Genomic DNA, 111,768 nt, shown 5'->3' with positions numbered 1-111,768 from the left:
GCCCGGTGCTCTTGACCACCATCACCACGATGGCCGGCCTCACCCCGATGATGTTCGGCGTCAGCCTGGACTTCATCAACGGCGGCTATTCTATCGACAGCCCCACTGCGCTGTGGTGGAAACAGCTGGCCACCGCTGTGGTCTTCGGCCTGGGCATCGCCACCATCCTGACGCTGGTGCTGACACCATCGCTGCTGGCAATCCGGGTCTGGTTCTCCACCTACATGCAGGCCCTGGGGCGGGCGCTGTCGCGGATCACCCGCGGCCGCTCCAGCCGCATCGCGCAGGACTCAAAGCTGTTCAAGAAGGCCCGCCAGCTTCCCACCACCGAAATCCAGTGGGTTGAAGAGCCAGCCCCGGAGACAAGTGAAGGTGAAGAGGACGAACCGCAGCCCCCGGCCCCGCGCGGCCGCCTGCGCGCAGCAGAGTAACCGGACAAAGAAAAAGCCCCGCTGCCGCGGGGCTTTTTACTTGCAGGGGCAGACCCGGCCGCCCACTGGCTGGGATCAATCGGTAAAAGTGTATTCACCCAGCTCACACAGGTCGAGGCCATAGTCCTCAGCCTCGGACCCGTCGGCAAAACCGCCTCGGATGTCATAGACGCAGGTGGTTGCCCCATCGGCGATCAGCACACCGATCTCATAGCCGGGTGCCAGATAACCTCCGTCCAGCAGGTTTTCCTCCCAATCGTCCGAAGACGCGGGCGATACATTAAATTCAACCAGTTCGGCGCTGCTGTCATTGAAAAGCAGGAACTCCAGGTCCTCGGCAAAAGCGGGCGCCTGGAAGGCCAGCAAAGCGGCAGCGGAAAGAGCGGGCAGAAGTTTCTTCATCAGTTTGTCCTTTTGGCCAGGCCGCGCGGCGCCATGCCGCAGGTCCCGGATCAGGCGTACTTTATTGCGCACCGGAAGCTGGTCAACGGGGAAAGCGTGCAATGGTTTCCCAACCAAGGCTGGCAAGGTGCTGCGCCCTGCAGGCGCCCTTCACGCTTCGGCAGGGAAGTTCTGATACCCGGTGATCGTCGATCTTACTGCCGGGAAGGAAAACAGCACATGCCGCGACCCAGCTCCCCAGCAAAGACGCTTGCCGGAACCGCGGGGCTGGTGCTGCTCGCTGCCGTCGCCTATTTCGCCCTTCACCGGCCAGATCCGGGCACCAGGGCCGATCCCCTCGCAATAGTCGTTCCGCAAGGCAAGGAAGCGCGGTCCACGGCACTGGTTCTTACCGGCGCTGAGGGCTGGGGCAGCGACCTGGCGGCGCGTGCGCAGCGGCTATCCGAGATGCACACTTTGGTCATTGGCGTTGACGGTCCCGCGCTGCTGGCCCGGACCGGCGGCGATTGCTCCGCAACTTCCGCTCTGCTGGCCAGGCTTGCGCGCCGTATTCAGGATCAGCAGGGGCACTGGCCCGCACGCCAGTTCTGACGGGTTTCGGCACTGGCGCGGACATTGCCCTGGCAGCAGCAGATGCAGCTCCGGACCGGTTCAAGGGACTGGTCACATCCGGTTTCACCGATACCTCCCCCTGCGGCGGCGCGGCACTGGCAACAGCCCGGAAAGGCAAGGCCCCGCTGCGCTGGCTGGACCTCGCCTCCCCGGGCCGCACATCCTTTGCCACGGGTGCCGCGGGTGCCACGGTGGTGGCGCCGGGTCCCGACACCAGCCCGCGCCGCGCTTTTTACCAAAGCTATCTGCGTCTGGCGGGCACCGATCACGCCTTTGATGTTGAAACTGCCGCCAAGGACAGCAGCCTGGCAGATCTGCCGCTCACCATCCACCACGGCGATGCAGTGACGGCGGGCGGCACCTATGCGATTTTTCTGTCTGGCGACGGCGGCTGGGCGAATTTCGATGAACAGATCGCGGACAGGCTGGCAGCCCGCGGCATCCCTGTCGTGGGAATTTCCAGTCTGCGCTACATGTGGCGCGAAAAACGTCCCCGGCAGATCGCCGCCGACCTGACCCGCATCGACATGCATTTCCGCCAGAAATTCGGCGCCAGCCGTGTCCTGCTGCTGGGATTTTCACTTGGGGCCAACACGCTGCCCTTTGCCGTCCCAGAACTGCCGCCCGGGTTGCGCTCGCGCCTTGCAGCTGTGGGGCTGATTGCACCGGAAACCCTCACCGGTTTTGAAATCGTTGCCGGCGGCTGGCTGGGCAGGCCCACCGGATCGGCAGAGGTCGCACCGGCCATTAACACCCTTTCTGCAAGCCTGCCACCAAGCCGGGTTCTGTGCCTGTACGGCCGCAAGGAGACGGTCAGCGCCTGCCCTGTCTCCCGGCTTCCGGCACCGCAAAAGATGGCCTTCGACGGCGGCCACCATCTGGGAAATGATTATGACCGCATTGTAAGGGCGCTGACAGCCCTGGCTGGCAGCAGCGGTTAAGCCCGCTCCCTCCCAGGGGCAGCCTGCCGCAGCCCGGCCGGGCCAGGCAGCGCGCGGCCCGGCAGTTCACAGTTTTGCGGAGCTTTCCCAAAGGGATTTTTTGCGGGTTTGTTCGACGAGTGTGCAATACCATAGATTTTTTATTATTTGCGTTCGCCCAGCAACGGAACCTCGCACAGCAACGCGCTAACTTGTTGATTTAAGTGTGCAATTCTTGATCAACCGAAAGGGCCGCAATACAGTTCTCCTAATTGCATGAATTTGAAACACTGCCATTTGCGTCAATTCCAGCCCGGAATTGCCGCATTTGGACAGCCAAGAATAAAACATCTATTTAAAACACAACTCTAAGACACTTTCGAAGTTCACTATATGTTATCTCCTCCATGGCATTGAACCACCGAGAATGGGTAATTCCCGCAAATCGTGTTTCTTTGGTTAGGGAAAGATAGATGTCTTTACGTTCGCAGATCCTGGCGCTGATCGCAGTTCCCTTCATCGCACTGGCCGCAATAGGCGGTTTCAAGGCCTCGGTGGATTTTGAGAACTACCAAAATGCAAAACAGTCGCAAATCCAGACCCGCGAGTCAGTGGCTCTTATGAATGTGGTCCACTACCTGCAGGTAGAACGCGGATTGTCCGCCGTGTTTCTGTCATCCAAAGGGGAGTCCGGCACTGCTGATCTGAGCGCGACGCGCAGTCAAGTCGACCAAGCCATTCAGGACGTCCCGCACACGGCGGCACAGGCTCTGACAAACCTGGATCAGCTGTCCGCCCTGCGTGAAACGGTCAGCGCCCAAGGGCTTAGCCCGGCGCAAATGGGATCACGCTATTCGGGCATGATCGCCGATATCCTTGACAGCACCAGCGTGCAGCTTCTGCATCAGAAGAACGCCGAACTGGCCCAGCTCAGCACCGGTCTTGTCAACCTTGCCTATGCCAAGGAGGCCGCGGGGCAGCAACGGGCTGCAGGGGCCGGGGGTTTTGGCCTGGGAAGCTTCAACTTGGACCTCTACCGCTGGTTCACCAGCACAGGTGCTGTTGAAACCAAGCTGCTGGACATCGCAGGATTGGCCTTTGGCCAGATACTGCCCGCGTTGGACATCCGCGCAGGCCTTGAACCCGCCGGCCTGCCAGGTATCCGCACCCAGGTCCTGGAGGCAGGCCCGGGTGCCACGGCTCCGGATTACAGTTCCCGCGACTGGTTCAACCGCGCCACCAGCTGGGTAAGCTCTTTGCGGGGCGTCGAGAACACCGTGACAGGCGCAATGATGGCTTTCACCACCGAGGAAGCCAGTAGCGCACGCCAGGCGCTCATCGTAACCATGGCGGCGGTTGCGCTGTCGCTGATCATCAGCGGCACCATCGGGCTGCGCCTGATAACCGCCTTTACGAAACAATTCGGCGCCCTGCAGGCAGACCTGGACCGTCTCGCCCGCAAGGAATTCGATTTCCAGCCAGCCTTTCTTGAGTCAAAAACCGAAGTCGGCAAACTTAGCCGGGCAATGGAAAAAACCCGGGCCGCGCTGGCGGAAGCGGATGAAAAGCTTGCCAATATCGAAGCCAGCCGCATCGCCGACCGCGGCGCTGTCGTCGGCAAGCTTGACGACCATCTGGCCCGCCTCTCCAGCCGCGATCTCGATTGCGCCATCAACGAGGCTTTCCCGGAGGAATATGAACAGCTGCGCCAAAGCTTCAACGGCACTGTCGAAACTTTGCGCGACACCATTGAACAGGTGATCGCGGCCACCAGCAGCATTCACAGCGGTGCAACTGAGATCAGCACCGCCTCCGACGACCTGTCCAACCGCACGGAAAGCCAGGCCGCCACTCTGGAGGAAACCGCCGCAGCCCTGGAAGAGCTGACTGCATCGGTCAAATCCTCGGCAGACGGCGCACGCGGAGTTGAGCAGACGATGAAGGAAGCCCGCCAGGAGGCAGAGGCCAGCGGCGAAGTGGTCAAAAGCGCCGTTGCTGCGATGACCGAGATCGAGCAATCCTCGACCAAGATCTCCCAGATCATCTCAGTCATTGACGACATCGCCTTTCAAACCAACCTGCTGGCCCTCAACGCAGGTGTCGAAGCGGCCCGGGCCGGCGAGGCAGGCAAAGGCTTTGCAGTGGTTGCCTCCGAAGTGCGCGCCCTTGCGCAGCGTTCCGCGGATGCCGCCACCGAGATCAAGTCGCTGATCGGGGACAGCTCCAAACATGTGAAACAGGGCGTTGATCTTGTTGGAGAAACCGGTGATGCGCTGACCAGTATTGTCAGCCGTGTCAACACGATCTCGGAACTTGTCTCCAACATCGCTGAAGGCGCTGCGGAACAGTCAACCGGCCTGAGCGAGATCAACACTGGCGTCGGCCAGCTGGACCAGGTCACCCAGCAAAACGCCGCGATGGTCGAAGAGGCCACCGCTGCCGGCCACATGCTGCACACCGACGCCAGCAAGCTGGCGGAGCTGATCGGACAGTTCAAAATCTCCGGTACTGTGGCAGCGGCCGCCAAAAGGCCCGCTGCGGCCCCGGCGCCGAAAACGCCCAGCGCGCACGGTGAAGAAATGGACTTTGGCACTGCGGTGCCAATGCCTGCCAAGGCGGCAAACGGAGGATGGGAGGACTTCTAATCTCCCAGCACAGAAACAAGGGCAAAGGCCGGTTCAAAGAACCGGCCTTTTCTTTTCAGTTCGACCGGGTCTGGTCCTTGCAGCCTCAGGCAGCGTCCTGATCCGCTTGCTGGCGCTGCCACAGCCGGGCATAGCGGCCGTCCTTCGCCAGCAGATCCTCATGGGTGCCGGTTTCGGCGATTTCGCCTTTCTCCAGCACAACGATCCGGTCTGCTTCGGCAATGGTCGACAGCCGGTGCGCGATCGTGATCACCGTACGCCCCTGCCCGGCCCGGGCCAGCGCTTCCTTGATCTCCTGCTCGGTGTCAGTATCAAGCGCCGAAGTTGCCTCGTCCAGCAGCAGCACCGGCGGGTTCTTGAGCAGCGTCCGGGCAATCCCGACCCGCTGCTTTTCACCGCCGGACAGCTTCAGCCCCCGCTCACCCACCTGGGTGTCATAGCCTTCGGGCAGCGCCATGATGAAGTCGTGGATCTGCGCGTCGCGCGCGGCCTGCTCCACCTCATCCTGGGTGGCCCCGTCGCGGCCATAGGCGATGTTATAGCGGATGGTGTCGTTGAACAGAACGGTATCCTGCGGCACCACGCCAATGGCCTGATGCAGGCTTTGCTGCGTCACCTCACGCACATCCTGCCCGTCAATCTTCAGCGCGCCCCCGGTGACATCATAGAACCGGAACAGCAGCCGCCCGATTGTCGATTTTCCCGACCCGGTGGAGCCGACAATCGCCACAGTCTGGCCCGGCTCCGCCTCCAGCGAGACACCTTTCAGGATCTCACGGCCTGCATCATAGGAGAACCGCACATCCTCCAGCGTGATCCGCCCGCCGTTCACCTGCAACTGACCGGCGCCCGGCCGGTCGCTTACATCCGCGGGCTGTTCCAGCAGGTCGAACATCTCGCCCATGTCCACCAGGCTCTGGCGGATTTCGCGGTAGACGGTGCCGAGGAAGTTCAATGGCACGGTGATCTGGATCATATAGGCGTTGACCATGACAAAGTCGCCGACGGTCAGATGGCCCTGCTCAACCCCGACCGCCGCCATAACCATGACCCCGATGAGGCCGGCAGTGATGATCACGCTTTGCCCGAAATTCAGCGCCGCCAGCGAATAGGCAGTTTTCAAGGCCGCCTGCGCATAGCCCCGCATCGCGCCGTCATAGCGTGCGGCCTCGCGGTCCTCGGCCACAAAATACTTCACTGTCTCATAATTCAGCAGGCTGTCGATGGCTTTCTGATTGGCATCGGTATCCTGCTGGTTCATTTCCCGCCGCAGCTTCACCCGCCATTCGGTCACGGCGAATGTGAACCAGACATAAAGCCCGATGGTGGCAGCCACCACCAGCAGATACCAGGCGTCGAACAGGACCGTCAGGATCACCGCAACCAGCGTCAGCTCCAGGATCAGCGGCCCGATGGAAAACAGCATGAACCTCAGCAGGAATTCGACGCCCTTCACCCCGCGCTCGATGATGCGGCTGAGGCCGCCGGTCTTGCGGGTGATGTGATAGCGCATCGACAGGCGGTGAATATGGGTAAAGGTCTCCAGCGCCAGGCGGCGCAAGGCCCGCTGGCCGACAGGGGCAAAGACCGCATCGCGCAGCTGCTGAAATCCGGTGGTCAGGATCCGCGACACGCCGTACGCCACGGTGAGGCCGACTGCCCCCAGCGCCAGCGGCGGCACGCCTTCGCCCGCCAGGCTGTCCACCGCACCCTTGTACAGCATCGGCGTATAGACCGCGATCAGCTTGGCCAGAACCAGAACCGCCAGCGCCAGCACCACGCGGATCTTCACCGCGCGGTTGCCCTGGGGCCACAAATACGGCCCCACCTTGCGCAGCGTGCGCAGGCCGGAGCGGCGTTCATCTTCGGCAATGGATGGCTCGGTCGGCGCTGCGGCCTGATCTGTCTGTGTCATGTCTGGTCCTGGCTAGACCAATTGAAATACGCACCCGATCACGAAATTGCGAGGGTCAGGCGTAAAAAACGCGCCGCAGGGGCGCGTTTTCTTGCGGCGGCCGGCATTACTCCGGAATTGTGAAGACCTGTCCCGGGTAGATCAGATCCGGGTCGCGGATAGCGCCGCGGTTGGCCTCAAACACCCGCACATACAGAAAGCCGCTGCCGTATTTCTGCTGCGATATGGCCCAGAGCGTATCTCCCTTCTGCACCGTCACCGCACGCACCAGCGGCGCAGGCTGATCCGGCACAGGGTCGCCTGCGGGTTGCGGCAGCGCTTCTGGTGCCTCGCGTTTGAACGGGGTTTCCAGACGGCTGACGACATCGCCAGTTGCCGGTTCGATCTCGTCCAGGCGCAGGGTGTAAATACCCGGTGCCACATCTTCCAGCCGCCCGTTCCAGCGGCCGTCGTCTGCGGCATCGAGTTCCGCAACCGGCTGATTGTCGACATAGACCCGCACCCGCGACTGCGGACGGGCACGCCCCGCCAGCTCAACCCCGCCTGTGCCGTTGTAGCTGATGGCATCCAGCGCGATTTCGTCGCTCAGTTCCGGATCCGCGGGAACAGCAGGCTGCACCACTTCGACACCGTCCTCGTCCGCGCGCAGCACGGCCACGGCCTGGCCCTGCGGCTGCGGGGCCGGAGGCTCTGTCGCCAGCGTCAGCGCCGCAGTGTCTTCGCCCGCACCAAGTTCCGAAGCAGCGGTTGCGGCTGCATCGGCGCCCCCGTCTTGCGCGGTGTCCGGCTGGCCTCCTGCCGCTGCCACCTCTTGCCCCGCACTCTCAGTGCCTGCCGTTTCCAGGCCGGCTGCCTGCTCATCCGAAGGCACCGTTTCTTCCGGTGCGGAGGCCTGTGCCCCGGCATCTGCGGTGCGCTGTTCCCCGCCGCCTTCCCCGCCAGGCGCCGCGGCTACCGGCGTTACGGGCGCCAAAATGAAGGAGGCACCGGAAACGCTCTGCTGCCCGCCATGTTCAGCCAGCAGCGAAACCACCCGGGCCTCTGCGCTTGGGGCGATTGTCGTCAGCGAAACAAATTCACCGCCTGCAGGCACCTCCAGCTGATCCAGCACTTCGCCGTCCAACAGCACAGAAACCTGCACCCCTTGCTGCGCGCGCCCGGCAATCACTGCGGCACCTTCATTGTCAACCCGCACCAGATCAAGCTCCGGCGCCTCCAGGACAAAGATCTCCTCTTTGGGTTCGGCAGCGGCGGGCGGTTCCGGTGCTTCCGCTGCTGCGCCCTCTTCTGGCGCCGCCAGAGCAAGCTCCTCTGCAGCTCCGGTCCCGGCGGCCGCCGCGTCATCTTGCGGGGCCGGTTCTGCTGCGGCTGCTGCCGGCTGTTCCGCATCGGCCGCAGCCGTGCTGTCCTCTTCGCCACTGGCCGCGCTGCCTGCGCTGGCGGCCTCCGGCTCTGGCGTGCTGCTGCCCGCCACAGTGCCGTCTGCCGGCTCAAGCGTTTCCGAAGCTTCCGCCACTGCAGTTCCCTCGGCTTCGCTGGCCTCAGGACCTCCGGTGCCTTGTTCTGTTCCCGCGGCTTCCTGGGGCGCCTCTGCGGTTTCCCGGGCCGCCTCTGCGGCGTCCTGGGCGGCCCGGTTCTGCAGCGGCTGACCGGACTCGTCTCCGTCTCCAGTGAAGGTGCCGCTGTCATTCGCGGCTTGGCTGCCCGCCTGCCCATTGGCCGCCTCGCCCTCCGGCTGGCTGGTGCCCAGCACGCCCAGCTGGAACAGCACAACGCCGCCCAGCACTACCGCAACGCCGGCAATACCGCCAAGTGTGAGGGCCCCCAGACCCCCGCTTCCAGATGTTTCCGCCATTTCGATCCCTTCGGCATTTGCGGAATGTTGCCTTCCGCTTAGTTGAGCAAACCTACCAATCCCGCTATCACGGGTCAAAACACCAATTGCGTTTCACCTTGAAATTCCACGGAAAGGCTGGCCGATGAGCATCAAATCCGTCTGTGTCTACTGCGGCTCACGCGCAGGTGCGCGTCCCGCCTATGCCCAGGCCGCGCAGGAGCTTGGCCACGCACTGGCTGAAAACGGTATGCGGCTGGTCTATGGCGCAGGCGATGTCGGGCTGATGGGCGAAGTTGCCCGCGCGGCCCAGGCCGCAGGAGCCGAAACCTTTGGCGTGATCCCCGGCCACCTGGAACGGCGCGAGGTCGGCAAATCGGACCTGACGACCTATATCGTCACCGAAACCATGCATGAACGCAAAAAAGTCATGCTGTGGAATGCCGATGCCGTCGTGGTGCTGCCCGGCGGCGCCGGATCGCTGGATGAACTGTTCGAGGCCCTCACCTGGCGCCAGCTTGGCCTGCACGCGAAACCGATCGTGATCCTCAACACCGAGGGCTACTGGGACAAACTGCGCGGCCTCCTATCCCATCTGGTTGCCGAAGGGTTTGCCGGTCAGGACACGGCGGATTACCTGATCTGGGCCGACACGCCGGTTGCCGCCATCGCCGCCCTGCGCGACGCCCGCTCCTGACGCAGGGCCGAGACCGAAAACACCGCCACTGCGCTCCAGATCAGCGCAAAGGCTGCCCCGTGCCACGGGGTGAAGGGTTCGGCAAAGACCATCACGGCCACCAGAAACTGCAGGGTCGGGTTCAGATACTGCAGCACGCCCACAGTACCCAGACGCACCCGCTTGGCCGCATAGCTGAACAGGATCAGCGGCAGCCCGGTCAGAATGCCGGAAAACGCCAGCATCGACGCATCCGCCGCGCCGTTCAAAAAACCCGCACCGCCGGTCAGCCAGATCACCGCCAGCGCCACCGGCAGTATCAGCAGGACCTCCGCCGTTACCGACACTACCGGCCCCAGCGGAAGCTGTTTCTTTGCAACACCATACAAAGCAAAGCTCACCCCCAGAACCAGCGGAATGAGCGGTGCGGCCACCAGCCCGAACGACAGCACTGCGACCGCAACTGCCGCTAACCCCACCGCCAGAAGCTGAGCCCCTGTCAGCCGTTCACCAAAAACAATGCGCCCCAAAAGAACGCTCAGCAGCGGAAAGATGTAATACCCCAGGCTCGCCTCTGTTGCGTGGCCGGTCTGCACCGATGAAATGAAGACAAACCAATTGAGCGAAATCATCGCGGTAGCAAAGACCAGGAACAACGCATTACGGCCGCTTTGCAGCGCAGCGCCCAGGGCACCGATACGGCCCTGTGCCAGCAGAACCCCTGCAAAGAACAGAAACGACCACAGCACCCGGTGCGACAGCACCTGCTCCGGCGGCACATGCGACAAGGCCTTGTAATAGATCCCAGACAGCCCCCAGACGACGCAGGCCGCTATCATTGCCAGGATGCCTTTGGCTGCTTCTGTCATCTCTGCCTCCGGACGCTCGCACCTGTGCGCTATACGCGCCAGCGGTTCTTTAAAACAAGAAACGCCCGGTCGCAGGACCGGGCGCTCCAGGCAATCAACTGTACGCAGATTACATCCGCGAAGCGACGTTTTCCCAGTTCACCAGGTTGTCCAGGAAGTTGGTCAGATACGCCGGACGCTTGTTGCGGAAGTCGATGTAGTAGGAGTGCTCCCAAACATCGCAGCCCAGCAGTGCAGTCTGGTTGAAGCACAGCGGGTTGACACCGTTCTCGGTCTTGGTCACCGCCAGCGAACCGTCAGCGTTTTTGACCAGCCATGCCCAGCCAGAGCCGAACTGGCCCGCGCCTGCAGCGGAGAATTGCGACTTGAATTCGTCAACCGACCCGAAGGACTCGACCAGGGCTTTTTCCAGCTCGCCCGGCATTGCGCTCTCGCCCGGGCCCATCATCTCCCAGAACTGGTTGTGGTTCCACAGCTGCGAGATGTTGTTGAAGATGCCGTTCTGGGCAACTGCACCGGCGTCATAGGTGCCGGTGATGATTTCTTCCAGCGACTTGCCTTCCCATTCGGTTCCGGCAATCAGCTTGTTGCCATTGTCGACATAGGCCTTGTGGTGCAGGTCGTGGTGGTATTCCAGGGTTTCCGCCGACATGCCTTTGGCAGCCAGAGCGTCATGAGCATAAGGAAGATCGGGAAGTTCAAAAGCCATTTGGGCCCCCTGTGAAATAAGTTTGCGTTCCTGCGCAGATACATGCTGTTTGCGCGCTATCAGGTCAAGGGCCTAGACAGCAAATCAGCGCAGGGTTTATGTGCGTTTGCGTGCCAGGGCTTCAGCGTTTCTTTACCTTGCACTTCCCGCGCCCCCGCGGCTCGTTGCCGAATTCCGGGAACAGACCCCGGATTGAGAGCTGCCACCGTCATTGCGCCCCTCAGGGCTGGCGGAATTCCCATTCGCTCTCATTTTGGGCCAGATGCGATACCGTATGCTCCAGCGTGCAGCGGCCCGAACCGCGCGGCGGCTGGACAGAGGCGCCGGACCGGAGCCCTTGAATGCTCATCTTCAGATTGGCTGTGTTCAAAACCGCCCTGAACCGCGGCTCTGCTTGACCCGATTCCGTCAGTACGGCCAGTCCTGGCAGCGACCAGCTGAGCGCGTATGTTGTTTCGCTGCGCCTAGTCACCTTGGCGGCGACCGATACGCCAAAGGCGGCATCAGTCACTTTTGCCGAGCTGAAATCATCGGAAAAACGCACAGTGATCTTCCCTGGGATCCAGGCTTCTCCAGCGATCGGCGCCAAGCTGCACCGGAAGCTGGTTTCCGCTACGGCAACCGCAGCGGAAAGCGTAAAAACCAATGCGAGAAATCCGCATTTCGGCAGACCCATCAGCCGCTCCCTGAAAATCTTCAAGCAGCTGCTCATTCGGATTAGGAACAGCCGCAAAATCAACCAGTTGCAAAAATTCTGCAAAGGTACTCGTCCAGGGCATCCGGCAAAAAAGGTGCCCTGGAAAGTCTCCAGGGCACCGTAATTGACGCGCAATCGCACCACAAGCAAAAAGCGAGTGAAAATTTTAGTAAACACCCACTTTGGACTGCGGATGCGCCGCTGTGCTCAGCAGTTTGAACACATATTCGCCGACGGAGCGGAAACAGACGATGTAAAAGCTGCCATCGTCGTTCAACCAGAAGGCGCCGGCCACCTGCGCCAGGCGCGAGCGGCGGAACTGGCCGGGCTTGAACGCCGCGGCGTCAAAGTCCACCGGGCTTACCTTGCCCAGCACCTCGCGCGCGCCCTCGCCCGACAGCCGGAAGAAAGCACGGGCGTCGGAGACGTTCACCGCCAGCGCGTGCTCGCCCTTCAGCGCCTCAGCCACCTCGGCGGTTTTGGCCACCGCGTCCTCGTAAGGCACCAGGAGCAGCAGCTCGTCGGTGGACATCCAGGCAACGGCACCATTTTCAGCCACGTTGACAGAGCCCTGACCCGGAACCTCGGCGCCGGTGGCGGCCTTGACAGCCGCCTTCAACGCTTCGGATCCCAAATCGCCGCGCAGGGTGATCATGCCCTGCAGGCCGGCATCTTCGACCTTGGCCAGCCCGGTATACTGGGCGCCGTTCAGTACGGAAACAGCCTTAGACATTCTGCTTTTCCCCTTCCTTGTCGTAGAAGACCGGATCAACGATCTTGGCTTTGTAGATCTTGCCGTCAGTGCCCGGGAACTCGATCACTTCGCCCATGCGCTTGGGACCATGCTTGACCAGGCCCATGGCGATGCCGCGGCCCAGGGTCGCGGAGTGGTAGGTCGAAGTCACGCGGCCGATCATGTTGCGCTGACCGTTGGCGTTGACGCCTTCCCCCACCGCATAGGCGCCGTCGGGCAGCACCGAACCGTCAACAGTTTCCAGGCCAACCAGCTGCCAGCGCTCCGGATCAACCATGTGCGAGCGCGCTTGCGCGCGTTTGCCCAGATAGTCTTCCTTCTTCTTGGACAGCGCCCAATGAAGACCCAGATCCTGCGGGATCACGGTGCCATCGGTTTCGTCGCCGATCATGATAAAGCCCTTCTCGGCACGCAGAATGTGCAGGGTCTCGGTGCCATAAGGCATGACGCCGAATTCCTTGCCTGCTTCCATCAGCGCATCCCAGAATGCCTGACCCTCAGAGGCCGCAACCGCGATCTCATAGGACAGCTCGCCCGAGAAGGAGATCCGGTAAGCGCGGGCATCAAAGCCGCCGATCTTGCCGTCACGCCATTCCATGAAGGGCAGCGCCTCTTTCGAGACATCCATGCCGCCGCCTGCAGCCGCGTTCAGCTTCTCCAGCACCTTGCGGGCGTTGGGGCCGACCACGGCAACCTGCGCGTATTGCTCGGTCACGTTGGCAACATAGACTTTCCAGTCCCACCATTCGGTCTGCAGCCATTCTTCCATCCAGCCGTGGATGCGCTCGGCACCGCCGGTGGTGGTGTGGCACAGCCAGGTGTCCTCGTCGATGCGAGCAACCACGCCGTCGTCCATCAGGAAGCCGTTTTCGGTGCACATCAGGCCATAACGGCATTTGCCGATTTTCAGCGTGGACATCATGTTGGTGTACATCATGTCCAGGAACTTGCCTGCGTCGGGGCCTTTGACCACCAGCTTGCCGAGGGTCGAGGCGTCCAGCAGGCCGAGGTTCTCGCGGGTGTTCTTCACCTCGCGGTTCACCGCGGCATGACGGTCCTCTCCCGGGCGGGTGATGGCGAACGGACGGCGCCACTGGCCAACCGGTTCCCAATCCGCGCCGTTCTGATCCATCCAGTCGGCGATCGGTGTCTTGCGCACCGGCTGGAAGATCTCGGCCCGTGCCTCACCGGCGATCGCACCCAGCGAGATCGGGTGGTAGGGCGGACGGAAGGTGGTGGTGCCCACCTGCGGGATTTCCGAGTTCAGGCTGTCGGCCAGAATGGCCAGGCCGTTGATGTTGGACAGCTTGCCCTGGTCGGTCGCCATACCCAGCGTGGTGTAACGCTTGGTGTGTTCGACGCTTTCATAGCCTTCGCGGGCCGCCAGCTGCACGTCGGACACTTTCACGTCGTTCTGGTAGTCCAGCCAGGACTTCATGCGCAGCTTGATGTCCGCCTTGGCAGGCATCAGCCAGACCGCTTCCATCTGCGCTTCCGCCTCGGACTCGCCCTTGGCAGCTGCCACGGTTTTCGCCGGGAAGCCAGCTTCTTCGGCCGCCTTGGCACCAGCAGCTGCCGCGTCTTCCAGCAGCGCACCCAGGCCGAACTCGCCGTTGGCGCTACCCGCCGGAACCACAAAGCCGGTTCCGTCATGGCCCAGCGGCGGACGCGAGGCGTCGGGGCGGAAGTTGGCGTTTTTCTCGTCCCAGATCAGCTTGCCGCCGCAGTGGGACCACAGGTGCACCACCGGGGACCAGCCGCCGGACATGGCAACCGCGTCAGCCTGCACAGTTTCCCGCGCGCCGCCTTCGCCGTTCTGGGCGCAGATGGCGACCTCGGTCACGCATTTGCCGTCCTTCACCTTGGCGATGGCGCGGCCCAGCTCGACCCGGATACCCTTCTCGCGGACTGCTTCCATCAGCGCGCCGCCGCCGGTTTCGCGGGTGTCGACCACGCGCACCACTTCGACGCCAGCGTCATGCAGCACCAGCGCGGTGCGGTAGGCGTCGTCGTTGTTGGTGGCAACCACGACCTTCTGGCCGGGGTTGATGCCCCAGTTCACCACATAGTCGCGCATCGAGGCCGCCAGCATCACGCCGGGCACGTCGTTGCCGGCAAAGGACAGCGGACGCTCGATCGCACCGGTTGCGGTGACAATGCGGGTTGCGCGGATCCGCCACAGACGGTGGCGCGGACCGCCCTGGCCCGGTGCGTGGTCGGTCAGGCGCTCATAGCCAAGGGCGTAGCCGTGGTCATAGACGCCGGAACCCATGCAGCGGTCGCGCAGGGTGACATTGTCCATCGCCTTCAGCTCGGCCAGGGTCTTTTCGATCCAGGCGTCGGGCGCTTCACCGTCGATGGTGCCGCCGTCGACCGGTGCGCGGCCGCCCCAGTGGCTGTTCTGCTCCAGCACCAGAACCTTGGCGCCGGTGGCCGCAGCCGCCTTGGCCGCCTGCAGGCCGGCAACGCCGCCGCCGATAACCAGCACGTCTGCAAAGAAATAGAAGTGCTCGTAGGTGTCGGCGTCCTTCAGCTCCTTGTCAGGTGCTGCGCCCAGACCTGCGGATTTCCGGATGATCGGTTCATAGACGTGTTTCCACAGCGGACGCGGGTGGATGAACATCTTGTAGTAGAAGCCGGCGGTCAGGAAACGCGACAGCTTGTTGTTCACCGCCAGTACGTCGAACTCCAGGCTCGGCCAGTGGTTCTGCGACTGTGCGGTCAGCCCCGAGAACAGCTCGGTGGTGGTGGCACGCTGGTTCGGCTCGTAACGGTCGCCCACGCCCAGCTGCATCAGCGCATTGGGCTCTTCCGAACCCGATGCAACGACGCCGCGCGGACGGTGGTATTTGAACGAACGGCCCATCATCACTTGGCCGTTGGCCAGCAGTGCGGATGCCAGGGTATCACCGGCATAGCCCTTCATGGACTTGCCGTTGAAGGTGAAGTCGATCTGTTTGGAGCGGTCGATCAGCCGGCCCTGATTGGCGAGACGCGTGCTCATGTGCTCAGACCTTTCAAAAGAAAAGCGGGTGTTTCAGTCAGGCGGAGGATCATTACTTTTCGTCCGCAAATTCACGCCAGGTCCAGCCCGGACGCTTGGCAGCGATCTTGTCCTTGATCTCCTGCGGCGGCTCGGTCACCTGGGCGCTGTAGGTGCCAAAGACCTCCAGCGTGGTGGTGCAGCGCGCGGCGTGGAACCACTTGCCGCAGCCATTGGCATGGCGCCAGCGTTCGAAATGAACGCCTTTGGGGTTTTCACGCATGAACAGGTAGTCATGGAACTCATCATCCGAGGAGCCGGGGCCAAAACGCTTCAGATGCGCTTCGCCGCCCGCGGCCAGTTCGGTTTCTTCGGCTTTGACGCCGCAGTAGGGACATTCAAGGATCAGCATAGGCGGAACCTCCAGCTTGAATTTTCAACGCGGCAACCCAAAGTGAATCTCATGTTTGCTTTGATTCTCATTGCGGTAGCCGCAGTATTGCTTCTTGTCGCTTTCTTCGATTGGCGCCGGGATGAACGCATTCACCCGGCTGGCAAGTTCAAGGGCCCCGCGCCCGTCAGATTTGTGAAACACGTTTTGTGCCTCATGTTCGACGGTGTGGCGAGCGGCCCTTGACCGGCCGCGCCCGCGTCAGTGGGCCACGCCCGCAGCAACGCTCTCGTCGATGAATTTGCCTTCCTTGAAGCGGTTGATCGAGAACTCCTCGGTCAGCGGCGAGTGGCCGGTGGCCATCAGCTCTGCCATCGCCCAGCCCGAACCCGGGATCGACTTAAAGCCGCCGGTGCCCCAGCCGCAGTTGATGAAGCAGTTCTGAACCGGGGTCTTGGAGATGATCGGCGAGCGGTCACCGGTCACATCCACGATGCCGCCCCACTGGCGCAGCATCTTCAGACGGCTGACCATCGGGAAGGTTTCGACCAGGGCGCGCACGGTTTCCTCGATATGGTGGAAGCTGCCGCGCTGGGTGTAGTTGTTGAACCCGTCGGTGCCGCCGCCGATCACCATCTCGCCCTTGTCCGACTGGGACATGTAGCCATGCACGGTGTTGGCCATCACAACCACATCCATGCAGGGTTTGATCGGCTCGGACACCATCGCCTGCAGCGCAACCAATTCCATCGGCAGACGGAAGCCCGCCATTTCCGACAGAACGGAGGCGTTACCGGCCACGATCATGCCGATCTTGTCGCAATCAATCGGGCCTTTGGTGGTGTCGACACCCACGGTGCGGCCGTTCTCGGTGCGCACACCGGTGACTTCGCACTTCTGGATGATGTCCATGCCCATGTCGGAGCACGCACGCGCATAGCCCCAGGCCACAGCATCGTGACGGGCGGTGCCGCCGCGTTCCTGCCACAGGCCGCCCAGAACAGGGTAACGGGGGCCATGCAGGTTGATGATCGGCACCAGTTCCTTGACCCGCTCCGGGGTGATCCACTCGGTCTGCACACCCTGCTGCTGGTTGGCATGGGCGGTGCGCTTGTAGCCGCGGATCTCATGCTCGGTCTGCGCCAGCATGATCACGCCGCGCGGGCTGAACATCACGTTGTAGTTCAGGTCCTGTGACATGGTCTCATACAGGCTGCGCGCCTTTTCATAGATCGCAGCCGAAGGATCCTGCAGGTAGTTCGAGCGGATGATGGTGGTGTTGCGGCCGGTGTTGCCGCCGCCAAGCCAGCCTTTCTCGATGATTGCGACATTGGTAATGCCGAAGTTCTTACCCAGGTAGTAGGCAGTGGCAAGGCCATGCCCGCCCGCACCCACGATGACGACATCGTAGTGGCGTTTGGGTTCCGGCGAGCGCCAGGCGCGCTCCCATCCGGTGTGATAGCGCAGGGCTTCCCGCGCAACAGCAAAGACTGAATAGCGTTTCATGAGCGAATCCGATGGTTCGTGTCTGCTAGCGGGTATGCACTAAACGCATGGGCCACCCGTGCCGTTTATCGTCCCCTTTCTGCGTTATTGCGACATATCTTAATGACGCATTGCGGCATCCCGCGGCCCGGCGCGGCAGTTTGGCCCTTTTGTTCGGCTGCCCCCGCATATAGATGAAAACCAAACTACGGAGACGGCATGGTTTTCTGGACAGTCACCGCCCTTATCGCCTTTGCGGCAGCGCTGCTGCTGGCAATGATCATCATTCGCGCCCGTGAGCACGGCGAACCTGCCGCGGCCTATGATCTGCGCGTCTACCGCCAGCAGTTGCGCGAAGTCGACAAGGATCTGGCCCGCGGCGTGATCAATCAAGCCGACGCAGAGCGCATCCGAACCGAAATCTCGCGCCGCATCCTGGCCGCCGACGCGCAGCTGCAAAAGCGCAAGTCCGGCCCCGCTCAGCCCCGCCTTCTATCGCTGGGCTTTGCAATTGCAACGGCTCTGCTGATCACCGGCGGCACCCTGGGCCTGTACTGGCAGCTGGGCGCCCCCGGCTACGGCGATCTAGGCCTGCAGGACCGCATCCGCCTGGCAGGCGAGCGCGCCGAAAACCGCCCCTCTCAGGCTGAGGCCGAGGCCGATGTTCCGGAAATTCAGCGCCCCGAGGTCGAAGAAGGCTACATCCAGCTGGTCGAACAGCTGCGCAAGACCGCAGGCGAGCGTGAGAACGACCTCCAGGGTCAGGCCCTGCTGGCCCAGCACGAGGCCAACCTCGGCAATTTCAAGGCCGCCTATGAAGCCAAGACCAACTACATCCGTCTGGCCGAAGGCAAAGTGAACGCCCGCGACTTCACCGAGCTGGCCGAGCTCAAGATCATGGCCGCCGGCGGTTATGTCTCGCCCGAGGCGCAGACCGACCTGCAAAAAGCCCGCGCCATTGACCCCTCCCACGGCCCGGCCCGCTATTACTGGGGCCTGATGCTGGGCCAGATCGGCCGCCCGGACCTCGCTTATAAGGAATGGGCCGCAACCCTGCGGGACGGACCGGCGGATGCCCTGTGGATCAAGGGCATTCAGGGCCAGATCGAGGAAATGGCCTTCCGCGCCGGTGTCGAATACCGCCCGATCACCCCCAGCGGCGGCACCGGCCCGGCCGCCCTGCCCGGCCCCAGCACCGAACAGATGGAAGGTGCGGCGGAACTCTCTCCTGAAGAACAGCAGGAAATGATCCGCGGCATGGTCACCCGCCTGTCCGACCGTCTGGCAACCGAGGGTGGCAGCGCCGAGGAATGGGCCCGCCTGATCGGCGCCCTGTCGGTGCTGGGCGAGACTGAGCGCGCCCGCACCGTCTATGACGAGGCCCGCGGTGCATTCCAGGCCGACGCAGAGGCGCTGGCACTCTTGGAAACCATCGCCGCCCAGGCAGGACTGACAGAATGATCCACGACGCCTTCGAAGACTTCGCCGCCGCCCTGCCTCCGATGAACGCGCTGATGGGACTGGACCTTGGCACCAAGACCATCGGCGTCGCCGTCTCTGACCGCATCGGCGCGGTGGCGACGCCCCTGGAAACCGTCAAGCGCAAGAAATTCTCGCTCGATGCGGCGCGCCTGCTGGAAATCATCCAGCAACGCGACATCAGCGGCATCCTCCTGGGCCTGCCCCGCAACATGGACGGAACCGAAGGCCCCCGCTGCCAGTCCACCCGCGCCTTTGCCCGCAACCTCACCCAGCTCACCGATCTGCCGATCAGCTTCTGGGACGAGCGCCTCAGCACCGTGGCCGCAGAAAAAGCGCTTCTTGAAGCAGATACGACACGCAAACGCCGCGCAGAGGTTATCGACCACGTCGCGGCCTCCTATATTCTCCAGGGTGCATTGGACCGGATGCGGCACTTGAAGAACGGGTGAACAGATGACTGACGACGTTTGGAAACGGGACGAGATCCAAAGCCCCTGCATCAAGATCTGCGTCGTCCACCCCGAGGCCCGCATCTGCACCGGCTGCTACCGCTCCATCGACGAGATCCGCGACTGGTCCAAGATGACCAACGAAGAGCGCGCCGGCATCATGAACGACCTCCCTGCCCGCGCCAGCAAACTGGTCAAGCGCCGCGGCGGCCGTGGCGCAAGATTAAAACGCGGCTAACGCGGCGCGCGGTGAGGTAAGGCTCTGTCAATCATGCGGAATAAGTGCTGACCCAATGTTTCGCGCGCGAAACATTGGGGTAGAATTGCTGACCTAATTTGCAGAGGGTAAGCGCCTGCCTGCCAGGAACACGCCTAGCCTAACCGCTCAGAGATCCCTCGTCGAATTTTCGCTCGGGAGCATAACTTTCCACTTATATCCAGTCGACTTTTGAAGGCGGTCGGTTAAATTTTCAGTCTTAGAACGCAACTCATCAGAAACCCAACTAACTAAACACTCTGACTTCTGAGCCAAGTCTACGGGGATCTTTAAATTCACAAATGGAAGGACTTTGAATGCTTGACCATCAAACTCGAAATCCATGTCAGTAGTCGTTGAGTGATGGTTATCGTTATGTGCAAATCTCTTGTTCCTTAGCCCCATCAGCTCATTATGAGCATCCTTTAGTTCGCCAGGAACGCGTTTTCCATCCAATCGCACAGAACTTCCCGTTGCAAACAATCTCCCATAAGAAACTGCAAAAGCAGTGTGCAATGCATTTATTTCAAAAACCATTTCAGCCGTAAGTTTCGAAACCACAATTGGTTCGAAGGTTTTCAGACGCTTCAGAATGTAGCGAAGCTCCGACACCGCTTGACCTGCTTTTGTAATCTTGTCCAACCGGTCGAGCTCGCGTGCGTGCTCCACAACAACCCTTTTCCCTTCGTCTTCAAGACTCGCCATTTTCAGCTGTGACTTCTCAAAATTTCGACCTGATTTTAGGTCTTATTGTATCTAAGAGAACTCAGATACCTTCAGTCAATCATATTACTTACCAATTCTTCCGCCAGCCACCCCGTGGTCCAACCCGCCAGCTCAGGCCGGAAATAGGCGATCATGCGACCCTCCTCAGGCGCGCTTGCCCCGTCACCCCAGGGCGCAACCCCGTGCAGGCACAGCCGGTGCATCAGATAGGACTCGCCCGGTTTCGCAGGCACCGTGATCCGCGGGCAGGTCTCGAACACCTCGGCGCGGGCCGCCGTGTAGGCATCGGTCACATCCACATCCGCCCACTCGGCCTGCGGCACGCCCTCAAACGCGGCGGCAAAGGCACGGCGCATGATCCTGTGGCTGCCCTCCCATATCACCAGCGGCGAGGCGTCGGGGCTGCTTTCATTCAGCGGAATGCCCAGCACCCAGGCGTGCGGCTCCTCCACCTTGCGGCGGCGGTGCTCGCCGTACATTTTCACCCCGTCCACATGCGCCGCATCGCGTTTGACGCGGTAGCGGAAGGCCGCCTCGCCCTCGCCCGGACGCGGGCGCGGATAGCCGGGAAAGACCGAGGATACCTGCGCCCGGTGCAGCTCCGGGATAGGCCCGAGGTTCTGCGAGATAAACTCCACCGGCGCCCCACCCAGCGGCGGCCCGTCCGGCAGGCGCCCTGCGGTATCATTCGGCAAGGCATCGACCCCGATGAACCAGGTGCGCTCGCACTGGAACCACTCGGCACAGGCCGGATCATCCAGCGACCGGATCCCATGCTGCAGCGCATCCGCTGCCCAGGCCGCGATCTGCGGGTCCTGGTCAAAGCGCACCCAGCCCTTGTCCCGAAACTGCTCGAACTGTTCGAATTGCTTGGTCATATCCATCAATATCCCAGCGCTTTACGCAGCATGTTGAGCGCCACCAGAACCAGAAACGCCCCGAACACCCGTTTCAACGGCTTCGGGTCCATCGCATGGGCCAGCTTGACGCCCCAGGGCGCAGTAATCAGCGTCATCGCAATCACGATGAAAAACGCCACCAGATTGACCGCGCCGATGGTGAAAGGTGGCCGCGCGGCCGGATCCACCTCCAGCAGCAGGAACCCCGCAACCGAGGGCACCGCAATGATCACGCCAAATCCGGCAGCGGTCGCCACCGCGCGGTGCACCGCCACCCCGTGCAGGGTCATCAGCGGCACCCCAAAGCTGCCACCGCCAATCCCCATCAGCACGGACAGGAAGCCGACCGCAGGCGACAGCGCCGCGCGCTTGCCGCCCTTGGGCATCGCCTCCGCCAGGCGCCACTCAGAGCGGCCCAGCCCCAGGTAGCAGCCGATCACCAGCGCCAGCCCGCCGAACACGCCTTGCAGCACGCCAGAGCGCAAGGCAGACGCCGCCAGCACGCCCACGATGGCGCCGGCAGCAATGCCAATCCCCCAGCTGCGCAGGATCTCCCAATCCACCGCGCCCTTCTTGTTGTGGCTCATCACCGAGCGCACCGAGGTCACGATGATCGTCGCCAATGAGGTTGCCAGGCAGATCTGCATCAGCTGATCGCCGCCATAGCCAAGGGTCTGGAAGGCATAGAAAAACGCAGGCACCAGAACGATCCCGCCGCCAACACCCAGAAGCCCTGCCAAGACGCCGGCAAAGGCCCCGATCACAACCAGCAGCCCGCCCATCTGCATCAGCAGCGCAGGCTCCGGCCACAGGGCGGCTGTCACGGCGGGATCAGTCATGCGGGGCACCTCAGGCTTTTGCGTCACCGGCAAAGGGTTAGCTGCCGCCCAAAGGATGCACAAGCCACTAGCGTGTGAGGCGTTCCGTCACGCTGCGGCGCGGCTCTCCACCTGCGCCAGCGCCTCCAGCACCAGCTCCGGCCCGGCGCCCGCCCGGCAGGCGCCTTCGGACAGCATCCGCCGCCACTGCCGCGCGCCCGGCTTGCCCGCAAACAGCCCCAGCATGTGCCGGGTGATCTGGTTGAGCTTGGCGCCTTCGCCGAGACGCGCCTCGATATAGGGCAGCATCTGCCGCACCGCCGCGCCCGGCTCGCTGACCGCGCCAGCGCCATAAATCTCAGCATCCGCCGCACAGAGCACATCGGCAGGCTGGTGATAGGCCGCACGCCCCACCATCACCCCGTCCAGCCCGCGCTCCAGATGCGCCCTGGCCTCGTCCAGCGTGGCAATGCCGCCGTTGATGGAGATATGCAGATCCGCAAACGCCGCCTTCATCCGGTGCACCAGATCATAGTCCAAAGGCGGGATGTCCCGGTTCTCCTTCGGCGAAAGCCCCTGCAGCCAGGCCTTGCGCGCGTGGATGGTCACACGTTTGCAGCCCGCCGCGCGGATCTTCTCCAGGAAGTCCGGCAGCACCTCCTCCGGCTCCTGTTCATCAACGCCGATGCGGCATTTGACGGTGACTTCCACCGCCACCGCCTCGTGCATGGCAGCAACGCAATCGGCCACCAGCTCCGGTGTCTGCATCAGCACCGCACCAAAGGCGCCGGACTGCACCCGGTCGCTGGGGCAGCCGCTGTTGAGGTTGATCTCGTCATAACCCGCTTCAGCCCCCAGCCGCGCCGCCTCGGCCAGCTCCTGCGGATCTGAGCCGCCCAGCTGCAACGCCACCGGATGCTCTTGCGGATTGAAGTCCAGCAAATGCAACGCCCCGCCCCGCACCAGCGCCGGCGCGGTCACCATTTCGGTGTACAGCAGCGCCTCCCGGCTCAAAAGCCGGTGCAGATAACGGCAGTGCCGGTCGGTCCAGTCCATCATCGGGGCCACGGAAAGGCGCGCGGCCTGGTGCAAGGGGGCAAAATCTCTCATGCCGCGCCATATAGGCCCTGCGCGCCCGCCTGCCAAGCTGATCTGCTTCGGAGCCGCCTTCGCGTGAGCACGGGCAGCCGGGGACAGGGGGCGGGATCAAGGAAAACCGCCGCGGGCCCCCGCCCCAAGGCGGGGATACGGCTGTTTTGCTTGAGGCCGGCAGCTGGCGCTGGCAGGCAGGGATCATGTGAAGGCGGGTTTGAAGCCTGTATCTGCTTTGGAGAGCCCTGAGCGCCCTTTTCTTCCCCTAGCCCGCCAAGGACGGCAGGTAGAGGACGATCCCCGGGAAGGCGACCAGCAGCGCAATGGTTACCCCGTCCGCAATGAAGAACGGCGTCACGCCGCGGAACACGTCCTGCACGCTCAGATCATCGCGCACCCCGGCAACCACAAAGCAGTTGAGGCCGATGGGCGGGGTGATCAGGCAGAACTCGGCCATTTTCACCACCAGGATGCCGAACCAGATCGCGCACATGGTGCCGCTCATGCCAAAGGCGCTGTCTGCCGCGGCCACGCTCTCGCCGCCATTCAGCGCCATCACCGCCGGGTAGACCACCGGCAGCGTCAAGAGCAGCATCCCGATCGCATCCATGAACATCCCCAGCACCGCATAGGCCAGCAAGATGCAGATCAGGATCAGCATCGGGCTCATCTCCAGCGAGGTGATCCAGTCCGAGAATGCCCCCGGCAGGTCCGCAAACCCAAGGAACCGCACATAGATCAGCACGCCCCAGATGATGGTGAAGATCATTACGGTGAGCTTGGCGGTTTCCAAGAGCGCCGATTTCAGCTCAGTCCATTTCATGCCTTTGAAAACGGCCATGCAGAAGACCACAAAGGCGCCCAATGCGCCGCCTTCGGTGGGGGTGCCCCAGGCATCACCGCCAAAGGGGTTGTAGACAAAACAGATGATGATCACGACGACAAAGATGATCGGCAGCGCCCCCGGCAGCGACGCAAACCGCTGACCCCAGGTGAAGCCTTTCACAGGCGGGCCGACGGATTTGAAGACCACCGCGATGCCGACAATCAGCAGCCCGTAAATCACCGCCGAAAACGCGCCGGGGATAAAGCCCGCCAGCAGCAGCTTGCCCACGTCCTGCTCCACGATGATGGCATAGATCACCAGAATGGCCGAGGGCGGGATCAAGGACGCCAGCGTGCCGCCTGCCGCCACGACGCCTGCCGCGAATTGCTTGTTATAGCCGATCTGCAGCATCTCCGGGATGGCGATGCGGGCAAAGACGGCGGAGGTGGCAACCGACGCACCCGACACAGCCGCAAAACCCGCGGTGGCAAAAACGGTAGAGACCGCAAGCCCGCCGGGCAGCCAGGCGATCCAGCGCTTGGCAGCCTCGAACAGCGCCCGCGTCAGGCCCGCGTAATAGGCCAGGTATCCGATCAGGATGAAGGTCGGAATGAGGCTGAGCGCCTGGCTGGAGACCTTTGAATGCGGCACCTGGCCCGCGATCTTGACCGAGACGGTCAGCGCCTTGCCAAACCGCGCCGGATCATAGCCGAACTTGGCCCAGAAGATCCACACCAGGCCGATGAGGCCCGCCAGGCCGGCCGCAAAGGCCACCCGCATCCCCAGCACCACCATCAACAGCAAGCCGCCGGTGACCCACAGGCCGATTTCAATGGGTTCCATGCGCCTTACCCCTGCCCGTCAGTCTTGTTTCCCCTGCTGTCATGGCCTGCCAGCTGCTCGGCCTCTGCCGCGGCCTGTTCTGCTGCGCTTTGGATCAGCGGCACCGCCACCGGCGCCTCCAGCCCCAGCACCAAGGCGCGGCCATAGCCCCAGATCTGCAGCATGAGCCGCAAGCCCAGCACCGCAAAGGCCACCGGCGCCAGCAGCTTGGCCGGCCAGATCGGCAGGCCAATGTCGATGGAGCTGTCGCGGCTCCACCAGGGCGCGGCGAAATCGAAGGAACGCAGGAAATGCGACCAGCTGCCCCAGACCAAAGCTGCGATCAGCAGGAAGATCAGCAGGACCGAGACCAGCTCGAACAGCCACAGGGCACGGCCCCGCAAGGCGCCGATGAAAATGTCCATGCGGATATGGGCGCCGTCCCGCTGCACGAATGCGATGCCCATGAAAGCGATCAGCGGCATGATCTGCTCAATCCAGTCGACATAGCCGGGCAGCGGCGCGTTGGCCGCATTGCGCCCGCCGACCGAAACCACCGCCAGGATCATCAGCGAGAACACCGCAATGCCGCTGAGCAGTGCCAGCAAACGTTCCGCTTTCAATAGTCCCCGGTCCAGCCTGCTGATCAGGCTGCCATCCTCCAGGACTGCTGCTCCTGCCGCCATTATCTAATTCCCCAACCGTAAGATAGAAATCTATCGCCCGGCTGAAGGCCGGGCAGCGCCCGACCCTCCCCACGGGAGGGCGCTAACGCACCCACCCAGGGTCGGGCGCTGCCCTAAGTGATCAGCTGCCCGAGCGGTGATCGCTCAGTGTTTTCTGCACCAGATCATACAGCTCCTGCGCCGGCAGGCCCTGGGCGCTCATGTCCTCGATCCACTGGGCGCGGATCGGATCGGCGGCCACTTTGCGGAACTCGGCCAGTTCGGCGTCAGAGATTGTGACTTTCTCGACGCCCTTCTCGGCCAGCACGCTGTCCCATTTCGCCAGCAGCTCGCCGTAGTTGGCCAGGTAGTGGCCGATCGCCTCGTCGATCGAGCTGTCCAGTGCTTCGCGCTCGGCGTCGCTCAGGGCATCATAGGCATCGGTGTTCACCACCACCGGGCAGTTCACGGTGCCGGGGTTGAGGTTGGCGGTCCACCAGTCGGCGCGGTTGATGGTGCCGAACGCCAGATGCGCGTGCTGGGCAAAGGCGACGGTGTCGACAACGCCGGATTCCATCGCGTTATAGGCCTCGGTTGCAGTTACCGAGGTCGGCACTGCGCCAACGGCCGAGAACGCCTTGCCGATGCCGCCGGTGGCGCGCACGCGCATGTCCTTGAACTCAGCCAGTTCGTCCCGCGGCTCGCCGGTGCCGACGATATTGTACTGCGGCATCGGCGAGGTCATCAGCAGCTTGGCGTTCCAGCGCGCCAGATCCGCCTGCACCGCCGGATGCGCATAGACCGCATTGGCCACGGCCACCTCTTCCTCCAGCGTGTTCACGCCCAGGAACGGCAGTTCCAGCACGGTGATCGAGGGGTTCTTGTCGCGGTGGTAGCCCGCGCAGAACTGCGCCATCTCAAAGGCGCCGATGGAAATCCCGTCGAGGTTTTCCTTGTTCTTCGACAGGCCGCCATAGCTGATGTTCAGGGTAAACTCGCCGCCGGTCTTTTCACTGACCAGCTCGGCCAGTTTCTCCACATGCTCGGTAAAGGCGCGGCGCTTGCCCCACAGGGACACGTTCCATTCCGTCGCGGCAGCCTCGCCCGCCAATGCAACGCCAGCAGTTGCCGCAACGGCGGCAGTCAGAAATTTATTCATGATGTAACTCTCCCGAATTGCGCCCTTTTCCGCCTCGGCAGGGGCCAAGGGCGGGCGCTTGGGCGTCAGGCTAACGGCTTGCCCGCGCGCTGCCAACCCCCAGGGCGGAAAGGTTACGCAGCGACTCGCGCAAGGCGCGCAAGGCTGGGGCTGATGCTCCTGTTAAAGCGGCAGGTGGCACAATATGCCGCAGCGCGGCAGCAGCATGTTTCCGCCAACGGCGCGCGCCCTGCCCGGTCCGGCTGCAACTGCCCCCGTAAACCAGCCGCAAACGCATTTACAGACAAGCCATTGATTTTGCGCACCCCAAAAACAAAACCAGTCAACATTTTTACAGAATTGCCGCACTCAGGGAAATTCGTTCACAAGCAAATGCTTAAAAACCCGTCAGTTATTCACAAATTTTCAGCCTGCTCTATTATCGGTTCGCAGGAGGAAACGGTTTGACAGCCGCGGCACAGCGTTGTCGTTTGTCTTGCCAATAAAATTTCTGGGAGGAAACCGCATGAACGCGCTGCACGCAGACGCTGTCTATCCGCCATCCGACGAAACCGTTGCCCGCGCGCATGTCAATGCCGCGAAATACCAGGAGATGTATCAGGCCTCGCTGTCCGACCCCGAGGGGTTCTGGGGTGAACAAGGCAAGCGCATCGACTGGATCAAGCCCTTCACCCAGGTGAAGGACGTGAACTACAACTTCGGCAATGTCTCGATCAACTGGTACGCCGACGGCACCCTGAACGTCTCCGCCAACTGCATCGACCGCCACCTGGAAACCCGCGGCGACCAGACCGCGATCATCTGGGAGCCGGATGATCCAGAGGAAGCCGCCCAGCACATCACCTACAGCGAACTGCACCGCCGCACCTGCCGGATGGCCAACATCCTGGAGAGCATGGGCGTGCGCAAGGGCGACCGGGTGGTGATCTACCTGCCGATGATCCCCGAGGCGGCCTATGCCATGCTGGCCTGCGCCCGCATCGGCGCCATTCATTCCATCGTGTTTGCCGGTTTCTCCCCCGACGCGCTGGCGGCCCGCATCAACGGCTGCGACGCCAAGGTGATCATCACCGCCGACGAGGCGCCGCGCGGCGGCCGCAAGACCCCGCTGAAATCGAACGCCGACGCCGCCCTGCTGCACACCAAGGACAGCGTGAAATGCCTGGTGGTCAAGCGCACCGGCGGCCAGACCACCTGGGTGGACGGGCGCGACTACGACTACAACGAGATGGCGCTGGAAGCGGATGATTACTGCGCTCCGGCAGAGATGAACGCCGAGGACCCGCTGTTCATCCTCTATACCTCCGGCTCCACCGGCCAGCCTAAGGGCGTGGTGCATACCTCCGGCGGTTATCTCACCTATGCCGCAATGACCCATGAGGTGACATTCGACTACCACGATGGCGACGTCTACTGGTGCACCGCGGACGTGGGCTGGGTCACCGGCCACAGCTACATCGTCTATGGCCCGCTGGCCAATGGCGCCACCACCCTGATGTTCGAAGGCGTGCCGACCTACCCCGACGCCAGCCGCTTCTGGCAGGTCTGTGAAAAGCACAAGGTGAACCAGTTCTACACCGCTCCCACAGCCCTGCGGGCGCTGATGGGCCAGGGCAATGAATGGGTCGAAAAGTGCGATCTGAGCGATCTCAAGGTACTGGGCACCGTAGGTGAACCGATCAACCCCGAGGCCTGGAACTGGTACAACGAGGTTGTCGGCAAGGGCAAATGCCCGATCGTCGACACCTGGTGGCAGACCGAGACCGGCGGCCACCTGATGACGCCGCTGCCGGGCGCCCATGCGATGAAGCCGGGCGCGGCGATGAAACCCTTCTTCGGCATCCAGCCGGTGGTTCTGGACCCCCAGTCGGGTGTTGAGATCGAGGGCAACGGCGTCGAGGGTGTCCTGTGCATCAAGGACAGCTGGCCGGGCCAGATGCGCACCGTCTGGGGCGACCATGAGCGGTTCGAGAAAACCTATTTCTCCGACTACAAGGGCTATTACTTCACCGGCGACGGCTGCCGCCGCGACGAGGACGGCGATTACTGGATCACCGGCCGCGTCGACGACGTGATCAACGTCTCCGGCCACCGCATGGGCACGGCTGAGGTCGAAAGCGCCCTGGTGGCCCACGCCGCCGTGGCTGAGGCCGCCGTGGTCGGCTACCCGCATGAGATCAAGGGCCAGGGCATCTACTGCTACGTGACCCTGATGAACGACCGCGAACCCTCGGACGAGCTGCTGAAGGAGCTGCGCACCTGGGTCCGCACCGAGATCGGCCCGATCGCCTCCCCGGACGTGATCCAATGGGCGCCGGGCCTGCCGAAAACCCGCTCCGGCAAGATTATGCGCCGCATCCTGCGCAAGATCGCCGAGAACGATTTCGGCTCACTGGGCGACACTTCGACCCTGGCCGATCCGTCGGTGGTCGAAGACCTGATCGAAAACCGCGCGAACAAGGGGTAAGCAGACATGAATATGGCAGTCCTCACCCGTCCCGCCGTGCTGATCCTGCTGGGGCCTCCGGGCGCCGGCAAGGGCACCCAGGCGCGGATGCTCGAAGAGAAATTCGGCTATGTGCAGCTGAGCACCGGCGACCTCCTGCGCGAGGCGGTAGCTGCGGGCACCCCCGCAGGCCTCGCCGCCAAGGCAGTGATGGAAGCGGGCCAGCTGGTCAGCGACGAAATCGTGATCAACATCCTGCGCGACCGTCTGGCAGAGCCCGATTGCACCAAGGGCGTGATCCTCGACGGCTTCCCCCGCACCACCGTGCAGGCAGAGGCGCTGGACGATCTGCTGGCGGAAACCCAGCAGAAGATCAACGCCGCCATCAGCCTGGAGGTGGACGACGCCGCCATGGTCGAGCGCATCTCCGGCCGCTACACCTGCGCAGGCTGCGGCGAGGGCTATCACGACAGCTTCAAGCAGCCTGCCGTGGCAGGTACTTGCGACAAATGCGGCGGCACCAAAATGAAGCGCCGCGCCGATGACAACGCCGAAACCGTTGCCAGCCGGCTGGAGGCCTATCACGCGCAGACCGCGCCGCTGATCGCCTACTACGGCGGCAAGGACGTGCTGAAGACCACTAATGCCATGGGCGAAATCACCGACATCGCCCAGGACATGGCGGCCATCGTGACCGAGGCCACCAGCTAACAACTAAGAAACGGGGCCTGCCTGACCCGCAGGACCCCGTCCCCGGACATTGGAATACCCATCGGCACCGCCTTGGCGGACCGGAGGAGTCATGCCTGCACGCCCGTGAACCTGGCAGCAGGCACATGGAGAGAGCTTGCCTGATGACACTCGCAGGCAGGTTCAGGAGGAAGAAGGAGGAGCCGCTATGGCGGACCAAACCACAAACGCCGCAAAGGCCGCCGAAGCCGACAAGGGCTATTGGGCGGCCAATGTGCGCATCATTCTCGTCAGCCTGGTGATCTGGGCTGTTGTTTCATTCGGCTTCGGCATCCTGCTGCGCCCGATGCTTGCGGGCATTCAGGTCGGCGGCAGCGATCTGGGCTTCTGGTTCGCCCAGCAAGGCTCGATCCTGGTGTTCCTGGGGCTGATCTTTTTCTACGCGTTCCGGATGAACAAGCTGGACCGCGAATACGGCGTGGAGGAAGAATAAGATGGACCAGTTTACCATCAACCTGCTGTTTGTGGGCGCGTCTTTCGCGCTTTACATCGGCATCGCGATCTGGGCCCGTGCGGGCTCCACATCTGAATTCTATGCCGCGGGCCGGGGTGTTCACCCTGTCACCAACGGCATGGCAACCGCGGCCGACTGGATGTCGGCGGCCTCCTTCATCTCGATGGCGGGCCTCATCGCCTTTACCGGTTATGACAACTCCACCTTCCTGATGGGCTGGACCGGCGGCTATGTGCTGCTGGCACTGCTGCTGGCGCCCTACCTGCGCAAGTTCGGCAAGTTCACCGTGTCTGAGTTCATCGGCGACCGGTTCTACTCCCCGACCGCGCGCGTGGTGGCCGTGATCTGCCTGATCGTCGCTTCGACCACTTACGTGATCGGCCAGATGACCGGCGTCGGCGTGGCCTTCGGCCGCTTCCTCGAGGTTTCCAACACCGCAGGCCTGCTGATCGGCGCCTGTGTGGTCTTCGCCTACGCCGTGTTCGGCGGCATGAAGGGTGTGACCTACACCCAGGTCGCCCAGTACTGCGTTCTGATCATGGCCTACACCATCCCGGCCATCTTCATCTCGCTGCAGCTGACCGGCAACCCGATCCCGGCGCTCGGCCTGTTCGGCGACCACGCCGCCTCCGGTGAGCCGCTGCTGACCAAGCTGGACGCCATCGTGACCGAGCTTGGCTTCAACGAATACACCGCGCATCACTCCGACACCTTCAACATGGTGCTGTTTACGCTCTCGCTGATGATCGGCACCGCGGGCCTGCCGCACGTGATCATGCGCTTCTTCACCGTGCCGAAAGTGGCTGATGCCCGCTGGTCGGCCGGCTGGGCGCTGGTGTTCATTGCGCTGCTCTATCTGACCGCTCCGGCAGTTGGCGCCATGGCCCGCCTGAACATCACCGAAATGATGTGGCCCAACGGCGGCATCGAAGGCGGCGCCGTGACCGTGCAGCAGATCGAAAACGATCCGCAGTACGACTGGATGGCGACCTGGCAGCAGACCGGCCTTCTGGGCTGGGAAGACAAGAACGGCGATGGTGCGATCCAGTACTACAACGACAAGAACGCCGATCTTCAGGCCGTGGCCGAAGCCAACGGCTGGGCCGGCAATGAGCTGACCAACTTCAACCGCGACATCCTGGTTCTGGCCAATCCTGAGATTGCCAACCTGCCGGGCTGGGTGATCGGTCTGGTGGCGGCTGGCGGCCTGGCGGCGGCGCTGTCCACCGCGGCGGGCCTGCTGCTGGCGATTTCGTCGGCCGTATCCCACGACCTGATCAAGGGCTCAATCAACCCGAACATCTCGGAAAAAGGCGAGCTGCTGTCGGCCCGTATCGCCATGGCCGTGGCCATCGCGGTGGCAACCTACCTGGGTCTGAACCCGCCGGGCTTTGCCGCCCAGACCGTGGCGCTGGCCTTCGGCCTGGCAGCCGCCTCGATCTTCCCGGCGCTGATGATGGGCATCTTCACCAAGGTGAACAACAAGGGCGCCGTGGCCGGCATGCTGGCAGGCCTCATCGTCACCCTGGTCTACATCTTCCTGCACAAGGGCTGGCTGTTCATCCCGGGCACCAACTCCTTCACCGATGCGGACCCGCTGCTGGGCACCATCAAATCCACCTCCTTCGGTGCGATTGGCGCGATGGTGAACTTCGCGGTCGCCTTCCTGGTGTCGAAATCGAGCGAGGCGATCCCCGCCGAGATCGAAGAGCTGGTCGAAAGCGTCCGCATCCCGCGCGGCGCAGGTGCCGCACAGGACCACTGACCTCCCCTGGGCGGGCTGCCTTCCCAGCGGCCCGCCTCTTCCCTCATGGTCCCGTCCGGTGTTTCACTGGCGGGGCCATTTTTTCCCGAAGACGCCCGGAACAGCAGTCATTAGAAAACGCTAAGGATTGTCCCCGCCCTGGGGGCGGGCCGGGGGCAATCCGGGCCCGCGGCCCGGGAAAGACAGTTCAAAAGGACACAAGCAAATGCCCCTTTCCGAAACTGCCCTGCTCCGCTTCCTGTCCTCGGTTCACCCCTACGACAGCCTCGAACCCGCGCTGCTGCAGGACCTCGCCCCCAAGTTCCGCCAGATCGAGGCAAGTGCCGGCGATCCCGTCTATGCGCTGAACGAGGATCTGAAGGGCCTCTACCTGGTCTACACCGGCGAGGTGGAAGTGACCGATGAAAACGGCATCCCCGTCTCCATCCTCGGCCCCCGCAACTCCTTTGGCGAGCGCGGCCTGACCCGCAGCGGCCGGGCGGTGACCTCGGCCAAGGCCACGGCAGAAACGCTCTTGCTGCTGCTGCCCAAGGCGGACTTCCACACCCTGATGGCAAGCCAGCCGCAGGTCGCGAAATTCTTCGACCGCCGCCGCCCCGGCAGCCGCGAGGGCAACAGCCTGGCCACCACAAGGGTCGAGGCCATCATGGCGCGAAACCCCGTCACCTGCTCCAGCGGCCTCACCTGCCAGGGCGCGGCGCAGCTGATGCGCAACCGCCGCATCTCCTCTGTCTGCGTGACCGACGGGGACAGGCTGCAAGGCATCCTCACCACCCGCGACCTAACGGCCAAGATCCTCGCCGCGGGCAAACCCATCTCCACCCCGGTCAGCACGGTGATGACCCCGGACCCGCTGACCCTGGCGCCCTCCGCTATCGGCTCCGACGTGCTGCACATGATGATGGAGCACGGCATCGGCCATATCCCGGTGGTGGAGGCCGGCAGGCTCGCAGGCATCGTCACCCAGACCGACCTCACCCGCTTTCAGGCGGTCAGCTCGGGCGAAATGGTCTCCAGCATCGCCCGCGCGGCGTCCGCGGAGGAGATGGCAAAGGTCACCGCCGAAATCCCCCGCCTGCTGGTGCAGCTGGTGGCAGGCGGCAACCGGCATGAAGTGGTGACCCGGCTGATCACCGACATCGCCGACACCGCCACCCGGCGCCTGCTGGTGCTGGCCGAGGAGAAACTGGGCCCCGCCCCCGTCCCCTACCTGTGGCTGGCCTGCGGCTCGCAGGGCCGGCGCGAGCAGACCGGTGTCTCCGATCAGGACAACTGCCTGATCCTGTCCGACGAACTGGCGCCCGGAGACGAGACCTACTTCGAGCAGATGGCAAAGATCGTCTGCGACGGGCTCAACACCTGCGGCTATGTCTATTGCCCCGGCGACATGATGGCCTCCAACCCGCGCTGGCGGCAGCCGCTGCGCGTCTGGCGCGACTATTTCCACGGCTGGATTGCCAAGCCCAGCCCCGAGGCGCAAATGCTGGCCTCGGTGATGTTCGACCTGCGCCCCATTGGCGGTGATGCCGCGCTGTTTGCCGATCTGCAGCAGCAGACCCTGAAGGCCGCCAGCGCCAATTCGATTTTCACCGCCCATATGACCGCCAATTCGCTGAAACACACACCGCCCTTGGGCCTGTTGCGCGGGCTGGCCACCATCCGCTCGGGCGAGCACCGCAACACGCTGGACATGAAACACAACGGCGTGGTGCCGGTGGTGGACCTGGGCCGCATCTACGCGCTGCAGGGCCAGCTGGCAGAGGTGAACACCCGCGCCCGCTTGCAGACGGCGGAAGCCGCGGGCGTGCTCAGCCCCTCCGGCGCGCGCGACCTCATGGACGCCTATGACCTGATTGCCCAAACCCGGCTGGAGCACCAGGCGGCACAGATCCGGGCGGGCCAGGCGCCGGATAATTACCTGGCGCCTTCGGATCTGTCGGACTTTGAGCGAAGTCATCTGCGCGACGCCTTTGTTGTTGTAAAGACGATGCAATCGGCGGTTGGGCACGGTAAAGGCATGTTAAGCTGACAGCAGCGCTTGCGGAGCGCACAGATGCCTCCGGCCGGAGTATTTTTGGAAAGATGAAAGAGCCGGCCGGATTTTGAAGAGGGCAAAGGATGTTTCTGGAACTGATTGCGGTGATTTTTGCGGGCATTGCGGCGGCGGGCGTGGTGATGCTCCTGAACCGGACGCTGAAGGGGCGGCTGCCGCGCTGGATGGCGCCGGTGGCGGCGGGGCTGGCGATGATCGGGGTCACCATCACCTCGGAATACGGCTGGTACGCGCGCACCAAGGCGGCCCTGCCCGAGGGGCTGGTGGTGGCGGAAACCGTCGAAAACCAGAGCTTCTACCGCCCCTGGACCTATGCGGTTCCTTACGTTGACCGCTTTGCAGCGCTGGACACCGCCACCCTGAAAACCCATGCGGACCACCCCCAGGTGTTCCTGGGAGAGCTGTACTTCTTCGGCCGCTGGGCACCGGTCAGCAAACTGCCGGTCTGGCTGGACTGCGGCACCGGGCGGCGGGCGCTGGCAGCCGGCGAAGCGGTCTTTGAGGGCGGGCTGCCCGATGGGCTGAACTGGGTTGAACCCGGCGCCGGCGATCCGATCCTGGCCACAGCCTGCGGAGGATAACCATGCTGTCCCGCCTGTCCCTGCGCCTGCGGATCTTTTTGTTCTTCTGCCTGCTGGCTCTTGGCGGCACCGGTGTGACCGGCGGCGCGCTGTGGCTTGGCTACAGCCGTGCCGGGCAGCCGGAGCTGCTGGATGCCTTTATCTTTTCAGGCTTGCTCAGCGCCTTTGCCCTGCTTGGGCTTTGCGCCGGCGTTTGGCTGCTGTTTGACGAAAACGTCGCCAAGCCGATTGAGCGGCTGGCCGCAGGCATGCGCGCCCGGGCCCATGCCGGGGTGAGCAAGGACCTGGACACCCACGGCGCCCGCTATCTGGGCGACCTCGCCGCTGCGGCGCAGGGGCTGGCCGGGCAGCTGGGCACCTCGGCGCTCAACGCGGCAGAGGCCATTGCCCGCGAAACCGAGCATCTGGAAGCCGAGAAAACGCGGCTCGCGGCGCTGCTGACCGATATTCCCATTGCCACCGTGATGGCCAGCCCGGCGCATCAGATCGTGCTTTACGACGGTCAGGCCGCCGCAGTACTGGCGCAAGAGGCGCCGCCGCGGCTGAATGCGCCGCTGTCGGACTATCTGGACCTGACCGGGCTGGAGGCCGCCTATGGCCGGCTGGTGCGCAGCGGCAAGGAGGTGCAGGCAGAGGTGAAAAGCGCCAGCGCAACCCAAGTGTACGATCTGCGCCTGAAACCCCTGGGCGGCGCACCGGGCTATATCATCCTGTTCGAAGGCGCCCATGCAGGCCTCGCCCCTGAGGATGCGCGCCCCCTGGTCTATGATTTTGCGCTGCTGGAAACCGGCCACGCAGAGCTGGGCAGCCGCAAGCTCTCCGCTCTCAGCTATGTGGTGTTTGACACCGAAACGACCGGCCTTCTGCCGCATAAGGACGAGATCGTCCAGATCGGCGCCCTGCGGGTGGTGCGGGGCCGGATCATCGAAAGCGAGGGTTTTGAAACCCTGGTGAACCCTGGCCGCCCCATTCCGGCGGCTTCCGCCAAGGTGCATGGCATCACCGATATGATGGTCCAGGGCCAGCCGGATATTGCCAGTGCGGCCCGGGACTTTCACCGCTTTGCGTCGGACGCAGTGATCGTGGCCCATAACGCGCCCTTCGACATGGCCTTTCTGCACCGCCACGCCAAACGCAGCGGTGTCAGCTGGGACCAGCCGGTGCTGGACACGGTGCTGCTGAGCGCGGTGCTGTTCGGCGCCTCGCAGAACCATACGCTGGATGCGCTTTGCGACCGGCTGGAGGTCACCATCCCGCCTGCCTTGCGCCACACCGCCATGGGCGACGCCCGCGCCACCGCCGAGGTCTTCTGCAAGATGCTGCCAATGCTGGAAGCCCGCGGTCTTACCACCTTTGGCGCCGTGCTGGAAGAAACCCGCAAACACGGGCGCCTCATTGAGGACATGAACTAGGTAGACAATCGGTGCCATGCGTGGCAGGTCACTGCCCGGAACGAACAAGAGGCGCGCGACATGGCCGATACCAGCTTCATCCCCGGCCCGGACACCGCCCGGGCCTACCGTGATGCGCTTGGCTGCTTTGGCACCGGGGTGACGGTTGTCACCACCCGGACCGCCCGCGGCCCGCTGGCCATTACCGTCAACAGCTTCACCTCGGTATCGCTGGAGCCGCCGCTGCTGTTGTGGTGCCCGGCCAAGACGTCCCTGCGCCATGACGCTTTTGCAACAGCCGAAAGCTTTGCCATCCATGTGATGGCCGAGGACCAGCTTGGCCTTGCCAAGCATTTTGCCGCCAATGGCGAAGACTTCAGTGCTGCGGGCTGGACCCCCAACGCCCATGGCGCGCCGGCGCTTGACGGTGTAATAGCCCGGTTCGACTGCCGCCATTTTGCGGCCCATCCGGCAGGCGATCACACAATCATCATCGGACAGGTGGCCAGCGTCACCACCCGCCCGGGCAAAGGCCTGATCTTCAAGCGCGGGCAATACGGCGGCTTCCTGGAGCAAGGCTGACAGGCGGCGCGCTTTCGTCAGGGCAGCGCCAGAGGCGGGGCGCTTGCAGGCGCCTCCCTTTCCCTGCTGTCTGCGCACGGATCCTGCCCGGCCAGCGGGCGCGGCAGGACTGCAGCGGCTGACAGATCCATTCCCGGCTCCATGCTGAGCGCGCGCTGCGGGCAGACAGAGACGCAAAGCCCGCATTGCACGCAGAGGGATTCTACAAAATTCAGCCCCCCGCCGCTGCCGTTCAGGCCAAGCGCGTCCGAAGGGCAGACCCAGACGCAGCTGCTGCAGCTGTTGCAAAGGTCTTCATCCAGGCTTACCGCCCCGTAAGGGGCCTGTTCCGGCAGGCTGATGTGTTCTGTTCGGGCAGGCAGCAGCGCAGCCGCGCCGGCCCTGGCTGTATCGCGGCGGCTGCCGACCGCCAGCACCCCCGGAGAGACTGCTGGAAAGGGAATAACCGGTGCCCTCAGCCGGCGCAAAAGGTCAAGGGCCCCGTCAAACAGCAAAACCCGGCCAAGCCCGCCAAGCGCCTGTGCCAGATCCACTTCCTGCTTCTGCTGTGCCTTGCCCGGCGGGCTGCCATCGGATTGCAGGTGAATGATATCAAAGCCGCAAGCCAGGGCGTGCAACAAATCAGGGTGGCTGATCTTTTCCAGCCGGCACACGCAAACGGGAACCACATCGCCTGCTTGCGCGGCGGCCAGCTCCAGCCCGATCGGCTCCACCTGATACAGCAGCAGGATCTGCGCCCTGCCCGTGGACATTTTGCGTTCAAAAGCCCTGCGGCAAAGATCCATCAGCGGCAGCGCCGTGCTTTTGCTTGCCACATCCCGCAGGGAAGGCCGCCCGCGGGCCGCATACCTGGACCGGCACGCGGTTTCGATTGTCTGAGGGCAAAGGCACAGCTTTTGAGACGGAAAAACATTCTGCACCTGCCCATCAGGTATATGAGCTCGCATCTCTCCCATACGGGAATGGTAACACAAAAACATACATCTCAAGGTTGCATTGCGGCGTTACATATGATTTTTTGCATTTTTAATATAATTGACCGTAAATTGATGGAAGCCCGGCAGGCGGGGCTGCCGGGCTTCCAAAGCCTTACCTGCGCCGAAGCCGCAGTTTATTTCAGCGCTGCATCGGTGATGGCATGGGTCCAGGCGCCCTCAGGCGTCTTGGTAATCACCGGATCGGAGCCGCCGCCCATCAGGGTCGACACGGTCCGCTCATAGTCGGCCGGATCCAGCGCGCCATTGCTGCCCGCGGTCAGCTTGGCGATCTCGCCCATCATCCGCTTCTGGTGGGTCTCTGTCTGCGCACCGGAAGCGTCATTGTCCAGCACGATCTCCGCCGCCTCATCCGGGTTGTCCTCGGCGTATTTCCAGCCCTTCATCGAGGCGCGCACAAAGCGCTCCATCTTGCCGGCAAAGGCTGCATCGCTCAGGTTCTCTTCCAGCACATACAGACCGTCCTCCAGCGTCGCGACGCCCTGGTCCTCGTATTTAAAGGTGATCAGCTCATCCGGTGACACGCCTGCATCAATCACCTGCCAGTATTCGTTATAGGTCATGGTCGAGATGCAGTCCGCCTGGCGCTGCAGCAGCGGGTCAACGTTGAAGCCCTGCTTCAAGACCTCGACGCCGCTCTCACCCTTGCCCTCGGTGGAGATGCCCAACTGGCTCATCCAGCTCATAAAGGGGAATTCATTGCCAAAGAACCAGACGCCCAGGGTGCGGTTTGCCAGATCGGCGGGTTCGGCAATCCCAGTGTCTTTCCAGCAGGTCAGCATCATGCCGGAGGATTTGAACGGCTGGGCGATATTGACCAGCGGCAGGCCCTTCTCCCGCGCGGCCAGCGCCGCGGGCATCCATTCCACGGTCACATCGGCACCGCCGCCGGCAATCACCTGGGTCGGCGCAATATCCGGCCCGCCCGGCAGGATGGTGACATTCAGGTCCTCTTCCTCGTAGAACCCCTTGTCCAGCGCCACGTAATAGCCCGCGAACTGCGCCTGAGTCACCCATTTCAGCTGCAGCGTCACGTCATCCGCCGCCTGCGCCGCCCCCGCGGCGCCCAGTGCCAGCGCTGCCGCCGTCATCAGATGTTTCATGTCTCGTTCTCCCTATTGATTATGATGTGAAGCTTGCCCGGGTTTGACCATTCGTTCAAAGTTTTTTCTTTATGAGGCCTGCCTTTGCCGGCACCCCGCGCAAGATTTCCGCAAAAACCGCCCCGCATCCGCAGGACGGTTCAACTTTCAGCCCCGCTGCGACGGGTGCCAGAAGGTAAAGCTCTTCTCGATCAGCGCCACCAGCCCGTAAAAGGCAGACCCCGCCAATGCCGCCACCACGATTTCCGCCCAGACCATATCCAGCGCCAGCTGGCCGACGCTGGTGGAAATACGGAAACCCATGCCAACGGTGGGCGAACCAAAGAACTCCGCCACAATCGCCCCGATCAGCGCCAGGGTGGTGGAAATCTTGAGCCCGTTGAACACAAACGGCAGCGCCGCCGGCAGCCGCAGCTTGAAAAAGCTTTGCCAGTATCCGGCGGCATAGGTCTGCATCAGATCACGCTGCATCTGGTCGGTCTCGCGCAGCCCCGCCACGGTGTTCACCAGCATCGGAAAGAACACCATGACCACGACCACCGCGGCCTTGGAATGCCAGTCAAAGCCGAACCACATCACCAGAATCGGCGCGGTGCCCACAATCGGCAGTGCCGCCACGAAATTGCCGACCGGCAGCAGCCCGCGGCGCAGGAAATCACTGCGGTCCACCAGGATCGCGGTCAGAAACGCCGCGCCGCAGCCGATCAAGTAACCGCCAAGCGCGCCTTTCAGAATGGTCTGGGCAAAGTCCTCCCACAGGATCGGAAGGCTGGAGGCGAAACGCGCCGCAATGACCGTCGGCGCAGGCAGGATCACCAGCGACACCTCCAGACCGCGCACCAGCAGCTCCCAGACCACCAGCACCGTGACGCCAAAGATGGCCGGAACCAAAAGCTGCACCGCACGCGTCCCAGCCGCAGGGCTGTTCGCCAGCCGGCTGTTCAGCCACCACCCCAAACACCAGACCAGAACGGCAAGAACCACCATGATCATGACAGGATCCCCTTGTTCTTCTGGCCAAAAATATCCCGGGTGAGCCGCGCAGCGGCGAGGGCAGAGCCCTCTTTCCAAACATCCATCATGCCCGCACCCCCATCCGGCTCAGGACCAGCTTCTCGAACAGCCCCAGCAACGCCACCAAGGCTGCTGCCAGGATCGCGGCGGCAAACAGCGCCGACCAGATCTGCACGGTCTGCCCGTAGTAGCTGCCCGCCAGCAGCCGCGCGCCAAGGCCCGCAACCGCGCCGGTCGGCAGCTCACCGACAATGGCCCCCACCAGGGACGCCGCAATGCCGATCTTCAGCGAGGCAAACAGATACGGAATCGAGGACGGCAGCCGCAGCTTCCAGAACCCTTGCGAGGTATTGGCATTGTAGGTCTTGAGCAGATCCAATTGCATCGCATCCGGCGCGCGAAGGCCCTTCACCATGCCGACAACCACCGGGAAGAAACTCAGATAGGCCGAGATCACCGCCTTGGGAATGATCCCCTGCACCCCGATGGAGTAAAGAACCACGATGATCATCGGCGCCAGCGCGATGATCGGGATGGTCTGGCTGACAATTGCCCAAGGCATCACCGACATATCCATGACGCGGGAATGCACAATCCCCACCGCCAGCAGGATGCCGAGACCGGTGCCGATTGCAAACCCCAAGAGCGTCGCCGACAGCGTCACCTGCGCATGATAGATCAGGCTGCGCTTGGAGGTGATCTTTTTCTCTACCGTGGTCTTCCACAGCTCCACTGCCACCTGATGCGGCGCGGGCAGCCGCGGGCGCTCCTGCACCCAGGTCTCGCCAATGGCAAAGGTATTCTTTGCCACCAGCCCGATCTCGCCCCTGTCCCGGCGCTCCTTGGCGGTCGCGGGAGTGACTTCCACCCCTGCCCGCTCAGCCGCGTCCAGCACTCCCTTGATGTTCATCGGCACACAGGCCGCATACCAAAGGGCGATGATGGCGGCGAGCACGGTGAGAACGGCAACAAGGCTTTTCATGTCTCCGCCCTCCCCATTTGGCTTCCGCCCGGTGCACAGGGGGTGTACAGGGGGTGCACGGATGCCACCCCCCAATTCCGGAAGCACGGGATGGCAAAATCAGTCATCACCATGCCCCGCCCGCAGCCCCTCGCGCACGCGGTGGGCAATCTCGATGAACTCCGGGCTGTCGCGGATATCCAGCGGCCGCTCCTTGGGCAAGGTGCTGTCGATCACGTCATGGATCCGCCCCGGCCGCGGCGACATCACTACGATCTTGGTCGACAAATACACCGCCTCCGGGATCGAGTGGGTGACAAAGCCGATGGTCTTGTTAGTCCGCGCCCACAGCTTCAAGAGCTGCTCATTCAAATGGTCGCGCACAATCTCATCCAGCGCCCCAAACGGCTCATCCATCAGCAGGATGTCAGCGTCGAACGCCAGCGCCCGCGCAATGCTGGCGCGCTGCTGCATACCGCCGGACAGCTGCCACGGGAACTTGCCGCCAAAGCCTGACAATTCAACAAGTTCCAGGACCTGATTAACACGTTTTTCCTGTTCTGCCCTGGAGAATCCCATGATCTCCAGCGGCAGTTTGATGTTCCCCGCAATGGTCCGCCAAGGATACAGCCCCGCGGCCTGAAACACATAGCCATAGGCCCGGTTGCGCCGTGCCTCGTCCGGCGTCATGCCGTTGACGGACAGGCTGCCGCCGGTGGGTGTTTCCAGCGCCGCGATACAGCGCAGAAAGGTGGTCTTGCCGCAGCCGGAAGGCCCGATGAAGGAGACAAAATCCCCTTTGCTGATCTCCAGGCTGACATCCTTCAGCGCATGCACCGGGCCGTCGTTTGTCTCAAACGTCAAATCCAGGTTCTTCGCCGCGATGACGGTCTGAGCGGGGGCTGGATCGGAAGCGGCGGCCTCGGGTCGGATTGCCTGGGTGGTCGTTTCCATATTCATTTCTTTGCCTTGATTTCACACAGGAAAACGGGCCGCCATTGCTGGCAGCCCGCTCCTGATTTACACGCCTGTTGCCGGGATGCCGGTGCGTTCCACCGGGCGCGGCGCCGTCAGTTCTTTCCAGGTGCTGAGCGCCTTGTTCACTGTGGTGTTGGCCTCCCGCGAGACGAACTTGCCGTGGCCCTCCTGGCACTTGATCTCGCCGTCATGCACCGCCACATGGCCGCGGGTCAGCGTAAAGCGCGGCAGGCCCTTCACCTCATGCCCCTCAAACACATTGTAGTCGATCGAAGACTGCTGGGTGCCCGCCGAAATCGTCTTGGTCTTCTTCGGATCCCAGACCACCAGGTCGGCATCGGCGCCAACCAGAACCGCGCCCTTTTTCGGGTAGCAATTCAAGATCTTAGCGATGTTAGTTGAAGTCACGGCCACAAACTCATTCGGGGTCAGGCGGCCGGTTTCAACACCGTGGGTCCACAGCATCGGCATCCGGTCCTCCAGACCGCCAGTGCCGTTCGGGATCTTGGTGAAATCGCCAACGCCATAGCGCTTCTGCTCGGTGGTAAAGGCGCAGTGGTCTGTTGCCACGACCGACAGCGAGCCCGACTGCAGGCCGGCCCACAAGCTGTCCTGATGCTGCTTATTGCGGAACGGCGGCGACATCACCCGGCGGGCGGCGTGATCCCAATCCTTGTTGAAATACTCACTCTCATCCAGGGTCAGATGCTGGATCAGCGGCTCGCCCCAGACCCGCTTGCCCTGCATCCGGGCGCGGCGGATGGCCTCGTGGCTGTCCTCGCAGGAGGTGTGAACGACATACAGTGGAACACCCGCCATATCGGCAATCATGATGGCGCGGTTGGTGGCCTCGCCCTCCACCTGCGGCGGGCGGGAATAGGCGTGAGCCTCTGGGCCATTATTGCCTTCTGCCAAGAGTTTAGCGGAAAGCTCTGCCACCACATCGCCGTTTTCGGCATGCACCATGGCAATACCGCCTAGTTCCGCCAGCCGCTGGAAGGAGGCATAGAGCTCGTCATCGTTCACCATCAGCGCGCCTTTGTAGGCCATGAAGTGCTTGAAGGTGTTGATGCCGCGCTCCTGCACCACGGTCTTCATGTCTTCAAAGACCTGCTCCCCCCACCAGGTCACCGCCATGTGGAAGGAATAGTCGCAATTGGCGCGGGTTGACTTATTGTCCCAGCGTTTCAGCGCGTCCAGCAGGCTTTCGCCCGGGTTCGGCAGCGCAAAATCCACCACCATGGTGGTGCCGCCCGCCAGTCCGGCGCGGGTGCCGCTTTCAAAATCGTCCGAACTGTAGGTGCCCATAAAGGGCATTTCCAGATGGGTATGCGGGTCGATCCCGCCCGGCATCACGTAACAACCGGTGGCGTCCAGTTCCTCATCGCCTTTCAGGTTCGGGCCGATCTGGGTGATCACCCCGTTTTCAATCAGCACATCGGCCTTATAGGTGAGATCGGCGGTCACGACAGTGCCGTTCCGGATGACTTTACTCATAGGTTACAACTCCCTAAATCGGGGCGCATTTTCACGCCTCCGCTTGTCTCTTCCGCTGTCTGGCGCAGCGCATTTCAACTTTCCCGAAATACTCCGGGGGAGCGGCCCTTTGGGGCCGCGGGGGCAGCGCCCCTAGGGCTCCGCCCGTTCGCGGGCGAAACGCTCCGCAGGTGCGTTTCCGGGACGCCCGCTCACTCAACGATCTCCGCGGTCTCGACCACCGCATGAAACAGAACATTGGCGCCGGCCTCGGCCCATTCCTTGCTGATCTCCTCAGCCTCATTATGGCTGAGCCCATCGACGCAGGGGCACATCACCATCGCGGTGGGCGCCACCCGGTTGATCCAGCAGGCATCATGGCCTGCGCCCGAGATAATATCGAGGTGCGAATAGCCCAGCCGTTCTGCCGCATTGCGCACTGCACTGACGCATCCTTCGTCAAAGGCCACGGGATCAAAACCGCCCACCTTCTCGAATTCGATCCCAACACCCATCGCCTCGGCAATCTCAGTGCCTTTTTCGCGCAGGCGGTTTTCCATATCGGTGATCACGTCCAGATCGGGACTGCGGAAGTCGACGGTGAAGACCACCTTGCCCGGGATCACATTGCGCGAATTCGGATAGACGTCGATATGCCCTGCCGCACCCACCGCGTGCGGCGCGTGGCTCCAGGCGATCTCGTCCACGGTCTCCAAAATACGCGCCATCGCGAGGCCTGCATTGCGGCGCATCGGCATCGGGGTGGAGCCGGTATGGGCGTCCTTGCCGGTGATGGTCACCTGGGTCCAGCTGAGGCCCTGGCCATGGGTCACCACGCCGATGTCTTTGCCCTCGGCCTCCAGGATCGGCCCCTGCTCGATGTGCAGCTCAAAGAAGGCGTGCATCTTGCGGGCGCCGGTCTCCTCCTCGCCGCGCCAGCCGATACGTTTCAGCTCATCCCCGAATGTCTTGCCTTCGGCGTCTTCACGCGCGTAAGCCCAGTCCTGGGTATGGATGCCCGCGAAAACGCCCGAGGACAGCATCGCAGGCGCATAGCGGGTGCCTTCCTCATTGGTGAAGTTGGTGGCCACGATCGGATGTTTGGTCTTGATGTTCATATCGTTGAGAGAGCGGATCAGCTCCAGCCCTGCCAGCACCCCCAGCACCCCGTCGTATTTGCCCCCGGTGGGCTGGGTGTCCAGATGAGAACCAACATAGACCGGCAGCGCGTCCGGATCGGTCCCCGCACGCATCGCAAACATATTGCCCATCTGATCGAGCCCCATGGTGCAGCCCGCGTCCTCGCACCATTTCTGGAACAGCGCGCGGCCCTCGCCGTCTTCGTCCGTCAGCGTCTGGCGGTTGTTGCCGCCCGCCACACCGGGGCCGATTTTGGCCATCTCCATCAGACTGTCCCACAGCCTGTCACCATCAATTTTCAGATTCTGTCCAAGCGACGTCATCTCCAGCTTCCTTCCCTGTTCACCCGTCTTTGCGGGTTACGGCCGGCGTTTTCGCCGTTTCCGGTGGCTTTGAGTGCTGGTCTGACAATGGGCGAGCCCGCCGGGGCTGCACACTGATTTGACCAACTGGTCAAACTCACGCTATCACGGGTTCACATTCAGTCAAGAAATTGACGCACAGGCCTTGAAAAAATCGGCAGTTTTGCCGGAAATAGGTGAAATTCCGCGCTTCAGCTGGCAGGTGCGGCAGAAACAGACAGGACAGACATGCCCGCAGACCGCGCGCCCACCCGCATTCAGAAGAAGAATCGCGCCGCCATTCTGGAGGCCGCGCTGGACGTGTTCTCCAGCCACGGCTTCCGCGGCTCCACCGTGGATCAGATCGCCAAGGCGGCGGGGCTGTCGAAACCGAATCTGCTCTACTACTTCCCCTCCAAGGAAGCGATTTTCAACGAATTGATGGCGGGGCTGCTGGACACCTGGCTAGACCCGCTGCGGGCGCTGGACCCGGAAGGCGAGCCGCTGGAAGAGATCCTCGCCTATGTGCAGCGCAAACTGCAGATGAGCCGGGATTTCCCGCGCGAAAGCCGGCTTTATGCCAATGAGATCGTGCAGGGCGCGCCGCGTTTGCATGATGTCATCGCCAGCGACCTGAATGGGCTGGTGGAGGAAAAAGCGCAGCTTTTGCAAGGCTGGATGGACGCGGGCCGGATCAACCGGGCGCATCCCAAACACCTGCTGTTCTCGATCTGGTCGCTGACCCAGCACTATGCGGATTTCGACGCCCAGGTGCGTACCCTGATGGGGGATGAAGACCCGTTCGACGCCGCACCGCAATACCTGGAAACCCTTTACCGCCGGATGCTTACGCCAAAAACCTGATCTTCTGGCAGCGGTCGTGCCGCCGCAAGAGAAGCACTCCCGTGCCCGCAGGGGCATCAGCCATGCTGATGCCCCCTTGGCGGCCTTGGGCCCGGCGCCGCGCAAAGCGCGGCGCCGGGCCCAACGGGAGACGGTCTCCTGCAAAGGAGGCCGGCGACGGGCGGGAGGACACCCGAAGCCGGCCCTGGCAGAGGTTACTCTGCCGCTGTTGCTGCCGGGTTGTTCGGATGGGTGGTCCAATTGGCGTAGTCGTCCGAGACCACCTCGCCGGTGCGTTCGTCGATCTGGCCCGCCGGCACCTCCTCCATGGTGATGCAGCCTTCGACCGGGCAGACATTCACACAGAGGTTGCAGGCGACGCACTCGTCGTCCTTCACCGTGAACACGCGGTCTTCGCTCATCGCAATTGCCTGGTGCGAGGTGTCCTCGCAGGCGGCAAAACAGCGGCCGCATTTGATGCAATCGTCCTGGCTGATCTTGGCCTTGGTGACATAGTTCAGGTCCAGATACTGCCAGTCGGTCACATTCGGCACCGCCATGCCGATAAAATCCTGGGTGGAGGTGTAGCCCTTCTCATCCATCCAATTGGACAGACCGGAGATCATCTCCTTCACCACATTGAAGCCATAGGTCATCGCCGCGGTGCAGACCTGCACATTGCCGGCCCCCATCGCCATGAACTCCGCCGCGTCACGCCAGGTGGTGACGCCGCCGATGGCCGAGATCGGCAGGCCGCGGGTCTGCGCATCACGGGCGATTTCCGCCACCATGTTCAGCGCAATCGGCTTCACCGCCGGACCGCAATAGCCGCCATGGGTGCCCTTGCCGCCAATGGTCGGCTCCGGCGCCATGCTGTCGAGGTCCACCGAGGTGATCGAATTGATGGTGTTGATCAGGCTGACCGCATCGGCATTTCCGGCATTTGCCGCCCGCGCAGGATGGCGGATGTCGGTGATGTTCGGAGTCAGCTTCACGATCACCGGCTTGGAGTAGTATTTCTTGCACCACTCGGTGACCATCTGGATGTACTCCGGAACCTGCCCCACGGCAGAGCCCATGCCGCGTTCGGCCATGCCATGCGGACAGCCGAAGTTCAGCTCAATCCCGTCGGCGCCGGTGGCCTCCACCTGCGGCAGGATGTCTTTCCAAGCCTGCTCTTCGCAGGGCACCATGATCGAGACAATGACGGCGCGGTCCGGGTAGTCCTTCTTAACCCTGGTGATTTCCTCCAGGTTGGCCTGCAGCGGCCGGTCGGTGATCAGTTCGATGTTGTTGAGGCCCAAAAGGCGGCGGTCAGCGCCCCAGATCGCGCCGTACCGCGGACCGTTCACATTGACCACCGGCGGGCCTTCGGCGCCGAGGGTCTTCCAGACCACGCCGCCCCAGCCGGCCTCAAAGGCGCGGCGGACGTTGTATTCCTTGTCGGTTGGCGGCGCGGAGGCCAGCCAGAATGGGTTGGGGGATTTGATCCCCAGAAATTCTGTTGTCAGATCAGCCATTTGATCTCTCCTCTTAAGGCTCGCTTCGGGGCAGTTTGACTGCGCCCGAGCTGGCTCAGCCCATCAGGCTGGAGTGAATGTCCATTGCGGCATCGCGGCCCTCTGCCACGGCGGTCACGGTGAGGTCCTCGCCGCCAGAGGCGCAGTCGCCACCCGCCCAGACCCCTGCCATCGAGGTGCGGCCCGTTTCACTGACCTTGATCTTGCGGCCTTCAAGCTCCAGCGCATCGGGCTGACCTTCCAGCGTCTGGCCGATGGCCTTGAACACCTGATCCGCGGCCAATCGCACGGTCTCGCCGGTACCGGAGACCTTGCCGTCTGCGACCTGAGTATACTCCAATTCGATTTCCGCCGCTGCGCCATTGCCAAGCACCGCCTTGGGCATGACATTGAACATCAGCTTCACGCCCTTGGAGGCCGCCAGATCCTGCTCAAACCGGCTGGCGCCCATATCGTCACGGCTGCGCCGGTAGGCGATGGTGACGTTTTCTGCCCCCAGAAGTTTCGATTGCACCGCGGCATCGACCGCCGTCATGCCGCCACCGATCACCACCACATTGCGGCCCACCGGCAGCGCGGTCAGATCCTCAGCCTGGCGCAGCTCGGCAATGAACTCCACCGCGTCGCGCACGCCGTCCTTGTCCTCGCCCGGGGCGCGCAGGGCATTGACCCCCGCCAGGCCGATGGACAGGAACACAGCATCATAATCCGCCTTCAGAGCGTCCAGGGAAAGCTCCGCGCCCAGCTTCTTTCCGTAATCCATTGTAATGCCGCCGATCTGCAGCAGCCACTCAACTTCCCGCGCGGCAAAGTCGTTGGTGGACTTATAGGCGGCAATGCCGAATTCGTTGAGACCGCCCGCCTTGGACTTGGCGTCATAGATCACCACGTCATGGCCCAGCACGGCCAGCCGGTGAGCGGCAGAGAGGCCTGCAGGGCCCCCGCCCACAACAGCAACTTTCTTGCCGGATGCGGCTGCGCGGGTGAAGGGGTGCTCGCCCTTCTCCATCAGCGTGTCGGTGGCATAGCGCTGCAGACGGCCGATCTCGACCGGCTTACCCTCGGCGGTTTCACGCACGCAGGCCTCTTCGCACAGGGTTTCGGTCGGGCAGACCCGGGCGCACATGCCGCCCAGGATGTTTTGCTCCAGAATGGTGCGGGCCGCGCTTTCGGCGTGGCCTGCCTGGATCTCCCGGATGAACTGAGGGATGTCGATGGAGGTTGGACATGCGGTCATGCAAGGCGCGTCATAGCAGAAGTAGCAGCGGTCCGCCGCCACGGCTGCCTCATGCGCGTCATAGGCTGGATGCAGGTCCGAGAAATTCTCAGCGATCCCGGCAGCGTCCAAACGCGCTGCCTGAATGCCGGATGCCTGATGGCTGGTCGCCATTGGGTGTCTCCCTGATTTTCTATTGTTCTGATATCAGAGTGCCACAGTCTGATTTTTTATCAACTGGTAAAATTTTTCTTCGGGCAAAAAAAATGCCGCCCCCGGAAGAACGGCCTGCAACGGATTGAAAAAGCTGGATTATGCCAGAACAGCATTCGGCCGAATTGCGCCTGCAGCCGATCAAATACATTCTGAAACCGAGGCTCTCACCCCGAAATGGCGTCAATGGCCTGATCCTGTGCCAGCCTTTCAACGGCGTGAAAGCACTGGCCCTGGTCCCTGCACAGCCTCAGGATGGCAGCACTGCAGTGGCTTCGATTTCCACCTTGGCCTCATCCTCGACCAAGGCGGAAACCACCACCATGGTCATGGCCGGGAAGTGGTAGCCCATCACCGCGCGGTACGCTTTCCCGACCTCCGCCTGGTGGGCCAGGTACTCTGCCTTGTCCGTCACATACCAAGTAAGCCTGGTGATATCCTGGACTGTGCCGCCCGCCGTTTCGACGACGTCAAGTATATTGCGCAGCGCCTGGCTCATTTGCCCGATGAAGTCCTGCGCCTCGAACACTTGATCTGCAGTCCAGCCGATCTGGCCGCCGACAAACAGCTGCCGGCCTTCTGCCACCATGCCATTGGCATAGCCTTTTGCGGGCTTCCACCCTTCGGGATGCACGCTGATGGCCGGCATGGCGGAACTCCTTTGCTGATCACTGCCTGAGGCGACAATAGCTCTGCCGCAGCATTTATTTCAAGCTTAAAGTTTCTCAACGCAAGCGCTGCAAAAACAAAATCCGCGCAGGCCCAGCACCTGCGCGGCTTTGATTTTCGGAACGGCAGCGCGGCTTACATGCCAAGCGCTTCCTTGTACATTTCCAGCACCGCCTCTTCCTCGGCGATGTCGTTTTCGTCGCGCTTGCGCAGGGCGATGATCTTTCGCATCACCTTGGTGTCATAGCCGCGGCCCTTGGCCTCGGCCATCACCTCTTTCTGCTGCTCGGCGATGGTCTTCTTTTCCTCATCCAAACGCTCGAAGCGCTCGATGAACTGGCGCAATTCGCCAGCGGTCACTCGGTAGTTTTCGCTCTTTTCGTCTTCGGTGATGTCCATCTGCGGCTCCGTCGGCAAAGGCTGTCAGTTGCTGTCGGAGCAAGGGGATAGCGCCCCGCCTGCGGCACTGCAAGCAGCGAAAGAGCTGCGGGCGGACAGTCAGGCGGAAACCGGACCCTTTCACCGGCTGCTTGCGCGCGCGCCGCGGATCGGCTACTCGCCGCGCAGCACCATTTCCGCAGGAGCGCATTCATGTTCGAACTCATCGTCTGGACCGGAGCAGCCGTGTCCGTTGCCGGCCTGCTTGGACTGATCTGGTGCATTATCAAGGTAGCCCGCGCGCGGCGCCAGAACCTCAGCGACGAAGATCTCCGCACTGTGGTGCAGTCAGTGCTGCCCTACAACCTGGGCGCCCTGCTGCTGTCCGTTCTGGGACTGATGCTGGTGATGGTTGGCATTTTCCTGGGCTGACTTCCGGCCTTAACGGGGCAGCCCAGCCCTGACAGGCCAGTCAGACCGGCATATTGTCAAACATCTCCTCGACCGCTTCCTCGCAAAGCGCTGCTTCCAACCGGCGGAGCCGTCCAGGCACCTCTGCACCGGTCTTGCGCATGTAGTCCAGCAGCCGGATGAATTCCGGCCGCATCGCCAGCCGGTCCGGTCCGGTCTCTTGCCGGATCCTTGTTTCCAGGGTTTCGACGGTGTGCAGCAGATCTTCCTGAGTCATGAGCAGTCCTCCCTACGTCCTGTGAGTATGCCAGCATTTCGCAACAGTGATACGAAAGCCCGCAAAATCTGAGCGGCGCGGCGAAAATTTGCGCATCTTTGCCGGCCTTCTGACAATTCTCCGGGCGCCTTTGATGCAAGCCGAGACTACGGCGCGGCGCCAGCGCTCTGCCTTGACACAAATCAGACGGCTGCGATGATTTCCACACGCGGCTCATCTAACGGCCCGTGCCTGCTTGAAACGCATTCAAAAACCAATATATGACTTCCCGAACCAAAGGGAGAGCGACCGATGACCCCTGCCGTCCAGGCCTTTTTCGACGAAGCAACCAACACTGTCTCCTATGTGATTCGGGAACCAGAGGGCTCTGCCTGTGCAATCATCAATTCTGTTCTGGATTACGACCAGGCAGCCGGGCGCACCTGCACAGCCTCCGCGGACGCGATAACCGCCTGGGTCAGGGAACAAGGCCTGCGGGTGGAATGGATCCTGGAAAGCCATGTGCATGCCGACCACCTCTCTGCCGCACCCTATCTGCAGGAACAGCTGGGCGGAAAAATCGGGATTGGCAGCCGGATCACGGTGATACAGGACACGTTCGGAAAGATCTTCAACGAAGGCACCGAGTTTCAGCGCGATGGCAGCCAGTTCGACCGTTTGTTCCGCGAGGGCGACAGTTTCATGATCGGCCAGATGCGCGGCGAGGTATTGCATACCCCCGGGCACACGCCGGCCTGCCTCACCTATGTGATCGGCGACGCCGCTTTTGTTGGCGATACATTGTTCATGCCTGATTTCGGCACGGCGCGCTGCGACTTTCCGGGCGGCTCTTCGGCCGACCTTTATGAATTTATCCAAAGAATACTGGCGCTGCCTGATGAGACCCGCATTTTCGTCGGCCACGACTACAAGGCGCCAGGGCGCGACGAGTACGCCTGGGAGACCACGGTGGGCGAGCAGAAGGCCCTGAACGTGCATGTCGGTGCCGGGCGCAGCGCCGAGGCGTTCGTCGAGATGCGCGACGCCCGCGATGCAACCCTGGGCATGCCGCGGCTGATACTGCCCTCGCTGCAGGTCAACATGCGCGCCGGCCAGATGCCGGAGCCGGATGAACAGGGCGATGTGTTCCTGAAGATTCCGGTCAACAAGATCTGAGCGGACCAGACGGAGCAGGCAAATGGAAGCGGATTGGATTTGGGGCCTGTGCGGCGGTCTTTTGATCGGCCTAGGCGGAGCGGTGTATCTGCTGGGCAATGGCCGGATCATGGGCGCCAGCGGCATTCTGGGCGGCCTTCTGGATGGCAGCGGGCGCGGCATAGCAGCGGAGCGGGCCGCCTTCATCGCGGGTGTGACCGGGATGCCGCTGCTGATCGGCCTTGCAAGCGGCTCCACACCTGCAACTCATGTTACAGGCAGCGCTGCTGTCCTGGTGATTGCAGGCCTGCTGGTCGGGCTGGGAACACGGATCGCAAACGGCTGCACCTCCGGCCACGGGGTATGCGGCATCTCCCGGCTGTCCTTGCGCGGGATCACGGCAACCGCTGTGTTCATGCTGGCGGGCATTCTGACACTTGCAGTTCTGCGTCAGCTTCTGGGAGTTATCTGATGCTTCGGCTTTTTCTTGCGCTTGCTGCTGGCAGCCTGTTCGGGGCCGGGCTGATGCTGTCCGGCATGACAGACACCGCCAAAGTCCAGGGCTGGCTGGATATCTTCGGGCAATGGGATCCTGCCCTGGCCTTTGTGATGGGCGGCGCGCTGATACCTATGGCATTGGCCTGGCGCCTGTCCCGGGGCCGCCGCCCCGCTGCCGGCGGCAGCTTCCCTGCCCCGCCGCGGACAGAGCTGGACCGCCGTCTGGTTCTGGGATCGCTGATGTTCGGGGCGGGCTGGGGGCTGGCCGGGCTGTGCCCAGGCCCGGCGCTGGCCTCTCTCAGCTATAACGGCTGGCAGGGGGCGCTGTTTCTGGCAGCCATGGCCTGCGGCATGATAGCCGCCCCCAAACTCATCAGGCATCTGGACCGGCGCCCCGCAAACGCGTAAAGACTCGCCCCATGGACGCACGCATTATCACCCCCCGCTACTCGGTCTCGCCGCAGATCTCGGCTGAGGACCTGCCTGCCATTGCCGAAGCCGGTTACAAGACGGTGATCTGCAACCGCCCCGACGAAGAGGTCCCGCTCAGCCATCAGGCTGAGGCGATCCGCGCCGCTGCCGAAGCCGCAGGACTGCAATTCGAAGTGCTTCCGCTGACCCATCAGACGATGACACCGGAAAACGTGGCATTGCAGCGCGAGCTGTATGAAGGCTGCGAAGGTCCGGTTCTGGCATATTGCGCCTCTGGCACCCGTTGTTCGGTTGTCTGGGCGCTCAGCCAAGCCTGTGATATGCCGCCGGATGACATCCTGCAAAAGACCCAGGCCGCGGGATACCAGCTGGACGGTCTGCGTCCGGCCCTGGACTCGCTGGCAAGGCGCTGACTCTGTCAGCTTGTGATCTCAGAAAACTGGGGCCATCGCACGGAATTTAGCACCGCTGCGGCGATGCTGCCGGCCCTGCGTATGGCCCGTCACGGAGATCGCACCTGCGCGGCCCTTTGCGGTTTGAAGTAACTCAGCGTAGCACGCCCAGGCGCCTGACCCGAATAGGGGTCATTCACCCGCTCTCCGCCTAGTCGCCGCTCAGACCGGCCAGCTGGGAAATTTCTGCAGCCGCATCGCCTTCGCCAAAGTCCCCCAGATCGGCAGCGGGCAAATCAGGCAGGTCAGGCAAGTCCGGAAGCCCGCCGTCCAGCCCCTCCATGCTCAGCGCGCCATCGCCGAGGCCAGGCAGGTCCCCGGCATCCATGCCGCTTCCCATTGCACCATCAAGACCGCCATCGCCAAGAGCCGGCAGCCCGTCGCCGCCGCCCATGCCAAAGCCGCCGTCCATACCGGGCTCAGCTTCCAGTGCCGGCAGGCCCATATCATCCATTGGCTCCTGCAGGCCCTGGGCGGTGATTCCCATATCAAGCGCTGGCGCCGCACCGGCGGTGCTGCCTGTGCCTGCCCCGTCAGAGAATGCCATCTCATCAGCTCCGGCATCGCCGACCAGCCTGGTTCTGGGCTGGTTCAGGCGCACAGCACGCGCGCCGTTCATCTGACCGAGACGGCCCTGGGCCACAGACTGGCCGCCGATGGTCAAGAGGTCGGTTTCATAAAGGAACGCCTGATCCAAAGGCAGGGTATCCCCCACTTTCAGGCCGGCAAATTCATTCAGCGGCACCCGCATCTTGCACAGCACCGCTGACAGTTCCGCGCGGATAGACCCCATGTTGGCCCCAAGCGATGGCCCCTGGGTGCCGCCCGCCTGGCCGCCCTGCAGCTCCTCTGCAGTGGGTTCGGGCAGAATCAACTTCATCACCCCCTGCATGGCGCCGCAAGCCAGATCCAGGTTCAGCTCGATCACCCGGTAATCTTCGGCCTCCATTCCCAGAACGAGGCTGCGCACATTTTCCACTTGGGCACCGAACCGGTAGCCGTTGAAAATGGCCTGGTCAGCGTGACCGTCCAGCATCGCCATAACCTTGGCAAAGATGCGTTCCAGAAACTCTGCCGTCATTGCGGCATCGGTGGGCGTATAGTGGCGTTCATCCGGGGTCTTGCCGATCACTGCGCCAATGGTCTGCTGCTGGATCAGCGCCGTAACCATTGCGGCGTCCATGCTGGCAGCCCCCATCCGGCCATTGGGGCTATCCAGAACAACCAGCAGATCCTTGTCCGACAGCTGATCTGACAGGTCTTCCGGAATACGGTTCGACTGGCGTGCGGCCAGAACGGCCATCGGCAGATTGCAAAGATCCGCGGCGGCGCGCGCAACGGAGCGGCGCAAAGCCTTCAGCGTCGGAGAGGTCGTCAGTGCCCCGACACCTTCCTTTGTCGCTGCCAGCTTGCGAGCAAGCACACCCTGCTTGCCGCTGCCTGCCTCTGCTGCTTCTGTCTCAGACATAGGCTGTTTAACCTGCCCCTTGCGCGTCCCGTTTCCCCGGTTCTACCCGAAGGGAGGTTAACAACTCCTGTACCTCAGAGCAGATCACGCGGCCTTTTCGCCTGCTGCAGGTAAGGAAACCCGGAAAGCGCCGCCACTGTGCCCTGGCAGATACAGCACATCGCCGCCCAGCCGCTGCATGACCTCGCGGCAGATCGCCAGCCCCAACCCGGCTCCGCCGGCGCGCTCCGGGCTAACGCGCGAAAATTTCTCGAAAATCATCTGCTGGAAATCCGCCGGCACGCCGCTGCCGTTGTCGATGAAATCAATGTGCAAGCGCCCTCCTGCGGCAGCGGCGGCAATCGTCAATTCCGGCGTTTCCGCATCGCAGTATTTTTGGGCATTTGCGATCAGATTGATAAATACCTGCGCCAGCCGGTCCAGATCGGAGGACAGACGGAACCCCTCAGTCTCCGGGTTTCGTATAACCCTGAGCGGCCGGTCCGAGCCTGCCAGCGCCGCAGCAACCGCGTGATCCAGCACATCAGGCAGCGTGCCCGCTGTCATATTGAGGCTGACCTGCCCGTTCTCCAGCACGCTAAGATCCAGCAAGTCGTTCAGCAGCCGGGTCAGCCGCAAGGTCTCGTCATGAATGATTCCCGCATAGTGGCGCTGGTCCTGCGGGCTGAGCTGACCATTATCCCGAAGAATTTCCGAAAACGCCCGGATCGACGTCATCGGGGTGCGCAGCTCATGGCTGACCTGGCTCAGGAAGGCGTCCTTTTGTTCGGAAATCTGGGTTAGTTTCTCATTGGTTTCCCGCAGCTTACGCGCGGTTTCCGAGAGTTTTTCCGACTGCGCTTCCAGCCGGTTGGAATATTCAAGCATCTGCGCGGTTTCATCCGCAACCGCCAGCAGGTCGGCAACAGAAACAGAGGAGCCGCCAGCAATCTGGCCGATCATCGCATGGGCCGCGGCCGCACCGATCGAGGCGCTCAGCTCCCGCTCCAGCCGCTCCAGGAATGCAGGCGTAGGTTCCGGCAACGGGCCGCGGCCACCCTGGCGCAGCCGCTCGCGCTGGAAAAACGCCTGTGCCTCATGGGCGCCCAGGATCCGCTGCGACATGATCATCAGATCCTCGCATTGCGCCACCGAGCCGGTCCAGCCACGCGGTCCTGCGGAATGGTCGAAAACATTGACAAACTGTGCGCCCTGCAGCCGTTCCAGCGGGCTGGGGAAGCTCATCAGCGACACCAGGCAGAACGCCAGTGCATTGAGGCTCATCGACCACATCACCGCATGGACTGTCGGGTCCAGCCCCTCAACCCCGAACAGCGCCTCAGGGCGCAGCCAGCTGAGGCCGAACAGGCCGTGGCGCAGGATATGTTCCGGCAGCAGCCCGCCACCCAGGGCAGGCAGCAGCATGGTGTACAGCCAGATCGTAAAACCGACGGTCAGCCCGGCCAGGGCACCGCTGCGGGTGGCGCCGCGCCAGAACAGCCCGCCCACCAGCGCAGGCAGGATCTGCGCCACCCCGGCAAAGGAAATCAGGCCGATTGCCGCCAGCGCCGCCGCCCCGCCTGAGAGGTGATAGTAGAAATACCCCAGCGCCATGATCACCGCGATCGATACCCGGCGCGACAGCAGCACAACGTCGCGCACGTCGCCGGAGACCGAGGCCTGGCGGCTCTGCAGCCGCAGCCAGACCGGCATCACGATATGGTTCGACACCATCGTCGACAGCGCCATGGCCGCCACGATCACCATTGACGTCGCCGAAGAGAACCCGCCCAGGAACGACAGCACCGCCAGCCCCTGCTGGCCTTGCTGCAACGGCACCGTCAGCACGAACATGTCCGGGTTGGACCCTGCCGGCAGCAGCTCCAGCCCCACCGCAGCAATCGGCACCACAAACATCGAGATCAGCAGCAGGTACAGCGGAAACGCCCAGGAGGCGATGCGCAGGTGGCGTTCGTCCTCGTTTTCGACCACCATCACCTGGAACATCCGCGGCAGGCAAACAAAGGCCGCCGCAGCCAGAAAGGTGATCGCAGCCCAGCGGCTGCCGTCCACATTCCACTGGCCGATCTGCGAGGCATCAATGCGCTGCAGCGTTTCGCCGACACCGCCGGCCACGCCCCAGACCACAAACACGCCCACCGCCAGCAAGGCAGCCAGTTTGACAATCGCCTCCAGCGCCACGGCTGTGACCACGCCGTGGTGGCGTTCATTGGCATTCAGGTTGCGGGTGCCGAACAGAATGGCAAAGACCGCCAGACCGGCGGCAACCCAGAACACGGTGGAGGTCTCGTTGAAGCCGCGCAGAGGATCGGCTTCGGCGAAGATTGCAAAGGACAGCGTAATCGACTGCAACTGCAGGGAAATATACGGCGTAACACCAATCACCGCGAGGATGGTCACACCGGTCGCCAGCAGGTTCGATTTGCCATAGCGCGACGACAAGAGGTCGGCGATGGAGGTGATCCGCTGGCTGCGCCCGATCCGCACCAGCTTGCGCAGCCCCCACCACCAGCCGATCATAACCAGCGACGGACCGAGGTAGATGGTCACGAACTCCAGCCCGGACCGCGCGGCATAGCCGACGGCGCCGTAAAAAGTCCAGGCGGTGCAATAGATTGACAGCGACAGCGTATAGATCAGCGGCGAGCGCATCCAGGCAGCGCTGCGGCCGCGGCTTGCCATGCGGTCGGCCCAAAAGGCGATGAAGAACAGAAAGGCCACATAGGCAAGGCACACAAAGGCAAGCACATTGAGCGAGGCCATCAGCTGTCCTCCGCCGCACCTGGCGCGTCTGCCCCGTCCGGCCCGCCGCCGGTCCAGTGGTCCGCCCACCGCTGCACTGCCAGGCTGAAGATGAAGCAAGCGCCGATCAAACCTACCCAGACGGCGAAAATATATATGATCGCCGAAGACATGCTGACGCCGTCCCGGGCGGCCGGATGGGTCGAGGCCTCGGGCCACAGCAGCGGCAGCGCCAGCAGCAGCGCGCCCAGCACCGGCAGCAAGCGCGCGATGTCCATCAGGCGGCGGCGGCGGTAGGTCTGGCGTTCCGCGCGGGTGCCGGTTTGCTCTTCGGTGCTGCTGTCCCGGGTCATCCCTGGCCGGCCTGGGCGTGCAGATCGCGCACCGCTGTCAGCACCTCGGCATTGGAGAAAGGTTTGGTCATAAAGCGGGTAACCCCGGCTTTTTCCGCCATTTCGCGGTCGCGCATCTGGCCGCGGGCCGTGAGCATGAGCACTGGAAGCTTGGTCATTCCAGCTGCTCCGCGCAGCTCGCGGACGATCTCAAGCCCGCTTTTGCCCGGCAGCATCAGATCCAGAATCACCAGATCGGGATTCGCGTCCCGGATCAGATCCACCGCCGTGGCGCCATCCGTATGCGCGTCCACGCTCCAGCCGTCCCGTGTCAGCAGGAACCGGATGGCTTCGGTGATATTCGGTTCATCTTCAATCAGAACAACATGCCTGCCCATCAGCAGAAATTCCTCCCCGCGCTGCCCTCCGCCGAACCGGCCCGGGCACGCATTCATTTTTGCGCAGGTTAGCCCCCTGCCCGCATCACTGTCAAAACTCTTCCTTCAGGATCGACGGCTCCCGCCGGGCTGCACAGCCCTGCCGGGGGCACACCCGGCAGCTGGCGCCCACCAGTTGGGGATCCTCCGCATCTTTGGTCCCCGGCAGGATCAGCATCACCGCCCGGTAAAGCGGATCGGCATTGAAATCCGGCATTTCCTGTGGCCAGGCAACGGCCATGCAGTCAAAGGCCGCCGCGTTGCGCCCTTGCTGCAGTACATTGCGCCGGACCGGCACATGCGGGTTCACCAATGCTGTGTAAAGCGGCCACAACGGACAGGATGCGCCAAAGCGCGGCATCGCAAAACCAGTTACCGGCTTTCGGAACAGCAGCGTGCCAGAGGCATCGCAAACTGCCAGCCCCGCCTCTTGACCCAGCACCTCTTCAGGCAGCGCGGCCAATCGGCGCAGCACTGCCGCCAGGCCGCAGCCAAAACGGCGCGCCAGGGCAACCGGCGCGATGCCGCGGGTTTGAATCTCCCGGCTTATCTGCGGCAGCGGCATTGCCTGCGCGTCCGCAAGGTATTGCTCCAAAGCCGCCCGGGCCAGGCTGCGCGCGGCCCCGCTGGTCAGGTCGGGCGCATCCTGCAACAGGTGCTCCGGCCCGGTAGTGCCATCCTCCAGCACCGGGAAGTGAAACCCATGCGCCTGAAAGAAAAACTCGACTTCTTCCTGCGGCATGCCGCGGCGGTCGGCGCCGGTATCGCCCTCGTCGAGGAAATTCACCAGGGCACGGCTGCTTTCCGACAGGCGCAGCGAATCCTGATTGAGGTTCTTGTGAAAGCGGTCGCGCCATTCCGGCTCCAGTTCCCCGGTTTCTGCCAAGATCGATGCGGTAGACCGGATCGCTGCTGCGGTCGACAACACCTCATGCACCGAGGCGGCCAGGTTGGGATCATGGGTCAGCCGGTCCGACAGGGTTTCAACCGTGCGCTCCAGCGTCGCGACGCGGCGGTGCCCGGCGGCCAGCACCTCGGCCCAGCCCGGGAAACGGCCTGCGAATTCATCCACCCTGTCCAGCTCCGCCACGGGCACGCCGCTGTCCGCCGCCGCCTCCCGCAGGGTCGAGATCAGCGCCGCCTCTGCGCCCTCGCTCAGCATCGAGGGCTCCACGCCCAGCACCCCGGCGATGCCAACCAGCAATTTGCCGCCAATTCTGCGCCGGTTGTGTTCGATCAGGTTAAGGTAAGACGCCGAAATCCCAGCCTCCCGCGCCAGTTCTGCCTGGCGCAGCCCAAGGATCAGCCGGCGCTCACGGATCCGGCTTCCGGTCAGGGTGTCGCGTGCCATTTCAGCGGGTCTCCCAAAACTCTGTCATTTCAAAGGCTTTCTGCAACGCAATATAAGTTTGTTTACAGAGCACCACAGAATACTGTTCAGTTCTTTACAGGATTTTCAAGCATTAAAAGGGTTTTATTGCCTGAGTTTACATGACGCTCCCATACTGATTTTGCACGAATTGTGCTGGTACCGCGCAGAAGTGAGGAGCTGCAAGGGACCAAACATATTAGGGAGGAATACATGTCTAAGTTCGACGTTTCGCGCCGAGGTCTCTTGCGGACCGGTGCCGTGGCAGGCGCAGGAATTGCACTGCCGACCATCTTTACCGCGCAAAGCGCGCACGCATTTACCAATGAACCGACCGGCGGCACCGTTACCCTCGGCTTCAACGTGCCCCAGACCGGCCCTTACGCGGACGAAGGCGCCGACGAACTGCGCGCCTATGAGCTGGCGGTCGAGCACCTGAACGGCGGCGGCGACGGCGGCATGATGAACACCTTCAGCTCCAAGGCGCTGCAGGGCAACGGCATTCTGGGCAAGAAGGTGCAATATGTCACCGGCGACACCCAGACCAAATCCGATGCCGCCCGCGCCTCTGCCAAGTCGATGATCGAAAAAGACGGCGCCATCATGATCACCGGCGGCTCGTCCTCCGGTGTGGCTGTGGCGGTGCAGGCGCTCTGTCAGGAGGCCGGCGTGATCTTCATGGCCGGTCTCACCCACTCCAACGACACCACAGGCAAAGACAAGCGGGCCAACGGCTTCCGCCATTTCTTCAACTCCTACATGTCCGGTGCGGCGCTGGCGCCGGTGCTGGCAGGCGCCTATGGCAAGGACCGCAAGGCCTATCACCTGACCGCGGACTACAACTGGGGCTACACTACCGAAGAGGCGGTGAAATCCTCGACCGAGGCCATGGGCTGGGAAACCGTTGCCGCAGTGAAGACCCCGCTGACGCAGACCGATTTCTCATCCTATATCGCACCGGTCCTGCAGTCCGGCGCCGACACGCTGGTTCTGAACCACTACGGCGGCAACATGGTGAACTCGCTGACCAACGCGGTGCAGTTCGGCCTGCGTGACAAGCAGGTGAACGGAAAGGACTTCCAGATCGTCGTGCCGCTCTACTCCCGCCTGATGGCCAAGGGTGCAGGCGCCAACGTCAAGGGCATCTTCGGCTCCACCAACTGGCACTGGACGCTGCAGGACGAAGGCTCCAAGGCCTTTGTGAAGTCCTTCGGCACCAAATACGGCTTCCCGCCGAGCCAGGCCGCGCACACCACCTATGTTCAGACCCTGCTCTATGCGGATGCGGTTGAGCGCGCGGGTTCCTTTGCGCCCTGTGCCGTCGCCGAAGCGCTTGAGGATTATGAATTCGACGGCCTGGGCAACGGCAAAACTCTGTACCGCGGTGCCGACCATCAGTGCTTCAAGGACGTGCTGGTCGTGAAGGGCAAGGAAAACCCGACGTCTGAATTCGACCTGCTCGAAATCGTCGAAGTCACCCCGGTTGACCAGGTGACCTATGCCCCGGATCACCCGCAGTTCTCCGGCGGCGCCCTGGGCACTTGCAACAACGGCGCCTGAAGCGGCCGCTTGATCTGCATCTGAACAGACGGGCGGCGGGCTCTCCTTGCGAAGGCCCCTGCCCCCTGCTGCTCCCGCAAAAGCCGCCCTGTGACGGGCCCTGCTGCTTTATGCACTCACACTTTCAGAGGGTGGGACAATGGACGCCATAATCCTCCAAATCCTGAACGGGCTCGACAAGGGCTCAGCCTATGCGCTGATTGCGCTGGGCCTGACACTCATTTTCGGCACACTGGGCGTTGTGAATTTTGCCCATGGCGCATTGTTCATGATCGGCGCCTTCTGCGCGGTGACCCTGAGCCGCATCCTGACGCTGAGCCACACAATCATCGACGAAACCCAAAAGGACTTCCTCGGCAATCCGCTGAAGGTTGAGGTCCCTTATGTGCATGACCTGTTCGGCATAGCCACGGGCGATGCGATCATCGACTGGGCGGTGCCGCTGTCCGTCCTCTTTGCCATTCCGATCATGATCCTGGTTGGCGTGGTGATGGAGCGCGGGCTGATCAAGCATTTCTACAAGCGCCCCCATGCGGACCAGATCCTGGTGACCTTCGGCCTCGCCATCGTTCTGCAGGAAGTCATCAAGTATTTCTACGGCGCCAACCCGATCCCGACCCCGGCCCCTGCGGCCTTCAAGGGCTCGCTGGATTTCGGCGCCATGCTGGGCTTTGACCCGAACCTGATCATCTATCCCTACTGGCGGATCATCTACTTCGGCTTTGCCGCGGTGATCATCGGCGGAGTCTTTGCCTTCCTGCAATTCACCACCTTCGGCATGGTGGTCCGCGCTGGTATGGCCGACCGCGAGACCGTCGGCCTTCTGGGTATCAACATCGACAAGCAATTCACCATCATGTTCGGCATCGCCGCCGCGGTCGCAGGCCTGGCCGGCGTCATGTACACGCCGATCAACTCCCCCAACTACCACATGGGCATGGACTTTCTGGTCCTAAGCTTCGTGGTGGTCGTCGTCGGCGGCATGGGCTCCTTGCCCGGCGCGGTGCTGGCAGGCTTCCTGCTGGGCGTGCTGGAGAGCTTTGCCTCGATGCGCGAGGTCATCGACATCATTCCGGGCATCAACCAGATCATCATCTATCTGGTCGCCATCATCATTCTGCTGACCCGCCCGCGGGGCCTGATGGGCCGCAAAGGCGTGATGGAGGACTAAGACCATGTTCAACCTGAACAAAAAAGACCTGAGCCTCCTGATCATCGTGGCGGTGCTGACCCTGTTCGCCCCCTTCATCCTGAACCCCTTCCCCGCGGGCAGCGCGATGGCGCAATTCAACGCGGGCTACCCGGACCTGATGCAGCGGTTTGTGATCTTCGGGATCTTCGCGATCGGCTTTAACATCCTCTTCGGCCTCACCGGCTACCTGTCCTTTGGCCATGCGGCCTTCCTCGGTGTCGGCTCTTATGCGGCTGTCTGGATGTTCAAACTGCTGAGCATGAACGTGATCCCGGCGATCCTGCTGGCAGTGATCGTCTCCGGCCTGTTCTCGCTGCTGATCGGCTTTGTCTCCCTGCGCCGCTCGGGCATCTACTTTTCGATCCTGACGCTGGCCTTTGCGCAGATGATGTTTGCCCTGGCCTACTCCGTGCTGACCCCCATCACCGGCGGTGAGACCGGCCTGCAACTGGCGCTGGATGATCCGCGCATCCTGGGCGCAAGCCAGACCGCCGAGGGCAACATCCCGGTGCCCGGCCTGTTCGGGCTGGAGATGCGCGACAGCGCGGAACTGGTGATCGGCAGCTGGGTCTTCACCTTCAACGTCGGCTACTACTTCTGCGCGCTGGTGCTGCTTGCCTCCTTCTACCTGGCGATCCGCATCTTCCGCTCGCCCTTTGGCATGATGCTGCGGGCGGTGAAGTCGAACCAGCAGCGGATGAACTACACCGGCCTCAACACCCGGCCCTACACCCTGGCTGCTTTTGTGATCTCCGGCATGTATGCAGGCCTGGCCGGCGGGCTGATGGCCTCGATGGACCCGCTGGCAGGGGCTGAGCGGATGCAATGGACCGCCTCCGGCGAAGTTGTTCTGATGACTATCCTGGGTGGTGCCGGCACTCTGATCGGCCCGGTGCTGGGTGCAGGCTTCATCAAGTACTTCGAGAACATCTTCTCCAAGATCAACGACAACGTCCTGCACAGCTGGTTCAGCTTTCTGCCGGATGGGCTGGAGGACGCGGTGGTCTTCATCATCCACCCCTTCATCGGCAAGGGCTGGCACCTGACCCTGGGCATCCTGTTCATGCTGGTTGTGATCTTCCTGCCCGGCGGCCTGGTCGAAGGCGGTCAGCGGATCCGGGGCTGGCTCAAGAACCGCAAGACCAAGGACAACGGTTCAGCCTCCCATGAAACCAACCCTGCGGAATAAGGAGACAGACAGATGAGTATCCTTGAAGTCAAAGACGTGGGGAAACGGTTCGGCGGCCTGCAAGCGCTGTCCGAGGTGAACCTCAGCGTTAAGGAAAACTCGGTCCACGCGATCATCGGACCGAATGGTGCAGGCAAGTCGACCCTCTTGAACTGCCTGGTGGGCAAGCTGATCCCCGACACCGGATCGGTGATGTTCGACGGCCAGTCAGTGCTGGGCCGCGCCCCTTATGAGATCAACCAGATGGGTATCTCCCGCGTGTTCCAGACGCCTGAGATCTTCGGCGATCTGACGGTGCTGGAGAACATGATGATCCCCTGCTTTGCCAAACGGGACGGCGCGTTTGAACTGAACGCCCTGTCCGCAGTGCTGCAACAGAAGGACATTCTGGAGAAGGCCGAGCACATGCTGGAAGAGATGAACATGGCGGACAAACGGCACATGCATGCCGCCGCCATGTCCCGCGGCGACAAGCGGCGGCTGGAGATCGGCATGTGCCTGAGCCAGGAGCCGCGTCTGCTGCTGCTGGACGAGCCCACCGCCGGCATGGCGCGTGCCGACACCAACAACACCATCGACCTCTTGAAACAGATCAGCGACGAGCGGGACATCACTATCGCGATCATCGAGCACGACATGCATGTGGTGTTCAGCCTCGCCAACCGGATCACCGTGCTGGCTCAGGGCACGCCGCTGGTCGAGGACGATCCGCAAAACATCCGCGGCAACCCAAAGGTGCGCGAAGCGTACCTGGGCGAGTCGGCGTAAGGAGGAACCAAGATGAACGTCAAACCCGATTTCTCCAGGAACGCCAATGTGGCCTCCACCGCGCCAGCCTTCCTGTCGGTCTGGGATGTGCATGCCTACTACGGCGAGAGCTACATCGTGCAAGGCATCAACTTCAACGTCCACGAGGGCGAGATCCTGGCGCTCCTGGGCCGCAACGGTGCGGGCAAGACTTCGACCTTGCGCTCCATTGCCCGCACCGGTTCACCTATGGTGACCCGCGGCGAGATCTGGCTGGACCACAAGCCGCTGCACAAGATGACCTCCTACGAGGCCGCCGCCGCGGGCCTGGGCCTGGTGCCGGAGGATCGCCGCATCATCCCCGGCCTGACGGTCGAAGAAAACCTGCAGCTGGCGCAGATCGCCCCGCCGATCGGCTGGTCGCTGGAGCGCCTCTACGACCTGTTCCCGCGTCTGGGCGAACGCCGCAAACAGGAAGGCGTGACACTGTCGGGCGGCGAGCAGCAGATGCTGGCGATTGCCCGCGCCCTGGCCCGCGACATCAAGGTGCTTTTGCTGGATGAACCCTATGAGGGCCTTGCCCCGGTGATCGTGGACGAGATCGAAAAGACCCTCATCCACATCAAGGAACAGGGCATGACCACCATCATCGTCGAGCAGAACGCGGTGCGTGCGCTGGAGCTGGCCGACCGCGCGGTGATCCTGGATACCGGCGGCATCGTCTTTGACGGCACCGCTGCCGAGGTGCTGGAAAACGAAGAGCTGCGCGCAGAATACCTGGCGATCTGAAGAATTCATCTCCGTCGTGCCGGCCACCCGCGTGCCGGCACTGGCAGACTGGGCCGGCTCTTTTCAGAGCTGGCCTCTTTTTTTGCCGCCGGCCCGGGATGCCTCCCGGAACCCCTTGTTTCCCCGCCATAAACGCAAGTTATACACCGCAGATTTCCGGCCCCTTCTGCCCTGCCGCCTATTCTGAATGTCCGCCCTCCCCCCAAAATCGCTGAGACAGCCCGCGCTGACCGGCGCAGGCCAATCACACAGCGAAAAAGGACATGACCATGCACGCTTCTGTAAAAATTCTGGCCCTTGCCCTCACCCTGCCCGCCGCTGCGGCGCTCGCCTCGGAAACATCCATCAGCCCGGACACCGAAACCAAGATCAGCGATCTGCTGACCGGCCAGGGCTTTCAGGTCACGGAGATCGAAGCCGAAGACGGCATGTTCGAGGCCGAAGCCACCAAAGACGGCAAAGAATACGAGTTCCTTCTGAACCAGCAGTTCGAGGTCGTGAAGATCGAAGAAGACAACGACGACGACTGACCGCCACAGACCAGGTACATCCCGGGGCCGGCATCCCTGCGCCCCGGGCAACAGGAGGCTGACATGCAGAAAACATATGTCTGGGACCCGATGGTGCGGTCGTTTCACTGGCTGCTGGCGGCCGGGTTTGCCGCCAATGCGTTGCTGACCGACCCGGACGGGACCCTACACCAATACATCGGCTATTTCATCGCAGCGCTTGTAGGCCTGCGCGTGATCTGGGGGCTGATCGGCAGCCGCTACGCGCGGTTTGCCAGCTTCCCGCCGGATGCCCGCGCCGCGGCAGGCCAGCTGACAGAAATCGCCACCAGCCGGACCAGCCGCCACACAGGGCATTCTCCGCTGGGGGCTCTGATGATCTACAATCTGCTGCTGACGCTGCTGGCTGTTGCGCTGACAGGCTGGCTGGCGGCCAGCGTGATCCCAGCCGCTGGCTGGCCGGAAGACCTGCATGAGGCGCTGGTTTCCTGGGCGGAAATCTCGGTTCTGCTGCATGTGGCGGCGGTGCTGTTCGAAAGCCGCCGCACCAAAGTCAATCTGGCGCGCGCCATGGTCACTGGCTACAAAGAACTGCCTGCAACCGACACGGAGCCTGCGCAATGACACCGAACCGGCAAGACCCGGCCAAACCCTGGATCCTGATTGCCGTCATCGCCGTGCAGGCTCTCTGCGCGGCGGTGTTTCTGGGGGACATGTTCGCCGACCTTTCCGGCATGGAGGCAGGCGAGGCGGAGCAGGGCGAAGGCGCGCATGCCTATATCGAGGGCGTGGCGGCGGTGGCCCTGCTGGCCGCCATCGTGATCGAGACCCGCATCCTGATGTGGCTGTTGCGGCGCAAGGCGCATCTGGAGGACAGCCTGAATTCGGCCCAGGCCGCAGTTCAGGAAGTGATCGACGCGGAATTTGCCAACTGGAGCCTGACGCCGGCGGAGCTGGATGTCGCGACCTTTCTGGTCAAAGGCCTCAGCACCGCCGAAATCGCTGCCATGCGCGGCAGTGCCGAGGGCACGGTCAAGGCGCAGCTCAACGCGATCTACCGCAAATCCGGCACCAGCAACCGGGCCGAACTGATGAGCCTCTTGATCGACACTATGATGGGCCAGCGCCCGGCGGCAGCCGGCGGCGGCTCTGCCCGCACTGCCTGAACGGCCCTCACAGCATTTTGCGCAGTTCCGTCTTCAGCACCTTGCCGTAGTTGTTCTTGGGCAGCGCCTCGATGCGCAGATAGGCCTTGGGGCGTTTGAACCGGGCAATCCTGCTGTTGCACAGTTCGTCCAGCTCTGTCTCCGGCGCATCTCCGACAACAAAGGCCACCACTTCCTCGCCCCAGTCCGCATGCCGCCGCCCCACTACCGAGACCTCGCGCACGCCTGGATGCATCAGCAGCACCTCCTCTACCTCGCGCGGGTAGACGTTGGAGCCGCCGGTGATGATCATGTCTTTGGACCGGTCCTGCAGCGTCAGGTAGCCGTCTTCATCCATCACGCCCATGTCCCCTGTCATCAGCCAACCCTTCACCAGCGTCTTGGCCGTGGCCTCCGGGTTCTGCCAATAGCCCGGCATCACCGCATCGCCGCGCACCATGATCTCGCCATGGCTGCCCGCCGGCAGCAACTCCCCCTCCGGCGAACCGATGCGCACCTCGACCATGCTTTGCGCCCTGCCGACGCTGGCCAGCCGTTCCTTCCACCGCGGATGCCTGCGGTCCTGCACATCATGGCGCGGCAGCGCGGTGATCGCCATCGGGCATTCGCCCTGGCCATAGACCTGCACAAAGACCGGGCCGAAATGCTCCACCGCCTCCATGATGTCGGCCACATACATCGGCCCGCCGGCATAGACGACGGTGCGCAGCCCCTCGCCCTTGCGGTCCAGCCGTTTCGCCTCAGCCGTCATTCTGGTGACCATGGTGGGTGCGGCAAACATATGGACACGGCCAAAATGCGCGGCCAGATCAAAGATCTCTGCCTCGTCGAACCCGCCGGACACCGGGCAGACATGCGCGGCCCCTGCCAGCACATGCTGGATCGCATAAATCCCGGCGCCGTGGCTCATCGGTGCTGCGTAAAGCGCATGATCCTTCGCGCTCACCTGATCCACATCGGCAAAATAGGCGATGGCCATGTTCACCAGCATCCGGTGGGTGATCATCACACCCTTTGGCCGCCCGGTGGTACCCGAAGTATAAAACAGCCAGGCCAGATCGCCGGGCGCGCGCGACACCGGTTCCGCCACCGGCTCCGCCTGCAACGCCTGTTCGTAGTCCGCACCCGTAATGTCGACGCAGCGGACCTGAGCCTCACCAGCTGCGACTGCCTCTGTCAGACCAGGCGAGGTGAACACCAGACCGGCACCAGAGTTTTGCAGGATGAACTCCGCCTCCTTGCCGTGCAGCTTGGCGTTGACCGGCACGGCCGCCGCGCCTGCGTACCAGATGCCGTAAAGGGCAATCAGATAATCCGGGCTATTCTTCATGAAAATGCCAACCCGGTCGCCGGGCTGGACATTCTGCGCTTGCAGCCAGCCCGCAACGGATGCCGCCCGGGCGTGGAAGCCAGCATAATCCGCGACCAGCTCCTGCCCGTGATACAACGCAGGCCGAGCGCCATCCGCCGCTGCCATCCGCTGCAGCCAAACTGCCAAGTTCATATGCCCATCCTCTCCGGCTTGCCCCGCAGCGCGCAACGTGGCACGCAAGGACAAGCCACTTCAATTCCGAAGAAATACCCGGGTAGACCTACCATATGAGCGATCTCGCCTTTGACCATGCCCCTGTGGGCCTTGCCGTGCTGGAACGCCGCGTCATCACCCGGTGCAACCTGCAATTCGCGGCGACCTTTGGCGGCGCGCCAGCCGATTACACCGGCATGCTGATTGCCGAGCTGTATCCCAGCCAGGAGGATTTCAACCGCATCGGAGCCCTGCTGCAGCAGCCCGAGGCGCAAAGCGGCAGCTACAGCGACGAACGCATCATGCGGCGCCGGGCCGGCGGATTGTTTTGGTGCCGGGTACGCGGCCGCTCGGTGACACCTGAGGCACCGTTTCAGACCGGGATCTGGTCCTTTGCCGATATCTCAGACGACCGCCCCGTGGTCTCCCTCACTCCGCGCGAGCGCGAGGTGGCGATCCTCACCTGCAAGGGGCTGTCAGCCAAGGAAATCGGCAAGCAGCTGGACCTGTCTTACCGCACCGTGGAAAGCCACCGGGCGCATCTGCTGCAGAAATTCGGAGCCCGCAAGCTGCCGGAACTGGTGGCCAAGCTGACCGGCATGCCGCTCTGAGGCAATTTTGCGGCGGGCAATTGCAAATCCGTCAATCTGCCTCCATGTTACGCCAAGCATCGACAGCGCTTTCCTTGCGGTAATCCTTGCCCTATAAGCGCGCTAATTTCCTGCCTGCCGGGCTTTTCGGGCCTGGGCGGGCATGTCGGAACCGGCTGAGGACAATATGACAAACAAATCTCACGAAGCGGATGTGGCATTCATCAAGGCGCTGGCGGAACTGCTGCGCGACAACGATCTGACCGAACTGCAGGTCAAGCGGGAATACGGCGAGGAGGACAGCCTGAATGTGCGTGTCTCGCGTCAGACCGCCATGGCTGCTGCACCGGTTCAGGTTGCCGTGCCTGCCGCCGCTGCCGCCCCTGCCCCGGTTGCAGCCGCTGCTGCGCCTGCTGCCGCACCGGCCCCGGCTGCAGCTGCCACCGACGATCCTGCCAGCCACCCCGGCGCCGTGACCTCGCCGATGGTCGGTACCGTCTATCTGGCACCGGAACCCGGCGCAGCCGCCTTCATTTCCGTTGGCCAGCAGGTCAGCGAAGGCGACACCCTGCTGATCGTCGAAGCCATGAAGACCATGAACCACATCCCGGCGCCGAAATCCGGCACCGTGAAGCGCATCCTGGTCGAAGACGGCGCAGCCGTTGAATTCGGAACCCCCCTGGCCATCATCGAGTAAGGATCTGCCATGTTTGACAAGATCCTGATTGCCAACCGCGGCGAGATCGCACTGCGCGTGATCCGTGCCTGTCGCGAAATGGGCATCAAGTCGGTGGCGGTGCATTCCACCGCCGACGCTGACGCGATGCACGTGCGCATGGCCGATGAATTGGTCTGCATCGGCCCGCCGTCGGGCGCCCAAAGCTATCTGTCGATCCCGGCCATCATCTCCGCCTGCGAGATCACCGGCGCCCAGGCGATCCACCCGGGCTATGGCTTCCTGTCGGAAAACGCCAATTTCGTTCAGATCATCGAAGACCACGGGCTGACCTTCATTGGCCCCTCGGCTGAACACATCCGCATCATGGGTGACAAGATCACCGCCAAGGAAACCGCCAAGAACCTCGGCATCCCGGTGGTTCCGGGCTCCGATGGGGGCGTGCCGGACCTGGCGTCGGCCAAGAAGGCCGCAGCCGACATGGGCTACCCGGTGATCATCAAGGCCACCGCCGGCGGCGGCGGCCGTGGCATGAAGGTGGCCGTGAACGAGAAAGACCTTGAGGTCGCCTTCTCCACCGCGCGCTCCGAAGCCAAGGCCGCTTTTGGCAATGATGAGGTTTACATGGAGAAATATCTCCAGAAACCGCGTCACATCGAAGTTCAGGTCTTTGGCGACGGCAAGGGCACCGGCATTCACCTGGCTGAACGCGACTGCTCGCTGCAGCGCCGCCACCAGAAGGTTTTTGAAGAGGCCCCCGGCCCCTGCATCACTCCGGAAGAACGCGCCCGCATCGGCAAGATCTGCGCCGACGCCGTGGGCAAGATGGGCTATTCCGGCGCGGGAACTGTCGAGTTCCTTTATGAGGACGGAGAGTTCTACTTCATCGAGATGAACACCCGCCTGCAGGTGGAGCATCCGGTGACAGAGGCCATCTTTGGCGTCGACCTGGTGCGCGAGCAGATCCGTGTGGCCGAAGGCCTGCCGATGTCCTTCACCCAGGACGACCTGGAGATCAACGGCCACGCCATCGAGGTGCGGATCAACGCCGAGAAACTGCCGAACTTTGCCCCCTGCCCGGGCAAAATCACCGCATTCCACGCTCCCGGCGGGCTGGGCGTGCGGATGGATTCGGCGCTTTATGACGGCTATTCGATCCCCCCCTATTACGACTCGCTGATCGGCAAGCTGATCGTGCACGGCCGCGACCGGACCGAGGCGCTGGCGCGTTTGAACCGCGCCCTGGGCGAGCTGATCATCGATGGCATCGACACCACCGTGCCGCTGTTCCACGCGCTCTTGCAGGAACAGGACATCCACACCGGTGACTACGGCATCCACTGGCTGGAACGCTGGCTGGAAGAAAACACGCCGGGTTAACACCTCACGGGGCGCGCGCCATTGGCAGCGCCCCGTTTTACATTTGCCCCCATTTCCCGTTTATACTGACCGGCACCATGAGCTTGACTGCGGATCTCTTGCTGCACGCCTATTCCGCCGGTGTTTTCCCGATGGCCGAACACCGCGACGACCCGGAAGTGTTCTGGGTCGACCCCAAACGTCGGGGAATCCTGCCGCTGGACGGTTTCCGCATCTCCCGCTCCCTCGCCAAGCGCATCCGCAACGGCGGGTTCGAGATCACCGTGAACCGGGACTTTGCCGGCGTGGTTGACGGCTGCGCCGACCGGGCAGAGACCTGGATCAACAGCGAAATCCGGGACCGTTATCTGGACCTGCACATGATGGGCAACGCCCATTCGCTGGAAGTCTGGCATCAGGGAATGCTGGCCGGCGGCACCTATGGTGTCTCGCTGGGCGGCGCCTTCTTTGGCGAGAGCATGTTCTCCCGCAGCCGCGACGCCTCCAAGGTTGCCCTGACCTATCTGACCGACCGGCTTGTGCAGGCGGGCTTCACCTTGTGCGACACGCAGTTCCTGACCCCGCATCTGGCCTCACTGGGCGGAATTGAAGTCACCCGGGCCCGCTACCGCGCGCTGCTGCGCGAAGCCCTGTCGAAAGATGCGGATTTCATGCAGCCCGCGGTGCCCGCGCCTCAGCTGCTGCTGCAGCGCATGACCCAGACATCATAACGGTTGTGGTCCAGCGCGTTCAGCGCCGGGCTGGAAGCAATCATCCAACCCTGAAAATGCGTCGCGCCATCATCCGGATTGCGTACGGTCAGATAAGCAAAAGCATCGCCCGTCGGATTCTCTGCCGGGTAGCGGCAATCTGAAACCGTCACCAGCAGCCCGAACAGCTCAGCACTGGCCCCAATCGCTACTTCGGCGTCCATCGTGTGGCCGTTGACCTTGTCCAGCGCCCGCAGCACCGCAGCATTTCCCTGCGCCGCCTGCTCCTGCCCCCAGGCTGGCAGCGCCAGAACACAGGCCGTCAGCGCAGCAGTCAGACGCATCAAGATTCTTCTCCGCCGCCCGCAACGAATTTGACCAGCAGCGAAATCAGGCTGACCGCGCCCTGGGTATCTTCAATCTCGTCGCCGGTCTCAAAAGCAAATGGCGATCCGCCAGGCATGATCTCCACGAAATTGCCGCCCAGCAAGCCCTCGGAGGAAATAACCACAGCGCTGTCATCCGGGATCTCGATGCCTTCCTTCACGGAAAACACAGTATCCGCGCGGAATGTCTCAGGGTTCAGGCCAACCCCAGTGACCGTGCCGATCTTGACGCCGGCCAGCCGCACGTCGGTGCCGACGCTGACACCTTCCAGCGACCGGAAAGAGGCGTTCAGATCATAGGTGGATCCGCCCTGCGACAGGCCCGCTGCCTGCCCTGCATAGACGGCAAAGGCAACTGCCGCGGCCAGAACGACACCGCCGGCAAAAACTTCGGTAGGGTTATGGGACATGAAATCAGCCTTCTGGCAGATGTTTTACTCGGGCACCCAGGCCTCATAATCGCGGCGCTCTTTCGGGGCACCGCCTGCACGGATGGAGCCCGCCGGGGCATAAGCCATCATAGTGCCGGTCAGGTTTTCCTGATGCGGCTTTTCCCAGGCCTTGTGCTTCAGCGGCTTTTCGCTCGGCACCTCGTCAAAGGTCCGGTGCAGCCAGCCGTGCCAGTCGGGGCTGACACGGGATGCTTCCACTTCGCCGTTGAACATCACCCAGCGCTTGCTGTCGTCCGCATTTCGGTAGAACACGTTGCCCTGATCATCCTCACCCACCTTTATGCCCTTGCGGGCGGTGAAGATCCGGGTGTTCAGGGTGGAGCCGTTCCACCAGGTCACGGCGCGCAGAAGTGTGTTCAGGATTCCCATGGGTGCCTCCGGATTTTTGCGTCTTCGATATGGCCCAATTTCCCGCCAAGGTCCAGTGGCTTGCGCCTTGGGCAGCCCGGGACCTGGCGGGATTTGGCAGATTTACCTCAGCGGCCGCTGCGCCGCTGGCCCGTTCAGCTTTCAGCAGGCGCCAGCGCGGTCAGTTCGATCTCGATGCGGAACTTGGGATCAATCAGATTGCATTCCACCATGGTCGCCGCCGGAGGGTTGGCGCCAAATGCTTCTGCCAGGACCGGCCAGCAGGGTTCGAACTCAGCTGCATCCGGCAGATAGTAGTTCACCCGCACCGCATCGGAAAATCCCGCGCCCGCCTTCTCCAGCGCCGCGCCAATGGTTTCCAGCGCCGATTTGCACTGGGCCACAACATCGTCGCCCTGCCCCACGGTGCCCGCCACATGCACAAACCCGCCGGCCACAACAGCCCGGCAATAGCCAATCTTGGCCTCGAATTCTCCCCCGGAGGAAATCCGCTTGATCACTGCCCTCTCCTTCCTCTTGCCAAAAATATCCCGGGGGCGCAGCGGCCTGCCGCTGCGGGGGCAGAGCCCCCATCCAACCGTCCCCCAAAAACAAACGGCGCGGAAAACACCGCGCCGTCTGATCTAAGTCCTCTCCGCTCAGCCCGCTGACGCCGGCTCTTTCTCGGCATCCGCATGGATCATCAGCGGCTGCGCCTCCGAGGTCACCGCCTCCTCATTGACAACCACCTTGGTCACGCTCTCCATGCCGGGCAGGTCAAACATGGTATCCAGCAGGATGTCCTCCATGATCGAGCGTAGGCCGCGCGCGCCGGTTTTGCGTTCGATCGCCTTGCGGGCAATCGCCTTCAGCGCCTCGTCGGTGAAGTCCAGCTCGGTGTCTTCCAGCTCGAACAGGCGCTGGTATTGCTTGACCAGAGCGTTCTTGGGCTGGGTCAGGATGATTACCAGCGCGTCCTCGTCCAGATCCTCCAGCGTTGCCAGAACCGGCAGACGGCCAACAAATTCCGGGATCAGGCCGAATTTCAGCAGGTCTTCGGGCTCCAGGTCCTGGAAGATCTCGCCGACGCCGCGCTCGTCATTGTCGCGCACATCGGCGCCAAAGCCCATCGCCGAGCCCTTGCCGCGCTGCGCGATGATCCGGTCCAGACCGGCAAAGGCACCGCCGCAGATGAACAGGATGTTGGTGGTGTCCACCTGCAGGAACTCCTGCTGCGGATGCTTGCGCCCGCCCTGCGGCGGCACCGAGGCCACGGTACCCTCCATCAGTTTCAACAGCGCCTGCTGCACGCCCTCGCCCGACACGTCGCGGGTGATCGAGGGGTTTTCCGACTTGCGGGTGATCTTGTCGACCTCGTCGATGTAGACGATGCCGCGCTGCGCCCGTTCGACGTTGTATTCGGATGCCTGCAGAAGCTTCAGAATGATATTCTCGACATCCTCGCCCACGTAGCCCGCTTCGGTCAGCGTGGTCGCATCCGCCATGGTAAAGGGCACATCCAGGATCCGCGCCAGCGTCTGCGCCAGCAGCGTCTTGCCGCAGCCGGTCGGGCCGATCAGCAGGATGTTCGATTTCGCCAGTTCGATGTCCGAGCCCGCCTTCTGCGCGTGGTTCAGACGCTTGTAGTGGTTGTGCACGGCAACCGACAGCACCCGCTTGGCCGTGGCCTGGCCGATCACGTAATCATCCAGCACCTGGCAGATGTCCTTGGGCGTCGGCACGCCGTCGGTAGCCTTCAGCCCGGAAGCCTTGGTCTCCTCACGGATGATATCCATGCACAGTTCAACGCATTCATCGCAAATGAATACGGTGGGGCCTGCGATCAGCTTGCGCACCTCATGCTGGCTCTTGCCGCAAAAGCTGCAATAAAGGGTGTTTTTGCTGTCGCCGCCTGAATTCGTCGCCATGGTCTACCTTTCAGTCCGCCCGGTCCGCTGCGCCCGCACTGCGGGGCAATCCAACTTTCTGTCAGCTTAAGCCAGTGCTTAGGCCGCCACAATGTGAAAGTGCGCCCCAATTTGAACCCGGGGCACACAGCTGTTCACAACCGCAGGCGTCAGGCCTGCTCGTCATCGCCCTTGGCGCGGTTCTCGACGATCTCGTCGATCAAGCCGAATTCCTTGGCCTCTTCAGGCGACATGAAATTGTCACGCTCCAGCGCATCCACGATGGTGTCATATTCCTGGCCGGTGTGCTTGACGTAGATCTCGTTCAAACGCTTCTTCAGCTTCAGGGTTTCCTCGGCGTAAATCATGATGTCGGTCGCCTGGCCCTGGAAGCCGCCCGAGGGCTGGTGCACCATCACGCGGGAATTCGGCAGCGAGAAGCGCATGCCCGGCTCACCCGCGGTCAGCAGCAGCGAGCCCATGGATGCCGCCTGGCCGATCACCAGGGTTGAGACCTTCGGCTTGATGTACTGCATGGTGTCATAGATCGACAGGCCGGAGGTCACGACGCCGCCAGGGCTGTTGATGTACATCGAGATTTCCTTGGACGGGTTTTCCGCCTCAAGATGCAAGAGCTGCGCCACGATCAGCGAGCTCATCCCGTCGTGCACCGGCCCGTTCAGGAAAATGATCCGCTCCTTCAGCAGACGGGAAAAGATGTCATAGGCCCGCTCGCCCCGGCTGGTCTGCTCAACCACCATCGGGACCAGGGTGTTCATGTATGTTTCTCTGGGATCAATCATTTCGACCTGCCTGCGTTGTTTATGTCCGGCACCATACCCGACGGAGTGTTACCTAAGTCTTAGTATCGCCCCTTTTGACCTGCAAGAGGCGGCAGGCATTTTCACGATGACGCAAACCTGTATCTGGTGTCGCAATCTGCTGGAACGCTGTCGCTATTCTCGGGCTGCTTTCTGCGGCAGGCCCTTAGGAAGCAAAATTAAGTCCGAATTCCGCCTGGTGCTTTGCCCCGGGTGCTGCGCTGGGGTCCCGCCATGTCCGATGACAGCTTCGTTCAGAAAGGCGCCGCCGCCAATCTCGCCGTCCCGTTCGAGGGCGAGCCGCAGGATTTCTATTTCCTGCTGCTGCCCAAGGCGACCATGCTGCCGGTGGCTGCTGCAATCGAACCTCTGCGCATTGCCAACCAGGTGACCGGAACCCGGCTCTACCGCTGGTACATCATGACAGAGGACGGCCAGCCGGTGCGCTGCTCCAACGGCATGGTGGTGACGCCCGACACGCCGCTGCAGCCGCTGCCTTCGGATTCGCTGGGATTTGTTTGCGCAGGCGTCGAGCCGCACAGTGCCGCCAGCGAGGTCACCCTGAACTGGCTGCGCCGCGAAAGCCGCTTTGGCCGTTCCATCGGCGGCATCTGCACCGGCGCCTTTGCGCTCGCGCAGGCGGGATTGATCAAGAACCACAAGTTCACCCTGCACTGGGAAAACCAGCCAGGCTTTCTGGAAAGCTACCCGAGCCTGGAACCTTCTCCCAATATCTTCGAAATCTCGGGCCCCCTGATGACCTGCGGCGGCGGCAATGCGGCCACCGACATGATGCTGCACCTGATCGAGGAACGCCACGGCAAGCAGCTGGCGATCATCGTTGCCGATATGTGTCTGCATGTGCGCTCCGGCGGCCAAGCGGCGCCGCAGAAGTCGAACTACGCGGTTGCCATCGGCAGCCGCAACCAGCGCCTGCTGAACGCGCTGCAACTGATGCAGGAATCAATCGAGGAGCCGCTGTCGATCGGCGAGCTGTGCGACCGTCTCGACATCTCCCGCCGCCAGCTGGAACGGCTGTTCTCGCGCTACCTGAACCAAAGCCCGATGCATGTCTATTTCGACATGCGCCTCAGCCATGCCTTTGCGCTGATGAACGAAACCTCGATGAGTGTCACCGAAATCGCACTCGCCTCAGGCTTCAATTCCGCCACCCATTTTTCGCGCCAGTTCAAACGCAAGTTCGGCGCCTCGCCGCATTTCTTCCGCAAGGGCTGGAGCTGACGGCCCCGGTTTGATCCAGCGCAAATCGCACCAGGCCCAGGCCGCGTAAAGGAGCACCTCAAATCCTCCTTTACGCCAGGCCCGACTGATGACCACCAAGCGATCCGAACTGCTAATGCCCGCGGGCAATCTGCGCAAACTGAAAATGGCCATTCTCTATGGCGCCGATGCTGTCTACCTCGGCACCCCCGACATGTCCCTGCGCACTAAATCCGAGTTCACGCTGGAGGAAGTGATCCAGGGCGTGGAATTCTGTCACAGCCATGGCCGCCGCGCGTACCTCACCCTGAACCTGTTTTCGCACAACAAGGACATCCCCAAGCTCGATGAATACATCGAAACCGTCCGCAAGGTGCGCCCCGACGGGCTGATCATCGCGGATCCCGGCGTGTTTCAATACGTGAAAGACCGCGCGCCCGAGATTCCGCTGCATGTCTCTACCCAGGCCAATATCTGCTCCTGGCTGTCGGTCAAGTTCTGGCAGGACCAGGGCGCCGATCTGGTGGTTCTGGCGCGCGAGGTCTCCTATCCCGAGTTGGCCGAAATCCGTGAAAAATGCCCTGATATCAAGCTCGAAGCCTTCGTGCACGGTGCCATGTGCATGACCTACTCCGGGCGCTGCCTGCTCTCCAACTTCATGGCCGAGCGCGGCGCCAACCAGGGCAATTGCGCCAATTCCTGCCGCTGGAACTACGGTGTGCGGATGCGGCTGAAGGACGGCACCGTGCAGGAGCTGGACATCAATGAGACCAACGCGGATATGTTCGAGTTCCTGCTGGAGGAAGGCTGCCGCCCCGGTGAGCTGATGCCGATCGAGGAAGACGGCCGCGGCTCCTACATCCTCAATTCCCGCGACCTCTGCATCATGCCGAAGCTGGACGACTACCTGAAGATCGGCGTCGACAGCCTCAAGGTCGAAGGCCGCGGCAAATCGGAATACTACGCCGCCATCGTGGCCCGCGCCTACCGGATGGCCATCGACGACTACTACGCCGACCCCGAGGGCTGGGACCCCAAGCCCTATATGCGCGAGTTGGAGGCAGTCGGCAACCGCGGCTACACGCTGGCCTTCCACGATGGGCGCCTGAACAACCTGGCGCATGATTACGAGCACACCGCCAGCCTGGCCCAATGGGAATACGCAGGCGTTGTGACAGAAGTGACTGACGACGCCTTCCAGGTTCTGGTCAAGGCCAAGCTGACTGCCGGCGAGGTGCTGGAGTTTGTCTCCCCCATCGCCCGGGAAACCGTGCTGCTGCGGGTCTATGACTTCGAGGCCGCCAAAGACGGCAGCCGTACGGAAGCGGTGCACGGCAGCACCCAGACCGTAATCCGCCTGCCCTTTGCCCTGTTTGACCACGAGAACATCGAGGCGCTCAAGGCCCGCTTCCCGGCATTTACCGTCCTGCGCAAGGAACGCGCGCTGACTGAGGAACAATGGAACCGCATCCGCTTTGACAAGATGACACAAGCTCTTGAAGTCTCAGGCAAAAGCAACCCCAAGGCCTACGCCCGCCGCCGCGACGCCCTGGCGGACAGCATCGCGCAGGACAGCAATGAAAAGCGCTTCAAGACCAACCGCGTCGGCACCGAGGGCTGCTGCGGCAAGGGCTGCAACGGCTGCCTGATCTTCTGGCAGGATCCGCAATACGAACTCGCCCGCACCGCGCTGCAAAAACGCAAGCAGGGCGAAATGCTGAGCCGCTCCGAAGCTACCGAACTGAAACGGGCCGCTGGCGAAAGCGTGTAAAAAAGGGGCGCCACCGGGCGCCCCTTCAAATCCCGCCGCCGAAGGGTCTATTGCGAATAGGACTGCAGATAGGCAATCACAGCCTCAATATCGCTGTCCTTCTTCAGCCCGGCAAAGGACATCTTGGTCCCCTTCATGTATTTCTTCGGCTTCGCCAGAAAGGCCGCAAGTTCGGCCTCATCCCAAACCAGCCCGCCTTCCGCCGCGGCGGCCATCGCCTTGGAATAGCGGAACCCCTCGGCATGGCCAGCAGGCGCGCCGACAATGCCATTCAGGATCGGCCCGGTCCTGGATTTGGCGCCCTCGCCCACCTGATGGCAGGCCTTGCACTTCTTGAAGGTCTTCTCGCCCTTCGCCACCAGCGCCGGATCCAGTACAGCCGCCATTTCAACAGGCGCCTCCGCCTCTGCTGCCGCTTCCTCAAACGGCGCAGCTTCAGCAGGCGTCGCGGCGCTTTCTTCCTCCGGTGTCACGTCCAGCACCATGGCCCGCATGGTGATCTCCACGCTTTCCTTGCAGTTCTCCATGCAGGGCGCCGGATTCCAAAAGTGCTTTTCTGCCTTCAGCCGGTCATCCAGGATGAAGCCTTCTGCATTGGGCAGTTCGACTTCCGCAAAGGTCTCGTCCGACAGTACGAACTCATCGTCCACCAGATCGTTGGAATAGAGGATATATGCCACGATGGCATAGACCTCATCCGGGGTCAGAGACTGCGCATCGCCAAAGGGCATCGAGCGGTTCACATAGTCCCAGGTGGTCGACAGATACGGCCAGTAGCTGCCCACGGTTTTCAGCGGATCATCATGGTCCAGAGTGTCCTGCCCGCCAGCCAGCTTCGGCCAATTGCCGACGCCCTCGGCAAAGTCCCCATGGCAGACGGCGCATTTTTCGGCAAAGACCTCCTCGCCGGTGAACACATCGCCCGAACCTGCAGGCAGGCCGGTGCCGTCGGGTGCCACATCCAGATCCCAGGCGGCGATTTCCTCCGGCAAAGCGGGGCGGCCAAGGCCGAATTTCTCCGCGGCAACGGGCGAGACAACCGCCATAGATAAAACAGCCGCTGCAACAATGTTCCGCCTGGCCGATAGGCCGGGCAGCGCCCGCCCCTCCCCACGGGAGGGCGCTTTCGCCCCCACCCAGGCTCGGGCGCTGCCCTCAGTGGGTATCGTCAACACTTCAAGAAACCTCGACATTTTCCGCCTCCCCATTTGCCTTGACCCACCAGGTCTGGATGGCGTTGTTGTGATAGATCGAATTCAGCCCCCGCACCTCGCGCAGCTGCGCCTTGGTGGGCTGCACGTAACCGGTGGAATCCTTGGCCCGGGCTTGCAGCAGCATCTCCGAGCCGTCCCAATTGATGTCCAGATAGAACCGCGTCAGCGCCTTGTCCGTGCCCGGCGCCGCCAGCCGCGCCTCCTGCCAGCTCTTGCCGCCGTCCAGCGACACATCCACACCCGTGACCGCGCCGCGCCCCGACCACGCCAGGCCGGAGATCACCAGCGGCCCGGGCCCCTGCTTGATCGGCGCCTGCGGGCTGGGGCTGGTGACGACGGATTTCGCATCCATCTCCCAGGTCCATTTGCGGCTGACGCCATTGGCCAGCGTATCGGTGTATTTCGAGGTCTCCTCGCGGCTTTCGACCGGCTGGTCCATGACCTCAACCCGGCGCAGCCATTTCACCCACATATTGCCTTCCCAGCCCGGCACTACCAGCCGCACCGGATAGCCATGCTCCTTGCGCAGGGCCTCGCCATTGGCTTTGAAGGCGACCAGCACATCGTCCATCGCCTTCTCCAGCGGGATCGAGCGCCCGTTTGACGACGCATCCGCGCCCTCCACATAAACCCATTTGCCTTCAGGGCTGACACCGGCCTCCTGCAGCAGCGTCCGCAGCGAGACCCCGGAGTATTCCATATTGTGGATCATGCCATGGGTGAACTGCGCTCCGTTCAACTGCGCGCCCGCCCATTCCATACCGGAATTCGCCGCGCACTCGCAGAAATAGACCCGGTTCTCGCGCGGGAAGCGCTCCAGGTCCTCGTAGGTGAACACCAGCGGCGTCTCGACCAGCCCGTTGATCATCAGCCGGTAGTCTTCCTTGCGCAGCTCGATGGCGCCGGAATGATGCCGTTCAAACGCACAGCCCTGCGGGGTGATCGTCCCGTCCAGCGCATGGATCGGCGTGAAGTTGATCGAACTGATGGTGTCCGCAGTCAGCCACTCCACATTGCGGCGCACCACATCGTTTTCGTACTGGATCGGCAGCCCATAGGGCGTGGCATCCACCCCCTCGCCCAGACCGCTGGCCCACTCCTGCACTTCGGTAATCAGCGGATCGGGCGTGGCCGCCTTGGCGGCACCGGCGGCCACCGCCCCTGCCCCGGCAGCCGCCGCTCCGGTCAGGAACTGGCGGCGCGAGGGCGCCGTGCTCTTGGCGTCGTCACTCATATCTCATTGCCTCCTCACATAGATAAATTCACGTTCGTGAATTCAACTGCGTAAAATTTTTTAGCTTATCCCCGCCGGAGCGGGCGCTGTTTAAGCGCCCGCCACCTGCACGGAGGTGTTCGGGTTCAGGGTCACGGTGCCAAGCTTGCGGATATGATCCTCGACCACATCCCAGATCATCGGCCCCTCGGTGCCCTCGTTCACGCTGGCCCAGCCGGCCACCACATAGGATTTCGCCGGATCAATCGCTTCGCCAGTCTTCAGCAGCGTCATTTCCGTGATCCGCTCGCCCTGCGGCTTGGTGATGTCGATCCGGTAGCCCATGCCGCCGATCCGCACCATGTCGCCGCCCTGCTGGTAATAGGGATCGGGGTTGAAGATGTTGTCGGCCACATCCTCCAGAATCACCTTGATGAACTCGCCGGTCATCTCCGACCGGTAGGCCTGCCCGTAGGACATCGAGGTCACGTTCCAGATGTCCTCACGCGTGATGTCGTCGCCCGGCACCAGCGACGGCCCCCAGCGCACGCCGGGCGACATGGCGATATCCGCCTCCCGCTCGCTCAGCAGCGCGTCGCAGATCAGGTCGTCCCAGGTGCCGTTGAAGTTGCCGCGGCGGTACAGCAGCGTATCGGTCTGGCCGATCACCTCCTCCAGCTGCGCTTTGTAGGGTGCGCGTTCCGCCTCGATCAGCTGCGCCACCGCCGGGTCCGGCGCGATCACATCCGAGAACACCGGGATCAGCTTGTGCCGCAGCCCCATCAGCTGGCCGTCGCGCACATCCAGGTCCACGCGGGAGACAAATTTGCCGTTGGAACCCGACGCGATGATATGGGTCTTGCCCACCAGCACCGGCTCCGGCAGCGCGTCATGGGTGTGGCCCGACAGGATAACGTCGATGCCCTGCACCTTGCCCGCCATCTTCTTGTCAACGTCGAACCCGTTGTGGCTGAGGACCACCACCAGGTCGGCTCCGGCCGCGCGGACCTCATCCACCATGGCCTGCATGTTTTCGTCACGGATACCAAAGGAATACTCCGGGAACATCCAGCCCGGGTTGGCAATCGGCATATAGGGAAAGGCCTGGCCGATCACCGCCACCTTGGCCCCGCCGCGCTCAAAGAACTTATAGGGTTTGAACAGCTCGGCAGGCTCATCCCATTCAGCATCAAAGATGTTCTGCCCAAGTGCGGCAAACGGCAGGCCCTCGACAATCTCATTGACCCGCTCGGACCCCAGCGTGAATTCCCAATGGAAGGTCATCGCATCCGGCTTCAGCGCGTTCATCACATTGACCATGTCCTGGCCTGCCGTGTGATGGCAGGTGTAGGAGCCATGCCAGGTGTCGCCGCCATCAAACAGCAGCGCATCGGGGCGGTCGGCGCGGATCGCATTGATGATGGTGGCCATCCGGTCCAGCCCGCCGACACGTCCATACCCCTTCGCCAGCGACGAGAAATCATCATAGGTCAGCGCATAGGCCGAGGGGCTGCCGTCTGCGATGCCATAAGCCTTACGGAAGTCGGCGCCGGTGATATGCGGCACATACCCCTTGTTGCCGCCGACACCCAGATTGATCGACGGCTCGCGGAAATAGATCGGCTTCAATTGCCCATGAATATCCGTCACATGGATCAGGCTGATATTGCCAAAGGTGTCAAACTCCAAGAGCTGGTCCTGGGTCAATGACTGCTGCGCAGCCAGCCGCGCCCAATTGCCAAAGCCTGACGCCCCCACCATGGCGGATGCCGCCATGGAAACCTGCAGAAAATCGCGGCGCGAGATCATGTGTACCGGTATCCTGTGTGCTTGCGCGACATATTCGCACAAATGAATGTTTCAAAAGAGACACGCCCCGCACCTGGCAACAGGCGCGGGGCGCAAAGATCAGTTGCGGACGGAAGGCGCTTCGACCGACAGCCCGTTGCCGCGCGACGCGACATAGAGCTCCAGTGCGACGAAGTCCGCCGAACCCGGCTTGTAGGTCTCAGCCCGGGTATCGCGCACGCAGCCCTTAAAGCGCGCATGGGCAGTGTTCAGCTTGGTGTTCTTCAAGCGGTACACCGGGAAGCCGTTGATATGGCCCTGGCTCAGGTGGTCGGCGCGGATCATGTTGCCATAATTGTCCTCATGGCAGTTCGCGCAGGACAGCTCCAGCTGGCCGGTGCGGGTGTAGTACATTTCCTTACCCTTCTCCCAGGTGGACTGGGCCGGGCCGTCGATAGCCACGTTCACCGGCATCCCGCGGGACTGGACCGAAATCAAAGCCTCCATCGCGGCCATCTTGCCGCCGGAGTATTTCCACTTCTCGGCGCCCATCTGGTTTTCGCGGCAGTCGTTGATCTGCATGTTCAGGGTGCGGACCTCGCCGGCGGCGTCGCTCCACTTGGGATAGACAGCACGCACGCCTTTCATGCTTTCCTCGACATCATCGTGGCAGGAAGCGCAGGATTTGCCCTCGGAGCCTTCGACAGTGTTCCAAGCATCCAGAGCCTGATCGACAAAGATCATTGCCGGATTTTCAAAGTCGTCCATCTGCAGGGCCTGGGTTTCATCCTTGCGGAAGTGCCAGCCCGACATAATCTCATCAACCGCATCCGCGATATGCGCAGGCGCGGCGGCTTTGGTGACCATCTCGATTTCCTCGTTGACCACCAGCTTGTCGTCATCGGGGCCTGCACCTGCCGCCATAGGCAGCGCCAGCACAGCGGCAATTGCTGTGATTGCCTTTTTGTTCATTCCCTGTCCTCCCTTGGGTGCCTGCCCTGCCCGGATCACACCGGACAGGACGCGTGCCTGAGATCCGGAACGGATCAGCCGATGGCGATTTTCTTCTTGGTGTCGTAGACCGAGCCGTCGTCGTCATACCAGGTGAAGACAAATTCACCGGCTTCCGGCACGACAGCGTCGAACTCGAAATAAGGGTTGGTGGAGATCGCGGGCTCCATCGCGACGTCCAGCACCGTCTCGCCATTGAAGGCGCAGGTGAAGCGGTTGATGATCGAGCGCGGGATCAGATTGCCCTCTTTATCCTTGCGCTGGCCGCTTTCCATCTTGTGGCTGATCAGGGTCTTGATGGTGACCGTATCGCCGGCAGCGGCTGTTTTCGGGACCTTGACGCGGGGTTTAACACCGGATGCCATGTCTTTAATTCTCCTTAAGAATTCCGTTTGACGGGCGGACGGGCTCAGCCGCCGCAGCCGCCGATGGTAACCTTGACGGTGGCGCTTGCCTTGGCGAATGAGCCATCGGCCAGCTTGGCAACCGCAACCACGTCCTGGGTTCCCGCCAGGCGGATCCTGGTGGAGGCGGACTGCTGCGCCGCACCGGGGCCAAAGTTGAAGGTCGCCACACCCGGCTCCGGGTTGCCGGTGGCCAGCACCAGGATTGCGGTGGCGCCAGGCGCCTCGACCGAGATCGGCACGGTGTTGCCGTTTTCAGCAATCTCAGGCGCGTTCAGGGTGACACCGCCCTCGGCCATATCGGCCCCGCCGGTAAAGGCAGCGATCCGGTCGTCTGCGGCCGCGTTCACCTGGAACGGCAGCACGGTAACCACGGCAGCACCCAGGCCAAGGGCCAGGGTCTCACGGCGTGAGAACTCCATCATATCTCTCCTATAAATTCACTTCGGCAGCGGCGCGCGGGATGCCCCCGCCCGGTGCCTCACTCTTCTTTCAGCGTCGCCAGGAACGCGACCACATCTTCGATCTCCTGCGCCGTCAGGATCGGCGGCAGCGGCTCGGCCCCGGCTTTGCCGGTATAGGCGTCGCCCGGGCGGGTGAAGCCATCGACCTTGTAGAAGGCCGGCATCATGGTGCCCTCGAACGTCATCTTGGCATTGGCCACCAGGCCGCGCAGTTCTTCCTCGCTCCAGCGGTCGCCTGCACCGTCCAGCGACGGGCCGATCTCGCCATGGAACGGCACATCGGCAAGTGCTGTCACCTGATGGCAGGCCACGCAGTTGCCCTTGGACTTGGTGCCTGCAATCACCGCGCCGCTGGCGGCATCGCCCGCAACCCCGGTCAGCGAGGCGGCAATCTCGCCGTATTCGCCATACTGCACCGCTTTCGGAGCAACCTCGCCAGCCCAAGCCGCGGCACCCGCCAGGCTCAGCGCCAGTGTCAGAGATGTAAGCTTCATGTATCCTCCCAATGGCTGCCGCATCTGAGTGCGGTTGCTTAGCTGCTGCATACCGTAGGCCACAGCCGGACCAATACGCAACAACAAATTCATTATTGTGAATTTTTGCATTTTGTGCGCCAGACCCCTAGTCTGCGGATCCATTATTGCGCTCCTGAATCATCCGCGCATGATAGCGCTGGAAATCCTCTCCGTTATCAAGCGCATAGCGCTTTTCATTGACCCATGTAAACATGTCCAGCGTGGTTCCCGCGCCAAAGGCGCCCGGCATCATCGCCACCGCCGCTTCGGGAGCTGTGACGTTTTCGCTCACCTCCTCCGGCAGGAACAGAATCGTCGGCGTGAACAGCACGCCCCATTTGCGCGCCATCTCTTTTTCCGGCAGCGCCGCGCCGTCAAAGTCAGTGACCTCCACATCGCCATAGAGGTTCAGCTGCACGACAAAGAAATTCTCCTCAATGTACCGGCTGATTTCCGGCCGGGGAAAGGTCTCCTCATGCATCTTGGTGCAATAGATACAGCCGCGCTGTTCAAAGATCAGCGCCAGCCGTTTACCCTCGCCATTGGCCTCTTCCAGATCCTCGCGCAGGTCTTTGAAGGTCTCCCGCATCCAGGCTGTCTTGTGCAGCCCGTCATCCCCCAGTTCTGCCGCCGGCAGCGGGGCAGCCAGGGGCACGGCCAGCACCGCCACCATTAACACTTTCGCAAGGCTTCTCAGCATGTTGGCCTCCACATTTCATTTATCCGATTGAGCTGAACCCCGGCACCCAGCGGATCATCGCCTCGGCGATCAGCCGCACACCGCCGGTAGCAATCAGCACCGCAAACAGCACCAGCATCGCGCCCATGCCCTTCTCGACCCAGGCAAAGGCCGCGCGGTGCCGCGCCACCCACCCCAGGAAAGGCCCGGCAAACAGCGCCGCCACCACAAAAGGCGCCGTCATCCCCAGCCCGTAGACCAGCAACAGCACTCCGCCCCGCCAGATGTCCCCCATGCCCGAGGCGATCATCAGGATCGACGCCAGCGCAGGCCCCACGCAGGGCGTCCAGCCAAAGCCAAAGGCCAGCCCCGTCAGATAGGCCCCCAGCACTGTCGAAGGCTCCGCGCGGCTCTCCATGCGCGCCTCGCGGTACAGCAGCGGGATTTTCACAACACCCAGGAAATGCAGCCCGAACAGCAGCAGCAGCGCCGCCGCACCATAGGACAGCACCTCCAGATACTGGCCGAACAGCTGCCCCAGCGCTGTCGCTCCCATGCCCATCAGCATGAACACCGTGGTCACCCCGGCGGCAAAACAGCAGGCCGACACCAGCAGCCGCCGCTGCGCGCCCGCGGCAATCGCCCCGTCGCCGCGCAGCTCTGCCATCGACAGCCCGCCCATGTATGACAGGTAAAACGGCACCATCGGCAGAATACAGGGGCTGAAAAAGCTCAGCAAACCTGCGAACAAGGCGCCAAACAGGGTAATTTCCAGCATGTCCCCCCCAGCTGGCCCACGCGAACGTTATCCGGGCCCGGCTTGTGTCATTCACATATTCGAATTACGTTGTATCAGGTAAAGCCGTCAACAGGTGGAATGACACATATGCACGCAATCCGGCAACTGGCTGCCGCCGCAGCCCTGACCCTGACTGCTCTGCCCGCCTGGGCGGCGGAACTGGTGATGGTCGAACAGGCAGGATGCGAATGGTGCGCCCGCTGGAATGAGGAGATCGCGCCGATATACCCCAAGACGGCCGAGGGCAAACACGCCCCGCTGCGCCGGGTCGACCTGCGCGCCTTGCCCGATGATCTGCTGGTCGCGCGCCGGGTCATGTTCACCCCCACCTTCCTGGTGGTCGAGGACGGCAAGGAACAGGCCCGGCTCGAAGGCTACCCCGGCGAAGATTTCTTTTGGCCTTTGCTGGCAGATTTGCTAACCGCCCATACAGGGTTTGTTGATAATACGCACACTCAAGGCGGCAGCTGACCGCCTCGGCAGAACAAACCGGTCTGGGCAAGAAAAGAAGAGAGCGGCGCCCGTGCGCCGCCCAGGAGACGGCAGATGGCACTACCGCAGTTTTCCGCGGACATGGATCCGGCAGAAATGGACAAGATGGTCGAAAACGCGACCAAGGCCTCCAATTTCCTCAAGGCGATCAGCCACGAGGGCCGTTTGATGATCCTCTGCCACCTGGTTTCGGGCGAGAAATCAGTTACTGAGCTGGAGGAGCTTTTGTCCGCCCGCCAGGCCGCCGTCTCACAGCAGCTTTCCCGCCTGCGGCTCGAAGGGCTGGTCATTCCCCGCCGCGAGGGCAAGGCGATCTACTACCGTCTGGCAGACGACAAACCCCGCCGGATGCTGGAAACGGTCTATGACCTGTTCTGCAACGACGGCAGCTGAACCTTTTTGAATGTTTGACCTCCTGACAGAACATCAGATAGCCGCCTGTTTCGGGCTGCTGGGCGGTGTTCTGCTGGGGCTCGCCGCGCGGCTGGGGCGGTTTTGCACATTGGGCGCTATCGAAGACCTGCTCTACGGCGGCTCCTCTCTGCGGATGCGGATGTGGGGCGTGGCCATCGGCGTGGCCGTCACCGCCAGCTTCGCGCTAGTCGGCCTGGGGCTGGTGGATGCCAGCCAGTCTTTCTATCTCTCGATCCGCTGGATGCCCGCCGCGTCCATCCTGGGCGGGCTGATGTTCGGCTACGGCATGGCGCTCAGCGGCAACTGCGGCTACGGCGCCATTGCCCGCCTCGGCGGCGGCGACCTGCGCAGCTTTGTGATTGTGCTGGTGATGGGCGTCTCCACCTATGTGGTGCTGGCAGGCCCCCTCGCCCCCTTGCGGAACTATTTCTTCGAACAGCAGGACGTCACCACCGACATCCCGCCGGGACTGGCCCATTACGCCACTGCCTGGAGCGGCCTGCCGCTGGCCGCCATCGGCGTCACTGCCGGCGTTCTGATCCTGATCGCCGCGCTGGCCAGCGCAGAAATCCGCAGGGACAGACAGGCCCTGTTCTGGTCGGCCATCGTAGGGCTTGCCGTCACCTCCGGCTGGGCCGGCACCACTTACGTCAACGCCGAAGGGTTCGAGGCGCTGCCGGTGGTCTCGCACTCCTTCTCCGCCCCCCTGGGTGAGACCATCCTCTGGACCATGACCGGCTCTTTGCGTCCGCTGTCCTTTGCCGTCGGCTCCATCGCCGGGGTCTGGACCGGCGCCTTCACCGGCTCGCTGATCAAGGGGCATTTCCGCTGGGAGGCCTGCGAGGACCCGCGCGAACTGCGCCGCCAGATCATCGGCGCCGCGATCATGGGCGCCGGCGCGGTGATTGCCATGGGCTGCACCGTCGGCCAGGGCCTCAGTGCCTTTTCTCTGCTTGCAGTCTCTGCCCCCGTTACCATGCTGGCAATCTTCGCCGGCGCCGCCATCGGCCTGCGCCAGTTGATTGAGGGCTTCCGCCCGGCGGAGTAACCAGCAGACTTCAGCGGACGCAAGCCGGGTGGCCCGGCGGCAGGAAAATTCTGGCATCCCGCGCACTTTTCACTAGGGTTGCGAATTAGTTACTCGCCGCTCTTAACTTTGCGGGCAACGCTGCCCCCGACTTAGCCAGGCCAATCCCCGCACCGGAGACCGCTTTGACCTCGAACCGCAAACAGATCATTAGAGACCTGCGAACCGGCAACAAGGCCGAAGCCTTTGAGGCCGCAGACGACATCCCGGTCAATCCCAACGCGGACAGAGCCATCGGCGGGATCATCGCCGCCCGCTACAACCGCCGGGGCGTTCTGACCGGGCTGCTGGGCACCTCTGCTGCGGCAGCCCTGTTCGGCGCCTCTCCCCTGGCCGCAACTCTGGCCGCACCGCGCCCGGCCGGCGCCGCGGCCGCCCAAAGCCGCTATGTTTTTGACGAGCTGGATTGGGGCGTTGACGAAGCCCATCATGTCGCCGGCGGCTATGACGCAGACATCCTCCTGCGCTGGGGCGACCCGGTCCTCCCCGGGGCGCCGGCGTTCGACGTAAGGAACCAGAGCGCCGCGGCCCAGCTGCAGCAGTTCGGTTATAACAACGACTATGTGGGTTTCCTGCCCCTGAACGCCGAAGGCACCCGCGGCCTGTTATGCGTGAACCACGAATACACCAATGAAGAGGTCATGTTCCCCGGCCTCGGCCGCCAGGACATGGCGGGATTTGCCGGAATGACCCGGGAGCTGGCCGAGATCGAAATGGCCGCCCACGGCGGTTCCGTGGTCGAGATCACCCGGAACCCGGACGGCAAATGGGCAGTTGTGCGGAACGGCAAGCTGAATCGCCGCATCTCGCCGCTGGACACGGTGATGGCTGTTGATGGCCCCGCTGCAGGCCACCCGCGGATGCAGACCAGCGCCGACCCCGGCGGACATGAGGTCATCGGCACCCTGAACAATTGCGCCGGCGGCATGACCCCATGGGGCACCTGGCTGATGGCAGAGGAGAACTTCCACGGATACTTCTGGACAGACCGGCTGGACGCCGAAGGCGAACCGGATCTGTCCGGCCAGGCTGAAGCCGCACAGATGGCCCGCTATAATATTCCTTCAATGTGGTACGCCTGGGGCAAATACCACCAGCGTTTCAACATCGACAAAGTCCCCAATGAGGTCAACCGCTTCGGCTGGGTGATTGAGGTCGATCCCATGGACCCGCTCTCGGTCCCGGTCAAGCGCACTGCCCTCGGCCGCTTCGCGCATGAGGGTGCGGAGACTACGGTGTCTAAGACGGGGCATCTGGTTGTCTATATGGGCGACGATGCCCGGTTCGAATACGTCTACAAATTTGTGTCAGCCGGCGTGGTGACAGAGGACCCGGCCGCCAACGCAGGCCTGCTGCGCGACGGCACGCTTTTTGCAGCCCGCTTCAACAGCGACGGCAGCCACGACTGGCTGCCGCTGGTGCATGGCCAGGGTCCGCTCACGGCGGAAAACGGCTTTGCCAGCCAGGCGGATGTGCTGATTGACGCCCGCCTGGCCGCCGATGCGCTTGGGGCAACCCCAATGGACCGCCCCGAAGACCTCTCGCCGCGCGGCGACGGCACCGCCTATGTGATGCTCACCAACAACTCCAAACGGCGTGCGGGCCAGACCGACGCCGCCAACCCCCGGGCCAGGTCGGACTTCGGCCATATCATCGAACTCAAGGAAGACAGCGGCGACCATGCTGCCCGCCAAGGCCGCTGGTCCATCCTGGTGCAATGCGGCGACCCCGAAGTCGCCGCCGTGGGGGCCCGATGGAACCCGGAAACCTCGGAAAACGGCTGGTTCAGCTCTCCCGATAATTGCACTATCGACGCCGCGGGCCGTCTGTGGGTCGCCACCGATCAGGGCCGCAAGTGGGACAAGACTGGCAAAGCCGACGGACTCTACGGCATGGAAACCGAAGGCGCCCTGCGCGGCCACTCCAAGCTTTTCTTCCGTTGCCCTGTGGGCGCAGAGCTTTGCGGTCCGTATTTCACCCCGGACAATGAAACCCTGTTCCTCGCGGTGCAGCACCCCGGCACCGACGGCACCACAAGCCTGAAGGGGTTCGAACGCGCCTCCACCTTCGAGGACCCCGCCACCCGCTGGCCGGATTTCGATCCTGCGTTGCCGCCGCGTCCTGCGGTGGTGGCAGTGACGAAACAGGGCGGCGGCAAAATCGCAGCCCGCTCCTGAAATCCGCTGCAACCAAGCGGAGCGCGCCCCGTCCGGGCCGCGCGCAGGTTTCAGCCCTGCCGGGCAGCCTGCCGCCTGCCGCACGCAATTGTGAGCCGCCGTCCTGCCGCTTTGCCGTAGATGTTGAACCATGTCCGACGGAGACGCCCATGCCATTCAAACGCCTGACAGCCGCCTTAGTCCTCGCAGCCTCAGCCGCCTCAGCGGGCAGCATTGCAGCGCGGGACGGCTGGGCCGTGCATGAAACGGAAAAACCGTTTGAGCAGCTGATCGCCGATGTCAAAGCCGCCGCCAAGGCCGAAGGCCTGGGCGTCGTCACTCAGGCAGGCCCCACCGGCGCTGCCGCCGCCCGCGGCATCACCATCCCCGGCAACCGTGTAATCGGTCTCTTTAACAACGACTTCGCGGTGAAGATCCTGGCGCTGTCCACCGCGGCGATGATCGAGGCTCCGGTGCGCATGTATGTGACTGAGGAACAAGACGGCAGCGCCACGCTGTCCTACAAGCTGCCCTCCCATGTCTTTGCGCCCTACGCAGATGAAGGCGGTCCTGAACTGGCTGACCTTGCAGGCCTGCTCGACCGCCGCTTCGCGCAGATCGCTCGGCGGGCGCAAGAATAGCAGGCCCCGCCCAAACCCTTGGCTTCATTCTGGTCAGCCATACCCCCGCCACAGGCTAGGCGAATGAAATGCGCCAAATTCCGCCGCAGCATTTCTCACACTGGCGTGAGCGGGCTTGCACGCGCGCGCAGCCTCGGCAATCTGGCGGCAAATCAACGGATTGGACGGACAAGATGACAGAGACCCTTCGCGCGGCAGATGTACTGGCCCGGCGGCTATACGAGGCAGGCTGCCGGCATGCCTTCGGAATGCCCGGCGGCGAGGTTCTGACCCTGGTGGATGCCCTGACCAAGGCGGGCATCACGTTCCACCTGGCCAAGCATGAAAACTGCGCAGGGTTCATCGGCGAAGGCGTGCACCATGCTGACGGCGCGCCGGTTATTCTGGTCGCAACCCTCGGCCCCGGCGCGCTGAATGGCATCAACGTGGTCGCCAATGCCCACCAGGACCGGGTACCGATGCTGGTGCTGACTGGCTGCGTCGACGCCGCCGAGGAGCAGAGCTATACCCACCAGGTGCTCGACCACCGTGCGGTGTTCACCCCGATCACCAAGGCCACCTTCCGGCTGGATGCAGAAGCCGCGGATCTGATCGCCGACAAGGCGGTTGCCATCGCGACCGAACCGCGCAATGGACCGGTGCATATTGACGTGCCGATCTCCACTGCAGATGCGCCGGCCAGGGAGCGTGGCGTCCGCCGTGCGCCTGCAAGCGCCAGCGCGCCAAGCGGTAAGGCACTGGCGCAGGCGCGCTCATGGCTGGCTGCCTCCGCGCAACCGGTGGCGGTGATCGGCCTCGATGCGCTGCAGGAAAATGCTGGCAGCGCCATCCGCGCCTTTGTTGAGAAACACCAGATCCCTTTCGTCACCAGCTACAAGGCCAAGGGCATCATCCCCGAAAACCACCCCTTATGCCTTGGCGGCGCAGGCCTGTCGCCTCTGGCCGACAAGCACCTGCTGCCCTTGGTGCAGGAGGCCGATCTGGTGCTCTCTATCGGCTATGACCCGATCGAGATGCGCCCGGGCTGGCGCAATGTCTGGGACGTGAAGACGCAGAACGTCATCGACATCGCACCCGAAGCCAATACCCACTACATGCATCAGGCGGGGTTGAACTTCCTGACCGCCATTGCACCGACACTGGACGCTCTCTCTGCTGGCACGGCGCCGCGCGAAACTTGGACCAATGGCCGCCCGGCGCAAGTGAAGTCCGCACTCGCAGAAGCCTTCCCGCAGGATGACGATTGGGGCCCGGCTGGCGTCATCGCCGAATGCCGCGCCACCCTGCCCCCGGAAACCCTCGCCACCGCCGACAGCGGCGCCCACCGGATCCTGCTGAGCCAGATGTGGGACTGTTCCGAGCCGCGCGGACTGATCCAGTCCTCGGCGCTGTGCACCATGGGATGTGCGGTGCCGATGGCGATCGGGCGCAAGCTGGCGCAGCCGGAGCGGCCCGTGGTCAGCTTCTCGGGTGATGCCGGCTTCCTGATGGTGGCGGGCGAGTTGTCCACCGCCGCCGAACTGGGCGTGGCACCCATATTCGTGGTCTTCGCCGATGCCAGTCTCGCCCTGATCGAACTCAAGCAGCGCCAGCGCCAGCTGTCCAACGGCGGCGTCGACTTTGCCGAGCATGACTTTGCCGCCATGGGCCGGGCGTTCGGCGGCAATGGGGTGACTGTCACCAGCCGCAGCAAACTGCGCGCCGCCCTGCAGAATGCAATGGCAGCGGAAAAATTCACCGTCATTTCAGCAGTGATCGACCGCGGAGGCTACGATGGCCGGATCTGATCTTCTCCCCCATGGCGCGCTGCAGGGCGTCAAGGTTCTGGACCTTTCGCGCATCCTGGCCGGCCCGACCTGCACCCAGCTTTTGGGCGATCTCGGCGCCACGGTGATCAAAGTGGAAAACCCCAAGACCGGCGGCGATGACACCCGCCAATGGGGGCCGCCCTATGTGGTGGATGCCGAAGGGCAGCAATCCGATCTCTCGGCCTATTTCATGTCGGCCAACCGCAACAAACGCTCGGTTGCCATCGACATCGCGACAGAAGACGGCCAGCAGGCCATCCGCCGCCTGGCGGCAGAGGCTGACATTCTGATCGAGAATTTCAAACCCGGCGGGCTGGCGAAATACGGGCTGGACTATGCCAGCCTCAAGGATGATCTGCCGGGCCTGATCTACTGCTCGATCTCCGGCTATGGCCAGACCGGCCCCAACAGCCACAAGCCCGGCTATGACATCATGGCGCAGGGCTTTGGCGGCATCATGTCGCTGACCGGCGAACCCGACGGCCAGCCGATGAAGGCAGGCGTCGGCATTGCTGACGTCATGTGCGGCATGTATGCCTGCATCGGAATCCTCAGCGCCCTGCATCACCGCGAGAAAACCGGCGAAGGCCAGCAGATCGACCTCGCCCTGGTCGACGCACAGATCGCCTGGCTGATCAACGAAGGCGTGGCTTATCTGAACACCGGCAACATCCCCAAACGCCGCGGCAATGAGCACCCCAGCATCATGCCCTATGGCGTTTATGAGACCTCCGAAGGCCATGTGATCCTGGCGGTGGGCAACGACAGCCAGTTCCAGCGCTTTATGGAGTTCCTGAAACTCGAAGGCCTCGCCGAAGATCCCCGCTTTGCCACCAACCCGGCCCGTCTGCAGAACCGCGACGCGCTGAACGCCGTCCTCATCCCCACCGTGCAGCGCTATACGACGGATGAGGTGCTGGCGGCGATGGAGGCCCGCAAGGTGCCCGCCGGGCCGGTGCAGAACCTGGAAACTCTGTTTGCCACCGGTCAGGTCGCAGCCCGCGAGATGTCCATTCCGATGGAAACCGCGGCAGGCCCGGTGAAACTGCTGGGCAATCCGCTGAATTTCTCCCGCACGCCTGTAACATACCGGCACGCCCCGCCCCGCTGCGGCGAAGGAACGGAAGAGATTCTGGGCGCGGATGCCCCGTTCGAGACCGGCTAAGCCCCCAAAACACGGCAGTTTTCCGCCAAGTGTTACAGTTTCCGGCAAATCACCGCCAAACCGGCGGTGGTTTCGCCGCCCCTTAACCATTCCTGTTGCAGGAATTTCGACGGAAATCTTACACATCCGGCGAAATTTACAGCCAAACACACACAGGCCATCACCAAAGCGCGAGCGGGGTTCGCCGGCACCAATCTGATGATCTAATCTTCAGCAGGACACGGAAACCGCTTTTCAATTCGAGAACAAAGATTGGACTCCCATGACGCATGATATCTTCGGCCAAGACAGCAGCCTGACCGATGCAGCAGCCCTGCAGGATTGGAATGCCGTGCAGCTGGGAGTTCTGGCCCATGCAGCCGTGACCGCCGACCACCTCGGCGCGGTGCTGGCGGCGGCGCCGGAGTTTGCCCTGGCCCATGCGATCAAGGGGCTGTCGCTCTTGATGCTGGGCCGCCGGGAGCTGCTGCCCACCGCGCAGGACGCGCTGCGCGATGCCAAGGCGTTCTACGAAGGTGCCCTGCCGCGCGAGCGCAAATATGTTGACGCGCTGGAAAACTGGCTTGCGGGCCGCCCCAGCCTGGCGATCCGCCGGATGGAGGAAGTTCTGGACGTCTTCCCGCAGGACACGCTGGCCATGAAACTCAGCCATGGCATCCGTTTCATCATGGGCGACCCTGAGGGCATGCGCGCTTCGATCGAACGGGTGATGCCGGCCTATGCGCCGAACCACGCGGGCCGCGGCTACCTGCTGGGCTGCCACTCCTTTGCACTGGAGGAAACCGGCGATTACGAACGCGCCGCCAATGCCGGCCGCCAAGCGCTGTGGATGGCACCGGATGATGCCTGGGGCCTGCACGCCGTGGCGCATGTGCACGACATGACCGGCAATGCAAAATCAGGGCTTGAGTGGCTGCATGGCCGCGAAGAAGCCTGGGCCCATTGCAACAACTTCCGTTACCACGTCTGGTGGCACAAGGCGCTCATGCACCTGGACCTGGGCCAGATGGACGAGGCCGTCGCGCTTTATGATACTGAGGTGCGCAAAGACAAAACCGACGACTACCGCGACATCTCCAACGCCACCTCGCTCTTGGTCCGGCTGGAGCTGGAGGGCGTCGAAGTGGGCAACCGCTGGGAGGAGCTGTCGGACCTCTGCGCCAACCGGACCGAGGACGGCAGCCTGATCTTTGCCGATCTTCATTACCTCCTGGCCCTGACCGGCCACCGCAAGGAAGACGCCCACAAGATGGTGCAGCGCATCCATGCCGACGCCGAAAAGGGCGGCTCGGAAGCCTGCGAGCGCATGGGCACCCCCGGCTGCGCCGCCGCCGATGGGCTGGAGGCCTTTGGTGAAGGCAACTACAAATCCGCGTTCACCCATCTGTCCGCCGCCCGCAGCAGCATGCAGCTGGCCGGCGGCAGCCACGCCCAACGCGATGTTTTTGAACGCATTACCATTGATGCGGGCCTGCGTGCAGGACAGCTTGACGCGGTCGAGGCAATCCTGGATGACCGCCGCAGCAAACGCGGCGGCGCCGAGGACAATTACGCCCTGGCCCGCCGCACTCTGATCGCCGAAGCGCGGGACACCTCCGGCGCTGCCAGCGTTCCCGCCGAATAAGACCTCAAGGACGACCACTCACATGTCCAGCGTTGCGCCCTTCCCCGGGCAACAGACAGACCAAGGCGCCGCCAACCGGGCCGCGCCGCCGCCGCAATCGGCGCAGCCGCGCGTGCGCGACCCGCGGCTCGACTTCTACCGCGGCATTGCCATGTTCATTATCCTGATTGCCCATATCCCGGGCAACCGCTGGACCGGCTGGATCCCCGCGCGTTTCGGGTTCTCCGACGCAACCGAGATCTTTGTGTTTTGCTCGGGCATGGCCTCGGCGATTGCGTTTGGCGGCTCCTTTGCCCGCCGCGGCTGGTGGCTGGGCACTGCCCGGGTGCTGTTCCGCTGCTGGCAGGTGTTCTGGGCCCATATCGGGCTGTTTGTCTTCATCGCCGTTTCGATGGCGGCCATCGACCTCTATGGCGGGTTTGAGAAGAGCTATGTGAACTCGCTGAACCTCGGCCATTTCTTCAAGGATCCGATGACCCAGCTGGTGGGGCTGTTCACCCTCACCTATGTGCCGAATTACTTTGACATCCTGCCGATGTACCTAGTTGTGCTGATGCTGATGCCCTTGATGATGGGGCTGGAAAAGGCGGGCCTTTGGGCTGTCGGCATGGCCTCTGTGCTGATCTGGCTGACCGCCAACCCCTATATCATCGGCCTTGGCCCCGACGGGTTGTCGCTGCCTGCCGAGCCATGGTCGGAGCGCGAGTGGTTCTTCAACCCCTTCGGCTGGCAGCTTTTGTTCTTCACCGGCTTTGCCTTCATGAAGGGCTGGCTGCCGAAACCGCCGGTCTCCAAGACGTTGATCGTGCTTGCCGCCGCGTTCCTGATCCTGTCGGCGCCTTATGGCTCCTGGAAGGTTTTCACCTGGGTCAAGGCCGCCAGCCCCGAACTTGCCGACCTGATCAAGCCGGGCCGCGATGCCATTGGCGAGTGGCGCGAAAAGACCGACTTCGGCCTGCTGCGCTACACCCACTTCCTGGCGCTGGCTTATCTCGGCTGGGTGGCAGCCGGCGAGGGCGGCAAACGGCTGATCGCGTCGGGCTCCTCCACCGCGGCGCGCATCTGGGAAGTGCTGCTGAAAATCATCACCAAAGTCGGCCAGCAATCGCTTGCGGTGTTCGTTTTCTCAATGGCGCTGGCCCGGTTCATCGGCTTTGCGCTTGACCAGACCGACCGCGCGGTTATGACCACGGCATTCGCAAATCTGTTTGGATTTTTCTTAATCATTGGTTGCGCTTATGGCGCCGCCTGGTTCAAGTCTCAGCCCTGGAGAGCCAAGAAATGAGCTCTTTTACCCGCCGTAGCTTCCTGGCCGCTGCCCTGGGCAGCACCGCCCTGTCCGCACTGCCTGGGATGGCCAGTGAAGCCATGCCGTTTTCCCGCAGCCTGGTGATCGAAAAGGCCCGCGCGCTTGCTGCCAAACCCTATGCCGAACGCCCGGCGGTGCCGCAGGACTGGCTGGATCAGTCCTACGACGACTACAAGGCCCGCTGGTTCCGCACCAAAGACGCCCTGTGGTCCAAGACGGACCGCAGCTATAACGTCGACTTCTTCCTGCCGGGCCTCTACTTCCCGCGCGCGATCCAGATCAACACGGTGACGGACGGCATGGCCGAACATGTCCCGTTTGACATCAACCTGTTCGACAAGAACGAAAAGGCACCGGACCTCACCACCGACGGCCACCTGGGCTATTCCGGCCTGCGCCTGCGCACCGATCTGGATGACCCTACCAAGAAGACCGAGTTCTGTGTGTTCCAGGGCGCCAGCTATTTCCGTGCTATCGGCATCGGCAACGCCTATGGGCAATCGGCCCGCGGCCTGGCCCTCAGGACTGCCGACCCCGAAGGCGAGGAGTTTCCGGAGTTCATCGAATTCTGGCTGGAGGCCCCCGCCCCCGGCCAGCGCCACATGGTGGTTCATGCGCTGATGGATTCGCCCTCGGTCACTGGCGCCTACAGTTTCTCCGTCACCCCCGGCAGCAGCACGGTGATGGATGTGGAGGCCACCCTCTTCGCGCGCGAGGAACTGCCCCACGCAGGCCTGGCGCCGCTTACCTCGATGTTCCTGTTTGACGCCACCAACCGCCACCGTTTCGACGATTTCCGCCCTGCAGTGCATGACACCGACGGCCTCCTGGTTCTCAATGGCAATGGCGAAACCCTGTGGCGGCCGCTGGCCAACCCGAAACGCCTGCAGGTGTCCTCCTTCGTGGACGACAACCCGCGCGGCTTCGGCCTGATGCAGCGTTCGCGCAAACTGTCGGACTTCAACGACCTCGAAGCCTTCTATCACAACCGCCCCTGCCTCTGGGTGGAACCCAAGGAAGACTGGGGCAAAGGGGCCGTCACCCTGGTGGAAATCCCGGCGGACAAGGAAATCTACGACAACATCGTCGCCTACTGGCGCCCGCGCGAACCCTATGCCGCCGGGTCGGAGATCAGCCTGAACTACCGCCTCACCTGGGGCGAGGAGCCGGTGCTGCCGATGCCGCGCGTGATCGACACCGCCGAGGGCGAGCGGATCTTCGGCGGCGCAGGCCGGATCATCACCATCGACTTTGACGCGCATCCGCTGTTCGAAGACGGCCCCGACGCTCTTGACGTCCACATCCACTCTCCCCATGTGGCGACAACCGATGGCGTGCTGCAGCGCAATCCGGAAACCGGCGGCCTGCGGCTTGCCTTCTATTTCGATCCCGGCGACCGGGATCACGTTGAACTTCGCGCCCAGCTCAGGAAGGATGGCAGCCCCGCTTCCGAGGTCTGGCTTTACAGGTGGACCGCATGACTGCATGTGATCTGATGCCCCCGGAACAGCCTCTGGCAATGCCGGAACAGGACTTCAGCAAGGACTTCCGCGATGCAGAGGCCCCCGGCGGCGCCGCACCGCGCCAGGTGGCGCTGTGGCGCCTGCTGGCGTTTTCGCCCGCGATGGCCGCAACCGGTGTTCTCACCTGGGTGATGGGCGGCTGGTTCACCGATGGCGGTTTCTCAGTGCTGGAGATGATCCTGCTGGCGCTGATTGCCTTCAACTTCTTCTGGATCGCCTTCACCGTCTCTACCGTGCTGCTGGGCCTTTACGGCCTGTCGCGCCGCGAGCGCACCGCTGCCCGCGGCGCTGCCCGCCCGATGAAGGTGGCGCTCCTGATGCCGGTCTACAACGAGGTGCCCTGGTACGTGCTGGGTAACGCCCAGACCATGCTGCAGGAACTTCACGGCCGCGGCGGGCTGCATGAATACGCGATGTTCATCCTCTCGGACACCCGTGACGATGCCATTGCCGCGCAGGAGCGCGCCAGCGTCGAGGCGCTGCGCAGCATGCTGCCCGAAGGCACCGAGCTTTACTACCGCCGCCGCGCCGACAATGAGGGCCGCAAGGTTGGCAATATCGCCGACTGGGTGCGCCGCTGGGGCGCGGGGTATGCGGCGATGCTGGTGCTGGACGCCGACAGCCTGATGACCGGCCGCGCCATTGCCCGGCTGGCCGATGCGCTGGCCCGCGATCCCGGCGCCGGCCTGATCCAGAGCTACCCGCAACTGATCGGCGCGCAATCGGTCTTTGGCCGGATGCAGCAGTTCGCCAATGGCGTCTACGGCCTCGCCCTGGCCGAGGGCCTGGCCCGCTGGGCCGGCCACGAGGGCAACTATTGGGGCCATAACGCCATCATCCGCACCCGCGCCTTTGCCGCCTGTGCGGGCCTGCCACTCTTGCGCTCGCGCTTCGGCGGCGGCGAAAAGCTGATCATGAGCCATGATTTCGTCGAGGCAGGCCTGTTGCGCCGGGCCGGCTGGTCGGTGCGCTTCCTGCCCCGCATCCGCGGCTCTTACGAGGAAACCCCCGCCACCCTGATCGACCACATCCTGCGCGACCGCCGCTGGTGCCAGGGTAACCTGCAGCACCTCAATCTGCTGCACGCCAAGGGCTTCCGCGCGATCTCCCGCTTCCACCTGTTTGCCGGTGCGATCGGCTACCTGATGGCGCCGGTCTGGTTTGCGCTGCTGGTGCTCTGGGCCGTGATCGGCCGCAGCGAGGAAGCCTCGGTGATCAGCTACTTCAGCGAGGCCAATCCCTTCCGCCCCAGCTGGCCCGACATGTCCGAGCCCAAGCATGTGCTGGTGATCATCCTGATCTACGCCATGCTGCTGGCGCCCAAGATGCTGGCCGCGGCGGCACTGCCGCTGACCGGCAGCCGGTTTTCCGAATACGGCGGCCCGGTGCATTTCGTGCTGTCCTTCCTGTCCGAGGTGCTACTGGCCATCCTCTACGCCCCGATCCTGATGGTGCAGCAGATGATCGCGGTGTTCCGCACCGCCCTTGGCCTGCAGCGCGGCTGGGCACCGCAGGCGCGTGACGGCGGCAGTTATTCCTTGCGCACCCTTGTGACCTGCCACGCGCTGGAAACCGTCAGCGGCGTTGCGCTCTGGGCCGGGATCCTGACCAGCACCGTCTCGCTGTGGCTGGCGCCTATCGCGCTATCATTGGTGCTGGCGGTGCCGCTCTCGGCGCTCTCCGGCGTTAAGACGGTAAACCGTATCCGCCACTGGATGGCCACGCGCGAGGAGTTCACCGAACCCCAGATCACCCGCGCCGCCCGTGCCGCCCGCGCCGACTTGAAGGCGCTGCTCGACGGCAGCACGCCCCGCGGCACCCCTGCAGAATAAGGCGAGAACTCCCGCGCCCGCAGGATGCCCCGGCTGCGCCGGGGACACCCTTGGCGGCCTTGGGCCCTGCGCCGCGCGGCGCGGCTGCGGCACAGGCAATTCGCTGCCTTTGAACCTATCCCTGCGCGGTAAGGAGCGACCGCAGCGCGCCCATGGGCGCGCTGCCCGGCCCAACGCCTTGGCGCGCAAATCTCCGATTTTCGGGCCTAGGGGGCGGGAGCCCCTGCCCGCGCCCGGTCCTGTGCCGTCCGCCTCAGCGCACGGCGGGCTGATCCTCAAACCAATCCGCCATCAGCCCGGCCCAGGCCTTGGGAACCGAATGGCCGCCGTCAAACAGCACCAGCCCGACCTCCGCACCCGGCCCGCAGTCCCAGCTGCGGCGCAGCAGGCCCGCTGCACTCCACGCCCTGTCCGGCGCGTGGGAGGCACAGCCATTGGCGTCGCGCCAGACCTCCAGCGCCGCAAAAACATCGCCCTGCTGCCAGCGCCCGCCGCCCAGGATCCGCCCCTCCAGCGGCACCACCTCGTCGCGCCAGCCATGCACCTGCAGCAGCCGCACCGGCCCCTCGCAGCGCTCCGGCTGCGGCCGCCAAAATGCACCTGAAACCGGCGCATAAGCCGCAAAAGCTGCCGGATCACGGCAGGCCAGATAATGCACCATGAAGGCGCCCGCGGAAAAACCGGCCAGAACGGTCTGCGATTGCGAGGTGCCAAACCGCGCGTTGGCATCCGCCAGCACCGAGGCAAAAAATGCCCCCTCGTCCCGCCCTTCGTCAAAGGGGCCGAACCCCCAGTTCTGCGGCCCAGTGCCATCGCGCTTACGCCCCTCTGGCGCAATCACCGCATAGCCGCGCGCCGTCAGCCCCTCCACCAGCGCCCGGTTGCGCAGCACGCTGCGGCCGCTGCCGCCATAGCCGTGCAGAAACATCACCACAGGCGCCGCCTCTGCCGCGTCCCGGTCCGGCAGCACGATATGGTACTGGCCGGCCTCTACGCTGCAAGCCCCGGGCTCTGCCCCGCAACCCGCTGCAGCGGTACTGCCCCATGTTGCGGCCAGCACTGCCGCCGCCACACCTGATATCACTGCCTTCATCATCCCTCCCACCGTGCGACCGGCAAATTGCCTGCAATCCATCCCGGCCCCGCAGCGGATCCCAGCATCCCCTCCGGCACGTCGATTACATTCGTGTAACCGGCCTCGGCCAGCGCCAGGGTCAGCCGGGCGGACCGCACCCCGCGCGCGCAGATCAGCGCCACCGGCGCAGCAGGGTCCGGCCCCGCCACCGCCTGCAGCGCCTGCAGAAAATCCTCGCGCCGCATGTCAATCTGATGGCTGCCCACCGGCACGCCTGAGGCCCGCCATTCCTGCGGTGTACGGATATCCACCAGGGTAATCTCCCCCGCCTGCACCTGTGCAAATGCCTGGGCCGCACTCAGCCGCGGCTGGCCATAGGCAGGCGGCTGACGGCGCTGCCACCAGTATCCCGCTGCCGCCGCTGCCGCCACGCCGCCCAGCAGCATCAGCCGCCGCGTCACTTTTGGGTTTTCCGAATATGCCACCGGCATCTCTCCTCCACTGCCGCTGCGCCGCCTGCCCCGCCGCGGGAGCTTTCCCCTGCTCTAGCAGGCCGCGGCCCGGCAATCACCAGAAACAGGATGATTCCGTCGGTCAAGTTCTTGTTATTGCGCGTCTGCTGCCCAATTATGCCCGTAACGAGCGTATTCAATCCGCTTCCGGCTGCGGCAATATTACCGCATTCGGGGCGGCGGGGGTGGTTCTGAGCAAGAAAATTGCTTAGCACTGGCCTAAAAACGACGCGCCAACCCGACAGGAGACTTGCACGTGTCCCTTTTCCTGATTGCGGCCCTGCCCTTTATCGGAGCCGTCTTTCCCGCGCTATTGATCCGCGCCGGACGCAATGCGGCTGCCTCTGCCGCCGGGCTGACCACGCTGCTCGCCTTCATCGGGCTGATGCTGCACATCCCTGCCGTGTTCCGCGGCGAGACCGTGTTTGCCGCCGTGGACTGGCTTCCGGCCCTTGGCCTCAATGCGCATTTCTTCCTCGACGGGCTGGGCTTCCTGTTTGCGGCAATGATCCTGGGCATCGGCCTCCTGATCATCCTCTATGCCCGCTACTACCTGTCGCGCGAAGACCCGATGGGCCAGTTCTACAGCTATCTGCTGCTGTTCCAGGGCGCGATGGTTGGCATTGTTCTCTCGGACAACATACTGCTTCTACTGGTGTTCTGGGAGCTTACCTCGCTCAGCTCCTTCCTGCTGATCGGCTATTGGAAGCACCTGCCCGAAGGCCGCCAGGGCGCGCGCATGGCGCTGACTGTCACCGGCTCCGGCGGGCTGGCGATGATTGCGGGGATGCTGCTCCTGGGCCATATCGCAGGCTCTTACGACCTCAGCGTGATCCTGCAGAACAAGGAAGCGATCCAATCCTCGGATCTCTACCTGCCTGCGCTGATCCTGATCCTGCTGGGGGCCTTCACCAAATCGGCGCAGTTCCCGTTCCACTTCTGGCTGCCGCACGCGATGGCGGCGCCGACCCCGGTCTCGGCCTATCTGCACTCCGCCACCATGGTGAAAGCCGGGCTGTTCCTGATGGCCCGCCTCTGGCCGGTGCTGGCAGGCACGCCGGAGTGGTTCTATATCGTGGCCACCACGGGCCTTGTCACAATGCTGCTGGGCGCAGTGATTGCGCTGTTCAAGGATGACCTCAAGGCGCTCTTGGCGTTTTCCACCGTCAGCCACCTGGGCCTGATTACCATGCTGCTTGGCTTTGGCACCAAGATCGCCGCGGTGGCAGCCGTCTTCCACATCATCAACCATGCCACATTCAAGGCCGCCCTGTTCATGACCGCGGGCATTGTCGACCACGAGGCCGGCACCCGCGACATCAAACGCCTTGGCGGCTTGCGCCACCTGATGCCCGTCACCTTTACAATCGGTACAGTTGCGGCGCTGTCGATGGCCGGCATCCCGCCCCTCAACGGCTTCCTCTCCAAGGAAATGATGCTGGAAGAAACCGCCCACACCCTCTGGAACGGCTCGCACCTGATCGTGCCCGCGCTGGCCACCGTGGCGGCGCTGTTCTCGGCGGCCTATTCCTTCCGCTTCATCGCGCATGTCTTCCTCGGCCCCAAACGCAACGACTACCCCGGCCACCCCCATGACCCCAACACCGGCATGTGGATCGGCCCGGCCTTCCTGGTGCTGCTTGTGGTTCTGATCGGCCTTGCCTCGGCCAAGATCGCAGGTCCCATGGTCGCCACAGCCGCCACCGCCGTCATTGGCGGAGAAAAACTGCCCTATTACTCTCTCAAGCTTTGGCACGGGCTGACCCCGGCCCTCTACATGTCCATTGCCGCCGTTGCGGGCGGTGCAGTTCTGCTGGCGCTGCATGCCCCCCTTCAGCGCATCTGGAACGCCATGCCGCGGCCCGAGGCCAAGACCATCTTCGAGGCGCTCATCACCGCCTTCACCCGTCTCAGCCAATTCGTGACCGAAGGGCTGCATAACGGCGTCCTCACCCGCTACGCGGCGATCATGGTCTCCTTCACCGTCGCCATCGGCTATTTCGCCTACCGCGGCGGCACCCTGGGTGCTGAAACCCGTCAGATCCAGGATCCCGGCGCCCTGCCCATCACCGGCTGGTTTGCACTGGTGGTGGCAACCCTCTTTATCGTCGCCAAGCACCGCAACCGTCTGCTGTCGCTGGTGCTCATCGGCGTGGTGGGCCTGGTGGTTTCCCTCTCGTTCAACTACCTCTCTGCGCCGGACCTGGCGCTGACCCAGATCTCGGTTGAGGTGGTCACCATCATCCTGATGCTGCTGGCCTTGAACTTCATGCCCAAGGAAACCCCGGTTGAAACCCCGGCCCTCACCCGCATCCGCGACGGTGCAATTGCGGTGGTGGCGGGCCTTGGGGCAGGCGGGCTGATCTATGCGCTCTTGATGCGCGACTTCGCCTTCCCGACCATCTCGGATTTCCACCTCGCCAATTCCTACAAGGGCGGCGGCGGCACCAATGTGGTGAACGTGATCCTCGTCGACTTCCGCGGCTATGACACCTTTGGCGAGATCATCGTGCTGGGCATCGCCGCCATGGTGATCTTTGCCCTGACTGAGGCGGTGCTCGGCTCCAAGGTCCGCGCCTATCTTCTGAACCGCAAGCCGGACCTGCCGCAGGCCGGCGACGCCCACCCGCTGATGATGGTGGTGGCAACCCGGGTGATGATGCCTCTGGCGCTGATGGTGGCGGCCTATATCTTCTTCCGCGGCCACAATCTGCCGGGCGGCGAATTCATTGCCGGCCTGGTCGCCGCCATCGCCATCATCATGCAGTACATGGCCTCCGGTTTTGCCTGGGCAGCCGAGCGGCAGCGCTACCCCTATCACGCCATCATCGGCTCCGGCGTGCTGATCGCCGCCGCCACCGGCATGGGTGCCTGGTTCAACGGCAAGCCCTTCCTGACCAGCGATTTCGGCTACCTGCACTGGCCGCCGCTGGAGGAGTTCGAATGGGCCACCGCCGCACTCTTTGACCTCGGCGTCTTCCTGGCCGTTGTCGGCGCGGTGCTCTTGGCACTCGAAAGCCTGTCGCGCTTTGCCTGGCAGCCGGGGATGAGCACGGAACACGCAATGGACATCAACCCGGCACGCGACGAAGCGGCCAAGACCGGGACGGAGGGATAACCATGGAACTTCTCGTTGCCTCTGCCGTGGGCATCCTGACGGCGGCAGGTGTCTACCTGATCCTGCGCCGCCGCAGCTTTCCGGTGATCCTGGGCCTGTCGCTCCTGACCTATGCGGTCAACGTCTTCCTGTTTGCCACCGGCAGGCTGGTCACCGGCGCGCCGCCGATCCTCAACAAGTATGAGGAGGTCGCCTATACCGACCCGCTGCCGCAGGCGCTGGTGCTGACCGCCATCGTGATCTCCTTTGGCATGACGGCCGTGGTGGTGATGATCGCGCTGGGGGCGTATCTCTCGTCCCGCGATGACGGCACCGCCATGCCCATTGAGGCAGACGGCGCAGAGGAGGACGCATGATGGAGCATCTTTTGATCGCGCCGGTGGTGCTGCCGGCCCTTGTTGCCCCCTTCATCATCATGGTGCTGCGCCACCATCTGGACCTGCAGCGGATCTTCTCGCTGGCCAGCGCAGTGCTGCTGGCAGGCGTCACCCTGGCGCTGGCCGCGCAGGCCGCTGACGGCACAGTAAAGGTCTACGAACTCGGCGACTGGCCCGCGCCTTTTGGAATTGTGCTGGTGCTGGACCGGCTGTCGGCGATGATGATCGTGCTCACGTCGCTCTTGGCGCTGCCGGTGCTGCTTTATGCCATCGGCTCAGGCTGGGATACCCGCGGCGCCAACTTCCACGCGCTGTTCCAGTTCCAGCTGATGGGCATCATGGGCGCCTTCCTGACCGGCGACGCCTTCAACCTGTTTGTCTTCTTCGAGGTGCTGCTGATCGCCTCCTATGGTCTGATGATCCACTCCGGCGGCACCCGCCGTTTCCAGGCCGGCGTGCAGTATGTGGTGTTCAACCTCCTGGGCTCCACCCTGTTCCTGTTTGCGCTTGGCACGCTCTATTCCGTGACCGGCACCCTCAACATGGCCGACCTCGCCGTGAAGGTCGCCCAGATCCCGGCGGAGGACACCGCCCTCTTGCGCGTCGGCGCAGTGATGCTCCTCTTGGTGTTTGCCATCAAGGCATCGCTCCTGCCGCTGCACTTCTGGCTGCCCTCGGCCTACGCCAACGCACCGATGCCGGTGGCGGCACTCTTTGCCATCATGACCAAGGTCGGCGCCTATTCGATCCTGCGCATCTACACGCTGGTGTTCGGCCCCGAAGTCGAGGCCACCGCAGGCCTGACTGAAAGCTGGCTGCTGCCCGCCGCCCTTTTGACGCTTGGCGCCGGCGCCATCGGCGTCCTCGGCTCCAAGAAACTGGGCCGCCTCGCCGCCTTCGGCGCCATCGCCTCCATGGGCACGCTGCTGATCGCCATTTCGCTGTTCACCCAGACCGCCGCGGCGGCAGCACTTTACTACCTGGTGCATTCCACCCTGGCAGCAGCGCTCTTGTTCCTGGTCGCTGATCTGGTGATGGAGCGTCAGGGCCAGTGGATCCTGCCGCAGCTGCCCATGCCGCAGACCGGGCTGATCTCGGCGCTGTTCTTTGCCGCCGCCATCGCGCTGGCTGGGATGCCGCCGCTGTCGGGCTTCCTGGGCAAGCTCTTGGTGCTGGACGCCACCCGCGGCGCCGCGCTGGCGCCCTGGATCTGGGGCGTGATCCTGCTGGGCTCGCTCATCACCATCATCGGCATGGCGCGTGCAGGCTCGCTCCTGTTCTGGAAAGGCCACGGCCTGCCACCCGAAGATACCGGCACCAGCGCAGAGCCGCCGGTGGGCACATTGCCCGCCCGCCCGGCGCAGCTGCCCTTCGTGGCCTGCTTTGGCCTCCTTGGCGGGCTGATTGCGCTCACCGTCTTTGCAGGCCCCGCCACCCGCTACGCCGAGGCAACGGCAGCACAGCTCTATGCGCCCACGGCCTATATCGACACCGTTCTGGGGAGGACCGCGGAATGAAACTGATCTGGCGGCTGTTCCCGCACCCGTTCCTCACCCTTCTGCTGACCCTCACCTGGCTCCTGATGGTGAACCGGTGGTCGCTGAACTCGCTGGTCTTCGGCTTCCTGTTGGGGGTCATCATCCCCTTCGTGACCCAGCCCTACTGGCCCAACCGCCCCACCCTGCGCCGCCCGTTCAAAATCGCGGAATACATCCTGGTGGTGCTCTTGGACATCGTGCAGGCCAATATCATCGTCGCCCGCATCGTTCTGTTCAAACCCAACGCCGACCGGCGCCCGAACTGGATCACCGTCCCGCTGGACCTGAAAACACCCGAGGCGATCACTGCCCTTGCAGGCACCATCACCATGACCCCCGGCACCCTGTCGGCGGATGTCTCGGACGAGGGCCACGCCCTGCTGGTCCATTGCCTGGATGCCCCCAACCCCGACGCGGTGCGGGATGAAATCAAACAGCGCTACGAGCGCCGGCTGATGGAGATTTTCGAATGATCGAAAGCGCCGCCACCTTTGCCTTCGCCTGCTTCGCGCTCGCCATGCTGATGAACCTCTGGAAGGTCGTCACCGCCCCCGACGTCGCCGACCGTATCCTGGCGCTCGACACCATGTTCATCAACGCCATCGCACTGATGGTCCTTTACGGCATGGCACTGGGGACTGAGATCTTCTTTGAGGCCGCGATGATCATCGCCATGCTTGGTTTTGTCTCCACCGTGGCCTATGCGCGCTTCATCCTGCGCGGCAACATCATCGAGTAAGGAGGCTAAGAGATGGAAACCCTTTTTGAATTCCTCGTTGCCGCCTTCCTGGTGACAGCCGGCATCTTCGGCATTGTCGGCTCCTTCGGTCTGCTGAAACTCAACGACCCGATGTCGCGCCTGCACGCGCCCACCAAGGCAACCACCCTTGGTGTCGGCGGCGTGCTGCTGGCCTCGATGCTGCACGCCGCAGCGTTTGAGAAGTATTTCTCCTACCACGAGCTGATGATCACCCTGTTCCTGTTCCTGACCGCACCGATCACGGCGAATTTCATTGCCAAGGTGCACATCCACCGGCAGGAAACCCGCGACACCATGCCCGAGGCCGGCGGCGACGATCACTGGGCCACCCATGACACGCCCGAGGACGAGGAACGCCGCCAGGCGTCCCAGACCCCGCCTGCCGAAGAATAAGCACGCCCAGCCAGGAAGGCCTAAACCGTGATCGACACCTCCCGCCTGCCGCTGACCCGTGACCTGGTTCTGGTTGGCGGCGGCCACACCCACGCGCTGGTCCTGCGCAAATGGGGGATGAAACCTCTGCCCGGCGCCCGGCTGACGGTGATCAACCCCGGTCCCACGGCCCCCTATTCCGGCATGCTGCCGGGCTTTGTGGCAGGTCATTACCAGCGGGACGAGCTGGACATCGACCTTGTCCGCCTCGCCCGTTTTGCAGGCGCGCGCGTGGTGCTGGGCGCCGCGGAGCATATCGACACCGCGGCGCAGCTCGTGCATGTGCCGGGCCGCCCGCCGATTGCCTATGACGTGGCGTCCGTCGACGTCGGCATCACCTCCGCCATGCCGGATCTGCCCGGCTTTGCCGAATACGGCATCCCGGCGAAACCTCTCGGCCGCTTCGCCGCCCAATGGGCTGCCTTCCGCGAAGGGGACGGCCCGGCCCGTGTTGCCGTGATCGGCGGCGGCGTCGCCGGGGTGGAGCTGATCCTGGCCATGGCCTATGCTCTCAAATCCCGCGGCCGTCTGGAACAAGCCACATTGATCGACAGCGGCGACGCCCTGCGCGCCATCGGCGCGACGGCCCGCCGCACTCTGCGACGCGCCTTGGTCGAACAGGGGGTGCGGCTTGAGGAAAACGCCAAAATCGAACGTATCGAGGAAGGCTACATCCTGCTGCAGGACGGGCGCGAGATCCTGTCGGATTTCGCCACCGGCGCCGCGGGCGCCCGCCCCTACGGCTGGCTCACCAACAGCGGGCTGGAACTGAACGACGGCTTCATCCGTGTCAGCGAAACCCTGCAAAGCACAGCCGAAAACGTCTTTGCCGCCGGCGACTGCGCCCATATGGATTTTGCCCCCCGCCCCAAGGCCGGCGTCTACGCCGTCCGCCAGGCACCGGTGCTCTACCATAACCTGCGCGCCCTGATGACTGGCGATCCCTTGCGCAAGTACAAGCCGCAGCAGGACTACCTGAAACTGATTTCCATGGGATCAAAGGAAGCGCTTGGCGAACGCTTCAGCACCACCCTCGCAGGGCCGCTGATGTGGACTTGGAAAGACCGTATCGACCAGGCTTTCATGGAGAAATTCCGCGACCTGCCCGCGATGGACCCGCCGGACCTGCCCGCAGAGCACACCCTGGATATGGAGGCGGCACTGGGTGACAAACCCATGTGCGGCGGCTGCGGCGCCAAGGTCGGGCGCGACGCGCTGCTCGGCACGCTTTCAGGGCTTGGCGGCACGGACCGCAAGGACATCACGCCCCTGCCCGGCGACGACGCGGCCCTTCTGACCACAGGCAACGTCAAGCAGGTGATCAGCACCGACCACCTGCGCAGCTTCACCAATGACCCGGTGCAGATGACCCGCATCGCCGCTGTCCACGCGCTTGGCGACATCTGGGCAATGGGGGCCGAGCCGCAGGCCGCCACCGCCAACCTGATCCTGCCGCGCATGTCCCCGGCCCTGCAGGCCCGCACCCTGCAGGAAATCATGACCGCCGCCGCAGAGGCCATGCAGGCAGCAGGCGCTGCCATCATCGGCGGCCACACTTCGCTGGGGGATGAGCTGACCGTGGGCTTCACCGTCACCGGCCTCTGCCCCCGCCCCGCAATCACCCTTGCAGGCGCCAAGCCGGGCGATGCCTTAATCCTGACCAAACCCCTCGGCTCCGGCGTGCTGATGGCCGCAGAAATGGCGGGCGAGGCAAATGGTGAATGGGTCGCCGCCGCGCTGGAGCAGATGGGCCAGCCGCAGGGCACCGCTGCCCGGATCCTGCAGGATGCGCATGCAATGACCGATGTCACCGGCTTCGGCCTCCTGGGCCATCTCCTGGGCATTTGCGAGGCGTCCGGAACCGGGGCAGAGCTGTCCGCCAGCAAGATCCCCCTGATGCAGGGCGCCGCCGAACTGGCAGACCGCGGCATCCGCTCCTCTCTGTTTCCCGCCAACCAGGCTGCTCTGCCAGAGCTGAATACCTCTGGCTGGCAAGACCTGCTGTTCGACCCGCAAACCGCAGGCGGCCTGCTGGCAGCTGCAGCCGCTGATCAGGCTGAAAACCTGCTGGCGCAGCTGCACGCCGCCGGATACCCGGCCGCCCGCATCGGCAAGATCACAGACGGCACCGGAACCATAACCCTCAGCGCCTGACTTCCCGAAAGGGCTGAGGGGAAAGCCCCTCTTGGCCCTTCGGGGCCAATTCACCCCGGAGTATTTTCAGATCAGAAAGAAGCGCAAAGACCGGGGCTTCTGTCTTGTTGCAAATACCTGGTCCCGCTGCGCGTCAGCGCAGCGCCACGCCCAACGGGAGCGGGGTATCGCAGATGCCCCGGCGACGGGCGGGAGATCCCCTGTCAGAGACCAGACATGCACTGCGCCACTTGCGCCGCGGCGGCGTTCAACCCCGCCTCATCCAGCGTATCCGCTTCGACCGTGGCGGCCACCTCCGCGCCAATGGCCGCACGGGACTTGCGGTAAGCGGGGTCGTAGTGTTCCACCATCAGGGCTTGCGTCAACGCAGCCTTGTCCCCCGCCTCGATGCTGGCAAACCAGCCATCCACCACGGCCCCGGAACGATGGGCGCGCAGCGGTCCCAGCTTGTCCCTCAGGCGCTCCGCATCCGACAGGACATCGTCATAAGCTTCCACCAGATACCGGCAGCGCGCTGCCACCGGCACTTGCAAATCGATCCTAGGCGCCTGCTTCATCGCGTCCCAGACGGCGGGCGGGATGATCCGCTGGCCGATCTTGCTCGACTCAGCCTCCACCAGAACCGGGCGGGCCGGGTCCAGTTTCATCAGCGCGCCTGCCAAGGCGGATTCGAACCCCTTCTGCGAGGGTTGCGGCGCCGGCATATCCCCCAGAAGCGAGCCCCGGTGATTGGCCAGCCCCTCAAGATCCAGCACCTGCACGCCCAAGGCCCCGGCCCGTTTCAGCACCTCGGTCTTGGCCGATCCGGTATAGCCGTCCAGCGCCACCAGCCTATGCGGCAGCGCGGCTTGATAGAGCGCCGCATTCACCAGGCGGCGGTAGCTCTGATAGCCGCCCTCCACCACCTCGGCGCGCCAGCCGATCTGTTGCAGCATCCAGGTGAACGACCCCGACCGCTGGCCGCCGCGCCAGCAGTAGACCAGCGGCTTCCAGCCGCCCTCATGGTGGCTCAGGCTTTGCTCAATGTGGTTGGCGGCATTGCGGAACACCAGCGCCGCCCCCAGCTTGCGCGCCTTGAACGGGCTGTCCTGCACATAGATGGTGCCGACCGCGGCCCGTTCGTCATTGTCCAGCACCGGCAGGCTGATCGCCCCCGGCACATGATCCTCGGCATATTCCACCGGGCTGCGCACGTCGATCACGGTGTCGAACCCGTGCGCATAAAACTCTTGCAGGGAGGTGAATGTCAGCGCCATGCCCCATGCCTACCCCGCCCGTTCGGCAAGGAAAAGCCGCAATTGCCGCAGCTGCGGCAATAAAACTTGCGCGCACTGCGCACAGTTCAGTAAGGCAATCAGGGCAATGTACACCCGCCCCTGCTGAACGCCCGGCAGCTCCTGAAAGGCAAGAAACAGACGGCCATGGACAACGACCCTTTGGACATCCACACCCTGCCCGGCCACCTGATCCGGCGGCTGCACCAGATCTCCGTGGCCCAATTCCTGGAACGGATGGCCGAAGAAGGCACCGACCTGACGCCGGTGCAGTTTTCTGCCTTGGCGGCGATCCGGCAGCATCCCGGCATCGACCAGGCGTCGGTTGCAGGCCTCATTGCCTATGACCGTGCCACATTGGGCAAGGTTGTGGACCGGCTGGTGGAAAAAGGCCTGGTGGCGCGCCGGGTCTCCCAGGCCGACCGCCGCGCCCGCGAGGTCAGCCTGACCTGCGAAGGCGAAGCGCTGCTGGAGCGCATCCTGCCCATCGTGCGGGCCGCCCAGCCGCGCATCCTGACCGGCCTGACAGAAGCG

109 protein-coding genes (2 of these 109 cut by a window edge) are annotated in these 111,768 nt (G+C 63.2%); 56 read left to right on the top strand and 53 right to left on the bottom strand.

All coding sequences use genetic code 11. From position 1 onward, the window contains the following. A protein-coding gene (locus tag ACXAEK_RS14200; RefSeq protein ID WP_475042825.1) for an efflux RND transporter permease subunit crosses the window boundary here: on the top strand, window positions 1–431 show its 3' portion. Its footprint begins 3,391 nt before the window's first position; the window shows 431 of its 3,822 coding nt (coding positions 3,392–3,822); its start codon lies off the left edge, out of view; it ends in the stop codon at window positions 429–431. Window positions 432–506: 75 nt separating this feature from the next. Here the strand turns inward: ACXAEK_RS14200 and ACXAEK_RS14195 are convergent, their stop codons facing one another. After that, window positions 507–833, bottom strand: coding sequence for a hypothetical protein (locus ACXAEK_RS14195; protein ID WP_475042824.1), 327 nt, complete (start codon window positions 831–833; stop codon window positions 507–509). Between the two features lie 219 nt (window positions 834–1,052). Here ACXAEK_RS14195 and ACXAEK_RS14190 point away from each other — a divergent pair, with 219 nt between their 5' ends. The 3 genes from ACXAEK_RS14190 (at window position 1,053) to ACXAEK_RS14180 (ending at window position 5,010) form a co-directional block, all read left to right on the top strand. Beyond that, window positions 1,053–1,424: a hypothetical protein gene (locus ACXAEK_RS14190; protein ID WP_475042822.1), complete on the top strand. Its 372-nt coding sequence runs from the start codon at window positions 1,053–1,055 to the stop codon at window positions 1,422–1,424. Then, window positions 1,340–2,386, top strand: coding sequence for an AcvB/VirJ family lysyl-phosphatidylglycerol hydrolase (locus ACXAEK_RS14185; protein WP_475042821.1), 1,047 nt, complete (start codon window positions 1,340–1,342; stop codon window positions 2,384–2,386). The genes ACXAEK_RS14190 and ACXAEK_RS14185 overlap by 85 nt, the downstream gene beginning before the upstream one ends. A 452-nt stretch (window positions 2,387–2,838) precedes the next feature. Continuing rightward, the gene (locus tag ACXAEK_RS14180; RefSeq protein WP_475042819.1) at window positions 2,839–5,010 is read left to right on the top strand and encodes a methyl-accepting chemotaxis protein; all 2,172 of its coding nucleotides are present in this window, start codon (window positions 2,839–2,841) and stop codon (window positions 5,008–5,010) included. Between the two features lie 85 nt (window positions 5,011–5,095). On the opposite strand, the gene ACXAEK_RS14175 is transcribed toward ACXAEK_RS14180, so the two are convergent. Together ACXAEK_RS14175 and ACXAEK_RS14170 are read right to left on the bottom strand one after the other, a co-directional pair. After that, window positions 5,096–6,925: an ABCB family ABC transporter ATP-binding protein/permease gene (locus ACXAEK_RS14175; protein ID WP_475042818.1), complete on the bottom strand. Its 1,830-nt coding sequence runs from the start codon at window positions 6,923–6,925 to the stop codon at window positions 5,096–5,098. A 106-nt stretch (window positions 6,926–7,031) separates the two neighbouring features. Beyond that, complete coding sequence (locus tag ACXAEK_RS14170; protein ID WP_475042817.1) at window positions 7,032–8,780, bottom strand: LysM peptidoglycan-binding domain-containing protein; 1,749 nt, start codon at window positions 8,778–8,780, stop codon at window positions 7,032–7,034. A gap of 124 nt (window positions 8,781–8,904) precedes the next feature. Here ACXAEK_RS14170 and ACXAEK_RS14165 point away from each other — a divergent pair, with 124 nt between their 5' ends. Then, the gene (locus ACXAEK_RS14165; protein WP_475042816.1) at window positions 8,905–9,456 is read left to right on the top strand and encodes an LOG family protein; all 552 of its coding nucleotides are present in this window, start codon (window positions 8,905–8,907) and stop codon (window positions 9,454–9,456) included. Here ACXAEK_RS14165 and rarD read toward each other — a convergent pair. From rarD to ACXAEK_RS14130, 7 genes are all read right to left on the bottom strand, one after another. Then, complete coding sequence (gene rarD / locus ACXAEK_RS14160) at window positions 9,393–10,304, bottom strand: EamA family transporter RarD (RefSeq protein WP_475042814.1); 912 nt, start codon at window positions 10,302–10,304, stop codon at window positions 9,393–9,395. The genes ACXAEK_RS14165 and rarD overlap by 64 nt on opposite strands. Window positions 10,305–10,413: 109 nt before the next feature. Continuing rightward, window positions 10,414–11,013, bottom strand: coding sequence for a superoxide dismutase (locus tag ACXAEK_RS14155; RefSeq protein ID WP_475042813.1), 600 nt, complete (start codon window positions 11,011–11,013; stop codon window positions 10,414–10,416). Between the two features lie 220 nt (window positions 11,014–11,233). After that, window positions 11,234–11,887, bottom strand: a complete 654-nt coding sequence (locus ACXAEK_RS14150; RefSeq protein WP_475042812.1) for a hypothetical protein — start codon at window positions 11,885–11,887, stop codon at window positions 11,234–11,236. Further along, entirely contained in the window at window positions 11,877–12,443 is a 567-nt protein-coding gene (locus ACXAEK_RS14145; protein ID WP_475042811.1) for a sarcosine oxidase subunit gamma, read from the bottom strand. The genes ACXAEK_RS14150 and ACXAEK_RS14145 overlap by 11 nt, the downstream gene beginning before the upstream one ends. After that, on the bottom strand, window positions 12,436–15,468 hold the full coding sequence (locus ACXAEK_RS14140) for a sarcosine oxidase subunit alpha family protein (RefSeq protein ID WP_475042810.1): 3,033 nt from the start codon (window positions 15,466–15,468) through the stop codon (window positions 12,436–12,438). The genes ACXAEK_RS14145 and ACXAEK_RS14140 overlap by 8 nt, the downstream gene beginning before the upstream one ends. Before the next feature lie 52 nt (window positions 15,469–15,520). Next, complete coding sequence (locus tag ACXAEK_RS14135) at window positions 15,521–15,859, bottom strand: sarcosine oxidase subunit delta (RefSeq protein WP_475042808.1); 339 nt, start codon at window positions 15,857–15,859, stop codon at window positions 15,521–15,523. 240 nt (window positions 15,860–16,099) lie between these two features. Then, window positions 16,100–17,344, bottom strand: coding sequence for a sarcosine oxidase subunit beta family protein (locus ACXAEK_RS14130; protein WP_475042806.1), 1,245 nt, complete (start codon window positions 17,342–17,344; stop codon window positions 16,100–16,102). 198 nt (window positions 17,345–17,542) lie between these two features. On the opposite strand from ACXAEK_RS14130, the gene ccmI reads away from it, so the two are divergent. Genes ccmI through ACXAEK_RS14115 form a run of 3 tightly spaced genes read left to right on the top strand, consistent with a single transcriptional unit; the run spans window position 17,543 to window position 19,492 of the window. Further along, complete coding sequence (gene ccmI / locus ACXAEK_RS14125) at window positions 17,543–18,784, top strand: c-type cytochrome biogenesis protein CcmI (RefSeq protein ID WP_475042804.1); 1,242 nt, start codon at window positions 17,543–17,545, stop codon at window positions 18,782–18,784. Continuing rightward, window positions 18,781–19,254 carry a Holliday junction resolvase RuvX gene (gene ruvX, locus ACXAEK_RS14120; RefSeq protein ID WP_475042802.1) on the top strand — a complete coding sequence of 158 codons (474 nt, stop codon included), beginning with the start codon at window positions 18,781–18,783 and terminating at the stop codon, window positions 19,252–19,254. Before ccmI ends, ruvX begins: the two co-directional genes overlap by 4 nt. 4 nt (window positions 19,255–19,258) lie before the next feature. Then, window positions 19,259–19,492 (top strand): DUF1289 domain-containing protein, encoded by a 234-nt coding sequence (locus ACXAEK_RS14115; RefSeq protein ID WP_222503026.1) that lies wholly within the window; start codon window positions 19,259–19,261, stop codon window positions 19,490–19,492. Between the two features lie 147 nt (window positions 19,493–19,639). On the opposite strand, the gene ACXAEK_RS14110 is transcribed toward ACXAEK_RS14115, so the two are convergent. The 7 genes from ACXAEK_RS14110 to ACXAEK_RS14080 all read right to left on the bottom strand — a co-directional run bounded on the left by ACXAEK_RS14110 (window position 19,640) and on the right by ACXAEK_RS14080 (window position 26,517). After that, entirely contained in the window at window positions 19,640–20,215 is a 576-nt protein-coding gene (locus ACXAEK_RS14110; RefSeq protein ID WP_475042801.1) for a hypothetical protein, read from the bottom strand. Window positions 20,216–20,286: 71 nt separating this feature from the next. Next, window positions 20,287–21,114 carry a phytanoyl-CoA dioxygenase family protein gene (locus ACXAEK_RS14105; RefSeq protein WP_475042799.1) on the bottom strand — a complete coding sequence of 276 codons (828 nt, stop codon included), beginning with the start codon at window positions 21,112–21,114 and terminating at the stop codon, window positions 20,287–20,289. Between the two features lie 5 nt (window positions 21,115–21,119). Beyond that, a complete protein-coding gene (locus tag ACXAEK_RS14100) occupies window positions 21,120–21,974 on the bottom strand; it encodes a sulfite exporter TauE/SafE family protein (RefSeq protein ID WP_475042797.1) in 855 nt (284 codons plus the stop codon). 87 nt (window positions 21,975–22,061) lie between these two features. Continuing rightward, window positions 22,062–23,063: a tRNA dihydrouridine(20/20a) synthase DusA gene (gene dusA / locus ACXAEK_RS14095; RefSeq protein WP_475042795.1), complete on the bottom strand. Its 1,002-nt coding sequence runs from the start codon at window positions 23,061–23,063 to the stop codon at window positions 22,062–22,064. Window positions 23,064–23,310: 247 nt separating this feature from the next. Beyond that, window positions 23,311–24,714, bottom strand: coding sequence for a TRAP transporter large permease (locus tag ACXAEK_RS14090; RefSeq protein ID WP_475042793.1), 1,404 nt, complete (start codon window positions 24,712–24,714; stop codon window positions 23,311–23,313). 5 nt (window positions 24,715–24,719) lie between these two features. After that, the gene (locus tag ACXAEK_RS14085) at window positions 24,720–25,379 is read right to left on the bottom strand and encodes a TRAP transporter small permease subunit (protein ID WP_475042791.1); all 660 of its coding nucleotides are present in this window, start codon (window positions 25,377–25,379) and stop codon (window positions 24,720–24,722) included. 121 nt (window positions 25,380–25,500) lie between these two features. Continuing rightward, entirely contained in the window at window positions 25,501–26,517 is a 1,017-nt protein-coding gene (locus tag ACXAEK_RS14080; RefSeq protein WP_475042789.1) for a C4-dicarboxylate TRAP transporter substrate-binding protein, read from the bottom strand. 153 nt (window positions 26,518–26,670) lie between these two features. On the opposite strand from ACXAEK_RS14080, the gene ACXAEK_RS14075 reads away from it, so the two are divergent. The 9 genes from ACXAEK_RS14075 to ACXAEK_RS14035 all read left to right on the top strand — a co-directional run bounded on the left by ACXAEK_RS14075 (window position 26,671) and on the right by ACXAEK_RS14035 (window position 36,539). Then, window positions 26,671–26,964, top strand: coding sequence for a hypothetical protein (locus ACXAEK_RS14075; RefSeq protein WP_475042787.1), 294 nt, complete (start codon window positions 26,671–26,673; stop codon window positions 26,962–26,964). 58 nt (window positions 26,965–27,022) lie between these two features. Continuing rightward, complete coding sequence (acs, locus tag ACXAEK_RS14070) at window positions 27,023–28,984, top strand: acetate--CoA ligase (RefSeq protein WP_475042786.1); 1,962 nt, start codon at window positions 27,023–27,025, stop codon at window positions 28,982–28,984. A 6-nt stretch (window positions 28,985–28,990) separates the two neighbouring features. Then, on the top strand, window positions 28,991–29,674 hold the full coding sequence (locus ACXAEK_RS14065) for an adenylate kinase (RefSeq protein ID WP_475042785.1): 684 nt from the start codon (window positions 28,991–28,993) through the stop codon (window positions 29,672–29,674). Between the two features lie 187 nt (window positions 29,675–29,861). After that, complete coding sequence (locus ACXAEK_RS14060) at window positions 29,862–30,146, top strand: DUF4212 domain-containing protein (RefSeq protein WP_475042783.1); 285 nt, start codon at window positions 29,862–29,864, stop codon at window positions 30,144–30,146. 1 nt (window position 30,147) lies between these two features. Continuing rightward, entirely contained in the window at window positions 30,148–31,932 is a 1,785-nt protein-coding gene (locus ACXAEK_RS14055; protein ID WP_475042781.1) for a sodium:solute symporter family protein, read from the top strand. Window positions 31,933–32,137: 205 nt separating this feature from the next. Beyond that, window positions 32,138–33,961, top strand: a complete 1,824-nt coding sequence (locus ACXAEK_RS14050) for a DUF294 nucleotidyltransferase-like domain-containing protein (protein ID WP_475042780.1) — start codon at window positions 32,138–32,140, stop codon at window positions 33,959–33,961. 89 nt (window positions 33,962–34,050) lie between these two features. After that, window positions 34,051–34,566, top strand: coding sequence for a hypothetical protein (locus tag ACXAEK_RS14045; RefSeq protein WP_475042779.1), 516 nt, complete (start codon window positions 34,051–34,053; stop codon window positions 34,564–34,566). A gap of 2 nt (window positions 34,567–34,568) precedes the next feature. Then, entirely contained in the window at window positions 34,569–35,978 is a 1,410-nt protein-coding gene (locus tag ACXAEK_RS14040) for a 3'-5' exonuclease (RefSeq protein ID WP_475042777.1), read from the top strand. Between the two features lie 60 nt (window positions 35,979–36,038). Beyond that, window positions 36,039–36,539, top strand: a complete 501-nt coding sequence (locus ACXAEK_RS14035; RefSeq protein WP_475042776.1) for a flavin reductase family protein — start codon at window positions 36,039–36,041, stop codon at window positions 36,537–36,539. A 17-nt stretch (window positions 36,540–36,556) separates the two neighbouring features. On the opposite strand, the gene ACXAEK_RS14030 is transcribed toward ACXAEK_RS14035, so the two are convergent. From ACXAEK_RS14030 to ACXAEK_RS14000, 7 genes are all read right to left on the bottom strand, one after another. Then, a complete protein-coding gene (locus ACXAEK_RS14030; protein ID WP_475042775.1) occupies window positions 36,557–37,291 on the bottom strand; it encodes an ATP-binding protein in 735 nt (244 codons plus the stop codon). 359 nt (window positions 37,292–37,650) lie between these two features. Beyond that, a complete protein-coding gene (locus ACXAEK_RS14025; protein ID WP_475042774.1) occupies window positions 37,651–38,637 on the bottom strand; it encodes an ABC transporter substrate-binding protein in 987 nt (328 codons plus the stop codon). A gap of 147 nt (window positions 38,638–38,784) precedes the next feature. Next, window positions 38,785–39,630, bottom strand: coding sequence for an ABC transporter permease (locus ACXAEK_RS14020; RefSeq protein ID WP_475042772.1), 846 nt, complete (start codon window positions 39,628–39,630; stop codon window positions 38,785–38,787). 85 nt (window positions 39,631–39,715) lie between these two features. Then, a complete protein-coding gene (locus ACXAEK_RS14015) occupies window positions 39,716–40,633 on the bottom strand; it encodes an ABC transporter permease (RefSeq protein WP_475042771.1) in 918 nt (305 codons plus the stop codon). A 99-nt stretch (window positions 40,634–40,732) separates the two neighbouring features. Continuing rightward, window positions 40,733–41,572 (bottom strand): ABC transporter ATP-binding protein, encoded by an 840-nt coding sequence (locus ACXAEK_RS14010; RefSeq protein WP_475042770.1) that lies wholly within the window; start codon window positions 41,570–41,572, stop codon window positions 40,733–40,735. Window positions 41,573–41,632: 60 nt separating this feature from the next. Next, window positions 41,633–43,087, bottom strand: a complete 1,455-nt coding sequence (gene hydA, locus ACXAEK_RS14005) for a dihydropyrimidinase (RefSeq protein ID WP_475042768.1) — start codon at window positions 43,085–43,087, stop codon at window positions 41,633–41,635. 191 nt (window positions 43,088–43,278) lie between these two features. Beyond that, window positions 43,279–44,529 (bottom strand): Zn-dependent hydrolase, encoded by a 1,251-nt coding sequence (locus ACXAEK_RS14000; protein WP_475042767.1) that lies wholly within the window; start codon window positions 44,527–44,529, stop codon window positions 43,279–43,281. A 267-nt stretch (window positions 44,530–44,796) separates the two neighbouring features. On the opposite strand from ACXAEK_RS14000, the gene ACXAEK_RS13995 reads away from it, so the two are divergent. Continuing rightward, window positions 44,797–45,411 carry a TetR family transcriptional regulator C-terminal domain-containing protein gene (locus ACXAEK_RS13995; RefSeq protein WP_475042766.1) on the top strand — a complete coding sequence of 205 codons (615 nt, stop codon included), beginning with the start codon at window positions 44,797–44,799 and terminating at the stop codon, window positions 45,409–45,411. 194 nt (window positions 45,412–45,605) lie between these two features. Here the strand turns inward: ACXAEK_RS13995 and preA are convergent, their stop codons facing one another. The 4 genes from preA to ACXAEK_RS13975 all read right to left on the bottom strand — a co-directional run bounded on the left by preA (window position 45,606) and on the right by ACXAEK_RS13975 (window position 49,407). Further along, a complete protein-coding gene (gene preA, locus ACXAEK_RS13990; RefSeq protein ID WP_475042765.1) occupies window positions 45,606–46,910 on the bottom strand; it encodes an NAD-dependent dihydropyrimidine dehydrogenase subunit PreA in 1,305 nt (434 codons plus the stop codon). Window positions 46,911–46,965: 55 nt separating this feature from the next. Further along, on the bottom strand, window positions 46,966–48,300 hold the full coding sequence (locus ACXAEK_RS13985; protein WP_475042763.1) for an NAD(P)-dependent oxidoreductase: 1,335 nt from the start codon (window positions 48,298–48,300) through the stop codon (window positions 46,966–46,968). Between the two features lie 289 nt (window positions 48,301–48,589). After that, window positions 48,590–48,988: a RidA family protein gene (locus ACXAEK_RS13980; protein ID WP_475042762.1), complete on the bottom strand. Its 399-nt coding sequence runs from the start codon at window positions 48,986–48,988 to the stop codon at window positions 48,590–48,592. A gap of 155 nt (window positions 48,989–49,143) precedes the next feature. Beyond that, on the bottom strand, window positions 49,144–49,407 hold the full coding sequence (locus ACXAEK_RS13975; RefSeq protein WP_008553759.1) for a DUF2312 domain-containing protein: 264 nt from the start codon (window positions 49,405–49,407) through the stop codon (window positions 49,144–49,146). A 192-nt stretch (window positions 49,408–49,599) separates the two neighbouring features. Between ACXAEK_RS13975 and ACXAEK_RS13970 the strand changes: the two genes are divergently transcribed. Next, window positions 49,600–49,818 carry a hypothetical protein gene (locus ACXAEK_RS13970; protein WP_475042760.1) on the top strand — a complete coding sequence of 73 codons (219 nt, stop codon included), beginning with the start codon at window positions 49,600–49,602 and terminating at the stop codon, window positions 49,816–49,818. A 40-nt stretch (window positions 49,819–49,858) separates the two neighbouring features. Here ACXAEK_RS13970 and ACXAEK_RS13965 read toward each other — a convergent pair whose 3' ends face one another. Then, a complete protein-coding gene (locus ACXAEK_RS13965) occupies window positions 49,859–50,074 on the bottom strand; it encodes a hypothetical protein (protein ID WP_475042759.1) in 216 nt (71 codons plus the stop codon). Window positions 50,075–50,365: 291 nt separating this feature from the next. Between ACXAEK_RS13965 and ACXAEK_RS13960 the strand changes: the two genes are divergently transcribed. Genes ACXAEK_RS13960 through ACXAEK_RS13945 form a run of 4 tightly spaced genes read left to right on the top strand, consistent with a single transcriptional unit; the run spans window position 50,366 to window position 52,551 of the window. Then, a complete protein-coding gene (locus tag ACXAEK_RS13960) occupies window positions 50,366–51,229 on the top strand; it encodes an MBL fold metallo-hydrolase (RefSeq protein ID WP_475042757.1) in 864 nt (287 codons plus the stop codon). Between the two features lie 22 nt (window positions 51,230–51,251). Further along, window positions 51,252–51,680: a YeeE/YedE family protein gene (locus ACXAEK_RS13955; RefSeq protein ID WP_475042755.1), complete on the top strand. Its 429-nt coding sequence runs from the start codon at window positions 51,252–51,254 to the stop codon at window positions 51,678–51,680. After that, window positions 51,680–52,114, top strand: coding sequence for a DUF6691 family protein (locus ACXAEK_RS13950; protein ID WP_475042754.1), 435 nt, complete (start codon window positions 51,680–51,682; stop codon window positions 52,112–52,114). Before ACXAEK_RS13955 ends, ACXAEK_RS13950 begins: the two co-directional genes overlap by 1 nt. Window positions 52,115–52,125: 11 nt before the next feature. Further along, window positions 52,126–52,551, top strand: coding sequence for a protein tyrosine phosphatase family protein (locus ACXAEK_RS13945; RefSeq protein ID WP_475042752.1), 426 nt, complete (start codon window positions 52,126–52,128; stop codon window positions 52,549–52,551). 190 nt (window positions 52,552–52,741) lie between these two features. On the opposite strand, the gene ACXAEK_RS13940 is transcribed toward ACXAEK_RS13945, so the two are convergent. The 5 genes from ACXAEK_RS13940 to ACXAEK_RS13920 all read right to left on the bottom strand — a co-directional run bounded on the left by ACXAEK_RS13940 (window position 52,742) and on the right by ACXAEK_RS13920 (window position 58,920). Beyond that, the gene (locus ACXAEK_RS13940; RefSeq protein WP_475042751.1) at window positions 52,742–54,058 is read right to left on the bottom strand and encodes a FliM/FliN family flagellar motor switch protein; all 1,317 of its coding nucleotides are present in this window, start codon (window positions 54,056–54,058) and stop codon (window positions 52,742–52,744) included. Window positions 54,059–54,142: 84 nt separating this feature from the next. Then, window positions 54,143–56,821 carry an ATP-binding protein gene (locus ACXAEK_RS13935; protein WP_475042750.1) on the bottom strand — a complete coding sequence of 893 codons (2,679 nt, stop codon included), beginning with the start codon at window positions 56,819–56,821 and terminating at the stop codon, window positions 54,143–54,145. Beyond that, window positions 56,821–57,153, bottom strand: a complete 333-nt coding sequence (locus ACXAEK_RS13930) for a hypothetical protein (protein ID WP_475042749.1) — start codon at window positions 57,151–57,153, stop codon at window positions 56,821–56,823. The genes ACXAEK_RS13935 and ACXAEK_RS13930 overlap by 1 nt, the downstream gene beginning before the upstream one ends. After that, entirely contained in the window at window positions 57,150–57,530 is a 381-nt protein-coding gene (locus tag ACXAEK_RS13925; RefSeq protein WP_475042747.1) for a response regulator transcription factor, read from the bottom strand. The genes ACXAEK_RS13930 and ACXAEK_RS13925 overlap by 4 nt, the downstream gene beginning before the upstream one ends. A gap of 91 nt (window positions 57,531–57,621) precedes the next feature. Further along, window positions 57,622–58,920: a short-chain fatty acyl-CoA regulator family protein gene (locus ACXAEK_RS13920; protein ID WP_475042746.1), complete on the bottom strand. Its 1,299-nt coding sequence runs from the start codon at window positions 58,918–58,920 to the stop codon at window positions 57,622–57,624. A 231-nt stretch (window positions 58,921–59,151) separates the two neighbouring features. Here ACXAEK_RS13920 and ACXAEK_RS13915 point away from each other — a divergent pair, with 231 nt between their 5' ends. The 8 genes from ACXAEK_RS13915 (at window position 59,152) to ACXAEK_RS13880 (ending at window position 66,090) form a co-directional block, all read left to right on the top strand. After that, window positions 59,152–60,498: a substrate-binding protein gene (locus ACXAEK_RS13915; protein ID WP_475042744.1), complete on the top strand. Its 1,347-nt coding sequence runs from the start codon at window positions 59,152–59,154 to the stop codon at window positions 60,496–60,498. 139 nt (window positions 60,499–60,637) lie between these two features. Next, window positions 60,638–61,669 (top strand): branched-chain amino acid ABC transporter permease, encoded by a 1,032-nt coding sequence (locus tag ACXAEK_RS13910; RefSeq protein WP_475042742.1) that lies wholly within the window; start codon window positions 60,638–60,640, stop codon window positions 61,667–61,669. A 4-nt stretch (window positions 61,670–61,673) separates the two neighbouring features. Beyond that, window positions 61,674–62,879, top strand: coding sequence for a branched-chain amino acid ABC transporter permease (locus ACXAEK_RS13905; protein WP_475042740.1), 1,206 nt, complete (start codon window positions 61,674–61,676; stop codon window positions 62,877–62,879). Between the two features lie 12 nt (window positions 62,880–62,891). Continuing rightward, complete coding sequence (locus ACXAEK_RS13900; protein WP_475042738.1) at window positions 62,892–63,647, top strand: ABC transporter ATP-binding protein; 756 nt, start codon at window positions 62,892–62,894, stop codon at window positions 63,645–63,647. Window positions 63,648–63,659: 12 nt separating this feature from the next. Beyond that, the gene (locus tag ACXAEK_RS13895) at window positions 63,660–64,415 is read left to right on the top strand and encodes an ABC transporter ATP-binding protein (protein WP_475042736.1); all 756 of its coding nucleotides are present in this window, start codon (window positions 63,660–63,662) and stop codon (window positions 64,413–64,415) included. A 269-nt stretch (window positions 64,416–64,684) separates the two neighbouring features. Continuing rightward, window positions 64,685–64,945: a PepSY domain-containing protein gene (locus ACXAEK_RS13890; protein WP_475042734.1), complete on the top strand. Its 261-nt coding sequence runs from the start codon at window positions 64,685–64,687 to the stop codon at window positions 64,943–64,945. A gap of 63 nt (window positions 64,946–65,008) precedes the next feature. Continuing rightward, window positions 65,009–65,548, top strand: coding sequence for a cytochrome b/b6 domain-containing protein (locus ACXAEK_RS13885; RefSeq protein ID WP_475042733.1), 540 nt, complete (start codon window positions 65,009–65,011; stop codon window positions 65,546–65,548). Then, complete coding sequence (locus ACXAEK_RS13880) at window positions 65,545–66,090, top strand: helix-turn-helix transcriptional regulator (RefSeq protein WP_475042731.1); 546 nt, start codon at window positions 65,545–65,547, stop codon at window positions 66,088–66,090. The genes ACXAEK_RS13885 and ACXAEK_RS13880 overlap by 4 nt, the downstream gene beginning before the upstream one ends. A 7-nt stretch (window positions 66,091–66,097) precedes the next feature. On the opposite strand, the gene ACXAEK_RS13875 is transcribed toward ACXAEK_RS13880, so the two are convergent. Then, window positions 66,098–67,594, bottom strand: coding sequence for a class I adenylate-forming enzyme family protein (locus ACXAEK_RS13875; RefSeq protein WP_475042729.1), 1,497 nt, complete (start codon window positions 67,592–67,594; stop codon window positions 66,098–66,100). A 95-nt stretch (window positions 67,595–67,689) separates the two neighbouring features. Between ACXAEK_RS13875 and ACXAEK_RS13870 the strand changes: the two genes are divergently transcribed. The 4 genes from ACXAEK_RS13870 to aat all read left to right on the top strand — a co-directional run bounded on the left by ACXAEK_RS13870 (window position 67,690) and on the right by aat (window position 70,971). Beyond that, window positions 67,690–68,226 (top strand): PAS domain-containing protein, encoded by a 537-nt coding sequence (locus ACXAEK_RS13870; protein WP_475042727.1) that lies wholly within the window; start codon window positions 67,690–67,692, stop codon window positions 68,224–68,226. Window positions 68,227–68,392: 166 nt separating this feature from the next. Then, complete coding sequence (accB, locus tag ACXAEK_RS13865; protein ID WP_475042725.1) at window positions 68,393–68,902, top strand: acetyl-CoA carboxylase biotin carboxyl carrier protein; 510 nt, start codon at window positions 68,393–68,395, stop codon at window positions 68,900–68,902. 9 nt (window positions 68,903–68,911) lie between these two features. Then, window positions 68,912–70,261 carry an acetyl-CoA carboxylase biotin carboxylase subunit gene (gene accC / locus ACXAEK_RS13860; RefSeq protein WP_475042724.1) on the top strand — a complete coding sequence of 450 codons (1,350 nt, stop codon included), beginning with the start codon at window positions 68,912–68,914 and terminating at the stop codon, window positions 70,259–70,261. 77 nt (window positions 70,262–70,338) lie between these two features. Continuing rightward, window positions 70,339–70,971 (top strand): leucyl/phenylalanyl-tRNA--protein transferase, encoded by a 633-nt coding sequence (aat, locus tag ACXAEK_RS13855; protein WP_475042722.1) that lies wholly within the window; start codon window positions 70,339–70,341, stop codon window positions 70,969–70,971. Here the strand turns inward: aat and ACXAEK_RS13850 are convergent. The 6 genes from ACXAEK_RS13850 to ACXAEK_RS13825 all read right to left on the bottom strand — a co-directional run bounded on the left by ACXAEK_RS13850 (window position 70,935) and on the right by ACXAEK_RS13825 (window position 74,846). Then, the gene (locus tag ACXAEK_RS13850; RefSeq protein WP_475042721.1) at window positions 70,935–71,294 is read right to left on the bottom strand and encodes a DUF2155 domain-containing protein; all 360 of its coding nucleotides are present in this window, start codon (window positions 71,292–71,294) and stop codon (window positions 70,935–70,937) included. The two genes, aat and ACXAEK_RS13850, sit on opposite strands and share 37 nt — an antisense overlap. Beyond that, the gene (mlaD, locus tag ACXAEK_RS13845; RefSeq protein ID WP_475042720.1) at window positions 71,294–71,746 is read right to left on the bottom strand and encodes an outer membrane lipid asymmetry maintenance protein MlaD; all 453 of its coding nucleotides are present in this window, start codon (window positions 71,744–71,746) and stop codon (window positions 71,294–71,296) included. Before mlaD ends, ACXAEK_RS13850 begins: the two co-directional genes overlap by 1 nt. A 24-nt stretch (window positions 71,747–71,770) precedes the next feature. Then, window positions 71,771–72,157: an NADH:ubiquinone oxidoreductase subunit NDUFA12 gene (locus ACXAEK_RS13840; protein ID WP_475042719.1), complete on the bottom strand. Its 387-nt coding sequence runs from the start codon at window positions 72,155–72,157 to the stop codon at window positions 71,771–71,773. 134 nt (window positions 72,158–72,291) lie between these two features. Continuing rightward, entirely contained in the window at window positions 72,292–72,657 is a 366-nt protein-coding gene (locus tag ACXAEK_RS13835) for a RidA family protein (RefSeq protein ID WP_475042717.1), read from the bottom strand. Window positions 72,658–72,795: 138 nt separating this feature from the next. Further along, entirely contained in the window at window positions 72,796–74,064 is a 1,269-nt protein-coding gene (gene clpX / locus ACXAEK_RS13830) for an ATP-dependent Clp protease ATP-binding subunit ClpX (RefSeq protein WP_475042716.1), read from the bottom strand. Between the two features lie 149 nt (window positions 74,065–74,213). After that, complete coding sequence (locus tag ACXAEK_RS13825; RefSeq protein ID WP_475042715.1) at window positions 74,214–74,846, bottom strand: ATP-dependent Clp protease proteolytic subunit; 633 nt, start codon at window positions 74,844–74,846, stop codon at window positions 74,214–74,216. 252 nt (window positions 74,847–75,098) lie between these two features. Here ACXAEK_RS13825 and ACXAEK_RS13820 point away from each other — a divergent pair, with 252 nt between their 5' ends. Together ACXAEK_RS13820 and ACXAEK_RS13815 are read left to right on the top strand one after the other, a co-directional pair. Next, a complete protein-coding gene (locus ACXAEK_RS13820) occupies window positions 75,099–76,106 on the top strand; it encodes a GlxA family transcriptional regulator (protein WP_475042713.1) in 1,008 nt (335 codons plus the stop codon). Between the two features lie 88 nt (window positions 76,107–76,194). Then, window positions 76,195–77,856, top strand: a complete 1,662-nt coding sequence (locus tag ACXAEK_RS13815; protein ID WP_475042712.1) for a peptidase U32 family protein — start codon at window positions 76,195–76,197, stop codon at window positions 77,854–77,856. Between the two features lie 47 nt (window positions 77,857–77,903). Here ACXAEK_RS13815 and ACXAEK_RS13810 read toward each other — a convergent pair whose 3' ends face one another. The 9 genes from ACXAEK_RS13810 to ACXAEK_RS13770 all read right to left on the bottom strand — a co-directional run bounded on the left by ACXAEK_RS13810 (window position 77,904) and on the right by ACXAEK_RS13770 (window position 85,922). Further along, window positions 77,904–78,902 (bottom strand): c-type cytochrome, encoded by a 999-nt coding sequence (locus ACXAEK_RS13810; protein WP_475042710.1) that lies wholly within the window; start codon window positions 78,900–78,902, stop codon window positions 77,904–77,906. Window positions 78,903–79,032: 130 nt separating this feature from the next. Then, window positions 79,033–80,304, bottom strand: a complete 1,272-nt coding sequence (gene soxC / locus ACXAEK_RS13805) for a sulfite dehydrogenase (RefSeq protein WP_475042709.1) — start codon at window positions 80,302–80,304, stop codon at window positions 79,033–79,035. A 90-nt stretch (window positions 80,305–80,394) separates the two neighbouring features. Then, complete coding sequence (gene soxB / locus ACXAEK_RS13800) at window positions 80,395–82,092, bottom strand: thiosulfohydrolase SoxB (RefSeq protein WP_475042708.1); 1,698 nt, start codon at window positions 82,090–82,092, stop codon at window positions 80,395–80,397. A gap of 99 nt (window positions 82,093–82,191) precedes the next feature. Next, on the bottom strand, window positions 82,192–83,043 hold the full coding sequence (gene soxA, locus ACXAEK_RS13795) for a sulfur oxidation c-type cytochrome SoxA (protein WP_475042707.1): 852 nt from the start codon (window positions 83,041–83,043) through the stop codon (window positions 82,192–82,194). Between the two features lie 74 nt (window positions 83,044–83,117). Continuing rightward, a complete protein-coding gene (gene soxZ / locus ACXAEK_RS13790; RefSeq protein WP_039130330.1) occupies window positions 83,118–83,447 on the bottom strand; it encodes a thiosulfate oxidation carrier complex protein SoxZ in 330 nt (109 codons plus the stop codon). Between the two features lie 44 nt (window positions 83,448–83,491). Next, window positions 83,492–83,908, bottom strand: coding sequence for a thiosulfate oxidation carrier protein SoxY (soxY, locus tag ACXAEK_RS13785; RefSeq protein WP_039130332.1), 417 nt, complete (start codon window positions 83,906–83,908; stop codon window positions 83,492–83,494). Window positions 83,909–83,967: 59 nt separating this feature from the next. Next, window positions 83,968–84,444 (bottom strand): sulfur oxidation c-type cytochrome SoxX, encoded by a 477-nt coding sequence (gene soxX, locus ACXAEK_RS13780; RefSeq protein ID WP_475042705.1) that lies wholly within the window; start codon window positions 84,442–84,444, stop codon window positions 83,968–83,970. Window positions 84,445–84,571: 127 nt separating this feature from the next. Further along, window positions 84,572–85,165 carry a thioredoxin family protein gene (locus ACXAEK_RS13775; RefSeq protein ID WP_475042703.1) on the bottom strand — a complete coding sequence of 198 codons (594 nt, stop codon included), beginning with the start codon at window positions 85,163–85,165 and terminating at the stop codon, window positions 84,572–84,574. A gap of 19 nt (window positions 85,166–85,184) precedes the next feature. Further along, window positions 85,185–85,922: a cytochrome c biogenesis CcdA family protein gene (locus ACXAEK_RS13770; RefSeq protein WP_475042702.1), complete on the bottom strand. Its 738-nt coding sequence runs from the start codon at window positions 85,920–85,922 to the stop codon at window positions 85,185–85,187. A 108-nt stretch (window positions 85,923–86,030) separates the two neighbouring features. On the opposite strand from ACXAEK_RS13770, the gene ACXAEK_RS13765 reads away from it, so the two are divergent. From ACXAEK_RS13765 to mdoH, 11 genes are all read left to right on the top strand, one after another. Beyond that, window positions 86,031–86,414, top strand: a complete 384-nt coding sequence (locus ACXAEK_RS13765) for a hypothetical protein (RefSeq protein WP_475045279.1) — start codon at window positions 86,031–86,033, stop codon at window positions 86,412–86,414. 75 nt (window positions 86,415–86,489) lie between these two features. After that, the gene (locus tag ACXAEK_RS13760) at window positions 86,490–86,828 is read left to right on the top strand and encodes an ArsR/SmtB family transcription factor (protein ID WP_475031116.1); all 339 of its coding nucleotides are present in this window, start codon (window positions 86,490–86,492) and stop codon (window positions 86,826–86,828) included. Window positions 86,829–86,838: 10 nt separating this feature from the next. Next, window positions 86,839–87,897 (top strand): YeeE/YedE family protein, encoded by a 1,059-nt coding sequence (locus ACXAEK_RS13755; protein WP_475042701.1) that lies wholly within the window; start codon window positions 86,839–86,841, stop codon window positions 87,895–87,897. Window positions 87,898–88,085: 188 nt separating this feature from the next. Continuing rightward, window positions 88,086–90,113, top strand: a complete 2,028-nt coding sequence (locus tag ACXAEK_RS13750) for a PhoX family protein (RefSeq protein WP_475045278.1) — start codon at window positions 88,086–88,088, stop codon at window positions 90,111–90,113. A 149-nt stretch (window positions 90,114–90,262) separates the two neighbouring features. Further along, window positions 90,263–90,733, top strand: coding sequence for a DUF302 domain-containing protein (locus ACXAEK_RS13745; RefSeq protein WP_475042700.1), 471 nt, complete (start codon window positions 90,263–90,265; stop codon window positions 90,731–90,733). Window positions 90,734–90,906: 173 nt separating this feature from the next. Next, the gene (locus tag ACXAEK_RS13740; RefSeq protein ID WP_475042698.1) at window positions 90,907–92,520 is read left to right on the top strand and encodes a thiamine pyrophosphate-binding protein; all 1,614 of its coding nucleotides are present in this window, start codon (window positions 90,907–90,909) and stop codon (window positions 92,518–92,520) included. Next, entirely contained in the window at window positions 92,507–93,706 is a 1,200-nt protein-coding gene (locus tag ACXAEK_RS13735) for a CaiB/BaiF CoA transferase family protein (RefSeq protein WP_475042696.1), read from the top strand. The genes ACXAEK_RS13740 and ACXAEK_RS13735 overlap by 14 nt, the downstream gene beginning before the upstream one ends. A 262-nt stretch (window positions 93,707–93,968) precedes the next feature. After that, window positions 93,969–95,330, top strand: a complete 1,362-nt coding sequence (locus ACXAEK_RS13730) for a tetratricopeptide repeat protein (RefSeq protein ID WP_475042695.1) — start codon at window positions 93,969–93,971, stop codon at window positions 95,328–95,330. A 22-nt stretch (window positions 95,331–95,352) separates the two neighbouring features. Further along, window positions 95,353–96,615, top strand: a complete 1,263-nt coding sequence (locus ACXAEK_RS13725; protein WP_475042694.1) for an OpgC family protein — start codon at window positions 95,353–95,355, stop codon at window positions 96,613–96,615. Continuing rightward, entirely contained in the window at window positions 96,612–98,120 is a 1,509-nt protein-coding gene (locus tag ACXAEK_RS13720; RefSeq protein WP_475042693.1) for an OpgD/OpgG family glucan biosynthesis protein, read from the top strand. The genes ACXAEK_RS13725 and ACXAEK_RS13720 overlap by 4 nt, the downstream gene beginning before the upstream one ends. Beyond that, a complete protein-coding gene (gene mdoH, locus ACXAEK_RS13715; RefSeq protein WP_475042692.1) occupies window positions 98,117–99,994 on the top strand; it encodes a glucans biosynthesis glucosyltransferase MdoH in 1,878 nt (625 codons plus the stop codon). The genes ACXAEK_RS13720 and mdoH overlap by 4 nt, the downstream gene beginning before the upstream one ends. Window positions 99,995–100,247: 253 nt before the next feature. Here the strand turns inward: mdoH and ACXAEK_RS13710 are convergent, their stop codons facing one another. Both ACXAEK_RS13710 and ACXAEK_RS13705 read right to left on the bottom strand, forming a co-directional pair. After that, the gene (locus ACXAEK_RS13710) at window positions 100,248–101,087 is read right to left on the bottom strand and encodes a CE1 family esterase (RefSeq protein ID WP_475042690.1); all 840 of its coding nucleotides are present in this window, start codon (window positions 101,085–101,087) and stop codon (window positions 100,248–100,250) included. Further along, the gene (locus ACXAEK_RS13705; RefSeq protein WP_475042689.1) at window positions 101,087–101,560 is read right to left on the bottom strand and encodes a rhodanese-like domain-containing protein; all 474 of its coding nucleotides are present in this window, start codon (window positions 101,558–101,560) and stop codon (window positions 101,087–101,089) included. Before ACXAEK_RS13705 ends, ACXAEK_RS13710 begins: the two co-directional genes overlap by 1 nt. Before the next feature lie 277 nt (window positions 101,561–101,837). Here ACXAEK_RS13705 and ACXAEK_RS13700 point away from each other — a divergent pair, with 277 nt between their 5' ends. Genes ACXAEK_RS13700 through selD form a run of 7 tightly spaced genes read left to right on the top strand, consistent with a single transcriptional unit; the run spans window position 101,838 to window position 109,960 of the window. After that, on the top strand, window positions 101,838–104,699 hold the full coding sequence (locus ACXAEK_RS13700) for a monovalent cation/H+ antiporter subunit A (protein ID WP_475042688.1): 2,862 nt from the start codon (window positions 101,838–101,840) through the stop codon (window positions 104,697–104,699). Window positions 104,700–104,701: 2 nt separating this feature from the next. Beyond that, window positions 104,702–105,055: a Na+/H+ antiporter subunit C gene (locus ACXAEK_RS13695; RefSeq protein WP_475042686.1), complete on the top strand. Its 354-nt coding sequence runs from the start codon at window positions 104,702–104,704 to the stop codon at window positions 105,053–105,055. Further along, window positions 105,055–106,593 (top strand): monovalent cation/H+ antiporter subunit D, encoded by a 1,539-nt coding sequence (locus ACXAEK_RS13690; RefSeq protein WP_475045276.1) that lies wholly within the window; start codon window positions 105,055–105,057, stop codon window positions 106,591–106,593. Before ACXAEK_RS13695 ends, ACXAEK_RS13690 begins: the two co-directional genes overlap by 1 nt. Then, window positions 106,590–107,087 (top strand): Na+/H+ antiporter subunit E, encoded by a 498-nt coding sequence (locus tag ACXAEK_RS13685; RefSeq protein WP_475042685.1) that lies wholly within the window; start codon window positions 106,590–106,592, stop codon window positions 107,085–107,087. The genes ACXAEK_RS13690 and ACXAEK_RS13685 overlap by 4 nt, the downstream gene beginning before the upstream one ends. Further along, on the top strand, window positions 107,084–107,353 hold the full coding sequence (locus tag ACXAEK_RS13680; protein WP_019295814.1) for a K+/H+ antiporter subunit F: 270 nt from the start codon (window positions 107,084–107,086) through the stop codon (window positions 107,351–107,353). Before ACXAEK_RS13685 ends, ACXAEK_RS13680 begins: the two co-directional genes overlap by 4 nt. Window positions 107,354–107,365: 12 nt before the next feature. Next, the gene (locus tag ACXAEK_RS13675) at window positions 107,366–107,767 is read left to right on the top strand and encodes a Na+/H+ antiporter subunit G (protein WP_475042683.1); all 402 of its coding nucleotides are present in this window, start codon (window positions 107,366–107,368) and stop codon (window positions 107,765–107,767) included. A gap of 30 nt (window positions 107,768–107,797) precedes the next feature. Next, a complete protein-coding gene (gene selD, locus ACXAEK_RS13670; RefSeq protein WP_475045274.1) occupies window positions 107,798–109,960 on the top strand; it encodes a selenide, water dikinase SelD in 2,163 nt (720 codons plus the stop codon). A gap of 203 nt (window positions 109,961–110,163) precedes the next feature. Here the strand turns inward: selD and mnmH are convergent, their stop codons facing one another. Further along, window positions 110,164–111,216: a tRNA 2-selenouridine(34) synthase MnmH gene (mnmH, locus tag ACXAEK_RS13665; protein ID WP_475042682.1), complete on the bottom strand. Its 1,053-nt coding sequence runs from the start codon at window positions 111,214–111,216 to the stop codon at window positions 110,164–110,166. A gap of 165 nt (window positions 111,217–111,381) precedes the next feature. Between mnmH and ACXAEK_RS13660 the strand changes: the two genes are divergently transcribed. Then, a protein-coding gene (locus ACXAEK_RS13660) for a MarR family winged helix-turn-helix transcriptional regulator (protein WP_475042680.1) crosses the window boundary here: on the top strand, window positions 111,382–111,768 show its 5' portion. 105 nt of this gene lie beyond the right edge of the window; the window shows 387 of its 492 coding nt (coding positions 1–387); it begins with the start codon at window positions 111,382–111,384; its stop codon lies off the right edge, out of view.

The sequence above is a fragment of the Leisingera sp. ABM4_101 genome, from assembly GCF_056158725.1.
The sequence above is the reverse complement of the archived record's forward strand: the minus strand, read 5'-3'. Positions and strand labels throughout refer to the sequence as shown.

Excerpts from the sequence above, each read along its gene's own strand:
- ACXAEK_RS14195 (WP_475042824.1), bottom strand. The coding sequence starts at position 833 with ATGAAGAAACTTCTGCCCGCTCTTTCCGCTGCCGCTTTGCTGGCCTTC.
- ACXAEK_RS14190 (WP_475042822.1), top strand. The coding sequence starts at position 1,053 with ATGCCGCGACCCAGCTCCCCAGCAAAGACGCTTGCCGGAACCGCGGGG.
- ACXAEK_RS14180 (WP_475042819.1), top strand. The coding sequence starts at position 2,839 with ATGTCTTTACGTTCGCAGATCCTGGCGCTGATCGCAGTTCCCTTCATC.
- ACXAEK_RS14175 (WP_475042818.1), bottom strand. The coding sequence starts at position 6,925 with ATGACACAGACAGATCAGGCCGCAGCGCCGACCGAGCCATCCATTGCC.
- ACXAEK_RS14170 (WP_475042817.1), bottom strand. The coding sequence starts at position 8,780 with ATGGCGGAAACATCTGGAAGCGGGGGTCTGGGGGCCCTCACACTTGGC.
- ACXAEK_RS14165 (WP_475042816.1), top strand. The coding sequence starts at position 8,905 with ATGAGCATCAAATCCGTCTGTGTCTACTGCGGCTCACGCGCAGGTGCG.
- rarD (WP_475042814.1), bottom strand. The coding sequence starts at position 10,304 with ATGACAGAAGCAGCCAAAGGCATCCTGGCAATGATAGCGGCCTGCGTC.
- ACXAEK_RS14155 (WP_475042813.1), bottom strand. The coding sequence starts at position 11,013 with ATGGCTTTTGAACTTCCCGATCTTCCTTATGCTCATGACGCTCTGGCT.
- ACXAEK_RS14145 (WP_475042811.1), bottom strand. The coding sequence starts at position 12,443 with ATGTCTAAGGCTGTTTCCGTACTGAACGGCGCCCAGTATACCGGGCTG.
- ACXAEK_RS14140 (WP_475042810.1), bottom strand. The coding sequence starts at position 15,468 with ATGAGCACGCGTCTCGCCAATCAGGGCCGGCTGATCGACCGCTCCAAA.
- ACXAEK_RS14135 (WP_475042808.1), bottom strand. The coding sequence starts at position 15,859 with ATGCTGATCCTTGAATGTCCCTACTGCGGCGTCAAAGCCGAAGAAACC.
- ACXAEK_RS14130 (WP_475042806.1), bottom strand. The coding sequence starts at position 17,344 with ATGAAACGCTATTCAGTCTTTGCTGTTGCGCGGGAAGCCCTGCGCTAT.
- ccmI (WP_475042804.1), top strand. The coding sequence starts at position 17,543 with ATGGTTTTCTGGACAGTCACCGCCCTTATCGCCTTTGCGGCAGCGCTG.
- ruvX (WP_475042802.1), top strand. The coding sequence starts at position 18,781 with ATGATCCACGACGCCTTCGAAGACTTCGCCGCCGCCCTGCCTCCGATG.
- ACXAEK_RS14115 (WP_222503026.1), top strand. The coding sequence starts at position 19,259 with ATGACTGACGACGTTTGGAAACGGGACGAGATCCAAAGCCCCTGCATC.
- ACXAEK_RS14110 (WP_475042801.1), bottom strand. The coding sequence starts at position 20,215 with ATGGCGAGTCTTGAAGACGAAGGGAAAAGGGTTGTTGTGGAGCACGCA.
- ACXAEK_RS14105 (WP_475042799.1), bottom strand. The coding sequence starts at position 21,114 with ATGACCAAGCAATTCGAACAGTTCGAGCAGTTTCGGGACAAGGGCTGG.
- ACXAEK_RS14100 (WP_475042797.1), bottom strand. The coding sequence starts at position 21,974 with ATGACTGATCCCGCCGTGACAGCCGCCCTGTGGCCGGAGCCTGCGCTG.
- dusA (WP_475042795.1), bottom strand. The coding sequence starts at position 23,063 with ATGAGAGATTTTGCCCCCTTGCACCAGGCCGCGCGCCTTTCCGTGGCC.
- ACXAEK_RS14090 (WP_475042793.1), bottom strand. The coding sequence starts at position 24,714 with ATGGAACCCATTGAAATCGGCCTGTGGGTCACCGGCGGCTTGCTGTTG.
- ACXAEK_RS14085 (WP_475042791.1), bottom strand. The coding sequence starts at position 25,379 with ATGGCGGCAGGAGCAGCAGTCCTGGAGGATGGCAGCCTGATCAGCAGG.
- ACXAEK_RS14080 (WP_475042789.1), bottom strand. The coding sequence starts at position 26,517 with ATGAATAAATTTCTGACTGCCGCCGTTGCGGCAACTGCTGGCGTTGCA.
- ACXAEK_RS14075 (WP_475042787.1), top strand. The coding sequence starts at position 26,671 with ATGCTCCTGTTAAAGCGGCAGGTGGCACAATATGCCGCAGCGCGGCAG.
- acs (WP_475042786.1), top strand. The coding sequence starts at position 27,023 with ATGAACGCGCTGCACGCAGACGCTGTCTATCCGCCATCCGACGAAACC.
- ACXAEK_RS14065 (WP_475042785.1), top strand. The coding sequence starts at position 28,991 with ATGAATATGGCAGTCCTCACCCGTCCCGCCGTGCTGATCCTGCTGGGG.
- ACXAEK_RS14060 (WP_475042783.1), top strand. The coding sequence starts at position 29,862 with ATGGCGGACCAAACCACAAACGCCGCAAAGGCCGCCGAAGCCGACAAG.
- ACXAEK_RS14055 (WP_475042781.1), top strand. The coding sequence starts at position 30,148 with ATGGACCAGTTTACCATCAACCTGCTGTTTGTGGGCGCGTCTTTCGCG.
- ACXAEK_RS14050 (WP_475042780.1), top strand. The coding sequence starts at position 32,138 with ATGCCCCTTTCCGAAACTGCCCTGCTCCGCTTCCTGTCCTCGGTTCAC.
- ACXAEK_RS14045 (WP_475042779.1), top strand. The coding sequence starts at position 34,051 with ATGTTTCTGGAACTGATTGCGGTGATTTTTGCGGGCATTGCGGCGGCG.
- ACXAEK_RS14040 (WP_475042777.1), top strand. The coding sequence starts at position 34,569 with ATGCTGTCCCGCCTGTCCCTGCGCCTGCGGATCTTTTTGTTCTTCTGC.
- ACXAEK_RS14035 (WP_475042776.1), top strand. The coding sequence starts at position 36,039 with ATGGCCGATACCAGCTTCATCCCCGGCCCGGACACCGCCCGGGCCTAC.
- ACXAEK_RS14030 (WP_475042775.1), bottom strand. The coding sequence starts at position 37,291 with ATGTCCACGGGCAGGGCGCAGATCCTGCTGCTGTATCAGGTGGAGCCG.
- ACXAEK_RS14025 (WP_475042774.1), bottom strand. The coding sequence starts at position 38,637 with ATGAAACATCTGATGACGGCGGCAGCGCTGGCACTGGGCGCCGCGGGG.
- ACXAEK_RS14020 (WP_475042772.1), bottom strand. The coding sequence starts at position 39,630 with ATGATCATGGTGGTTCTTGCCGTTCTGGTCTGGTGTTTGGGGTGGTGG.
- ACXAEK_RS14015 (WP_475042771.1), bottom strand. The coding sequence starts at position 40,633 with ATGAAAAGCCTTGTTGCCGTTCTCACCGTGCTCGCCGCCATCATCGCC.
- ACXAEK_RS14010 (WP_475042770.1), bottom strand. The coding sequence starts at position 41,572 with ATGAATATGGAAACGACCACCCAGGCAATCCGACCCGAGGCCGCCGCT.
- hydA (WP_475042768.1), bottom strand. The coding sequence starts at position 43,087 with ATGAGTAAAGTCATCCGGAACGGCACTGTCGTGACCGCCGATCTCACC.
- ACXAEK_RS14000 (WP_475042767.1), bottom strand. The coding sequence starts at position 44,529 with ATGACGTCGCTTGGACAGAATCTGAAAATTGATGGTGACAGGCTGTGG.
- ACXAEK_RS13995 (WP_475042766.1), top strand. The coding sequence starts at position 44,797 with ATGCCCGCAGACCGCGCGCCCACCCGCATTCAGAAGAAGAATCGCGCC.
- preA (WP_475042765.1), bottom strand. The coding sequence starts at position 46,910 with ATGGCTGATCTGACAACAGAATTTCTGGGGATCAAATCCCCCAACCCA.
- ACXAEK_RS13985 (WP_475042763.1), bottom strand. The coding sequence starts at position 48,300 with ATGGCGACCAGCCATCAGGCATCCGGCATTCAGGCAGCGCGTTTGGAC.
- ACXAEK_RS13980 (WP_475042762.1), bottom strand. The coding sequence starts at position 48,988 with ATGCCGGCCATCAGCGTGCATCCCGAAGGGTGGAAGCCCGCAAAAGGC.
- ACXAEK_RS13975 (WP_008553759.1), bottom strand. The coding sequence starts at position 49,407 with ATGGACATCACCGAAGACGAAAAGAGCGAAAACTACCGAGTGACCGCT.
- ACXAEK_RS13970 (WP_475042760.1), top strand. The coding sequence starts at position 49,600 with ATGTTCGAACTCATCGTCTGGACCGGAGCAGCCGTGTCCGTTGCCGGC.
- ACXAEK_RS13965 (WP_475042759.1), bottom strand. The coding sequence starts at position 50,074 with ATGACTCAGGAAGATCTGCTGCACACCGTCGAAACCCTGGAAACAAGG.
- ACXAEK_RS13960 (WP_475042757.1), top strand. The coding sequence starts at position 50,366 with ATGACCCCTGCCGTCCAGGCCTTTTTCGACGAAGCAACCAACACTGTC.
- ACXAEK_RS13955 (WP_475042755.1), top strand. The coding sequence starts at position 51,252 with ATGGAAGCGGATTGGATTTGGGGCCTGTGCGGCGGTCTTTTGATCGGC.
- ACXAEK_RS13950 (WP_475042754.1), top strand. The coding sequence starts at position 51,680 with ATGCTTCGGCTTTTTCTTGCGCTTGCTGCTGGCAGCCTGTTCGGGGCC.
- ACXAEK_RS13945 (WP_475042752.1), top strand. The coding sequence starts at position 52,126 with ATGGACGCACGCATTATCACCCCCCGCTACTCGGTCTCGCCGCAGATC.
- ACXAEK_RS13940 (WP_475042751.1), bottom strand. The coding sequence starts at position 54,058 with ATGTCTGAGACAGAAGCAGCAGAGGCAGGCAGCGGCAAGCAGGGTGTG.
- ACXAEK_RS13935 (WP_475042750.1), bottom strand. The coding sequence starts at position 56,821 with ATGGCCTCGCTCAATGTGCTTGCCTTTGTGTGCCTTGCCTATGTGGCC.
- ACXAEK_RS13930 (WP_475042749.1), bottom strand. The coding sequence starts at position 57,153 with ATGACCCGGGACAGCAGCACCGAAGAGCAAACCGGCACCCGCGCGGAA.
- ACXAEK_RS13925 (WP_475042747.1), bottom strand. The coding sequence starts at position 57,530 with ATGGGCAGGCATGTTGTTCTGATTGAAGATGAACCGAATATCACCGAA.
- ACXAEK_RS13920 (WP_475042746.1), bottom strand. The coding sequence starts at position 58,920 with ATGGCACGCGACACCCTGACCGGAAGCCGGATCCGTGAGCGCCGGCTG.
- ACXAEK_RS13915 (WP_475042744.1), top strand. The coding sequence starts at position 59,152 with ATGTCTAAGTTCGACGTTTCGCGCCGAGGTCTCTTGCGGACCGGTGCC.
- ACXAEK_RS13910 (WP_475042742.1), top strand. The coding sequence starts at position 60,638 with ATGGACGCCATAATCCTCCAAATCCTGAACGGGCTCGACAAGGGCTCA.
- ACXAEK_RS13905 (WP_475042740.1), top strand. The coding sequence starts at position 61,674 with ATGTTCAACCTGAACAAAAAAGACCTGAGCCTCCTGATCATCGTGGCG.
- ACXAEK_RS13900 (WP_475042738.1), top strand. The coding sequence starts at position 62,892 with ATGAGTATCCTTGAAGTCAAAGACGTGGGGAAACGGTTCGGCGGCCTG.
- ACXAEK_RS13895 (WP_475042736.1), top strand. The coding sequence starts at position 63,660 with ATGAACGTCAAACCCGATTTCTCCAGGAACGCCAATGTGGCCTCCACC.
- ACXAEK_RS13890 (WP_475042734.1), top strand. The coding sequence starts at position 64,685 with ATGCACGCTTCTGTAAAAATTCTGGCCCTTGCCCTCACCCTGCCCGCC.
- ACXAEK_RS13885 (WP_475042733.1), top strand. The coding sequence starts at position 65,009 with ATGCAGAAAACATATGTCTGGGACCCGATGGTGCGGTCGTTTCACTGG.
- ACXAEK_RS13880 (WP_475042731.1), top strand. The coding sequence starts at position 65,545 with ATGACACCGAACCGGCAAGACCCGGCCAAACCCTGGATCCTGATTGCC.
- ACXAEK_RS13875 (WP_475042729.1), bottom strand. The coding sequence starts at position 67,594 with ATGAACTTGGCAGTTTGGCTGCAGCGGATGGCAGCGGCGGATGGCGCT.
- ACXAEK_RS13870 (WP_475042727.1), top strand. The coding sequence starts at position 67,690 with ATGAGCGATCTCGCCTTTGACCATGCCCCTGTGGGCCTTGCCGTGCTG.
- accB (WP_475042725.1), top strand. The coding sequence starts at position 68,393 with ATGACAAACAAATCTCACGAAGCGGATGTGGCATTCATCAAGGCGCTG.
- accC (WP_475042724.1), top strand. The coding sequence starts at position 68,912 with ATGTTTGACAAGATCCTGATTGCCAACCGCGGCGAGATCGCACTGCGC.
- aat (WP_475042722.1), top strand. The coding sequence starts at position 70,339 with ATGAGCTTGACTGCGGATCTCTTGCTGCACGCCTATTCCGCCGGTGTT.
- ACXAEK_RS13850 (WP_475042721.1), bottom strand. The coding sequence starts at position 71,294 with ATGCGTCTGACTGCTGCGCTGACGGCCTGTGTTCTGGCGCTGCCAGCC.
- mlaD (WP_475042720.1), bottom strand. The coding sequence starts at position 71,746 with ATGTCCCATAACCCTACCGAAGTTTTTGCCGGCGGTGTCGTTCTGGCC.
- ACXAEK_RS13840 (WP_475042719.1), bottom strand. The coding sequence starts at position 72,157 with ATGGGAATCCTGAACACACTTCTGCGCGCCGTGACCTGGTGGAACGGC.
- clpX (WP_475042716.1), bottom strand. The coding sequence starts at position 74,064 with ATGGCGACGAATTCAGGCGGCGACAGCAAAAACACCCTTTATTGCAGC.
- ACXAEK_RS13825 (WP_475042715.1), bottom strand. The coding sequence starts at position 74,846 with ATGATTGATCCCAGAGAAACATACATGAACACCCTGGTCCCGATGGTG.
- ACXAEK_RS13820 (WP_475042713.1), top strand. The coding sequence starts at position 75,099 with ATGTCCGATGACAGCTTCGTTCAGAAAGGCGCCGCCGCCAATCTCGCC.
- ACXAEK_RS13815 (WP_475042712.1), top strand. The coding sequence starts at position 76,195 with ATGACCACCAAGCGATCCGAACTGCTAATGCCCGCGGGCAATCTGCGC.
- ACXAEK_RS13810 (WP_475042710.1), bottom strand. The coding sequence starts at position 78,902 with ATGGCGGTTGTCTCGCCCGTTGCCGCGGAGAAATTCGGCCTTGGCCGC.
- soxC (WP_475042709.1), bottom strand. The coding sequence starts at position 80,304 with ATGAGTGACGACGCCAAGAGCACGGCGCCCTCGCGCCGCCAGTTCCTG.
- soxB (WP_475042708.1), bottom strand. The coding sequence starts at position 82,092 with ATGATCTCGCGCCGCGATTTTCTGCAGGTTTCCATGGCGGCATCCGCC.
- soxA (WP_475042707.1), bottom strand. The coding sequence starts at position 83,043 with ATGAACAAAAAGGCAATCACAGCAATTGCCGCTGTGCTGGCGCTGCCT.
- soxZ (WP_039130330.1), bottom strand. The coding sequence starts at position 83,447 with ATGGCATCCGGTGTTAAACCCCGCGTCAAGGTCCCGAAAACAGCCGCT.
- soxY (WP_039130332.1), bottom strand. The coding sequence starts at position 83,908 with ATGGAGTTCTCACGCCGTGAGACCCTGGCCCTTGGCCTGGGTGCTGCC.
- soxX (WP_475042705.1), bottom strand. The coding sequence starts at position 84,444 with ATGAAGCTTACATCTCTGACACTGGCGCTGAGCCTGGCGGGTGCCGCG.
- ACXAEK_RS13775 (WP_475042703.1), bottom strand. The coding sequence starts at position 85,165 with ATGCTGAGAAGCCTTGCGAAAGTGTTAATGGTGGCGGTGCTGGCCGTG.
- ACXAEK_RS13770 (WP_475042702.1), bottom strand. The coding sequence starts at position 85,922 with ATGCTGGAAATTACCCTGTTTGGCGCCTTGTTCGCAGGTTTGCTGAGC.
- ACXAEK_RS13765 (WP_475045279.1), top strand. The coding sequence starts at position 86,031 with ATGCACGCAATCCGGCAACTGGCTGCCGCCGCAGCCCTGACCCTGACT.
- ACXAEK_RS13760 (WP_475031116.1), top strand. The coding sequence starts at position 86,490 with ATGGCACTACCGCAGTTTTCCGCGGACATGGATCCGGCAGAAATGGAC.
- ACXAEK_RS13755 (WP_475042701.1), top strand. The coding sequence starts at position 86,839 with ATGTTTGACCTCCTGACAGAACATCAGATAGCCGCCTGTTTCGGGCTG.
- ACXAEK_RS13745 (WP_475042700.1), top strand. The coding sequence starts at position 90,263 with ATGCCATTCAAACGCCTGACAGCCGCCTTAGTCCTCGCAGCCTCAGCC.
- ACXAEK_RS13740 (WP_475042698.1), top strand. The coding sequence starts at position 90,907 with ATGACAGAGACCCTTCGCGCGGCAGATGTACTGGCCCGGCGGCTATAC.
- ACXAEK_RS13735 (WP_475042696.1), top strand. The coding sequence starts at position 92,507 with ATGGCCGGATCTGATCTTCTCCCCCATGGCGCGCTGCAGGGCGTCAAG.
- ACXAEK_RS13730 (WP_475042695.1), top strand. The coding sequence starts at position 93,969 with ATGACGCATGATATCTTCGGCCAAGACAGCAGCCTGACCGATGCAGCA.
- ACXAEK_RS13725 (WP_475042694.1), top strand. The coding sequence starts at position 95,353 with ATGTCCAGCGTTGCGCCCTTCCCCGGGCAACAGACAGACCAAGGCGCC.
- ACXAEK_RS13720 (WP_475042693.1), top strand. The coding sequence starts at position 96,612 with ATGAGCTCTTTTACCCGCCGTAGCTTCCTGGCCGCTGCCCTGGGCAGC.
- mdoH (WP_475042692.1), top strand. The coding sequence starts at position 98,117 with ATGACTGCATGTGATCTGATGCCCCCGGAACAGCCTCTGGCAATGCCG.
- ACXAEK_RS13710 (WP_475042690.1), bottom strand. The coding sequence starts at position 101,087 with ATGAAGGCAGTGATATCAGGTGTGGCGGCGGCAGTGCTGGCCGCAACA.
- ACXAEK_RS13705 (WP_475042689.1), bottom strand. The coding sequence starts at position 101,560 with ATGCCGGTGGCATATTCGGAAAACCCAAAAGTGACGCGGCGGCTGATG.
- ACXAEK_RS13695 (WP_475042686.1), top strand. The coding sequence starts at position 104,702 with ATGGAACTTCTCGTTGCCTCTGCCGTGGGCATCCTGACGGCGGCAGGT.
- ACXAEK_RS13690 (WP_475045276.1), top strand. The coding sequence starts at position 105,055 with ATGGAGCATCTTTTGATCGCGCCGGTGGTGCTGCCGGCCCTTGTTGCC.
- ACXAEK_RS13685 (WP_475042685.1), top strand. The coding sequence starts at position 106,590 with ATGAAACTGATCTGGCGGCTGTTCCCGCACCCGTTCCTCACCCTTCTG.
- ACXAEK_RS13680 (WP_019295814.1), top strand. The coding sequence starts at position 107,084 with ATGATCGAAAGCGCCGCCACCTTTGCCTTCGCCTGCTTCGCGCTCGCC.
- ACXAEK_RS13675 (WP_475042683.1), top strand. The coding sequence starts at position 107,366 with ATGGAAACCCTTTTTGAATTCCTCGTTGCCGCCTTCCTGGTGACAGCC.
- mnmH (WP_475042682.1), bottom strand. The coding sequence starts at position 111,216 with ATGGCGCTGACATTCACCTCCCTGCAAGAGTTTTATGCGCACGGGTTC.